This is a genomic window from Haemophilus sp. HMSC066D02 (assembly GCF_001810545.1).
Lineage (GTDB): Bacteria > Pseudomonadota > Gammaproteobacteria > Enterobacterales > Pasteurellaceae > Haemophilus_D.
The window spans coordinates 278,287-384,829 of the sequence record NZ_KV801804.1; the positions used below are offsets into that span (position 1 = coordinate 278,287).

97 protein-coding genes, 2 tRNA genes and 3 pseudogenes (1 of these 102 cut by a window edge) are annotated in these 106,543 nt (G+C 39.1%); 63 read left to right on the forward strand and 39 right to left on the reverse strand.

The annotated features are described in order from the left end of the window. The 11 genes and pseudogenes from HMPREF2750_RS10175 to yciH all read left to right on the forward strand — a co-directional run. Window positions 1-1,135, forward strand: a pseudogene (locus tag HMPREF2750_RS10175) (ABC transporter substrate-binding protein/permease); its annotated part reaches 377 nt to the left of the window's first position; the annotation flags it as partial. A 120-nt stretch (window positions 1,136-1,255) separates the two neighbouring features. Continuing rightward, window positions 1,256-1,999, forward strand: coding sequence for an amino acid ABC transporter ATP-binding protein (locus HMPREF2750_RS10180; protein ID WP_374110908.1), 744 nt, complete (start codon window positions 1,256-1,258; stop codon window positions 1,997-1,999). Window positions 2,000-2,009: 10 nt separating this feature from the next. Further along, window positions 2,010-2,528, forward strand: a complete 519-nt coding sequence (locus tag HMPREF2750_RS01630) for an L-2-amino-thiazoline-4-carboxylic acid hydrolase (RefSeq protein ID WP_070582321.1) — start codon at window positions 2,010-2,012, stop codon at window positions 2,526-2,528. Beyond that, window positions 2,518-3,747, forward strand: a complete 1,230-nt coding sequence (locus HMPREF2750_RS01635; protein ID WP_222563113.1) for a M20 family metallo-hydrolase — start codon at window positions 2,518-2,520, stop codon at window positions 3,745-3,747. The genes HMPREF2750_RS01630 and HMPREF2750_RS01635 overlap by 11 nt, the downstream gene beginning before the upstream one ends. A gap of 62 nt (window positions 3,748-3,809) precedes the next feature. After that, window positions 3,810-4,487: a (d)CMP kinase gene (cmk, locus tag HMPREF2750_RS01640; protein ID WP_070582323.1), complete on the forward strand. Its 678-nt coding sequence runs from the start codon at window positions 3,810-3,812 to the stop codon at window positions 4,485-4,487. 96 nt (window positions 4,488-4,583) lie between these two features. Beyond that, complete coding sequence (rpsA, locus tag HMPREF2750_RS01645) at window positions 4,584-6,233, forward strand: 30S ribosomal protein S1 (protein WP_070582324.1); 1,650 nt, start codon at window positions 4,584-4,586, stop codon at window positions 6,231-6,233. Between the two features lie 151 nt (window positions 6,234-6,384). Beyond that, entirely contained in the window at window positions 6,385-6,669 is a 285-nt protein-coding gene (locus HMPREF2750_RS01650; protein WP_005695916.1) for an integration host factor subunit beta, read from the forward strand. A gap of 92 nt (window positions 6,670-6,761) precedes the next feature. Further along, window positions 6,762-7,055, forward strand: coding sequence for a LapA family protein (locus HMPREF2750_RS01655; protein WP_049369025.1), 294 nt, complete (start codon window positions 6,762-6,764; stop codon window positions 7,053-7,055). Next, window positions 7,055-8,233, forward strand: a complete 1,179-nt coding sequence (lapB, locus tag HMPREF2750_RS01660) for a lipopolysaccharide assembly protein LapB (protein WP_070582325.1) — start codon at window positions 7,055-7,057, stop codon at window positions 8,231-8,233. Before HMPREF2750_RS01655 ends, lapB begins: the two co-directional genes overlap by 1 nt. A 21-nt stretch (window positions 8,234-8,254) precedes the next feature. Then, window positions 8,255-8,947, forward strand: a complete 693-nt coding sequence (gene pyrF, locus HMPREF2750_RS01665; protein ID WP_049365886.1) for an orotidine-5'-phosphate decarboxylase — start codon at window positions 8,255-8,257, stop codon at window positions 8,945-8,947. A 1-nt stretch (window position 8,948) separates the two neighbouring features. Beyond that, window positions 8,949-9,269: a stress response translation initiation inhibitor YciH gene (gene yciH / locus HMPREF2750_RS01670; RefSeq protein WP_070582326.1), complete on the forward strand. Its 321-nt coding sequence runs from the start codon at window positions 8,949-8,951 to the stop codon at window positions 9,267-9,269. Between the two features lie 47 nt (window positions 9,270-9,316). On the opposite strand, the gene HMPREF2750_RS01675 is transcribed toward yciH, so the two are convergent. Both HMPREF2750_RS01675 and ettA read right to left on the reverse strand, forming a co-directional pair. Then, window positions 9,317-9,673: a SirB2 family protein gene (locus tag HMPREF2750_RS01675; RefSeq protein WP_070582327.1), complete on the reverse strand. Its 357-nt coding sequence runs from the start codon at window positions 9,671-9,673 to the stop codon at window positions 9,317-9,319. 55 nt (window positions 9,674-9,728) lie between these two features. Beyond that, entirely contained in the window at window positions 9,729-11,399 is a 1,671-nt protein-coding gene (gene ettA / locus HMPREF2750_RS01680; RefSeq protein ID WP_070582328.1) for an energy-dependent translational throttle protein EttA, read from the reverse strand. A 348-nt stretch (window positions 11,400-11,747) separates the two neighbouring features. On the opposite strand from ettA, the gene zevA reads away from it, so the two are divergent. Both zevA and zevB read left to right on the forward strand, forming a co-directional pair. After that, window positions 11,748-12,380: a zinc transporter binding subunit ZevA gene (zevA, locus tag HMPREF2750_RS01685; protein ID WP_070582329.1), complete on the forward strand. Its 633-nt coding sequence runs from the start codon at window positions 11,748-11,750 to the stop codon at window positions 12,378-12,380. A 2-nt stretch (window positions 12,381-12,382) separates the two neighbouring features. Beyond that, entirely contained in the window at window positions 12,383-13,360 is a 978-nt protein-coding gene (gene zevB / locus HMPREF2750_RS01690; protein WP_070582330.1) for a zinc transporter permease subunit ZevB, read from the forward strand. A gap of 41 nt (window positions 13,361-13,401) precedes the next feature. Here zevB and HMPREF2750_RS01695 read toward each other — a convergent pair whose 3' ends face one another. The 7 genes from HMPREF2750_RS01695 to HMPREF2750_RS01725 all read right to left on the reverse strand — a co-directional run bounded on the left by HMPREF2750_RS01695 (window position 13,402) and on the right by HMPREF2750_RS01725 (window position 21,734). Then, on the reverse strand, window positions 13,402-14,064 hold the full coding sequence (locus HMPREF2750_RS01695) for an NAD(P)H-dependent oxidoreductase (protein ID WP_070582331.1): 663 nt from the start codon (window positions 14,062-14,064) through the stop codon (window positions 13,402-13,404). 48 nt (window positions 14,065-14,112) lie between these two features. Continuing rightward, entirely contained in the window at window positions 14,113-14,856 is a 744-nt protein-coding gene (locus HMPREF2750_RS01700) for a YdcF family protein (RefSeq protein ID WP_070582332.1), read from the reverse strand. Next, entirely contained in the window at window positions 14,856-15,812 is a 957-nt protein-coding gene (locus HMPREF2750_RS01705; protein ID WP_070582333.1) for a polysaccharide pyruvyl transferase family protein, read from the reverse strand. Before HMPREF2750_RS01705 ends, HMPREF2750_RS01700 begins: the two co-directional genes overlap by 1 nt. Further along, window positions 15,809-17,332, reverse strand: coding sequence for a lipopolysaccharide biosynthesis protein (locus HMPREF2750_RS01710; protein ID WP_070582334.1), 1,524 nt, complete (start codon window positions 17,330-17,332; stop codon window positions 15,809-15,811). Before HMPREF2750_RS01710 ends, HMPREF2750_RS01705 begins: the two co-directional genes overlap by 4 nt. Before the next feature lie 134 nt (window positions 17,333-17,466). Next, window positions 17,467-19,227, reverse strand: a complete 1,761-nt coding sequence (locus HMPREF2750_RS01715) for an ABC transporter ATP-binding protein/permease (RefSeq protein WP_070582335.1) — start codon at window positions 19,225-19,227, stop codon at window positions 17,467-17,469. Window positions 19,228-19,292: 65 nt separating this feature from the next. Next, the gene (locus HMPREF2750_RS01720) at window positions 19,293-21,476 is read right to left on the reverse strand and encodes a TonB-dependent siderophore receptor (RefSeq protein ID WP_070582336.1); all 2,184 of its coding nucleotides are present in this window, start codon (window positions 21,474-21,476) and stop codon (window positions 19,293-19,295) included. A gap of 181 nt (window positions 21,477-21,657) precedes the next feature. Beyond that, window positions 21,658-21,734, reverse strand: a tRNA-Val gene (locus HMPREF2750_RS01725). Window positions 21,735-21,960: 226 nt separating this feature from the next. Here HMPREF2750_RS01725 and pyk point away from each other — a divergent pair. The 4 genes from pyk to pgi all read left to right on the forward strand — a co-directional run bounded on the left by pyk (window position 21,961) and on the right by pgi (window position 27,764). Further along, window positions 21,961-23,397 carry a pyruvate kinase gene (pyk, locus tag HMPREF2750_RS01730; RefSeq protein WP_070582337.1) on the forward strand — a complete coding sequence of 479 codons (1,437 nt, stop codon included), beginning with the start codon at window positions 21,961-21,963 and terminating at the stop codon, window positions 23,395-23,397. Window positions 23,398-23,545: 148 nt separating this feature from the next. After that, window positions 23,546-24,952 (forward strand): replicative DNA helicase, encoded by a 1,407-nt coding sequence (locus HMPREF2750_RS01735; RefSeq protein ID WP_070582338.1) that lies wholly within the window; start codon window positions 23,546-23,548, stop codon window positions 24,950-24,952. 23 nt (window positions 24,953-24,975) lie between these two features. Continuing rightward, window positions 24,976-26,058: an alanine racemase gene (gene alr / locus HMPREF2750_RS01740; RefSeq protein WP_070582339.1), complete on the forward strand. Its 1,083-nt coding sequence runs from the start codon at window positions 24,976-24,978 to the stop codon at window positions 26,056-26,058. 56 nt (window positions 26,059-26,114) lie between these two features. Then, window positions 26,115-27,764, forward strand: a complete 1,650-nt coding sequence (pgi, locus tag HMPREF2750_RS01745; protein WP_070582340.1) for a glucose-6-phosphate isomerase — start codon at window positions 26,115-26,117, stop codon at window positions 27,762-27,764. Between the two features lie 53 nt (window positions 27,765-27,817). Here the strand turns inward: pgi and HMPREF2750_RS01750 are convergent, their stop codons facing one another. From HMPREF2750_RS01750 to HMPREF2750_RS01780, 7 genes are all read right to left on the reverse strand, one after another. Continuing rightward, entirely contained in the window at window positions 27,818-28,990 is a 1,173-nt protein-coding gene (locus HMPREF2750_RS01750) for an MFS transporter (RefSeq protein WP_070582341.1), read from the reverse strand. A gap of 69 nt (window positions 28,991-29,059) precedes the next feature. Continuing rightward, complete coding sequence (locus tag HMPREF2750_RS01755; RefSeq protein WP_070582342.1) at window positions 29,060-30,517, reverse strand: glycoside hydrolase family 32 protein; 1,458 nt, start codon at window positions 30,515-30,517, stop codon at window positions 29,060-29,062. Window positions 30,518-30,526: 9 nt separating this feature from the next. Beyond that, on the reverse strand, window positions 30,527-31,138 hold the full coding sequence (locus tag HMPREF2750_RS01760; RefSeq protein ID WP_070582343.1) for a glutathione S-transferase N-terminal domain-containing protein: 612 nt from the start codon (window positions 31,136-31,138) through the stop codon (window positions 30,527-30,529). Between the two features lie 58 nt (window positions 31,139-31,196). Further along, window positions 31,197-32,123, reverse strand: a complete 927-nt coding sequence (locus HMPREF2750_RS01765; RefSeq protein WP_005695948.1) for an aminoimidazole riboside kinase — start codon at window positions 32,121-32,123, stop codon at window positions 31,197-31,199. 75 nt (window positions 32,124-32,198) lie between these two features. Next, window positions 32,199-33,386 carry a tyrosine--tRNA ligase gene (gene tyrS, locus HMPREF2750_RS01770; RefSeq protein ID WP_070582344.1) on the reverse strand — a complete coding sequence of 396 codons (1,188 nt, stop codon included), beginning with the start codon at window positions 33,384-33,386 and terminating at the stop codon, window positions 32,199-32,201. Window positions 33,387-33,593: 207 nt separating this feature from the next. Next, the gene (gene sfsA / locus HMPREF2750_RS01775; protein WP_070582345.1) at window positions 33,594-34,310 is read right to left on the reverse strand and encodes a DNA/RNA nuclease SfsA; all 717 of its coding nucleotides are present in this window, start codon (window positions 34,308-34,310) and stop codon (window positions 33,594-33,596) included. Window positions 34,311-34,402: 92 nt separating this feature from the next. After that, complete coding sequence (locus HMPREF2750_RS01780) at window positions 34,403-35,149, reverse strand: SIMPL domain-containing protein (protein WP_070582346.1); 747 nt, start codon at window positions 35,147-35,149, stop codon at window positions 34,403-34,405. Window positions 35,150-35,391: 242 nt separating this feature from the next. On the opposite strand from HMPREF2750_RS01780, the gene HMPREF2750_RS01785 reads away from it, so the two are divergent. The 4 genes from HMPREF2750_RS01785 to odhB all read left to right on the forward strand — a co-directional run bounded on the left by HMPREF2750_RS01785 (window position 35,392) and on the right by odhB (window position 41,125). Next, complete coding sequence (locus HMPREF2750_RS01785) at window positions 35,392-36,054, forward strand: Bax inhibitor-1/YccA family membrane protein (protein WP_005695953.1); 663 nt, start codon at window positions 35,392-35,394, stop codon at window positions 36,052-36,054. A 124-nt stretch (window positions 36,055-36,178) separates the two neighbouring features. After that, window positions 36,179-36,883: a ComEA family DNA-binding protein gene (locus HMPREF2750_RS01790; protein ID WP_070582347.1), complete on the forward strand. Its 705-nt coding sequence runs from the start codon at window positions 36,179-36,181 to the stop codon at window positions 36,881-36,883. 150 nt (window positions 36,884-37,033) lie between these two features. Then, complete coding sequence (gene sucA, locus HMPREF2750_RS01795) at window positions 37,034-39,841, forward strand: 2-oxoglutarate dehydrogenase E1 component (RefSeq protein ID WP_070582348.1); 2,808 nt, start codon at window positions 37,034-37,036, stop codon at window positions 39,839-39,841. A 57-nt stretch (window positions 39,842-39,898) separates the two neighbouring features. Continuing rightward, window positions 39,899-41,125, forward strand: a complete 1,227-nt coding sequence (odhB, locus tag HMPREF2750_RS01800) for a 2-oxoglutarate dehydrogenase complex dihydrolipoyllysine-residue succinyltransferase (protein WP_070582349.1) — start codon at window positions 39,899-39,901, stop codon at window positions 41,123-41,125. 101 nt (window positions 41,126-41,226) lie between these two features. Here the strand turns inward: odhB and cytX are convergent, their stop codons facing one another. Next, a complete protein-coding gene (gene cytX, locus HMPREF2750_RS01805; RefSeq protein WP_070582350.1) occupies window positions 41,227-42,405 on the reverse strand; it encodes a putative hydroxymethylpyrimidine transporter CytX in 1,179 nt (392 codons plus the stop codon). A 144-nt stretch (window positions 42,406-42,549) separates the two neighbouring features. Here cytX and sucC point away from each other — a divergent pair, with 144 nt between their 5' ends. From sucC to cysB, 5 genes and pseudogenes are all read left to right on the forward strand, one after another. Beyond that, the gene (gene sucC, locus HMPREF2750_RS01810) at window positions 42,550-43,716 is read left to right on the forward strand and encodes an ADP-forming succinate--CoA ligase subunit beta (RefSeq protein WP_070582351.1); all 1,167 of its coding nucleotides are present in this window, start codon (window positions 42,550-42,552) and stop codon (window positions 43,714-43,716) included. Between the two features lie 2 nt (window positions 43,717-43,718). Beyond that, a complete protein-coding gene (gene sucD, locus HMPREF2750_RS01815) occupies window positions 43,719-44,588 on the forward strand; it encodes a succinate--CoA ligase subunit alpha (RefSeq protein WP_070582352.1) in 870 nt (289 codons plus the stop codon). Window positions 44,589-44,712: 124 nt separating this feature from the next. Further along, window positions 44,713-45,336 carry an L-threonylcarbamoyladenylate synthase gene (locus HMPREF2750_RS01820; protein ID WP_070582353.1) on the forward strand — a complete coding sequence of 208 codons (624 nt, stop codon included), beginning with the start codon at window positions 44,713-44,715 and terminating at the stop codon, window positions 45,334-45,336. 120 nt (window positions 45,337-45,456) lie between these two features. After that, window positions 45,457-46,386 (forward strand): annotated as a pseudogene (gene rluB, locus HMPREF2750_RS01825) (23S rRNA pseudouridine(2605) synthase RluB); the annotation flags it as partial. A gap of 12 nt (window positions 46,387-46,398) precedes the next feature. Next, window positions 46,399-47,370, forward strand: coding sequence for an HTH-type transcriptional regulator CysB (gene cysB, locus HMPREF2750_RS01830; RefSeq protein ID WP_049384265.1), 972 nt, complete (start codon window positions 46,399-46,401; stop codon window positions 47,368-47,370). 55 nt (window positions 47,371-47,425) lie between these two features. On the opposite strand, the gene HMPREF2750_RS01835 is transcribed toward cysB, so the two are convergent. Next, window positions 47,426-48,490, reverse strand: a complete 1,065-nt coding sequence (locus HMPREF2750_RS01835; protein ID WP_070582354.1) for an MFS transporter — start codon at window positions 48,488-48,490, stop codon at window positions 47,426-47,428. A gap of 97 nt (window positions 48,491-48,587) precedes the next feature. Next, window positions 48,588-49,532, reverse strand: coding sequence for a 50S ribosomal protein L3 N(5)-glutamine methyltransferase (gene prmB / locus HMPREF2750_RS01840; protein ID WP_070582355.1), 945 nt, complete (start codon window positions 49,530-49,532; stop codon window positions 48,588-48,590). A gap of 84 nt (window positions 49,533-49,616) precedes the next feature. On the opposite strand from prmB, the gene smrB reads away from it, so the two are divergent. Next, a complete protein-coding gene (smrB, locus tag HMPREF2750_RS01845; protein WP_065244786.1) occupies window positions 49,617-50,126 on the forward strand; it encodes an endonuclease SmrB in 510 nt (169 codons plus the stop codon). Between the two features lie 34 nt (window positions 50,127-50,160). Here the strand turns inward: smrB and argS are convergent, their stop codons facing one another. Further along, a complete protein-coding gene (argS, locus tag HMPREF2750_RS01850) occupies window positions 50,161-51,894 on the reverse strand; it encodes an arginine--tRNA ligase (protein WP_070582356.1) in 1,734 nt (577 codons plus the stop codon). 88 nt (window positions 51,895-51,982) lie between these two features. Between argS and HMPREF2750_RS01855 the strand changes: the two genes are divergently transcribed. From HMPREF2750_RS01855 to dapD, 4 genes are all read left to right on the forward strand, one after another. After that, window positions 51,983-52,552, forward strand: coding sequence for a VOC family protein (locus HMPREF2750_RS01855; RefSeq protein ID WP_070582357.1), 570 nt, complete (start codon window positions 51,983-51,985; stop codon window positions 52,550-52,552). Between the two features lie 4 nt (window positions 52,553-52,556). Further along, window positions 52,557-52,856, forward strand: coding sequence for a hypothetical protein (locus HMPREF2750_RS01860; RefSeq protein ID WP_049365853.1), 300 nt, complete (start codon window positions 52,557-52,559; stop codon window positions 52,854-52,856). A gap of 23 nt (window positions 52,857-52,879) precedes the next feature. Continuing rightward, entirely contained in the window at window positions 52,880-53,344 is a 465-nt protein-coding gene (locus HMPREF2750_RS01865; RefSeq protein ID WP_070582358.1) for an outer membrane lipoprotein, read from the forward strand. Between the two features lie 147 nt (window positions 53,345-53,491). Continuing rightward, a complete protein-coding gene (gene dapD / locus HMPREF2750_RS01870) occupies window positions 53,492-54,319 on the forward strand; it encodes a 2,3,4,5-tetrahydropyridine-2,6-dicarboxylate N-succinyltransferase (RefSeq protein WP_014065291.1) in 828 nt (275 codons plus the stop codon). Between the two features lie 71 nt (window positions 54,320-54,390). On the opposite strand, the gene tehB is transcribed toward dapD, so the two are convergent. Both tehB and metG read right to left on the reverse strand, forming a co-directional pair. Then, on the reverse strand, window positions 54,391-55,251 hold the full coding sequence (gene tehB / locus HMPREF2750_RS01875) for an SAM-dependent methyltransferase TehB (protein WP_070582359.1): 861 nt from the start codon (window positions 55,249-55,251) through the stop codon (window positions 54,391-54,393). A gap of 103 nt (window positions 55,252-55,354) precedes the next feature. After that, complete coding sequence (metG, locus tag HMPREF2750_RS01880) at window positions 55,355-57,403, reverse strand: methionine--tRNA ligase (RefSeq protein ID WP_070582360.1); 2,049 nt, start codon at window positions 57,401-57,403, stop codon at window positions 55,355-55,357. Between the two features lie 160 nt (window positions 57,404-57,563). On the opposite strand from metG, the gene apbC reads away from it, so the two are divergent. Continuing rightward, the gene (gene apbC, locus HMPREF2750_RS01885; RefSeq protein WP_070582361.1) at window positions 57,564-58,676 is read left to right on the forward strand and encodes an iron-sulfur cluster carrier protein ApbC; all 1,113 of its coding nucleotides are present in this window, start codon (window positions 57,564-57,566) and stop codon (window positions 58,674-58,676) included. A gap of 73 nt (window positions 58,677-58,749) precedes the next feature. Here the strand turns inward: apbC and HMPREF2750_RS01890 are convergent, their stop codons facing one another. The 4 genes from HMPREF2750_RS01890 to HMPREF2750_RS01905 form a co-directional block, all read right to left on the reverse strand. Beyond that, the gene (locus HMPREF2750_RS01890) at window positions 58,750-59,379 is read right to left on the reverse strand and encodes a histidine phosphatase family protein (RefSeq protein WP_070582362.1); all 630 of its coding nucleotides are present in this window, start codon (window positions 59,377-59,379) and stop codon (window positions 58,750-58,752) included. Window positions 59,380-59,432: 53 nt separating this feature from the next. After that, window positions 59,433-60,800, reverse strand: coding sequence for a toxin/drug exporter TdeA (gene tdeA, locus HMPREF2750_RS01895; RefSeq protein ID WP_070582363.1), 1,368 nt, complete (start codon window positions 60,798-60,800; stop codon window positions 59,433-59,435). A gap of 83 nt (window positions 60,801-60,883) precedes the next feature. Then, window positions 60,884-62,815, reverse strand: a complete 1,932-nt coding sequence (locus HMPREF2750_RS01900) for a MacB family efflux pump subunit (RefSeq protein ID WP_070582364.1) — start codon at window positions 62,813-62,815, stop codon at window positions 60,884-60,886. An 18-nt stretch (window positions 62,816-62,833) separates the two neighbouring features. After that, a complete protein-coding gene (locus HMPREF2750_RS01905) occupies window positions 62,834-64,015 on the reverse strand; it encodes an efflux RND transporter periplasmic adaptor subunit (RefSeq protein WP_070582365.1) in 1,182 nt (393 codons plus the stop codon). 224 nt (window positions 64,016-64,239) lie between these two features. Between HMPREF2750_RS01905 and glnS the strand changes: the two genes are divergently transcribed. The 14 genes from glnS to dapB all read left to right on the forward strand — a co-directional run bounded on the left by glnS (window position 64,240) and on the right by dapB (window position 80,615). Beyond that, window positions 64,240-65,913: a glutamine--tRNA ligase gene (gene glnS / locus HMPREF2750_RS01910; RefSeq protein WP_070582366.1), complete on the forward strand. Its 1,674-nt coding sequence runs from the start codon at window positions 64,240-64,242 to the stop codon at window positions 65,911-65,913. A gap of 66 nt (window positions 65,914-65,979) precedes the next feature. Beyond that, window positions 65,980-66,420: a YcgN family cysteine cluster protein gene (locus HMPREF2750_RS01915; RefSeq protein WP_070582367.1), complete on the forward strand. Its 441-nt coding sequence runs from the start codon at window positions 65,980-65,982 to the stop codon at window positions 66,418-66,420. Window positions 66,421-66,564: 144 nt separating this feature from the next. Next, on the forward strand, window positions 66,565-66,951 hold the full coding sequence (locus HMPREF2750_RS01920; protein WP_261660559.1) for a 4-alpha-glucanotransferase: 387 nt from the start codon (window positions 66,565-66,567) through the stop codon (window positions 66,949-66,951). A 34-nt stretch (window positions 66,952-66,985) separates the two neighbouring features. After that, window positions 66,986-69,175, forward strand: a complete 2,190-nt coding sequence (gene glgB / locus HMPREF2750_RS01925) for a 1,4-alpha-glucan branching protein GlgB (protein ID WP_070582369.1) — start codon at window positions 66,986-66,988, stop codon at window positions 69,173-69,175. Between the two features lie 17 nt (window positions 69,176-69,192). Continuing rightward, a complete protein-coding gene (glgX, locus tag HMPREF2750_RS01930; protein WP_070582370.1) occupies window positions 69,193-71,211 on the forward strand; it encodes a glycogen debranching protein GlgX in 2,019 nt (672 codons plus the stop codon). Next, complete coding sequence (gene glgC / locus HMPREF2750_RS01935) at window positions 71,201-72,499, forward strand: glucose-1-phosphate adenylyltransferase (RefSeq protein ID WP_005699011.1); 1,299 nt, start codon at window positions 71,201-71,203, stop codon at window positions 72,497-72,499. The genes glgX and glgC overlap by 11 nt, the downstream gene beginning before the upstream one ends. Before the next feature lie 90 nt (window positions 72,500-72,589). Beyond that, window positions 72,590-74,029, forward strand: a complete 1,440-nt coding sequence (glgA, locus tag HMPREF2750_RS01940; protein WP_070582371.1) for a glycogen synthase GlgA — start codon at window positions 72,590-72,592, stop codon at window positions 74,027-74,029. A gap of 115 nt (window positions 74,030-74,144) precedes the next feature. Continuing rightward, window positions 74,145-76,610 (forward strand): glycogen/starch/alpha-glucan phosphorylase, encoded by a 2,466-nt coding sequence (locus HMPREF2750_RS01945; protein WP_070582473.1) that lies wholly within the window; start codon window positions 74,145-74,147, stop codon window positions 76,608-76,610. A 105-nt stretch (window positions 76,611-76,715) separates the two neighbouring features. Then, window positions 76,716-77,189, forward strand: coding sequence for a 6,7-dimethyl-8-ribityllumazine synthase (gene ribE, locus HMPREF2750_RS01950; protein WP_005695997.1), 474 nt, complete (start codon window positions 76,716-76,718; stop codon window positions 77,187-77,189). Between the two features lie 5 nt (window positions 77,190-77,194). Then, the gene (nusB, locus tag HMPREF2750_RS01955) at window positions 77,195-77,632 is read left to right on the forward strand and encodes a transcription antitermination factor NusB (RefSeq protein ID WP_049364133.1); all 438 of its coding nucleotides are present in this window, start codon (window positions 77,195-77,197) and stop codon (window positions 77,630-77,632) included. Between the two features lie 58 nt (window positions 77,633-77,690). Continuing rightward, window positions 77,691-78,671 (forward strand): thiamine-phosphate kinase, encoded by a 981-nt coding sequence (thiL, locus tag HMPREF2750_RS01960; RefSeq protein ID WP_070582372.1) that lies wholly within the window; start codon window positions 77,691-77,693, stop codon window positions 78,669-78,671. Then, window positions 78,668-79,165 carry a phosphatidylglycerophosphatase A family protein gene (locus HMPREF2750_RS01965; protein ID WP_148129966.1) on the forward strand — a complete coding sequence of 166 codons (498 nt, stop codon included), beginning with the start codon at window positions 78,668-78,670 and terminating at the stop codon, window positions 79,163-79,165. Before thiL ends, HMPREF2750_RS01965 begins: the two co-directional genes overlap by 4 nt. After that, window positions 79,159-79,785, forward strand: a complete 627-nt coding sequence (locus HMPREF2750_RS01970; RefSeq protein ID WP_070582373.1) for a LysE family transporter — start codon at window positions 79,159-79,161, stop codon at window positions 79,783-79,785. The genes HMPREF2750_RS01965 and HMPREF2750_RS01970 overlap by 7 nt, the downstream gene beginning before the upstream one ends. A gap of 17 nt (window positions 79,786-79,802) precedes the next feature. Beyond that, window positions 79,803-80,615, forward strand: a complete 813-nt coding sequence (dapB, locus tag HMPREF2750_RS01975; RefSeq protein ID WP_070582374.1) for a 4-hydroxy-tetrahydrodipicolinate reductase — start codon at window positions 79,803-79,805, stop codon at window positions 80,613-80,615. A gap of 345 nt (window positions 80,616-80,960) precedes the next feature. Here the strand turns inward: dapB and yfaE are convergent, their stop codons facing one another. After that, window positions 80,961-81,209 carry a class I ribonucleotide reductase maintenance protein YfaE gene (gene yfaE / locus HMPREF2750_RS01985; protein WP_070582376.1) on the reverse strand — a complete coding sequence of 83 codons (249 nt, stop codon included), beginning with the start codon at window positions 81,207-81,209 and terminating at the stop codon, window positions 80,961-80,963. A gap of 106 nt (window positions 81,210-81,315) precedes the next feature. Here yfaE and HMPREF2750_RS01990 point away from each other — a divergent pair, with 106 nt between their 5' ends. The 4 genes from HMPREF2750_RS01990 (at window position 81,316) to qseC (ending at window position 84,604) form a co-directional block, all read left to right on the forward strand. Continuing rightward, entirely contained in the window at window positions 81,316-82,002 is a 687-nt protein-coding gene (locus HMPREF2750_RS01990) for a hypothetical protein (protein WP_049372567.1), read from the forward strand. A 145-nt stretch (window positions 82,003-82,147) separates the two neighbouring features. Beyond that, window positions 82,148-82,516, forward strand: coding sequence for a YgiW/YdeI family stress tolerance OB fold protein (locus HMPREF2750_RS01995; protein ID WP_049366987.1), 369 nt, complete (start codon window positions 82,148-82,150; stop codon window positions 82,514-82,516). Between the two features lie 74 nt (window positions 82,517-82,590). Then, window positions 82,591-83,259, forward strand: coding sequence for a response regulator (locus HMPREF2750_RS02000; protein WP_070582377.1), 669 nt, complete (start codon window positions 82,591-82,593; stop codon window positions 83,257-83,259). Then, a complete protein-coding gene (gene qseC / locus HMPREF2750_RS02005; RefSeq protein WP_070582378.1) occupies window positions 83,249-84,604 on the forward strand; it encodes a quorum sensing histidine kinase QseC in 1,356 nt (451 codons plus the stop codon). The genes HMPREF2750_RS02000 and qseC overlap by 11 nt, the downstream gene beginning before the upstream one ends. Window positions 84,605-84,631: 27 nt before the next feature. Here qseC and HMPREF2750_RS02010 read toward each other — a convergent pair whose 3' ends face one another. Beyond that, complete coding sequence (locus tag HMPREF2750_RS02010) at window positions 84,632-85,192, reverse strand: YceB family lipoprotein (RefSeq protein ID WP_070582379.1); 561 nt, start codon at window positions 85,190-85,192, stop codon at window positions 84,632-84,634. An 88-nt stretch (window positions 85,193-85,280) separates the two neighbouring features. Between HMPREF2750_RS02010 and HMPREF2750_RS02015 the strand changes: the two genes are divergently transcribed. The 9 genes from HMPREF2750_RS02015 to tyrA all read left to right on the forward strand — a co-directional run bounded on the left by HMPREF2750_RS02015 (window position 85,281) and on the right by tyrA (window position 93,506). Next, window positions 85,281-86,003: a BUD32 family EKC/KEOPS complex subunit gene (locus tag HMPREF2750_RS02015; RefSeq protein ID WP_070582380.1), complete on the forward strand. Its 723-nt coding sequence runs from the start codon at window positions 85,281-85,283 to the stop codon at window positions 86,001-86,003. Beyond that, a complete protein-coding gene (locus tag HMPREF2750_RS10120; protein ID WP_005696016.1) occupies window positions 86,000-86,128 on the forward strand; it encodes a hypothetical protein in 129 nt (42 codons plus the stop codon). Before HMPREF2750_RS02015 ends, HMPREF2750_RS10120 begins: the two co-directional genes overlap by 4 nt. Before the next feature lie 114 nt (window positions 86,129-86,242). Then, window positions 86,243-86,319: transfer RNA gene (locus HMPREF2750_RS02025), tRNA-Met, on the forward strand. A 129-nt stretch (window positions 86,320-86,448) separates the two neighbouring features. Further along, on the forward strand, window positions 86,449-86,904 hold the full coding sequence (rimP, locus tag HMPREF2750_RS02030; RefSeq protein ID WP_070582381.1) for a ribosome maturation factor RimP: 456 nt from the start codon (window positions 86,449-86,451) through the stop codon (window positions 86,902-86,904). Between the two features lie 15 nt (window positions 86,905-86,919). After that, on the forward strand, window positions 86,920-88,407 hold the full coding sequence (nusA, locus tag HMPREF2750_RS02035; RefSeq protein WP_070582382.1) for a transcription termination factor NusA: 1,488 nt from the start codon (window positions 86,920-86,922) through the stop codon (window positions 88,405-88,407). Window positions 88,408-88,418: 11 nt separating this feature from the next. Further along, complete coding sequence (gene infB / locus HMPREF2750_RS02040) at window positions 88,419-90,923, forward strand: translation initiation factor IF-2 (protein ID WP_070582383.1); 2,505 nt, start codon at window positions 88,419-88,421, stop codon at window positions 90,921-90,923. Between the two features lie 62 nt (window positions 90,924-90,985). Next, window positions 90,986-91,372: a 30S ribosome-binding factor RbfA gene (gene rbfA, locus HMPREF2750_RS02045; RefSeq protein WP_005696020.1), complete on the forward strand. Its 387-nt coding sequence runs from the start codon at window positions 90,986-90,988 to the stop codon at window positions 91,370-91,372. Continuing rightward, entirely contained in the window at window positions 91,372-92,295 is a 924-nt protein-coding gene (gene truB / locus HMPREF2750_RS02050; protein ID WP_070582384.1) for a tRNA pseudouridine(55) synthase TruB, read from the forward strand. The genes rbfA and truB overlap by 1 nt, the downstream gene beginning before the upstream one ends. Before the next feature lie 86 nt (window positions 92,296-92,381). Next, entirely contained in the window at window positions 92,382-93,506 is a 1,125-nt protein-coding gene (gene tyrA / locus HMPREF2750_RS02055) for a bifunctional chorismate mutase/prephenate dehydrogenase (RefSeq protein WP_070582385.1), read from the forward strand. A gap of 43 nt (window positions 93,507-93,549) precedes the next feature. On the opposite strand, the gene queF is transcribed toward tyrA, so the two are convergent. The 5 genes from queF to HMPREF2750_RS02080 are packed head-to-tail and all read right to left on the reverse strand — an operon-like array spanning window position 93,550 to window position 97,277. Next, window positions 93,550-94,389, reverse strand: coding sequence for an NADPH-dependent 7-cyano-7-deazaguanine reductase QueF (gene queF, locus HMPREF2750_RS02060; RefSeq protein ID WP_070582386.1), 840 nt, complete (start codon window positions 94,387-94,389; stop codon window positions 93,550-93,552). A gap of 24 nt (window positions 94,390-94,413) precedes the next feature. Beyond that, on the reverse strand, window positions 94,414-95,199 hold the full coding sequence (locus HMPREF2750_RS02065) for a Zn-ribbon-containing protein (RefSeq protein ID WP_070582387.1): 786 nt from the start codon (window positions 95,197-95,199) through the stop codon (window positions 94,414-94,416). A 2-nt stretch (window positions 95,200-95,201) separates the two neighbouring features. Beyond that, entirely contained in the window at window positions 95,202-95,576 is a 375-nt protein-coding gene (locus HMPREF2750_RS02070) for a SufE family protein (protein ID WP_070582388.1), read from the reverse strand. Beyond that, window positions 95,570-96,772, reverse strand: a complete 1,203-nt coding sequence (locus HMPREF2750_RS02075) for a cysteine desulfurase (protein ID WP_070582389.1) — start codon at window positions 96,770-96,772, stop codon at window positions 95,570-95,572. Before HMPREF2750_RS02075 ends, HMPREF2750_RS02070 begins: the two co-directional genes overlap by 7 nt. Next, window positions 96,762-97,277 (reverse strand): thermonuclease family protein, encoded by a 516-nt coding sequence (locus tag HMPREF2750_RS02080; protein ID WP_070582390.1) that lies wholly within the window; start codon window positions 97,275-97,277, stop codon window positions 96,762-96,764. Before HMPREF2750_RS02080 ends, HMPREF2750_RS02075 begins: the two co-directional genes overlap by 11 nt. 111 nt (window positions 97,278-97,388) lie before the next feature. On the opposite strand from HMPREF2750_RS02080, the pseudogene HMPREF2750_RS02085 reads away from it, so the two are divergent. The 4 genes and pseudogenes from HMPREF2750_RS02085 (at window position 97,389) to HMPREF2750_RS02100 (ending at window position 101,844) form a co-directional block, all read left to right on the forward strand. After that, window positions 97,389-97,804: pseudogene (locus tag HMPREF2750_RS02085) on the forward strand (CidA/LrgA family protein). Between the two features lie 6 nt (window positions 97,805-97,810). Then, window positions 97,811-98,506, forward strand: a complete 696-nt coding sequence (locus HMPREF2750_RS02090; protein WP_070582391.1) for a CidB/LrgB family autolysis modulator — start codon at window positions 97,811-97,813, stop codon at window positions 98,504-98,506. Next, a complete protein-coding gene (locus HMPREF2750_RS02095) occupies window positions 98,503-99,855 on the forward strand; it encodes an anti-phage deoxyguanosine triphosphatase (protein ID WP_070582392.1) in 1,353 nt (450 codons plus the stop codon). The genes HMPREF2750_RS02090 and HMPREF2750_RS02095 overlap by 4 nt, the downstream gene beginning before the upstream one ends. Before the next feature lie 45 nt (window positions 99,856-99,900). Then, complete coding sequence (locus HMPREF2750_RS02100; RefSeq protein ID WP_070582393.1) at window positions 99,901-101,844, forward strand: ABC transporter ATP-binding protein; 1,944 nt, start codon at window positions 99,901-99,903, stop codon at window positions 101,842-101,844. 44 nt (window positions 101,845-101,888) lie between these two features. On the opposite strand, the gene HMPREF2750_RS02105 is transcribed toward HMPREF2750_RS02100, so the two are convergent. From HMPREF2750_RS02105 to HMPREF2750_RS10020, 6 genes are all read right to left on the reverse strand, one after another. Then, complete coding sequence (locus tag HMPREF2750_RS02105; RefSeq protein ID WP_070582394.1) at window positions 101,889-103,259, reverse strand: sodium-dependent transporter; 1,371 nt, start codon at window positions 103,257-103,259, stop codon at window positions 101,889-101,891. A gap of 26 nt (window positions 103,260-103,285) precedes the next feature. Then, window positions 103,286-103,921 (reverse strand): endonuclease III, encoded by a 636-nt coding sequence (nth, locus tag HMPREF2750_RS02110; protein WP_005696036.1) that lies wholly within the window; start codon window positions 103,919-103,921, stop codon window positions 103,286-103,288. After that, a complete protein-coding gene (locus tag HMPREF2750_RS02115) occupies window positions 103,918-104,628 on the reverse strand; it encodes an electron transport complex subunit E (RefSeq protein WP_070582395.1) in 711 nt (236 codons plus the stop codon). Before HMPREF2750_RS02115 ends, nth begins: the two co-directional genes overlap by 4 nt. Window positions 104,629-104,638: 10 nt before the next feature. Next, window positions 104,639-105,265, reverse strand: coding sequence for an electron transport complex subunit RsxG (gene rsxG, locus HMPREF2750_RS02120; protein WP_049384776.1), 627 nt, complete (start codon window positions 105,263-105,265; stop codon window positions 104,639-104,641). After that, complete coding sequence (rsxD, locus tag HMPREF2750_RS02125) at window positions 105,265-106,347, reverse strand: electron transport complex subunit RsxD (RefSeq protein WP_070582396.1); 1,083 nt, start codon at window positions 106,345-106,347, stop codon at window positions 105,265-105,267. Before rsxD ends, rsxG begins: the two co-directional genes overlap by 1 nt. 14 nt (window positions 106,348-106,361) lie before the next feature. Then, on the reverse strand, window positions 106,362-106,543 hold a 182-nt coding region (locus HMPREF2750_RS10020; RefSeq protein ID WP_186821565.1), incomplete at its 5' end, for a hypothetical protein.

Here is a 106,543-nt window from a genome sequence, read left to right on the forward strand (position 1 = left end):
AAAATTAGAGGATCTTTGTGGTAAAAGCATTTCTTCAATGAAAGGTGCTGCTTGGATTCCAACGATGAATGAGGTTTCAGAAAAGTATTGTGCGCCTAAAAATCTAAAACCGCTTATTGTGAAAGAGTATCCGAGTGCGCCAGAGGCTGCTCAAGCACTTTTATCTGGTGGTGTTGATGTTCAGTATGAAGACGCAGCCGTTGCACAGATGGTGATTAATCAATTAGGTGATCGTTTAAAAATTACAAATAAAGAACAGTTATATCCGGTATTGATTGGACTTGCTTTTAATAAGAGTGACTTATCTGGTAAGGCAGTTATTGCACATGCGATAAAAGATACTTTAGCAGATGGTTCATATCAAAAATTACTAAAAAAATATAACCTTGAGTTTCCAAATGAAGCATTATTAAAACAAAATGGACTAGAAAACGCCTTAGATAATGCGATTTTAGCTAGTGAAAATGGAAATGATAAAACGATATCAAAAGGTTTTAATTGGTCATATTTAGCGAGTTTATTCGTAAATACTGATTTCTGGAAAGCTGTTTTAACCGTATTTGAGTTAAGTACATTAACTTGGATCTTTGCTGTTATTTGGGGATTTTTTCTTGCACTTGGAACTCAATCGAATAAAAAACTAGTTAGTAAATTTTCGAATACTTATATCTGGTTGTTTCGTAGTTTACCTTTATTAGTGTTATTAATTTTTATATATAATGTGCCTCAATTCTGGAGTGCTAGTTCTGTTTTATTATCGAACCCATTTATTGCAGGTTTAATTGCTATGGTGCTCAGTGAATCTGCTTATATAGCAGAAATTCATCGTGGAGCATTATCCTCTATACCTAAAGGTCAATATGAAGCCGGTAAAGTATTAGGAATTCGATTCTGGGGGCTTCAACGTTTAATTATTATTCCTCAAGCATTAAAAGTAGCCTTACCTCCACTGACCAACCAATATATTACAATTGTCAAATTAACCTCTCTTGTTTCGGTTATTTCTTTAACTGAGATTTTACTGGTAGGGCAACAGCTTTATACGCGTAATTTTTTAGTATTAGAAACTTTGCTCGCAGTTGCATTTTATTACATTGTTATCGTGAGTTTCCTGTCTTGGATACTAAAAAAAGTTGAAAGTAAATTAGATGTATCTTTAATAAAAAATGAAAATTATGCCGAGGTTGCTATCGATAAGTCAGCATTGTTACCTTATAGTATTTTGAAAACTGAACATACTAATAGCGATGAAGCATTGAGTGTGCATGGGGTAAAAAAATCCTTTAACGGCGTACAAGTTTTAAAAGGTATTGATCTTTCTTTAAAATGGGGAGAGGTTCTTTCTATTATTGGTTACTCAGGATCTGGTAAAACAACGTTAATTCGAAGTATTAATGGTTTAGAATCGTTAGATGAAGGAGGTATCAAATTAGAAGGTGAAGACTTTATTAATGGTAGCCATTTTGTTTCAAATTCGGTGGGTAAAATTGTGAATTTAGGAATGGTATTCCAAAATTATAATTTATTTCCGCATAAGACCGTATTAGAAAACCTTCTCCTTGCTCCTGAGTATCATAATAAGCCTAAAGATGAGACTAGATTATTGGCTTTAGCTATGCTTGATAAAGTGGGTATGTTGCAACATGCCAATAAATACCCACATCAATTATCGGGTGGTCAACAACAGCGAGTAGCTATTGCAAGAGCTTTAGTGATGAAACCTAAAATTATGCTGTTTGATGAGCCAACTTCGGCATTGGATCCTACACTAGTTGGAGAAGTATTACTTGTTATGGAAGAACTTGCAAAAGAAGGAATGACAATGATTATTGTGAGTCATGAGATGCAATTCGCAATGCGGGTATCAGATAAAATTGCGTTTATGGATTCTGGTGAAATTGCATTTTTACAAACTCCAAATGAGTTAAGAAATAATGATGATCCTCGAATTCGTCGATTTATTAATAATGAAATTTTACGTAACGATTTTGTAATTTAAAGGAGTGAAAATGAATAAAGATTTTCCTGAGTTTGTCGAGATTGGCATTTTACAGCAACGTAAAATTGAAGCCGAAATAATTAAACCTATTTACGAAATTATGAAACGTGAATTTGGTTTAGATAAAGCTAAATCTATCATAGAGGAAGCTGTAGCTAATGCTGCAATAGATGCAGGAAAGGAATATGCAAAACGAGAACTTAATGGTACAAGTGTAGAGAGTTTTGTGGCCTTACAATATTTATGGGAAAAGGATGATGCATTACGTATAGAGGTTATTAATAATGATCATTATAAATATGATTATAATGTACATCGTTGTCGTTATGCTGAAATGTACAAAGAAATGGGATTAGAAGAAATTGGTTTCCTACTTTCTTGTAACCGAGATAGCAAATTTATTGAGGGATATGCACCAAATGTGAGTTTAAGTCGACCTCATACAGTCATGAATGGTGATGGCTTTTGTGATTTTAGATATCGATTACAAGAAGAGTCAGCTAAAAATGAGGAACAGCATGAATGTTAATAATTCAAGATTACTTCATTTGTTAGATGTCTTTTCTCAATTTGGGAAAACCCCATTAAATGGTGTAACAAGACTTGCATTAAGTAATGAGGATAAACTTACAAGAGATTATTTGATTCAACTTTCTAAAGAAGCAGGCTTTTCGATAAAAATAGATGCAATTGGTAATATTTTTATTCGTCGTAGTGGAAAGGATAATCAGTTAGCTCCAATATTAATGGGTTCTCATGGTGATTCTCAACCATTAGGTGGTCGTTACGATGGTATTTATGGGGTGTTAGCTGGATTAGAAGTGTTATTGTCATTAAATGATCATAATATTGAAACAGAGAGGCCAATTGATCTTGTTATGTGGACAAATGAAGAAGGGGCTAGATTTTCTCCTGCTATGATGGGTGCTTCAGTTTTTATTGGTAATTTATCTCTTACAGCTGCATTATCTGAAAAAGATAAGGACGGTATTTCAGTCGAGGAAGCTTTAAATAATATTAACTATTTAGGCACAGACGATTTTTCATCATATCATCCTTATGCTGTATTAGAGCTTCATATCGAGCAAGGTCCTGTTTTAGAAAATAATCAGACTGAGATAGGTGTGGTAACTGGTGCATTAGGACAGAACTGGTATCAAATTACATTGACGGGATTATCTTCTCATGCTGGAACTACGCCAATGAATATGCGCCAAGATGCATCTGTAGGCATGGCCAATGCGATAGTCAAATTTAATAAATTAGGTTTGAGAGAGATGGCGAATCAGGGGCGTGTGACTGTTGGCCAGATTAAATTAACACCTAATTCGCCCAATGTAATTCCAGGTGAAGCTTATTTCACGCTAGAGGTTCGTCATCCTAATGAACAAAGTTTAATAAATATAGATAGGGAAATTTATCAGATTTTGAATGATATTGCTCGAGAAAATCATTTAGTGTTGGATATTAAGAAAGTTGTTTCTTTATCTCCAGTTAAATTTAATTCGGAGTTGATTAAAACGGTCCAAGAAAGTTGTGATTCATTAGGTTATTCTTGGGAGTATATTGTTTCTGGAGCTGGTCATGATGCTTGTCAATTAAATCATAAATTTCCAACATCAATGATATTTATTCCTTGTGTTAATGGATTAAGCCATAATGAGGCAGAAAATATTACTGATGATTGGTGTGAAAATGGGGCAAGAGTGCTACTTAATTCCACAGTGGCTCTCGCTAATAAAATTTAAAAAGCAATAATGAGGAGAATAAGGTAAAATTCTCCACATTATTATTTTTGCTGGAGATTTTTATGGGTATGATTATCACCGTTGATGGCCCAAGTGGGGCTGGAAAAGGAACGCTTTGCTATGCATTGGCAGAGAAGTTAGGTTTTACCTTATTAGATAGTGGTGCCATTTATCGCGTGACGGCATTAGCTGCGCTGAAACGTCATGCAGATTTAACCGATGAAGAAGGATTAGCGGAGTTAGCACGTCATTTAGATATTCAGTTCATTCCAAAGAATGGAGAAGTCAATGTGTTTCTTGGTGGGATGGATGTAAGCCATTTAATCCGTACGCAAGAAGTGGCGGAAGCAGCTTCAAAAGTCGCTGTTTTTCCTAAAGTGCGGTCAGCTTTACTGCAACTTCAGCAGGATTTTGGTAAAAATGATGGCCTGATTGCGGACGGGCGAGATATGGGAACGGTGGTTTTCCCAAATGCACAAGTTAAACTGTTTTTAGATGCAAGTGCGGAAGAACGTGCAAAAAGACGCTATAAACAGTTGCAAAATAAGGGAATTAATGGTAACTTTGCACAGATTTTAGCCGAGATACAAGAACGCGATTTTCGTGATAGAAATCGTGAGGTTGCGCCATTGAAACCGGCTGATGATGCTTTATTGTTAGATAGCACAACATTGAGTATTGATGAAGTCATTGCTCAAGCGTTAGCTTATATTCAAGAAAAAGCGTCAATTTCGATTTAACTGTTTATTCAAGGAAGAGTAGACATTTATCCTCAACCCCGCATTTTATGGATCTTAATGTGGATGTTATTAACTTAAATTAAGAAGATTATTTATATGTCAGAATCTTTTGCTCAACTCTTTGAAGAATCATTAAAAGGCCTTGAAACCCGTCAAGGTTCAATCGTTAGCGGTACTGTTGTTGCTATTCAAAAAGGCTTTGTACTTGTTGATGCAGGCTTAAAATCTGAATCTGCAATTCCTGTTGCTGAATTCCAAAACGCTCAAGGTGAACTTGAAGTTAAAGTTGGCGACACAGTAAACGTAGCTTTAGATGCAGTTGAAGATGGTTACGGCGAAACTAAACTTTCTCGTGAGAAAGCGGTTCGTCACGAATCTTGGATTGAATTAGAAAAAGCTTACGAAGAAAAAGCGACCGTTATCGGTTTAATCAACGGTAAAGTGAAAGGCGGTTTCACAGTTGAGTTAAACGGTGTTCGTGCATTCTTGCCAGGCTCATTAGTTGATACACGTCCTGCGCGTGAAGCTGATCACCTACTTGGTAAAGAATTAGAATTCAAAGTAATCAAATTAGATCAAAAACGTAACAACGTTGTTGTTTCTCGTCGTGCAGTGATCGAATCTGAAAACAGCCAAGAACGTGAACAAATCCTTGAGAACCTAGCTGAAGGTTCAGAAGTTAAAGGTATCGTTAAAAACTTAACTGACTACGGTGCATTCGTAGATTTAGGTGGCGTTGACGGTTTATTACACATCACTGATATGGCTTGGAAACGTGTTAAACACCCAAGCGAAATCGTGAATGTAGGCGACGAAGTAACTGTTAAAGTATTAAAATTTGACAAAGATCGTACTCGCGTATCTTTAGGATTAAAACAATTAGGTCAAGATCCTTGGGTTGCTATCGCTGAAAACCACCCAGTAAACAGCAAATTAACTGGTAAAGTAACTAACTTAACTGACTATGGTTGTTTCGTTGAAATCTTAGATGGCGTTGAAGGTTTAGTTCACGTTTCTGAAATGGATTGGACTAACAAAAACATCCACCCATCTAAAGTTGTAAGCTTAGGCGATACAGTTGAAGTGATGGTGTTAGAAGTTGATGAAGAACGTCGTCGTATTTCTTTAGGTTTAAAACAATGCAAACCTAACCCATGGACTCAATTCGCTGAAACTCACAACAAAGGCGACAAAGTTACTGGTAAAATCAAATCAATTACTGATTTCGGTATCTTCATTGGTCTTGAAGGTGGTATCGACGGTTTAGTTCACTTATCTGATATTTCTTGGAATGTTGCAGGTGAAGAAGCAGTTCGTAACTACAAAAAAGGTGATGAAGTTTCTGCAGTAGTATTAGCAGTAGATGCAGTGAAAGAACGTATTTCTTTAGGTATCAAACAACTTGAAGATGATCCATTCAACAACTTCGTAGCTATCAACAAAAAAGGTGCAGTAATCTCTGCAACTGTTGTTGAAGCTGACGCTAAAGGTGCTAAAGTTGAATTAGCAGGTGGCGTTGAAGGTTATATCCGTGCAGCAGACTTAACAAACGAAGTTGCAGCAGGTGATGTAGTTGAAGCGAAATACACTGGTGTTGATCGTAAAGCACGTATCGTTCACTTATCTGTAAAAGCGAAAGATCAAGCTGAAGAAGCAGCTGCAGTTGCAAACGCGAATAACAAACAAGAAGATGTTGCTATTCCAAACGCAATGGCTGAAGCTTTCAAAGCAGCTAAAGGTGAATAATTAATTCACATGAATAAGGCTGGGTCATGGACTCAGCCTTATTATTACCGGCTATAATTTACAAGGATTTAGCGGTAATTTATTATGAACTAATACATTACCCGTAAGTCTTAATAACAAGTTTAAGTATAAATTTAAAGGAGAGTTGACGATGACTAAATCTGAACTAATTGAAAATCTATCAACAAAGCACCCAACTTTATCCGCAAAAGAAGTAGAAGGTATTGTAAAGGATATTCTTGAACTTATTGCACAATCTTTAGAAGAAGGTAACCGTATTGAAGTTCGTGGTTTTGGTAGCTTCTCTTTACACCATCGTCAACCGCGAGTAGGCCGTAATCCTAAAACCGGTGATTCTGTAAAATTAGATGCTAAATCGGTACCGCACTTTAAAGCAGGTAAAGAATTAAAAGATCGCGTAAATGTTTTTGCTTAAACATTCAATCGATATCAATAAAACGACACTTAGGTGTCGTTTTTTATTACAAATTTTGGCATAATGAAACTATTCTTAACAAGGAGATTGTGATGATTAAATATATTCTCGGACTCATTATTGTGCTAGCTATCGTAATCGTTGCGGTAACTATAGGGGCGAATAATGATCAAGTAATCACCTTTAACTACATTGTTGCTGAAAGCCAATTCCAACTTTCAACGCTAGTCGCGATTTTATTTGGTTTTGGATTAATTTTAGGTTGGTTAATTACTGGATTCTTCTACTTAAAATTAAAATTCAAAAATATGTCGTTAGCGCGTCAAGTTAAACGTCAAACATTACAAATTAACGAATTAACGACTACTCGCGATAAGGCAGTATAATGCTTGAATTACTCTTTCTGCTTCTGCCAATAGCCGCCGCTTACGGTTGGTATATGGGGCATCGGAGTGCCAAGAAAGATCAGGAAGATATTAGTAATAAACTCTCCCGTGATTATGTCACGGGGGTCAATTTTTTGCTTTCCAATCAAACGGATAAAGCCGTTGATTTGTTTCTTGATATGTTGCAAAAACAAGAAACAGAAAATGAAATTGAAAGCAACTCACAATTTGAAGCTGAGTTAACGCTCGGTAATCTTTTCCGTTCTCGAGGCGAAGTGGATCGTGCTTTGCGGATCCATCAAGCACTCGATCGTAGTCCCAATTATTCTTTCGAACAAAAATTATTAGCTAAACAGCAACTTGCCAAAGATTTCATGACAGTCGGTTTTTATGACCGCGCTGAAGCCCTTTATATTATTATGGTAGATGAGCCAGAGTTTGCAGAAAATGCACTTCAACAGCTTTTGGTGATTTATCAAAAAACAAAAGAATGGAAAAAAGCCGTTAATATCGCAGAGAAGCTTGCCAAGATCTCACCCAAAGAAAATAATGTGGAATTAGCACAATGTTATTGTGAATATGCCTTAAGTGGTGAACTTGAAAGTGCGGTCGAAAAACGTAGTATTTTACAAAAAGCGCTGAATGTATCTCCAACCAGTGTGAGAGCATCAATGCTGCTTGCTGATTTAGAAATGGCCAATAAAAACTATCGACAAGCCATTCACTTTTTAGAGAATATTCTTGAGCAAAATCCAATTTATATTGGTGAAGTGTTGAAAACGCTCAAATATTGTTATGATGAATTAGGAGAGAGAGATAACTTTGAGTTATTTCTAATTCGAGCCAGTCAGCAGGTTAACAATACTAAAGTCGATTTAATGTTAGCAAGCGTGATTGAAGAGAAAGATGGCAAGAGTGCCGCACAATCAAAACTTTATCAGCAGTTAACAAAACATCCGAGTACATCTATTTTCCACCGTTTTATTCAATTCCAAATTGATGATGCAGAGGAAGGGCGAGGTAAAGAAAGCTTAATTTTGCTACATAAAATGGTCGGTGAGAGAATTAAGCAAAGCTTTGGTTATCGTTGCTCAAATTGCGGTTATCAAACCCATAAATTAATGTGGAATTGTCCTTCTTGCAAACAGTGGGAATCCATCAAACCAGAACATAATTAATTGACACAGAGAGGTAAAATTATGAATAGCAAAGTAATCGTTGCATTAGATTACGAAACAGAAGCACAAGCGCTATCCCTCGTGGATCAAATTGATCCAAGCTTATGCCGTTTAAAAGTGGGTAAAGAAATGTTTACCACACTGGGAACCAGTTTCGTTAAGCAATTACACGAGCGTCAATTTGATGTTTTCCTCGATCTTAAATTTCATGATATTCCGAATACTGTGGCAAGAGCAGTGCGTTCTGCGGCTGATTTAGGGGTATGGATGGTTGATGTCCATGCTAGCGGTGGTCTAAAAATGATGGAAGAGGCGAAGAAAATTCTCGAGCCTTATGGAAAAGACGCACCGTTATTAATTGCAGTAACCGTATTGACCAGTATGGAAGATTTGGATTTATTACAAATTGGTATTAATTCTTCACCACTTGAACATGTATTACGTCTTGCGCATTTAACCCAGCGAGCGGGATTAGATGGCGTCGTTTGTTCACCACAGGAAGTGGAGATCTTACGCAATACTTGTGGTCCTGATTTTAAATTAGTCACCCCAGGGATTCGTCCAATTGGTAGTGATTTTGGTGATCAGCGTCGTGTCATGACACCAGCTGCTGCTATTAGATCTGGTTCTGATTATTTAGTAATCGGTCGTCCAATTACGCAAGCTGAAAATCCAGCTGAAGTGCTTCGTTCAATTAATGCATCAATTGAGTAATATGACTGAGAGTACTTTAGTTTATTCTACCGAAGTTGGTCGAATTAAAGAGCAAAAGCAGCCGGTACAACGCCCTAAAGGTGATGGTGTGGTTCGCATCCAAAAACAAACCAGTGGTCGAAAAGGTGCGGGTGTTTCAGTGGTTACGGGACTAGATTTATCTGATGATGAATTGAAAAAGTTAGCGGCTGAACTTAAAAAACGTTGTGGTTGTGGTGGTTCGGTTAAAGACGGCAACATTGAGATTCAAGGTGAAAAACGCGATTTACTTAAACAACTTTTAGAACAAAAAGGGTTTAAAGTAAAATTAGCGGGTGGCTAAAATAAAACAAAAAATCCATCTTCAATTGAAGATGGATTTTTTCATAATTAGCCTTCCATAAAGTTTGGTTGGTAGGCAAAGAACATTGCACCTAAGAAACTTAACAAGGCAAATGCCAGAAATGCACTGTTTGGGTTGACCGCTTTACGACTAAAATATTTAGCCGAGAAGAAGATATAAAGCACAAGCATGATGATTTTAATGACCAACCAGCTTTGTAGCTGATAACCGACCAAGAAGAAAATCGTTAAGCCGCTTGCAATTAAAAGTGTATCAACTAAGTGTGGTAAAATTTTTAGCAGTTTAATCGCGCGCCAATTTTTCCCACTTAATTGCATTCCCCCACGGATAATTAATAATCCTAAACTTAAAAATGCACAAACAATGTGCAAATAAACTAACATAATCACTCCAGATGTAAAAGGAAAGTGCGGTCAAAAATAACCGCACTTCGAATTTTTATTTTGCAATACGTTTATATTTTATACGATGTGGTTGTGTTGCGGCTTCACCTAAGGTTTTCTTTTTCCACTCTTCGTAGTCTGAGAAGTTACCTTCGTAGAACGTCACTTTACCTTCATCACCGTAATCTAAAATATGAGTTGCAATACGGTCTAAGAACCAACGGTCATGGGAAATCACCATTGCACAACCTGGGAATTCTAAGATCGCATTTTCTAACGCACGTAAAGTTTCAACGTCTAAGTCATTGGTCGGTTCGTCCAATAACAGTACGTTACCACCACGTTGTAGAAGTTTAGCTAAGTGTAAACGACCACGTTCACCACCCGATAATTCGCCCACACGTTTCTGTTGATCTACGCCTTTGAAGTTGAAGCGTCCAACATACGCACGGCTTGGAATTTCAAAGTTACCAATAGTGAGAATATCTTGTCCATTAGACACTTCTTCCCATACAGTTTTCTTATCATCCATTGAGTCACGGAACTGATCGACAGAGGCAAGAACAACAGTTTCACCCATCGTAATTGAGCCGCTATCCGGTTGTTCTTGACCTGAAAGCATACGGAATAGGGTAGATTTACCCGCACCGTTCGCTCCGATAATACCCACGATAGCCCCTTTGGGAATGCTGAATGATAAATCGTCGATTAAAGTACGATCACCGTAGGATTTGGTGAGGTTTTGCACTTCGATCACTTTATCACCTAAACGTGGACCAGGTGGAATAAAGAGCTCATTGGTCTCATTACGTTTTTGGTATTCGCCAGAGTTCAATTCATCAAAGCGCGCCATACGTGCTTTGCTTTTCGCTTGACGGCCTTTCGGATTTTGACGAACCCATTCTAACTCTTTCGCAATCGATTTTTGACGTGCATTTTCAGTTGCTTGTTCTTGTTCTAAACGTTTCTCTTTTTGCTCTAACCAAGAAGAGTAGTTGCCTTCCCAAGGGATACCTTCACCACGGTCAAGCTCTAAGATCCAACCTGCTACATTATCTAAGAAGTAACGGTCGTGGGTAATCGCCACAACGGTACCTTCGTAGTCATGTAAGAAACGCTCTAACCATGCTACAGATTCAGCATCTAAGTGGTTGGTTGGTTCGTCTAATAAGAGCATGTCTGGTTTTTCGAGTAATAAGCGACAAAGTGCGACGCGACGACGTTCGCCCCCTGATAAATGCTCAATTTTTGCATCCCAATCTGGTAAACGTAATGCATCTGCTGCACGTTCTAATTGGTTATCTAAATTATGGCCATCGTGTGCTTGAATAATGGCTTCAAGGTTTGCTTGTTCTGCCGCTAATTTATCAAAATCCGCATCAGGATCTGCATAAAGTGCATAGACTTCATCTAAGCGAGTCAGTGCATTTTTCACTTCAGAAACGGCTTCTTCTACCGCTTCACGCACTGTTTGTTGCGGATCAAGTTTTGGTTCTTGTGGAAGATAACCAATTTTGATACCCGGTTGTGGACGAGCTTCACCTTCGAACTCTTTATCCACGCCCGCCATAATGCGTAAGAGGGTTGATTTACCCGCACCATTTAAGCCTAGAACCCCGATTTTTGCACCAGGGAAGAAGCTTAAAGAAATATCTTTCAAAATATGACGCTTTGGTGGCACCACTTTGCCGACATGGTGCATCGTATATACAAATTGCGTTGACATAATTTTCTCGATGTTATGAATAAAAGTGCGGTTATTTTACTTGATGTTTAGGGAATAAGCTATTTGAAAGGCAAAAAAAACCACCCATACAGGGTGGTAGGAAAGTAGTTTAGCTATATTTATGATTATTTTATTTAGGAACTTTATGAATATCAAGCAATCACTTGACGAAACAGATAGTACATAAATTTCAGTTATAAGGGAAATGCGAATGAATAATTTTTTGATAAAAATCAATAAAATCATAGGATTTTTTACTTTTAGACTGATTTTTATTCGATTTTGATTGGGAACTGCTTGTGATAAAATCTGTCTATTCAATCATTTAGCCACTCTTTTTTCTTATTTATGTTTAAAAAATTACCTCTTGGATTATTGCTAATTTCTCCTTTTTCAGCGCTAGCGCATCCCCACGCATTCATTGATATGCAAACGAAACCCTTAGTGAAAGATAATCAATTAATTGGTTTCTCAACGCAGTGGTTACTGGATGAAGCCAGTTCTTCAGCTGTCTTGTATGATGTGAAGCAGGCAAAAGGGGATAAGGCTGCCCAACAGAAATTAGTTGATGAAGTAATGGCAAACGTTGTGAATGAACATTACTTTAGTTATATTTTTGACAAAGAAAATCATAAAATTAAATACACAAAACACCCTGAAAATTACGGTATGCGTGTGAAAGGGAACGAGGTGGAATATTATTTTGATTTTCTTTTGGCACAGCCACAGGCCTTACAAAATAATGAATTTACGCTGATGACTTATGATCGCACTTATTATGTGGCTATGCGGTATGCAGAACCAGGCAAAAGAGCGGTTGATTTTTCATCACTTCCTGCAAATTGCAAAGGCGAGGTGCTGGAACCTAATGTCGATGAAAAAATTCAATCTTACGCATCATCATTGGATAAATCGCAAAAAAATGAAGATGATTCTCTTGGTGTATTGTTTGCGCAGAAAGTAAAAATTAAGTGTGAATAAAAATGAAGTTAAAACTAACCGCACTTTTTATTGGTTTATTAACGATTATCTTCGCATTATTACCTTGGCTGTTTGTGCAAGTTGCTGATTGGCAAAAAGCCTTTAATCAGTTGATTTCTGAAAATCTACACCAGATTCAAGCACATTCATCAACGGCAGGATTGTGGTTGATTTTTGCCGCCTTTTCTTATGGTGTATTACATGCATTAGGGCCTGGGCATGGCAAATTTATTATCGCTAGTTATCTTTCTACGCACGAAAGCCAACTTAAGACCAGCGTACGCTTAAGCTTGCTTTCCTCTCTCATGCAAGGTTTTGTCGCAGTTGCTGCAACCTCCATTGTGGTGGTGATACTTAATCTTTCCTCAAAATATTTTAAACTTAGTCAGTTATGGCTGGAACGTAGTGCTTTAATTTTATTAGTGCTGTTAGGGCTTTATTGGATCGCTCAAGGTCTGAAAGGCTTAAAGAAAAAGCAATCTTTTCGTATCACATCGATTCAATCATTACCAAAACAGATTGGAACAGCTTCGCCTTTTCGATATGGGCAAGGAAAAGTAAGCCAAACACAGTGTAGCTGTGGGCATCAACATCTACCGAATAATCAACAGCTTAAGCAATCAGGTGATTTAAAATCTCAGCTCTTAGTGATTTTGACTATTGGTATGCGACCGTGTAGTGGCGCTATTTTTGTGCTCTTTCTCGCTTATATGCTGGATCTTTATTGGTGGGGAATTGTAGCTACGTTTGCCATGTCTCTGGGCACAGGATTAATGCTTTCACTTTTTGCTGCGTTAGTGCGCTATGCGAGAAATGTCGCAACGCGATTAGGCCATTGGTACGGTTTAACTGGTTCTAATCAAAAAGGTGAGGCCATGATTAAATGCATTGCGGGCGCAATTATGATCTTTTTTGCACTAAGCTTGTTATATGGCTCGATGGGGGCTGTAACAGGTGGCGCCGCCTTGTTTGGTGGGTAAAGAAAAGGGCAGCGTTTGCTGCCCATTTATTTGAAAATAGATTATTCAACCCAAGTAACGATTTCTTCAATTGGTCTACGAGATTTTTTGGTAATGTCTCTCGCTCGATAACCAAATGTTGCTGCCACGGATACGCCCCATTCATTTGGATCAAAGAGGCCTTCAGCGGCTAAAGTTTCATTCATTTTATCGTAGTTAAAGCCTTCAATCGGGCAAGAATCAACACCGATAGCGGCGGCACCAGTTAGCATATTGGCTAATGCAATGTAGGTTTGTTTGCTTGTCCAGTCAAATAATGCACGCTCGCTTTCTGCGGTTTTCATTTCAACTTCTTGTAAGCCCTTATATTTTTCCAAGGCTTTTTCTAATTGCTCACCTTGTAAACCTCTACGCACCGCGACATCACGGAAGAAAGGTGTATCATATCGCGCATTTTTCTTCGCAAGAATAATCACTAAATGGCTACAATCATCTAATTGATATTGCATGCCCCAGCTAAAAGGTTTGAGTTTATCGCGTAATGCTTTATTTTGAATAACTAAGAACTTCCATGGCTCAGAGCCGACAGAGCTTGGTGATAAACGAGCAAATTCTAAAATTGCCGCGAAATCTTCTTGGCTAATTTTTTTATTCGGATCGTAATAACGCGTGGAACAGCGATTTTCGAATACCTGAAGCATTTGTTCGCGTGTAATTTGACTCATGTTTTCTTCCTCTTAACATTATCTAATTTGTGATCTTTTGACCGCACTTTAGCGCTCTTTCCAATATCCAATCCACTCTTTGAGTAATTGCATATTTTTCGTAATCGCGCCACCTTGTGGAATAAAATGCATCATATTGAGTCCATAACTGTCAGGCGTAATGCCTTCACCTACACTTGCAGGTAACACATCAAAACCTTGTTGTTGGAATAATAATTTTGCTCGTTGCATATGCCATTCATTGGTGACTAAAATAATTTTGTGAATACCTTCTTTTTCCAACATTTGTTTGGTGAAAAGTGCATTTTCTTTGGTAGTAAGTGCTTTAGGTTCAATCCATTTAGTTGGCACATTAAAGAAGTTTTGGAGTTCTTCCGCAGCGATTTTTGCTTCAATGGCGCCAGTTGGACTCGCTCCTGTAATTAATAGTGGCAAGTGCGTTTCTCTTTGCAAGAATGCGGCATAGCGTAAGCGTTCAAGCTGAATACCTGTTGAAGCTAATGGTGCATAAAGCTCTTTGCTATCACGTAAACCACCACCCAGTAAAACTATCGCTTGAGCTTGTTGATAATCTTGCAGTGTTAAATGATCTTCAGTAATGAGACTGTCTTTAAGTACTTGAGCAGTGTAAGGAATGCTTAAAAGATAGAGTAGAGAGAAACCAAGTGCGGTCGAAATTCGGCTTAATTTTTTGAAATTGAATTTAGCTAGAATAAGTGAAAGTCCCCATAAAATTAAAATATTAAATGGGGGAAGAATCATGGCTGTAATCAGTTTTTTCAATTCAAACATTATTTATCCAATTCAACAAAATCTAGTTCTTTGGTCCATAATTTGGCATAGCTACTATTTTTGCCATAAGAGTTATCGCAAACACGATTTGGAATTTCTAATAAGCAAGAGAAAATATGACCATGTAAGCGAGTTGTGGTGACTTTATCATTCGCTAAGAATACTTGTGCAACACGTTTTACAATGCGTTGAGTATAGGCATACCAAAACTGATGGCAGAGATCTTTTAGCCAACTTAAACCAAATTTATTGGCTATTTTACTCATTCGCCAGCTTACTGCTAAAACAACATCGTCTTCTGTTGAAAGAATATCTTCCCAGTCTTTTACATTGCTGTTAGCAGGCAGTTGAGCAAGGATATTTTTCTCGATATCACTCGCTTCAATATCTTTACGTAGGAAGTAAAGCTGCTCACCAGTTTTGCCTTGTTTCGTTTCCATGGTGCCATAAAGCTGATGCGCCATGTCCGGTGACAAATAAACATGATTTGAAAATTGTGCAAATAGATTCGCCGTTCTTTCGTCACGAGCCAATAGATGGCAATCACTGTGGCTACGGAAAAGTGCGGCTGATTTTTGCAGATTTTTTTCTTGTTTAAAATAAGCGGTTTGTGGAAGCACAATAATGCGATTATTCGGGAAATTCGTCACTATTTCTTCACGGATCTTTTGATGCTGCGGATAAAGATCACCAAAGTTGCCACCACCATGTAAAAGAATGGTAGTGTTCGGTGTAATTTTTGCTTTGACTTCTTTAAGATCTAAATCATATTCACAGCGTTTTAAGGTCACGTTAATGTGGTGATCTTTAAAAAATTGCTCGGTTCCGTGATAGATCAGCAAATCGCCCACGTTCAAATGAAGCGGGTAGTCAAAATAAAATACGTCGTTTTTATCTTTGATCAGTTCAACAATAGGATTCAGTTTATTTTTTAAATCAATAAGGAGTTGATTCATTTTTTTACTCTTTTCTTTAAATAGCTAAACAAGAAATTTTTTTCTGCTGTGTTTAATCCGAAGATTAAAATGACACAGATTAATACCATTTCTAAGATGATGGATTGTCCAATAAATTCCAATAAAGAATAGCTACGGGTAGTATCTGATATATAGATGATACCTAATAGCAGGCCAAACACCACGCCGACATTCAATAAATATGAGACAAATTCTTTTTGGTTAAATTTAATTTTTTTATTAATAAAATATAATCGATAGATTTGTGAGATGACCATCGTACTAAATTTACCCACAAAGGCAAATACTGGATTATAACCTAGTGTGAACAAATAATAAGCCAATGGTACCGTACAAAGATCAATTAATGCTACGATGATATTGTATTGTTTTACGGTGGATGTGCCAATGGCTAATGCACTCATCCAAAATGCGCCAGCCATTGCACTGATCAATAAGCAAGCAATAATGGCTTGTACAAGTTGTTCAGTATATTGCGGAAGATGATCGCCTAACCAAAATGTCAGTAAGGTATGGGTGAAATACAATACAGGCGCAGAGAGAATCGCCATTAAATAAAGTGAATATTTTGAAATCCCAAGAATTAATTGACGATTGCGATCATAATCTTTTGCTGCATAAGACTGAACTAACTGCGGATTAGCTGCCATTTGGAAATTATTCACAAAGCTGTAAACGGCACCTTCTACTTGTGTTGCAATCGCAACAGCGGCATTGACTGCCACACCAAAGAATAAGTTAGACACCATATTCAAGCCTTGTGTTGAACCCACATAAGCGACTTGCCCCATAAGCATCCAACCGGAAAAACTCACCATTTCTTTGGTTTTACTTAAATCTTTATATAAACGGAAACGTGCGGCTTCTTTGAAATAATATTTAGTGAATAACACATAAAGGGAGAGCACGATTAAGCTGACTGAAAGCAATAAGCAACCATAAGTAATCAACTTATCGTAATGTGTGATATGACTTAAGATAAAAACAGAGGTCAGTTTTAAGATGGTTTCCCCTAATCCCAACCACGCATAGAATCCCATTTTCTCGTGTGCAACAATCATGGCATTGAATGGCACTTTAATGATTTCAACAAGGGCAATAATTAATGCTAATTGGTAAACGATATTTGCCGCTTGCAAGCGTTCAGCGGGGATAACTAATTTGTGATTTAAAAACCATAAACCGACGGTTTCAGCTAACACGAATACGATAAAAATAATGAGTAGGTGATTTAAGATGCTAATATTAAAGACTTTATTGACACGCTGAATGTCATTTGAGGCTTTTTCTACGTTAATAAAACGCTGAGTGGTGGCGGTCATTGTGCCATTAAAAAAGGAAAATAAGACCACGACACCCATCACAATGTTGTAGATACCAAAATCTTCTACACCCAATACCTGTAATACCACACGAGAGATATACAGCATCGCTCCCATGTTGAAGAGCATGCGGATGTAAAGAAACAGTGTATTTTTAGCAATGGTTTTATTTGACATTGTGAAAATGGAATTAGAAAAATTGGGGGAATTATAGGGGGGATTGGGGTGTGTAGCAAGCATTGTGCTAGTTCTAAGCAATTGTACGGGCGTAGTAAAAAGAAAAGGCTAAATATAATTTAGCCTTTTGTTATTTAGACGATGCAGACTGCCAAATCCAATTGTTTGTTATGGAATTGATGTAATGTACCACGATGGCCGACACTTAGAATGATCATATTCGGTAAGCGCTCTTTAATTGTTTTATAAAGCAGATACTCTGTTGGCTCATCAAGTGCTGATGTGGTTTCATCTAAAAAGACCACTTCAGGTTTGGTCAGTAAAATACGAATAAATGCCACACGCTGTAATTCACCCGGTGACAAAATTGCTTGCCAATCGTTATCTATATCAAGACTATGAAGGTATTTATCCAAACAGCAATCCGCGAGTGTTTTTTCCAATTCAGGATGATAAGGATCAATATCAGGATAGCAAATTGCTTCACGTAATGTGCCTTGTGGCATATAAGGACGTTGCGGTAAGAATAAACTGGTCACACAAGGATGTTCCACCAGACCAACTGTCTCAAAAGGATAAATTCCGGCCATCGCTTTTAATAGCGATGTTTTCCCTGTGCCAGATGGACCTTGAATTAATAAAGCATCACCATTTTTTAGTTCAATATTTAAGTTATTAAGCAACAATCTGCCTTGCTCGTCTTTAATACCAAAGTTTGACAATGCAACACGGTTAGAACATTTCATGGGTTGATGAATTTCTAAATGATCTAATTCATCCAACTTAGTCATAAAACCATAAAGACGATTTAAGCGCGCTTGATAGAGCGTAAACTCTTCATAGAACAAACGGAAGAAGGAAAGTGCGGTCATTAATCGGTTAAATGCTTGCACAGTTTGGTGCATATCGCCCAGTTTGATTTGTCCAGTAAAAAAACGAGGGGCTTGAAGCATTAAAGGTAAGAGTTTCGCCACTCGTGTGACGCTTCCGTTAAAGCCGTCTAATCCCAACATTCTTAATACAATTGCCCAACGGTTATGAATAATTTCGGCAAATTTGTTTTTCAGTAAATGCTGTTCTTGCTGTTCACCTTGATAAAAGGCGATACTTTCCGCATTATCTCGCACTCGAATTAAAGAATAACGGTAGTCACCATTGAGTTTTTCTTTATTGAAGTTCAGCTTGATCAAAGGGTGACCAATCCATACAGACATTAACGTTGCGAGGATAATAAAGGCATAAATAAAGAAAACGACGCCTTTTTCGATATTCAAGCCAAAAAGACTTAATATTCCAGAAAGTGACCAAAGAATGATAGTGAATTCAATGGTAGTCAAAATAGAATTAATCATACCGCGTACAATTTTTACAGTACTACTGATAAATTCACGTGCATCTTGTTCAATACGTTGATCAATATTATCGGGCAGATCTTTTTCGTATTTGAGGCGATAGTATTTTTTATTTTCTAACCATCGTTTAACAAGGACTTTATTCAAGCTTTCCAACCAACGGATTTCAAATACTTGTTGCAAGAAATAATCGGCGATGGAGTGGATAACTTGTACCAATACTAAGAGGGCATTCAGTTTTGCAAAGAACCAAAACTTATCCGCATCTAATTCCTGCATTGAGCTATAAAGCCCGTTATAGAAAAAAGAGTTGAGTACGCTGAAACGCACTTCTAACAAAATCATGGTAAACAACACCAGTAGCATAACGATGATTTTGATGCCGTTACGGCGATTAATCGAAGGGGATGCAATATGCCAAAACTTCTGACCGAATGTGGTTTGCTTGAGTGCGAGTGTCGTCACGCTAAAGCACACAATCACCCAGAAAAGTGCGGTCAAAATCCAGCTTAAACTTGAGTTAAGTTCAGTTTGCCAATTCATTGATTATCCATAAAGTAAAAAACGAAAAAAGGGCGAAATGATTCGCCCTCGTATTGTGCGCTCAATTAAAACTCAACTTTCGTGTTGAAAATAAATTCACGTCCATAACCTAATGCAACAGGGATTAACGTATTTGTTGCGTTACCAGAGGTGGATGGATAGTAAGTTTTATCTGCTAAGTTTTTACCGTTAAGTTGGAAAGAGACTTTCTTGCCAGAGATTTTGGTATCGTAAGCAATAAAGGCATCATATACCACGGCATGAGGTAATTTGTATGCTTTTGTGTAATCACTGTTATAAGCATGCCAAGAACCTAAATAACGAGCACCACCACCAACACGGATGTTACCAAAATCAAATTCACCTACGTTATAAGCTAGGAATAGGGAAGCTTGATGTTTTGGTACACCAGAAAGTTGTTGATTTACCGCATCAGGATAGCGCTCATTTTCAAGTGATTTTACTTTGGTGTAGGTATAGTTAGCCGCTACGCTTAGACTATCCGTAATTTGACCATTAAGATCGAATTCCACACCACGAGAACGTTGTTTGCCGACGATATTTAATTGCGCATTTGAACCAGAACCAACAGCCTCAGCTACATTACGTTTGCTGATATTGAATAATGCAAGTGTTGCATTAAAGCCTGAGTTTTCGTATTTTGCACCAATCTCAAAAGATTTACCTTGTTCTGGTTTTAAATCTCCGCTAACAGGTGTTGCAACACTCATTTGTGGACGGAAAGACTCAGAGTAGTTCGCAAAGGTTGCAATATGTGGCGTAAATTTATATACGGCACCTAATTGATATAATAACTTACCATCGTGCTGATCGGTATTTCCGGTTTTTGTTAGATTTTGGCCTTTTTTACAGTTTGCCGCATTTAAGCAATGACGTCCTGCAAATTGATCAAAGTACTCATAACGTAAACCACCCGTCATGATAAAGTTATCTGTAAAGTAGGCGGTATCTTGAATATAAACACCAACAGTTTTGAGATAGTTATATTGATAGGCATTGCCGTTACCATTTTTATGTTCCGCAACAGGGCTGGTATAGTTTGGATTATCAATATTGATATCAGAATTCATGATGCCTTGGTTATAAATAGGACCAAGATCACGAATATTACGCATTGCATCAATACCGGCTACAAAGCGGTTAGCGATATCACCAATACCAAATTCACCAACGATATTTAATGTACCGCTATGAACGCGTTGATCCCCTTGTTGCTGTTCAATCGCACGGCGGGCTGTTCGTGTTTTAACGTTAACATTTGTAATACGAGCTTGATCGTAGAAATATTTGTAACGAGCATAGCTATAACCCGCATTTAATTTCCAACCATCACTTAATTTGTGTTCAATTTTAAAATCAATGTTATCGGTTTTTGCGGTTGTTTCATTATTTGGTTCATCTAAACGACGCGATACAGGAATATCCGGTAATGCATTAGTTGCCGTTAAAAGATTTGTACCACGATCAAATGGCTCAAGAATATCTTTGTGTTCATAAGAAAGAAGCACTTTAGTTTTATCATTTTCCCAAGAAAGAGATGGTGCGTAAGTCGTGTTTTTCACTTTGCCAAAATTACGCCAGTAGTCTTTTTCTTGTTTATCATAGATAAAGCGGTAAGCGAAACCATTTCCTAAACCGCCGGTGAAGTCCAATTGTGTTCCCCATAGGCTATGATTACCTAAGGTCCCACCAATGACATAACGAGGTGTTTGTTGTGGTTTTTTAGTAATGATATTGACCACGCCACCTGGATCTTGAATACCATAAAGCACAGATGCAGGCCCTTTTAAAACTTCAACGGTTTCAGTTGTCGCGCTAAAGTTTTTAGCTGGGCCAGCTTGTAAACCGTTACGCATAATCGAGTTGTCACGGTTTCCACCAAAACCACGTTTCTGAATAGAGTCAAACATACCACCTAATGTATTCGCTTGACTTACACCACTGACATTATAAAGCGCATCAATGAGTGATTCAGGTTTGCGATCTTCCAATAGTTTGGTTGAAAGAATATTTACTGTGTTTGGTGTGTCGAATACAGGCACTTCAGCTTTCGATACAACGGATGTCCCGGTTGTTTGATAACCATTTTGTTTAATCCCCGTATCTTGAACATTGATTTGCTCAAGCACTTCGGTGTTTGTATTTGCGGCTTGTTCAGTTTCTGCAAAAGTAGAAGCGGAGAAACTCGCCAAAAGTGCGGTTGAAATAAGGCTTAATTTAAATTTCATAATTGTTTTCCGATATATAACCCGATAGATAATAAAAGAGCCGCAAGTATAGCGAAAACGTTTACGTCAATCAATACAAATTATTTTCATTTGTATGTATGCTTTATTCAGAAAAAATTTATTCAAATTAAACAGGGGATGAAAAGAAAAATCCCAAGCTAAAAAGCTTGGGATTGTAATATGGTGCGACTAGCTGGACTCGAACCAGTGACCCCCACCATGTCAAGGTGGTGCTCTAACCAACTGAGCTATAGTCGCGTAAAAGATGTGGCAGATGATAAACAGTTTTAATGATGAAAACAAGGGGATTTGTTTTAAGTTAAATTTAGCTGCTAAAAAAATAACCAAAATTTGTTGCAAAAACTCTCAGTGCTTATTTTGATTTTGCAGTGGTTTAAGCGTATAATGCGCGACGGTTTTTATCTCGGATGAGCCGAAATTAAAAAAGCTTTTTTAAATTGTAACTATTTGTGGAGTTTAGATAATGTCTAGAAAATTAAGAAGAACGAAGATTGTATGTACAATGGGTCCAGCTACAGACCGCGATAACAATCTTGAAAAAATTATCGCAGCAGGCGCTAATGTTGTACGTATGAACTTTTCTCACGGTACACCAGATGATCATATTGAGCGTGCTGAGCGTGTTCGTTCGATCGCGAAAAAATTAGGTAAAACCGTGGCAATTTTAGGTGACTTACAAGGTCCTAAAATTCGTGTTTCTACTTTTAAAGACGGCAAAATTTTCTTAAATGTTGGTGATAAATTTATTCTTGATGCGGAATTACCAAAAGGTGAAGGTAATCAAGAAGCTGTTGGTTTAGACTATAAAACTCTTCCACAAGATGTTGTTCCTGGTGATATTCTTTTATTGGATGACGGCCGTGTTCAATTAAAAGTACTTTCTACAGAAGGTGCAAAAGTATTTACTGAAGTGACAGTTGGTGGTCCATTATCAAACAATAAAGGGATCAACAAATTAGGTGGTGGCTTATCTGCAGACGCATTAACTGAAAAAGATAAAGCAGATATTATCACTGCGGCACGTATCGGTGTGGATTTCTTAGCGGTATCTTTCCCACGTTCAAGTGCAGATTTAAACTATGCACGTGAGTTAGCAAAACAAGCTGGTTTAGAAGCGAAAATCGTTGCTAAAGTTGAACGTGCTGAAACCGTAGTTGATGAAGCAGCAATGGATGATATCATCCTAGCTTCTGATGTTATCATGGTTGCACGTGGTGACTTAGGTGTGGAAATCGGTGACCCAGAATTAGTTGGCGTACAGAAAAAATTAATTCGTCGTTCACGTCAATTAAACCGTGCAGTTATTACAGCAACTCAAATGATGGAGTCAATGATTAGCAACCCAATGCCAACTCGTGCAGAAGTAATGGACGTGGCAAATGCGGTATTAGATGGTACCGATGCGGTAATGCTTTCAGCGGAAACTGCAGCAGGTCAATATCCAGCTGAAACTGTAGCGACAATGGCACGCGTATGTTTAGGTGCAGAAAAAATGCCTAGCATAAATATTTCTCATCACCGTTTAGATCGTGAGTTCAGAGATATTGAAGAATCAGTAGCAATGTCTGCAATGTACGCCGCAAACCACTTAAGCGGTATCGCTGCAATCATTACATTAAGTCACTCTGGTCGTACACCATTATTAATGTCACGTATCAGCTCAGGTTTACCAATCTTTGCACTTTCTCGTGTTCAAGAAACATTAAATCGTTGTGCATTATATCGCGGCGTGACACCAGTTCATTTTGATGGTGAATCTCGTAGCTCTGCGGGTGCAAAAGCAGCGATTAACCTATTAAAAGAAAAAGGTTATTTAGTTTCTGGTGATGTTGTTTTATTAACACAAGGTGATGAGTCAGAAGGTACAACTAACGTTTGTCGTACTTTAACTGTTGAATAATCAACATTCATGAATAAAAAAGAGCGGTGGATTTTTCCACCGTTTTTTTATATCTAAAATATTGAAAATATTGACCGCACTTTTTTCTTAAAACCACCTCGTATTTGCGGTATCATAAGCACAGTTTTTAGTTTAAATTGAAATCCTTATGGCCTCACAAAGACAAATCCAATCTCCAGATCAGAAAACTGAACAAGTTAGCATCCCGCCTCATTCCACTGAAGCTGAACAAGCCGTACTTGGTGGCATTATGTTGAGTAATCAACATTGGGATGGTATTGCAGAAAGAGTGATCGCTGAGGATTTTTACACTTTTGCACATAAAGCTATCTTCCAAACTATGGAAGAATTAATGCGTAACCAAACGCCGATTGATTTAATCACCCTTGATCAAGCCCTTAAAGCCAAAGGTATCAGTGATTCCGTAGGAGGTTTTGCTTATCTCGCAGATCTTTCTAATAACACCCCAAATGCTATTAATATTTTGGCTTATGCCGAAATCGTACGTGAAAAAGCGATTTTGCGTGAGCTTATTGCAGTGGGGAATCGTATTGCAGAAAACAGTTATTCGCCTAAAGGCAAAGACATCAAAATGGTGTTGGATGAAGCTGAAAGGGAAGTTTTTGCGATCGCTGAAAAACGGAGTTCTTCAACAGAGGGCCCTCAAAACGTGCTCAGCGTGTTGGAAAGCACTATTGCTCGAATTGAAACCTTAGGTAAGCTTGAAAATCATAATGGTGTGACAGGGGTCACAACGGGCTTTGTTGAGTTAGATAAGAAAACAGCTGGTTTACAGCCTTCCGATCTCATCATTGTGGCAGCACGTCCTTCGATGGGTAAAACCACGTTTGCAATGAACCTTTGTGAAAATGCGGCCATGGCAAGTGATAAGCCTGTATTGGTATTCAGTTTAGAGATGCCTGCTGAGCAAATTATGATGCGTATGATTGCCTCTCTCGCTCGCGTGGACCAAACCAAAATTCGTACTGGCCAAAACTTGGAAGAAGCGGAATGGAGCAAAATTGCCAGCGTGTTTGGGATGTTTAAGCAAAAAAATAATCTTTATATCGATGATTCATCGGGTTTAACTCCAACAGAATTGCGTTCTCGCGCACGTCGTGTGTATCGTGAAAATGGTGGCTTGAGCATGATTATGGTGGATTACCTTCAGTTAATGCGCGCGCCCGCATTTTCAGATAACCGTACCTTAGAGATCGCCGAGATTTCTCGTTCTTTAAAAGCATTAGCGAAAGAATTAGAAGTCCCAGTCATTGCACTTTCCCAGCTTAACCGTACTTTGGAACAACGTGCAGATAAACGTCCGGTAAACTCAGACTTGCGTGAATCAGGCTCTATTGAGCAGGATGCTGACTTAATTATGTTTATTTATCGTGACGAAGTGTATAACGATAATTCTGAAGATAAAGGGGTTGCTGAAATTATTATTGGTAAACAACGTAACGGTCCGATTGGTCGTGTACGTTTAGCATTTAACGGTCAATTCTCACGCTTTGATAACCTTGCCGAACAGCGTGAATACAGAGATGATTATTAGGCAAGATAGAACGGATTAGAAAAATGAACGTAAAACCGGCAACAGCGAAAATCAGTTCGCTTGCCTTAAAACATAATTTACAAGTTATTAAAGAAAAAGCGCCACATAGCAAAATTATTGCTGTGGTAAAAGCAAACGCATATGGTCACGGTGTGGTATTTGTCTCATCTGCTTTAGAAAGCATGGTAGATTGCTTTGCCGTAGCACGTTTAGAAGAAGCGTTATCGTTACGCTCTAACGGTATTATTAAACCGATCTTATTGCTAGAAGGATTTTTTGATGAAAAAGATTTACCGATTATTGCGGTAAATAACATTGAAACCGTGGTTCATAACCGTGAACAGCTTGAAGCATTAAAACGAGCTGTGGTACCAAGTCCAATCAAAGTCTGGTTAAAAATTGATACCGGTATGCACCGTTTGGGTGTGTCGCTTGGTGAAGTGGATTATTTTTATCAAGAGCTGAAAAAACTTCCTCAAATTCAACCGCACTTAGGTTTTGTCAGCCATTTTAGCCGTGCTGATGAACTAGATTCTGATTATACTCAAGTTCAGCTTGATCGCTTCCTTCAAGCCACAAAAAATAAAGAGGGTGATCGAACTATCGCTGCATCCGGCGGGATTTTATTCTGGCCTGAAGCACATTTAGATTGTATTCGACCAGGGATTATTATGTACGGCATTTCACCAACGGATACTGTCGGCGCTGAATTTGGTTTAATCCCCGTGATGAACTTAACTTCTTCATTGCTTGCGGTGCGTGAACATAAAAAAGGTGAACCTGTTGGCTATGGTGGCATTTGGACCAGTCCGAAAGATACCAAAATTGGTGTTGTCGCTATTGGTTACGGTGATGGATATCCGCGTGATGTGCCAGAAGGTACGCCAGTTTATCTAAATGGTCGTATTGTTCCTATTGTTGGTCGTGTTTCAATGGATATGCTAACGGTAGATTTAGGTGCAGATAGCCAAGATAAAGTTGGTGATGAAGTGATTTTATGGGGTAAGGAATTACCAATTGAAACGGTAGCTAAATACAGTGGTATTTTAAGCTATGAATTGATTACAAAATTAACCCCGCGTGTTATAACAGAATATGTCGATTAATTGTTTTTGCAAGAAAGCAAAAATGTAAAGAATTCAATTTTTAAAAGGAAATATTCATGAAAAACATCAATCCAACCAATACACAAGCGTGGAAAGCGCTTGAAGCTCACCAATCTCAACTGGCTCATACCACGATTGCTGATTTGTTTAAGCAAGAAGAAAATCGTTTTAATGACTATTCTTTAACTTTTGAAAATCAAATCTTAGTAGATTTTTCAAAAAATAAAATTAATCAAGAAACCCTCAAATTACTTCGTCAATTAGCCAAAGAGTCTGCATTAGATGAAGCGATTAATGCCATATTTACAGGCGAAAAGATTAATCGTACAGAAAATCGTGCTGTATTACATACCGCACTTCGTAACCGTTCAAATACACCCGTGTATGTAGATGGCAAAGATGTGATGCCGGAAGTGAATGCAGTACTAGCGAAAATGAGCGCATTCTGCGATCGTGTGATTTCAGGTGAATGGAAAGGTTATACCGGAAAAGCGATTACTGATGTGGTGAATATTGGTATCGGTGGTTCAGACTTAGGCCCTTACATGGTGACTGAAGCGCTTCGTCCTTATAAAAATCACTTGAATATGCACTTCGTTTCAAACGTGGATGGAACACATATCGCTGAAACGTTGAAAAAAGTGAATCCTGAAACGACACTTTTCTTAGTGGCTTCTAAAACCTTCACCACCCAAGAAACTATGACCAATGCGAATTCTGCACGTGATTGGTTATTGGCGGCAGCGAAAGATAACAGTGCGGTGGCAAAACACTTTGCCGCACTTTCGACCAACGGTAAAGCGGTAGCGGAATTTGGTATTGATACCAATAATATGTTTGAGTTCTGGGATTGGGTTGGTGGCCGTTATTCTTTATGGTCTGCAATCGGTCTTTCTATCGCACTTTCAATCGGCTTTGATAATTTTGAAGCACTCTTAAGTGGTGCGCATGAAATGGATAAACATTTCCGTACCGCGCCATTAGAAAAAAATATCCCTGCAACATTAGCGTTAGTCGGTTTATGGAATACCAACTTCCTTGGTGCACAAACTGAAGCAATTTTACCTTATGACCAATATTTACACCGTTTTGCCGCTTATTTCCAACAAGGTAATATGGAGTCAAACGGTAAATATGTCGATCGTAATGGTAATGTTATCCGTGATTATCAAACAGGCCCAATTATTTGGGGCGAACCAGGTACAAACGGTCAACATGCGTTCTACCAATTGATTCACCAAGGTACGATGTTAATTCCTTGTGACTTTATCGCGCCGGCACAAAGCCATAATCCATTAGGTGATCACCACAGTAAATTGTTATCAAACTTCTTTGCGCAAACTGAAGCACTTGCTTTCGGTAAAACCAAAGAAGAAGTCGAAGCAGAGTTTGTGAAAGCCGGTAAATCGTTGGATGAGGTAAAAGACATTGTGCCATTTAAAGTCTTTACGGGTAACAAACCGACCAACTCTATTTTAGTGCAAAAAATTACACCATTTGTTCTTGGTGCATTAATTGTCATGTATGAACACAAAATTTTTACACAAGGTGTGATTTTTAATATCTTTAGTTTCGACCAATGGGGCGTGGAATTAGGTAAACAATTAGCGAACCGAATTCTTCCTGAATTGGCAGACAAAGAGAAAGTCTCAAGCCATGATAGCTCAACAAATGGATTGATTAACCAATTCAAAGCATGGCGCTAAGATAGTGTAAAGTAAAAGTGCGGTCAAAATTGACCGCACTTTTTTATTTCGCATTAAACAGATTTGACTTTCCACATACAGACTACGCTGATTAAAATTAATGCCACAGCGACATAAAAAACAGAGTTGTAATGCCAAATTTCCGCAATAATACCTGCAATCGGTCCACCAATAATCCAACTACTTTTTGCTGCATTACTGAATAGTGTGGTGGCCGTGCCCATTTTAGTCGGCATTAAATCTTGGAAATACACCATGCCAATGGTAGCGGTAATACCAATAAAAATCGCGTTAAGCATTTGTAATCCGATAAGCTGCCAAGTTTGCTCCGCGAATAATAAACTTGAATAGAAGGCGAGACCTGAAACTAAAGCAATCATCATTAAGCGTTTTTTACTGAAGTATTTGGTGAGATAACCCGCTAATATCATCACGGGGATTTCCAATCCCGCAGCCGTTCCCATTAATGTTCCTGCTAATTCTTTGCCTAAATGTAACTCATTAATCACAAATAATGGCATATTGATGAGATACATGCTGTTACAGGTCCAAAGCAATAGGTTAGCGATGAACAAGTAAATCACACTTTTTCTTGGTGGTGTATTGTCTAAAATCTCTTGATTTTTAACTGCACTTTGACGAGGAATTTTCGGCAATAATTTGCTGACGCCTGCACAAAGTAAAAAGGCAGAACCCGCCACCAAATACATATAATCAAAGCCCCAGTTTAGCGCAATGAAAAAGGAAAGTGGCGGCCCCACAATCCAGGCGAGAGAGATTTGAGTTCGCATAATTGTGGTGAACATCACCGCTTCACGATGGCTGCTTTCAGCATATTCTCTTGCTAAAGCAAAAGATTGCGGATTAGCGGATGAGCCTAATCCTAACAATGTTGTACCGATAATAATCAACACATAATAATTTCGGCTATAAGCAAAAATCAGGCATCCAAGCACAGCAATCAAACAGCAAACAATCATCACTTTGCGACGATCATCTTGCTTATCAGAATATTTCGCCAGAATTTGGCTCAAGATAATGCCAATAATGGCATTGACGGAATAGAACAAGCCCACAAAAAAAGGTGAAACTTGAATTTCTTGAGAGAGATACAAACTCAAAGTTGGCGTTTGAAACGCAGAAGCAATCCCCGTTAAAAAGGCAATCAATAGAAAATTGAACGCCACAAGATTAGATGGTGTTGCGTTTTGTTGTTGAACAAACATAGTCATTACTTAATAAGAGAACATGGTTGGAAATAAAAGTGCGGTTAATTTTAACCGCACTTGAGTTGATTATTTGTCATATTGAATTGCTGGTAAATAACCAATCATTAAATCCAATGGATGGCTACAGCTTATTGTATTTTCTCTGTTCTCAATGAAAAATCTTGATGTCATCGCTTTTTCACCCTGATTAAAGAAAATTTCAATAATTGAACGATCAAAGAAAATTTCGACAGTTTGCAGATTTTCAACTTCGCAGAAACGTTTGGTATCGAATTTTTCCATTAATTCGGTTTGTTCGCTTTGACTGCGATCTAAGCAAACCAAGCCATTTTCATAAGAAAGTCGTAATGATTGTCCTTTTTCATTTTGGAAGAAGGTTAAGTCAAAGGCTTGGTTATTTGCCTCAAATTTAATATACGCACAATCTAAATTAGCAATATCCGCTTTTTCATTGAGATGAAGCGAAGAAAGTGCGGTCAGATTTTCGTATATTTTATCAATCGGGCGTTGATAAATTTTCGAACCTTCTAAGCGCAATTCTCTTGGTAAGGTTAAAGCTGAGTGCCATTTAAATTTGTCTGTTGGATAAGTTAAATCTGGCAAACCAATCCAACCGAAAAGCACGGCATGAGTTTGGTTATCTAAGCCAGCAAATGTTTGTGGTGCGTAGAAATCAAAGCCCTGATCTAATTCGCTAATATATTCTGCTTCAAAGGTTAAATCTGTTAATTTGCCCACTGCATAAGTCGCATGATAATTATTTTGGAATTGATGCGCTTCCCGATCTTTACCTTGTGGCGACCAAATAAAGACATCTTTATCACCGAGCTTCAATAGGTCAGGGCATTCCCACATAAACACGTTTTTATTGTCAAATGCAGGTAAGGAAAGCTCACCTAATAAACGAGGCGTATCTTCAAGATTGTCCATTTCAAAAATAATGGCTGTTCCCGTGAGGTTTTCTCGCTGTGCGCCACAGATAAAACGGATTTTTCCGTCTTCAGTAAAATATGGTTTAGGATCGCGAACATGCTCTGTATAACCTTCTGGCACATTTTCAATTAACGGACGTTTGCTAAGCAATTTCCCATTAAGATCGAAAATCGCTAAATTTTGATAAGGCACGCGTTGATTATTACTTGGACGACGAGTATTGCCAGTGTAGAACATGGCCAATTTATCACCGACTTTTAAAGCACCACCCGAATAACAGCCGTGAGACTCAAAAAGCTCACAAGGAATCAGATCATCCGCTGATTGGTAATGTTGGAAGTCTTTCGTGATTAAATGCTTCCAATGTTTCATCCCGTGAATTGCATCGAATGGAAACCATTGATAGAACAGATGATATTTCTCTCCATCGAAGATCAAACCATTCGGATCATTCATCAAGCCAGTTGGTGGGGCAATATGAAAGTGCGGTCGGAAATCCTTGTCTTTTTGCACGGTTTCAGCAATTTCCGCAAGTTCGCCTTTTTCTGCGGCTAGAATACTTTTGTATTTGCCATTATTGAAAATAATCATAATTTAATCTTATTTTGGTAAGGTATTTTTTAAGCAATCATAGCGTTGATTCATTGCTTCAGCCCATGTTTTTAATGATTTGATGGTTGCATGTTGTGAAGCATGAGTCCAAGCATCGCGAAATAATAGAAAATCAATTGCACACACGGCATTCAATGTACCGATATTTAATTCTTCACCAAAACTATCAATGGCTTTTTTGAGTTCAATTAAGCTTCGCTCAGTGCGGTCAAAAATTTGCTGATGACGTTCAAGCCACCATTGCGCTTGTGGACGAAGGCATTTTTCAGGTGCTACGGATATTTCATTCTCTAAAATACCATCGGCTAAATAATGTAAACGGAGAATTTCCCAACGAGTCTCGCTGTTTCCATAAAGTGAAGGTTGCGTACCAATGTGATCGAGATATTCTGCAATGAGTGAACTGTTATAAAGCCATTCACCATTTTCCCGTTGTAATGCTGGTAAACGACCAAGAGGATTGTCTAAGTTATGTGGTGAGTTCTTATCTAAGCCACTGGTTGTGAGGAGTAATTCAACATGATCTTGTAATTGATGATATTGCACTACAGCACGGGCTTTTCTAGCATAAGGGCTAGAGTTGGAATACCAAAGTTTCATACATACTTCCTAAATTATTTTCATAAATAAAAGGTGCAGCTATTTGCACCTTTGCACGCTAATTCGCTAAAAATGCTGCTAATTGTGTTTGGTTTGGTAAGGCTGACATCGCCCCTTTTGCTGTCGTAGCAAGGGCACCACAAGCATTGGCTTGACGGATAATTTGCACAAGCACATCATTTTCTTTCCAGTTTGGATGCTGTGAAAGTCCAGCAAGCAGACCACCAACGAAGGCATCGCCAGCGCCCGTTGTATCAACAGGTTGTAAGGCTTTTCCAGAAATTACATCTTTCTTACCTTCTAAGTGATAGAGTGCACCATCTTTACCTAAAGTCACGATAATCAATTTTTCAGGATAAAGTGCGGTCACTTTTTCAAAGGCTTTTTCAAGGCTGTCAGTATTGGTTAAAAGTGTTAATTCTTCTTCGGAGAATTTTAATACGTCAGCTAATGCAACTGCTTCCATTACGACGGTTTTCATTTCTTCTAAGCTTGACCAAAGTGACTCACGTAGATTTGGATCGAAAGAGAAGAAACCGCCAGCGGCTTTAACACGACGAATGGCTTCGAAAGTCGCTTCGCGTGATGGATTATTGATCAGCGCGATAGAGCAGCAATGTAGCCATTCCCCTTGTTGGAAAGGCGGTAAATCGCTAGCTTGTAAAAACTGATCCGCACTTGGGTTTACCATAAAGGTAAAGCTACGTTCGCCATTATCTAAGCCGACGATAACTGTAGAGGTGCGATGTTGCGGATCTAAAATCATATGTTGTGTATTCACATTTTCCGCATTTAAGGTATCTTGCATAAATTGGCCAAGCGGATCATTACCTACACGACCAATAAAGGCACTCGGGCTGCCTAAACGTGCGACTCCAACTGCCACATTTGCAGGCGCACCACCGGCACAGCGTAAATAATGATTTTCACCGTCAGGAATAAGATCGACAACCGCATCACCGGTTACCCAGATTTTTTGGCTCATTTAATTTTCCTTCTATTGTGGATATGAGTTAAAAAATAACCGCACTTAAAAAGAGCGGTCATTTTCATAGGTGTTTTATGCGATGGTTACGCGTGCAAATTTACGCTTACCGACTTGGTAAACATTCGTGCCTTTTGGCGCGTTGGCTTTCATGTCTTCGACTTTTTCACCATTAATTTTCACACCACCTTGTTTCGCTGAGCGAATCGCTTCAGAAGTAGAAGGAACCAGTCCTGCTTCTTTTAATAAGGTTGCTAAACCAATTTCGCCTTCAAAGGTGAATTCAGGCATTTCATCCGGCATCGCACCTTTTTGGAAACGGTTAATAAATTCTTGTTCAGCCGCCTCTGCCGCTGCTTCATCATGGAAACGTGCAATGATTTCTTTGGCTAGTAAAATCTTCACATCACGTGGGTTTTTACCATTTGCTACTTCTGTTTTTAATTCAGCAATCTCAGTGAGTGGACGGAAAGAAAGTAAGTTGTACCAATCCCACATTAATTCATCCGAGATCGACATGATTTTACCGAACATATCGCTTGGTGCATCTGTTACGCCGATGTAGTTGCCTAATGATTTAGACATTTTCTTCTCACCGTCTAAACCAACCAGTAATGGAAGCGTAATCGCTACTTGTGGTTTCTGACCGGCTGATTTTTGTAATTCACGGCCAACAAGTAAGTTAAATTTTTGGTCTGTACCACCAAGCTCTACGTCTGCTTCTAAAGCGACGGAGTCATGGCCTTGTAATAAAGGATAAATAAATTCGTGAATTGCGATAGGTTGATTGTTACCAAAACGTTTTTTGAAGTCATCACGTTCTAGCATACGCGCCACGGTGTAGTTACTTGCTAAACGGATCATCCCTTCAGTACCCAATTTACCCAACCATTCAGAGTTGAATACGATTTTTGTTTTTTGAGGGTCTAGAATTTTGTAAATCTGTTCTTTATAGGTTTCCGCATTGCGAAGTACATCTTCACGGCTAAGCGGTGGTCGAGTGGTGTTTTTACCAGATGGGTCACCGACCATACCAGTGAAATCACCGATTAAGAAATAGACTTCGTGGCCTAATTGTTGGAATTGACGAAGTTTGTTTAATACCACGGTATGCCCTAAGTGAATATCTGGAGCAGTAGGGTCTGCACCAAGTTTAATTTTAAGTGGGCGATTTTCTTTTAGTTTTTCGATTAAATCTGCTTCAGAAAGAATCTCATCAGTACCGCGTTTTAGTTCTGCGAGAACGGTATTAATATCAGTCATTCTATTTCCTAATGTTATTTCAATATTAAAGGCTACATTATAGAGAATATGGCTGAAATGAAAAGATTGAGAGAAAAAAAAACGCCTATTTGTGGGGAAATAGGCGTGAAGTTGGAGTGATTATCTGTTTGTTTTTGGAATGGCTAGATGATAACTATTATCAAATAACTTGTCAATAACAAAATGCAAATAATTCTCAATTATTTTTTAATCGATGTAAGGTACACTTTCTGTAAGAGAAAGTTCGGTCGGAATTCCATCTGAGATTTCAAATTTTCCCGCATAAGCATAAGCTTCAACGCCCTGAGATTTGGCGTCTTTTAAAAGGCGATCATATTCAGGATCTACAAACTCAGCGATTTTAAAACGATCGAAGTCATCATGTAATCCGGCAAAGAGAACAACCGCTCGATATCCTTGTTTTTTCATGGCTAGAAGCTCACGAACATGTTTTTGTCCACGAGTAGTCACTGCATCGGGAAACATTCCTAATGTACCTTTTACGAAGGTGATTGATTTCACTTCAACATAACAATCTGGAAAGCCTTCACCTTTAAGTAAGAAGTCGATACGGCTATTTTCTTCACCATATTTCACTTCAGGATAAATTTCATCATACATAGAGAGTTCTTTGATTTGTTTATTTTGCAAGGCTTCAAAGACTAACTGGTTGGATCTGTGTGTGTTAATACAAACAAGTTGGCCATTTGCTAATTGCGTTAATTCCCAACTATGCGGATATTTGCGAGTTTGGCTATCAGAATGAGAGTACCAAACGGTATCACCTTTTTCACCACAACCAGTCATTGCACCTGTATTAGCACAATGAATCGTGATCACTTCACCGTTTGGTAATTCAATATCAGTCAAAAAACGCTTATAGCGACGAATTAATTTTGCGGATTGTAGGGTAGGGAGTTGCATAGTGTATTCCTTGTGAAAAGAAAGTGCGGTCGAATTTTATGACGAAATTGACCGCACTTTGTCTTTATGAATGTTTAGTAAATAGTAAATGATTATTCAATTGCATATTCAATGGTCACGACTAAGCGTGCTTTTTTCTCAATGGTGCTTGTGTCGTAGCTACCAGTGTAATCGCTAGAGTCATCTGCATCGGGGTTTGGCGCTTGAATGTAGAATGGCCCTTGTGAAGCAGATTTTAATACGCCAACTTTTACATTACTGGTTTTCGCAAACTCTTCAGCACGAACATGTGCATCTTGTGTTGCTTTTGAAATTAATTCACGCTTAATTTGTTCAAGATTTTCTAAGTAATAATTTGGATCACCAAAACTAATATCTTGGTTGTTGGCAACCAATTGGTGAATATTGGTGAGTGCTTTCTGTAACTTCGTCAATTCTTTAGTTGAAATTCGGATTGATCTTGATGCATCAAAGCCATTTTCTCTACTTTTGGTTTCACCTTTTTCATTTTCGTAATAGTCAGTATGAGTAGATACATCTAATTCGGTGATTTCTCGATTTTCATCAGCGAAACCTTGTGCTTTAAGGAAACGAACGGCTTCATTCAAGTTTTTCTGATTCGCTGCCATTGCATCATTATAAGTTGGCCCCCAACCGCTTACACGAATAACCCACGTACCTTGTGTTGAGGTGTAATGACTTTCTGCCAAGCCTTTAACTGAAATAGAGCCGGTCTGGCGTAAATTTTTAAATTGATTACCTAAGATAAATGCTGATGCCATCAATCCAACTGCGAGAATGATGCCAAAAATAGCGAGATAAGATTTTTTGCTGTTCATATAATGTCCATGATGTGGAGTAAATAGAATGCTCATTATAATGTAATTCAGCTTGTTGAGTAAGTTAATTTATTCACTATAACGCATATAAAAAATAACTTTAAAAGTTGACCGTACTTTTACCTTCCTAAATTTAAAAATTAAAACAAATTCTTGATTTACCATTGACTTTTTGACCTATAGCCCTTACTTTACGGATTAATGTTTCATCAACTTTATTCTTTATAAAATAAGGAGCTTTTATGCAATCTCGCATTGTTGTTAATTCACAGGAAGAATCACTACTTAGCACACATAAAGTGCTACGTAATACCTATTTCTTATTGGGATTAACGATGGCATTTTCGGCAGTTGTTGCTTATATTTCGATGAGCTTAAACTTGCCTTATCCAAATCTTATCGTGTTACTTGTAGGCTTTTACGGTTTACTTTTTGTGACCAACCGTTTGGCAAATAGTGCGTGGGGAATCTTAGCTGCATTCGCGTTCACAGGATTTATGGGTTATACCATTGGGCCAATTTTAAATATCTATGTGGCGAGAGGAATGGAAGATTTAATTATGCTTGCATTCGCAGGTACGGCAATCGTCTTCTTTGCTTGTTCAGCTTATGTGCTAACCACGAAGAAAGATATGTCTTTCCTTTCTACCGCAATTTTCTCATTATTTATCGTGTTATTGTTAGGGATTGTGGCGAGTTTCTTCTTCCAAATTCCAGCACTAGCGGTCGGGATCAGTGCATTGTTTGTGGTGTTCTCAACAATGACAATCCTTTATGAAACCAGCAATATTATTCACGGTGGCGAAACAAACTACATTCGTGCAACGGTGAGTATTTATGTGTCAATTTATAACTTATTCATTAGTTTATTAAGATTACTCTCTATCTTCTCAAGCGATGACTAGTCAGTATTAAATTTAAAGACGCTCCTTATTAGGGGCGTTTTTTGTTTTGAACTAATTTTCTGAAGAGAAGTCTTAGCATACAGGTTCGCTAGTTGAACCTATTGATAATAAAACAGGAGTTTTTATGAAATCTTTAAAATCACTTTTAACATTAACATCACTCGCATTAGCAGTATCAGGTTCTGCATTGGCAACGAATACTTCCGTATTGCCAACAAAAGAAGATGTTGTAACGAATTCAAAATCAATGGTTGAAAGCACAAAAGCTGATATGAAAAATGCTGCAAATGATAAGCTTAAATCAATGACAGATAGTGCAAGTTCAACAAAATCAACTGTATTAGATAAAGTAAAAGAGGCTAAAGAAAAAGCGACATCTGCAAAAGATGCAATGAAAGATAAAGTAACTTCAGCAAAAGACGCGGTAAAAGAGAAAGCATCAGCTTTAAAAGAAAAAGCGACTGAGAGTAATCAACCATCAATTAAAGATAAAGCTACTGAAAAATTAAATTCAGTCAAAGAGAGTGCAAAAGAGAAAGCGTCTGATGCAAAAACAAAAGTAGCAGATAAAGTAAAAGAAGTGAAAGAAAAAGCGGCATCTACAAAAGATGCAGCCAAAGAGAAAGTCGCTTCTTCTGCAAAAGTGAACGTTAATAAAGCGGATGCTGAAACCTTACAAAAACTTTCTGGTATCGGTGAGAAAAAAGCACAAGCGATCATTGATTACCGTAACAAAGTGGGCAAAATCAAAAACGCTGCCGAGCTTTCAAATATTGATGGTATCGGTGAAGCTACAATTGAAAAAATCACCCCATTCTTAAGTTTCTAAGAAAACTCAGATAAAACAGACCGCACTTTATGTGCGGTTTTTTTATTGAAGTAGATCACAAAATTGTAACAAAGTGTGGTTTGGAGGATTATTTCTTTTTGTATCCTATGTATAATGGGCGGACAACATCATGTAATACAAGGGGTAGATATGCAGCATTATAATGCCTTTGATGAATGGTTGGCTTCAACCGCTTTAGGTGGGGCGAATCAATCGTATATTGAAGAGTTATACGAAAGTTATTTAGAAGATCCATCGTCAGTCGATGAAAGTTGGCGAGCTACATTTGATGCATTGCCAAAAACAACTGCAACAGAGCAACCACATTCACCAGTCCGTGATTATTTCCGTCGTTTAGCAAGAGAAAATACAACAGAAGCCGTGACGGTTATCGATCCAGAAGCCAGCGCAAAATTAGTCAAAGTCCTTCAATTTATCAATGCTTATCGCTTCCGTGGTCATTTAGAAGCGAAACTAGACCCAATCAATTATTATCGTTGGAAAGTCTCCAGTGTACCTGAGTTGGATTACCGTTATCACGGTTTTAGCGAACAAGATCTCAATGAAACCTTCAATATTAATCACTACGTCTATCATCGCGATAACATCAAATTAGGTGATTTAGCTAAAATGCTGAAAGAGACCTATTGTGGTTCAATTGGTCTTGAGTTTATGCATGTTCAAGATATGGAGCAGAAAAGTTGGCTACAAAGCAAATTAGAAAGCCAATTAAATAAACCGCTCTTTACTAAAGAAGAAAAAATTAATTTATTAAGTGAATTGACCGCTGCTGATGGCTTAGAACGTTATCTTGGTGCGAAATTCCCAGGTGCTAAACGTTTCTCTTTAGAGGGAAGTGATGCCTTTATTCCATTGATGAAAGAAATTATTCGTCATGCGAGCAAACAAGGTGTACAAGATGTGATGTTTGGTATGGCACACCGTGGCCGTTTAAATATGTTAGTGAATGTGCTAGGTAAGAAACCTGAAGATCTTTTTGATGAGTTTGCGGGTAAGCATTCAGGCGAGCGTACAGGTGACGTGAAATACCACCAAGGTTTCTCTTCTGACTTTGCTGTTGGTGATCGTCGCGTGCATTTAACCCTTGCGTTTAACCCGTCGCACTTAGAAATTGTCAGCCCAGTAGTGATTGGTGCGGTACGTTCTCGTCAAACGAAAAAGAATGATACAGAACGTAATCAAGTATTAGCCGTTACTGTTCATGGGGATTCAGCGGTAGCGGGACAAGGTGTTGTACAAGAAACCTTGAATATGTCTAATGCACGTGGTTATACCGTTGGTGGCACAATCCGTATTGTGATCAATAACCAAATTGGTTTCACCACCTCTAACCCAAATGACACTCGTTCAACAGAATATTGTACTGATATCGCGAAAATGATTCAGGCGCCGATTATTCATGTGAATGGTGATGATCCTGAAGCGGTCGCGTTTGCCGCGAGAATGGCGGTGGAATATCGCAATTTATTCAAACGCGATATCTTCATTGATCTGATTTCTTATCGTCGTCATGGTCATAATGAGGCTGATGAACCATTAGCCACTCAACCAATGATGTATAGCATCATTAAAAAACATCCAACGCCACGTAAAGTCTATGCAGATCGTTTAATTGCTGAAGGGGTGATTACCGAAGAAGAAGCCATCGAGATGATGAATCTTTATCGTGATGCCTTAGATAACGGTGATCGCGTAGTGAAAGAATGGCGAGAAATGGATATCGCCCAAATGGACTGGTTGCAATATCTCAACTATGACTGGACATCCCCTTACGAAAGTAAATTTCCACAAGAACGTTTCCAAACTTTAGCGGAGCGTGTCAGTGAATATCCAGAAACCTTACGTGCACATCCTCGTGTCGAAAAAATCTATGCTGATCGCCGTGAAATGGCAAAAGGCGAGAAATTGTTCGATTGGGGTATGGCGGAAACTATGGCATACGCAACCTTATTAGATGAAGGTGCTAATGTTCGTTTATCGGGTGAAGATGCGGGACGTGGTACGTTCTTCCATCGTCATGCGGTTGTGCATAACCAAAATGATGGTACAGGTTATGTGCCATTAACACATTTACATGCCAACCAAGGTCGTTTTGAGGTGTGGGATTCTGTATTATCCGAAGAAGCCGTATTGGCTTTTGAATATGGTTATGCGACAACTGATCCAAAAACATTAACCATTTGGGAAGCGCAATTTGGTGACTTCGCAAACGGCGCACAAATCGTGATTGACCAATTTATTAGTTCTGGCGAACAAAAATGGGGCAGAATGTGTGGCTTGGTGATGTTATTACCACATGGTTATGAAGGCCAAGGTCCAGAGCACTCATCCGCTCGTTTAGAACGTTATTTACAACTTTGTGCAGAACAGAATATGCAAGTGTGTATCCCATCTACACCAGCACAGGTTTACCACATGTTACGTCGTCAATCGATCCGTAAAATGCGTCGTCCATTAATTGGTATTTCACCAAAATCTTTATTACGTCATCCACTTGCCGTGTCAAGTTTAGATGAATTAGTAAATGGCACATTCCAAACAGTCATTGGCGAAATTGATAACATCGATCCGAAACAAGTTAAACGCGTAGTCCTATGCTCTGGTAAAGTGTATTACGATCTCTTGGAACAACGTCGTGCGAATAACCAAACCGATGTGGCGATTATTCGTATTGAGCAGCTTTACCCATATCCACATGAAGATGTGAAGAAAGCATTAGAGCCTTATGTTCATGTGACGGATTATGTATGGTGTCAAGAAGAGCCATTAAACCAAGGCGCTTGGTATTGTAGTAAGCATAACTTTGACAGTTCGCTTCCAGAGCATGTGAAGTTAAAATATGCAGGTCGTCCTGCCTCTGCTTCACCCGCGGTAGGTTACATGTCTTTACACACCAAACAGCAAAAACAATTGGTAGAAGATGCGCTGACACTGTAAAAGTGCGGTCGAAATTTCAGTAATTTTTAAAGAAAGAATAATTTAAAGGAAAATAAAATGACAATCGAAATTCTTGTTCCAGATTTACCGGAATCCGTTGCGGATGCAACTGTTGCGACATGGCATAAAAAAGTTGGTGAAGCAGTAAAACGTGACGAAGTATTAGTAGAAATTGAAACAGATAAAGTGGTACTTGAAGTGCCGGCATTAAGCGATGGTGTGGTGGTTGAAATTCTTCAAGAAGAAGGTGCAACCGTAGTAAGTAAACAGCTTTTAGGCAAGCTTTCAACTCAACAAGCGGGCGATATTTCAACTGAAACAGTGAAAGACAATGAGCCAACTCCTGCGGATCGTCAAAGAGCAGCTATTGAAAATAGTCACAATAATTCAGCAGATCAAGGTCCAGCTATTCGTCGTTTATTAGCTGAACATGATTTAGATGCAGAGAAAATTCAAGGCTCTGGTGTGGGAGGCCGTATTACCCGTGAAGATATTGCTCGCGAAGTAGCAAAACGTGATGCTCAAAAAGCAAAACAAGATGTGGCAACAGAGCAGAATACCATTAGCACTGTGGCATATAGCTCTCGTTCAGAAAAACGCGTACCAATGACCCGTTTACGTAAACGTATTGCGGAACGTTTATTGGAAGCGAAAAATACCACCGCAATGCTCACTACATTCAATGAAGTGGATATGCAGCCGATTATGAAATTACGCAAAACATACGGCGAAAAATTTGAAAAACAACATGGTGTACGTTTAGGCTTTATGTCTTTCTACATTAAAGCTGTGGTTGAAGCGTTAAAACGTTATCCAGAAGTGAATGCCTCAATTGACGGTGATGACATTGTGTATCACAACTATTTTGATATTAGCATTGCCGTTTCAACGCCGCGTGGTTTGGTAACACCAGTATTACGCAATTGTGACAAACTCAGCATGGCAGATATTGAGAAACAAATTAAATTACTAGCAGAAAAAGGCCGTGATGGTAAATTAACCGTTGAAGATTTAACAGGCGGTAACTTCACTATTACTAATGGTGGCGTATTTGGTTCTTTAATGTCTACACCAATTATCAATCCACCGCAAAGTGCAATTTTAGGCATGCATGCCATCAAAGAGCGACCGGTTGCGGTAGATGGCCAAGTGGTGATTCGTCCGATGATGTATTTGGCATTATCTTATGACCACCGTTTAATTGATGGTCGTGAATCAGTCGGCTTTTTAGTGGCGATTAGAGACTTATTAGAAGATCCAACTCGTTTATTATTAGAAATTTAAGCACACAGGCTTTTCTCTTTTGAGGGGAAAAGCCTTTTTTACATTGATGTGAATAAAAGGGCGGGAACAATGCCCGCCTTTTTATAATTAAAATCCAACCTTTATTTAGCTATTTTACGTACTAAGATTGCTAAGATAAAGGTAATGATGATAACAGGGAAAGTCAGACCTAAATCGGTTTCCCAACCTTTTGCCATAAGGAAACGATAGAGTACGAAACCGACAAACCAAACGCCGAGTCCAACACTATCAACTGATTTTTTAACATCATGCTGTTTGAGCACAAAGAAATCAGCGATAAGTACAGCGATCATTGGCGCGAATACTGAACCAATAAAGAACAAGAAATGTTCGTATTCTGTCACTGGTAAGGTTGAGGCTAATATAATGCCCACAATCACGGTAAGTACGGAGATTGGCGTGACTTTTAATTGAGGGAAAATATTGTTTAAACTCATGCCGGTGGAATAGGCGGGAAGTGCAGTGTTAATCATGGTAGAGGCGATGACAATTAATACACCAATAACACTTACACCAGCAAGGGAAAGAATTTGGGAGATTTCAGATTTACCGGTCACTAATGCTGCACCTAAGCCGAGAGCATACATCCAACAGCTGGTCGCGGTATACGTTAGCGTTGAAAGTGCGGTCGTTTTAAATGGTGTTTCGCTGTTCTTCGTGTGGTCAGATACTACTGGTAACCAAGAAAGCGGCATGACGGCAGCAATTTCAACAGCTGTACCAAATTTGATATTTTGTGCCACGTCCATGGCAATGAATGGTTTATTCGCTACTTGAATACTAAGCCACAACATTAGTAAAAACATGGTGACAAGTGAAATGCTTTTGAAGATACCTAATCTAGTAAAGCCGAGTAGCAGCCAAAGTATGATAAGTATGCCTAAGCCAAGTGTAAGAAATGGGAAGAGTGAAGCATCGGGTGTTTGATTCAAGATAGAAATGACTTCAGCCCCCATATAAATCATGACAGCAGTCCATCCCATCAGTTGCATAGCATTGAGTAAAGAGAAAAGCGCAGAACCTTTTTCACCAAATGATATTTGTACCGTTTGCATGGCACTTTTTTGGGTTTTTGCACCGATGTAACCTGCACAGAAAAACATCGAACCACCAATAAAGTGTCCAACGACGATGGCAATTAAACCTTGTTGCCACCCTAGAGGAGCAAACCAAGTACCTGTGAGAATTTCTGCTATTGAAATAGCAGCAGTAAACCAAATGAGTGCAATAGCAAGATTGCTTGATTTTTTCGTTTGCATGTTGTTATCCTTAACATGAATTGTGGTTATTGTGTCCCAGTATATAACTCAATATAGAAAGGGCAAGCCAAGAATTTAAAATAAAACAAAGTGCGGTCAAATTTTTGTTTGTTTCGCTAAACAACATCAAAATAGGAAGGAAATATGAATTTACATGAGTACCAAGCTAAGCAGCTTTTTAAGGAATATGCTCTGCCTGTAAGTGAAGGTGTCGTGTGCCAAACGGCAGATGAAGCTGAAATGGCACTCTTTCAGCTGAATGGCGATGTTTGGATAGCGAAATGTCAAGTTCACGCAGGTGGACGCGGAAAAGCCGGTGGTGTGAAGCTCGTGCATAATGCAGAAGAAGCGCGTGCTTTTGCAGATAAATGGCTTGGCAAGCATTTAGTCACCTTCCAAACTGATAAAAAAGGCCAACCCGTTAATAGCATTTATATTGAAGAAACCTGCCAGATTGAGAAAGAACTTTACCTTGGTGCAGTGATTAATCGTGCTTCGCAGAAAGTGGTTTTTATGGCTTCTTCAGCAGGGGGGATGAGCATTGAGGATGTGGCAAGAGAAACGCCTGAATTAATTCATAAAGTGACAATTGATCCTCTCGTGGGTGGAATGCCATATCAAGGTCGTGAATTAGCCTTTAAGCTCGGTTTAAGTGGCGAACAAAATAAACAATTTGCCGAGATTTTTGTAAAACTCGCTCAGATTTTTATCGAAAAAGATTTTTCTTTAGTTGAAGTCAATCCGCTCGTAGTGACGAAAGAAGGTAATTTAGTCTGTGTGGATGCAAAAGTTGGGATTGATGATAACTCACTTTATCGACATCCTGATTTGTTAGCCTTACGCGATTTAAGTCAAAGTGATGCACGTGAAGCCGAAGCAGAAAAATATCAGCTTAACTATGTTGCTTTGGAAGGTGATATTGGCTGTATGGTTAATGGTGCCGGGCTTGCTATGGGGACCATGGATATCGTGAAATTATATGGTGGTAATCCTGCAAACTTCCTTGATGTTGGTGGCGGTGCGACGAAAGAGCGTGTGGCTGAGGCATTAAAGATTATTCTCACGGATAAAAATGTGAAATCTGTCTTAGTGAATATTTTCGGCGGAATTGTACGCTGTGATCTCATTGCTGAAGGTGTCGTAGCTGCGATTCAAGAAGTGGGGGTGAAAGTGCCTGTTGTGGTTCGATTAGAAGGAACCAATGCCCCACAAGGCAGAGCAATTTTAGCCGAAAGTGGTGTGAATTTAATTGCGGCACATAGTTTACAAGAGGCTGCACAAGCAGCAGTGAAAGCGGCAAAAGGAGAATAATCATGGCGATTTTAATTAATAAAGAAACAAAAGTAATTTGCCAAGGCTTCACCGGTGCGCAAGGGACATTTCACAGCGAACAGGCATTGGCTTATGGAACCAAGTTAGTGGGTGGCGTTTCACCGAATAAAGGCGGAACAACGCATTTAGGTTTGCCGGTATTTAATACAGTGCGTGAAGCAGTGCAAGCTACAGGGGCTACGGCAACCATGATTTATGTGCCCGCACCATTTTGCAAAGATGCTATTTTAGAAGCCATTGATGCAGGCATTCAATTGGTAGTTTGTATAACAGAAGGCATCCCAACATTGGATATGCTGTTGGTAAAACAAAAGTTAAATGAAACGGGTGTCGTTATGATCGGCCCGAATTGCCCAGGTGTGATTACACCGTATGAATGCAAGATTGGTATTATGCCGGGCAATATTCATAAAAAAGGCAGAGTAGGCATTGTTTCTCGTTCAGGTACATTGACTTATGAAGCGGTAAAACAGACAACAGATGAAGGTTTTGGTCAATCTACTTGTGTCGGGATCGGTGGCGATCCTATTCCAGGATCTAACTTCATTGATATTCTTAAACGATTCCAAGAAGATCCTGAAACTGAAGCTATCGTGATGATTGGTGAAATCGGTGGCTCTGCAGAAGAAGAGGCAGCAGCGTTTATTAAATCTCATGTGACAAAACCAGTGGTGGCTTATATCGCAGGTGTGACGGCACCAAAAGGCAAGCGCATGGGACACGCTGGAGCGATTATCAGCGGTGGAAAAGGGACGGCAGAAGATAAAATTGCAGCTCTTGAAGCAGCTGGCGTGAAAACGGTGAGAAGTCTTGCTGAAATCGGTTCAGCCCTCCGGGAATTGTTGAAATAAAAACTATAAAAAATAGACCGCACTTTGGATTCATTTTCAAAGTGCGGTCGTTTTTTATAACAAATTCTTATAACCTGCCTATAAATCGGTGTATAATCTCGTCAGTTTTTTTAAGGACAAAATTATGAGCCAATTTTTCTATATCCACCCTGAAAATCCGCAAGCGCGTTTGATTAATCAAGCGGTAGAAATTTTGCGTCAAGGTGGTGTCATTGTGTACCCGACAGATTCGGGCTATGCCTTAGGCTGTATGATAGGCGATAAACATGCGATGGATCGTATTGTTGCAATTCGTAAATTGCCAGAAGGGCATAATTTTACGTTGGTATGTAGCGATTTATCCGAGCTTTCAACCTATGCAACGGTCAGTAATGTGGCTTATCGCTTAATTAAAAACAATACACCGGGACGTTATACCTTTATTTTGACGGCAACGAAAGAGCTTCCTCGTCGATTAATGACGTCAAAACGCAAAACTATTGGTTTGCGTGTGCCGGATAACCAAATTGCTTTGGATTTATTGAACGCATTAGGTGAACCGATTCTATCTTGCTCACTGATGTTGCCTGATAATGAACATATGACTTATTCCGATCCAGAAGAGATTCGTGAATGTTTAGAACGTCAAGTGGATTTAATTATTCATGGTGGCTATTTAGGTCAAGAACCAACAACGGTGGTAGATTTAACGGAAGAATCGCCAGTCATTTTACGTGAAGGAAGTGGTAGTACTGCTCCTTTCATTTAACTTATTTTAGACGCTTGGGAAAGCGACAAAGGAAAACAGATGAAACCTATTCAAAAAACAGTCAGACAAGAACGTGAAAAACAAGCGGGAAAGCAACCGCACTTTGAGCGTAAAGATCGTAAAAGTGTGGTCAATTCTGACATCAAATCAATCCCTAAAGCTAAGGTAGCTAGACCATCTCGTCAATCTACTGTAGAAGGTGAAAAATTACAGAAAGTGCTTGCGCGAGCAGGACAAGGCTCTCGTCGTGAAATTGAAGCGATGATTGCTGAAAACCGTGTGAGTGTTGATGGCAAAATGGCGACTCTTGGTGATCGTATCGATGTACATTCTGGTGTAAAAGTGCGTATTGATGGTCGAATCATAAACCTTCAACAAGCACAAAAAGAAGTGTGTCGTGTGTTGATGTATTATAAACCTGAAGGCGAACTTTGTACCCGTAGCGATCCTGAAGGTCGTGCAACAGTATTTGATCGTTTACCACGCTTAAATGGTGCAAGATGGATTGCAGTCGGTCGTTTAGATATTAATACTTCGGGCTTATTACTTTTTACAACTGATGGTGAATTAGCTAATCGTTTAATGCACCCAAGCCGTGAAGTTGAACGTGAATATTCCGTGCGCGTATTTGGTCAAGTGGATGATGCCATGTTAGCGCGTTTGCGTAAAGGCGTGCAGTTAGAAGATGGGCCTGCTAATTTCAAAGAAATCAAATTTGCGGGTGGCGTTGGAATTAACCAATGGTACGATGTGACTTTAATGGAGGGTCGTAACCGTGAAGTACGCCGTCTGTGGGAATCACAAGGCATTCAAGTGAGCCGCTTGATTCGTATTCGTTACGGCAACATTAAGCTGATGAAAGGCTTACCGCGAGGTGGCTGGGAAGAAATGGATTTGGAAAACGTCAACTATTTACGTGAATTAGTAGGCTTACCGTCTGAAACCGAAACCAAATTAGACGTAACCAAACCTCGTCGTCGACCAAAATCAGGTCAAATTCGTAAAGCAGTAAAACGTTATACTGAGTTAAGTAAACGCTATAAAAAATAGGTGGTATTCGCGATGAAAATGCAGCAACTCCGCTACATTGTTGAGATTGTAAACCAAAATTTAAACGTGACAGAGGCGGCCAACGCGCTTTATACCTCTCAACCAGGTATCAGTAAACAAGTTCGTTTGTTAGAAGATGAATTGGGTTTAGAGATTTTTGAACGTAATGGTAAACACATTAAATCTATTACACCTGCGGGTAAAAAGATTGTAGCTATTGCCCGTGAGCTTTTGGTGAAAGCGCAAAGCATTAAATCGGTTGCCAATGAATATACTTGTCCGAATCATGGCGTGTTACGCATTGCGACAACCAATACACAAGCGCGTTATATGCTGCCAGCTGTGGTGGAACGTTTCTCTAAACAATATCCGGATGTGAGTTTACATATTCATCAAGGTTCACCGACGCAAATTCATGATGCATTGATTTCGGGCGAAGTCGATTTAGCGATTACGACAGAAGCACCATATCTTTTTGATGATTTGATTCAATTGCCTTGCTATTTGTGGAATCGTTCGGTGATTGTTAAACCCGATCATCCTTTAGCAAAAGTGAAAGAGCTTACCGTTGAAGAATTAGGTAAATATCCGTTAGTCACTTATACCTTCGGCTTTACTGGTGTATCTGATTTGGATTATGCATTTAACCGAGCCGGTATTTTGCCGAATATTGTGTTTACTGCAACGGATGCTGATGTGATTAAAACCTATGTGCGTTTAGGATTAGGCGTGGGCATTATGGCATCTATGGCGCATACGCCAGCCGATAAGGATTTAGTGGCGATTGATGCAGGGCATTTGTTCCGTGCGAGTATGACGCAAATTGCGTTTAAACACAGCACTTTCTTACGCAATTATATGTATGACTTTATCGAATTTTTCTCACCTCACTTAACGCGTCCAATGGTTGAAAAAGCCGAGAGGTTGCGTGATAACAATGCCGTGAAGAAATTGTTTGATAATGTCGAATTAGATGTGAAGTAAAATAGCAAAAATAAAAGGGCGGTCAGAATTTAATGTGAATTCTGACCGCTCTTTTTTACAATAAAAATAAATGAGGTACTAAGTTCATGACGATAACTGTTGCGACAGAAAGCAATAATCGTGATGAGCCAAAGATAAAGCCTCGGTTGGTCCCATTATCAAATTTTACTAATAAATTCGCCATTGCCGTTAAGGCATAGACTTCAATCACCGTGAAGATGACTAAGTAAATATAAGCAGAAACCACAGAAATATATTTCAACGTAATAAACCAAGGCAAGATAATGCCCACAGCCAGGATTGGGGCCACCCATAAGGTTTGTTTAATCGTTAAATTAATTTTTCGAGAAAAATAACTTTGTAATGAGACTGTCAGTAAACCATTCACAAAAAGTGCAATGGGGGAGTGTTCCGGCATCCCTAATTTGTTATCAAAAAGAAACGGGAAGATCACAAAGAATGATGTTGCAATGGAAAGAGGAATAAACAACATTAAATGCACAAATAAAAATTCTTTGGTGATGATTTCTTTTATTTGGGCAAAGCGAAATTTCACTAAGGTTTGCAAAGTTTGGATTTGATAAAACGGTTTTACCATTAAGGCAAAGAGAACCGCTTCCATGAGAAAGCAGACCCAAATCAACCATTCAATATGATTATATTTGATAAATGGAATCACCAACAAAGGCGCAAATATAGACGACATGGAGGTGACTTTTAAATATTTTCCCTGTAATCGAGTTTTCTCTTTGTATTCTTCACCCGCGAGCACCAATAGGCAGGCTTTTGCATTGGTACCAAACAAACAACTACCTAAGCCAAAACAGGTGGTGGCAATTAAAAGCAGAATGTAATTGTCTGCAGAGAGAAAGAAAATATAGGCGATCACATCTAAAAAGCATCCAAGTAACATCATTTTGGCCAGTCCAAAACGATCGCCCCAGATACCGGCTAAAATCGCTAATGCTTGGTTGCAGAAGAAAAGCAACGAGAGTGAAAAGGCTATTTCACTGTTACTTAAGCCTTTTCCTTGTAAATAGATGAAAAATACCGTTTGCATGGAAAAGAATGCAAGGGTAGAAAAGAAACGACGAGTCAGTAAAAGTTTTTGTAAATTCATTGTGTTATTAAAAAAAGAAAAGCACGCGTTAAGAACGCGCGCCAGTAATTTGTTAAGTACGGTCAAAATTCACGACGATTTTTAACCGCACTTGAGATTAAAAAGAATCGTGATGTTTCACTAAATCTTCGCGGCTAATGGCAAATACACCTAGACCGCCATTTTTTAGTTCAACCCATTCAAATGGCACATCTGGATATTGTTCAATGAGACTTACCATGCTGTTGCCCACTTCGCAAACGAGCATGCCATTTGGTGTTAAATAATCCGGCGCTTGTTTTAAAATTTGCTTTGTAATTTCTAAACCATCAACACCGGAACCTAAGGCTAATTTAGGCTCATAATGGAATTCTTCCGGCATATCTGCCAAATCTTCTTCATCCACATAAGGCGGATTGGTGACGATTAAATCATATTGTTGACCGAAGAGATTTTGGAATAAATCTGATTGAATCGGGAAAACACGGTGTTCTAATTGGTGGCGAGCAATATTGATCTCTGCCACATTTAACGCATCCACAGAAAGATCGACCGCATCCACTTCAGCCTCAGGAAAGGCTTCTGCCGTGGCAATCGCGATACAACCACTGCCAGTACAAAGATCTAAAATACGTTTTGGTTCAGATTTTAAAAGCGGAGCAAATTTATCTTGAATTAATGCACTGATTGGTGAGCGAGGAATAATAGTGCGTTCATCCACATAAAATTCTAATCCGCAGAACCACGCACTATTCGTTAAATAAGCAACAGGGACACGTTGCTCAATTCGGCTTAAGACTAACTGTACTAAGGTTTCTTTTTCTGAAGGAGTGAGTTTGCTGCTGAATAAATCTTGCGGTAAATCGAGCGGTAATTGAAGTCCCGCAAGGACTAATTGAAGGCTTTCATCCCACGCATTGTCATGGCCTTGTCCGTAATAAATATCAGAACGGTTAAATGTGCTGTATGTCCAGCGTAAAAAATCTTGAATGGTCGTTAATTCACTTGCCACATTATCTTCTAAAATTGTCGCAACAAGTTCTTGATTGTGTAAGGTTTCCATTTTGTGCCTCAATAAAAATTTTGGCTAGTTATACCATAGAATAGATGTGCTATCATTAAGCAAAATAACAAATTGAGAAAAATAATGACAGAACAAGATGATTTCGATCTTTTTCGGGCGGAAACAAAAGGAATCAAACCCATCAAGCAAGATACCTTTGTGGCACCTCGTCAAAAGAGCGGTCAAAAAAAATCTCATTTACGTGATATTCGAGAAAAAGAGGATACGCTTTTCTATTTTTCCGATGAATATGAACCTTTGCTAAATGAACATGATGGTGTTATCAAATATTTACGCGAAGGGGAAGATAGCCATTTATTGAAACAACTTCGTCGTGGCGATTTTTCACCCGAATTATTTTTGGATTTACATGGTTTAACCCGTGAACAAGCCAAAATGGAATTGGCAGCACTGTTGTTAGCTTGTGAAGATGAGCATGTTTATTGCGCGAGCATCATGACTGGCTATGGTACGTTCACGTTGAAAAAACAAATTCCACGCTGGTTAGTTCAGCATCCTAAGGTGCGAGCGTTACACCAAGCTCCTAAAGAATGGGGTGGAGAAGCGGCGATACTTATTTTAGTGGATGTATAAATGAGAAGTGCGGTCGAAATTGACCGCACTTTTTTTACATTTTTTCGATTGTCTTAATGCCTAATAACTCTAAACCTTGTTTTAAAGTTTTCTCTGTAAGAGAAGCAAGTTTTAAACGGCTTAATTTTACGTTTTCATCTTCTGCATTTAAGATTGGGCAGTGTTCATAGAATGAGGAGAACACACCTGCTAATTCATATAAATAAGCACAGAGGACATGCGGTGTGCCTTCTTTGCCTACAGTTTGAACGGCTTCTTCAAATTGAAGCAATTTGATCGCTAATGCACGTTCTTTTTCATCAGAAAGCTGAATCTTAGCTTCTGCAAGTGCGGTTGGATTCACATCTGCTTTATTGAAGATAGAACGAATACGCGTGTAAGCATATTGCATATAAGGCGCAGTATTACCTTCAAAGCTAAGCATATTGTCCCAATCGAATACATAGTCAGTCGTGCGGTTTTTAGAAAGATCCGCATATTTCACCGAGCCAACACCCACTGCTTCAATAACCGCAGTTTTTTCTTCATTAGATAAATTGGTATTTTTCTCGTTAATTAATACCGTTGCACGCTCAATCGCTTCATCTAATAAATCCGCTAATTTTACGGTACCGCCAGTACGAGTTTTGAATGGTTTACCATCTTTACCCAACATCATACCGAAGTTTTTATGTTCAAGTGAGAAGCTGTCCGGTACATAACCCGCTTTGCGCGTAATTAACCAAGCTTGTTGCATATGTTGGCTTTGACGAGTATCAGAGAATACTAATGCACGATCCGCTTTTAAGGTTTCATAACGATATTTCGCTGCAGCAATGTCAGTAGTAGTATAAAGGAAACCGCCATCTTTCTTCTGAACGATAACGCCCATCGGTTCGCCTTCTTTATTCTTGAATTCATCAAGATAAACGACTAACGCCCCTTCATCTTCAACGGCTAAACCTTGTTTTTTCAGATCTTCAACGATAGCAGGTAACATTGGGTTATAAAGGCTTTCACCCATCACATCTTTTTCGGTTAATGTAACATTTAAGCGATCATAGTTTCGTTGGTTTTGTTGCATAGTGATATCAACTAATTTTTTCCACATCGTGCGGCAATATTCATCCCCACCTTGCAATTTCACTACATAGTTACGCGCTTTTTCAGCGAAAGCTTCATCTTCATCATAATGTTTTTTCGCTTCGCGATAGAATGCTTCAAGATCTTGAAGTTCCATTTCGCTTGCGTGTTCATTTTCCATTTTTTCAAGATAAGCAATAAGCATACCGAATTGGGTACCCCAGTCACCCACGTGGTTCGCACGAATAACGTTGTGACCTAAAAATTCAAGGGTACGAACAACGGCATCACCGATAATGGTAGAACGTAAGTGACCTACGTGCATTTCTTTCGCAACGTTTGGTGAAGAATAATCAATCACGATAGTTTGTTTTTCATTTGCACTTACACCAAGGTTTTGATCTTTTAATGCAGCAGAAACATTATTCGTTAACCAAGTAGGATTTAAGAAAATATTAATAAAACCTGGACCAGCAATTTCAGTTTTTTCAGCAACATCAGAAAGATCAGCATTATCTAAAACTTTTTGTGCAAATTCACGTGGATTTAATCCTAGTTTTTTAGCAGCAGCCATGATACCGTTTGCTTGGTAGTCGCCAAATTGTGGTTTACTAGATTGACGAATAAGCGCATCACATTGTTCATCTGCACCAGCGGCAATCATCGCTTGTTTAATTTTATCGGATAAAATAGATTGAATATTCACGGTTTTTCCTAATCTTGAAATTGAATAATGAAAATAATCGGCTATGATACCGTTGTTTATAGATTTCTCAAAGTAAGAGCAGGAGAAAATGTCAAATTTAATGGAAAAATCGACCGCACTTTATCAAGAATTGCCTTTATTTCAGGAAAAAATTCAGCAATTAGCTGCCGTTATGAAAGTGAATTTGAATGATTTCCAAATTGATCATTTAGCTTTAAGAGCAAATAGTGAAGAAAAAGCAAAAAATTGGCTGACAGAGTTATTAAAGTGCGGTAGAATTTTAAGCGATAATATCGTCAATGGGCGTCCTATCTATTTGATTGAATTAGATGAGCCAGTTGATTTCATTGGTCAGCCTGTCGATGTTATTGAATTACCGTTTCCTAAAAATAAACAATATCCCCAAGAAACTTGGGAACATATTGAAATTGTAATGCCGTTTTTATCTCATGAATCTGTTGAGGATTGGGTTAATCGGATTTGCAACACATTTTTATGGAAGGAACTAACTCAATTAACCATGAAGGTGAGCGAACCTAAGGTGGAAGGGGAGCAATTGCCCAATCCATCAATTGCAGTGAGTTTTGTTGATAAAACAGAAAATCATGTTTGCATAAAGGTTCATCCTTATACAATAAAGAAAATACTCGAGGTTTAGTGTAATGAAAAAAATTACCTTAGCATTAACTGTCTTATTAAGTTTAGGTTTATCAGCTTGTTCATCTCAATCACAAAAAGATGAAAGCGCTTATAAAGGTCAAGTTATCTTCACCGAATTACAAGGTGATGATGTAAAATTAACCGTTCGTAAAAACGACTGCTCATACAAACAAGAAGGTGAAACCGAAGTTATCGTTCACAAATACGATTCAACTTTAGTAACTGGTGCTTGTGTGAAAGTATCTGACAACGGTCAAGGCGTGAAAAACGTTTCTACTTGGTCTCCAAGAAACCCAATCTAATTCATTTTTAGAAGGTTAGTTTTATGAAAAAAGTAACAGTAGCATTAGCACTTATGATGTCTGTTGGTTTAACGGGTTGTGCAAACACCGATGTTTTTAGTGGTGATGTATACTCTGCAGATCAAGCAAAAGAAGCGCGTTCAATTAGTTATGGTACAATCGTATCTGTTCGCCCTGTTAAAATCCAAGCTGATAACAATGGTGTAATTGGTTCAGTTGGTGGTGGTGCTTTAGGTGGTATCGCTGGTAGTGCAATAGGTGGCGGTACAGGACAAGCCATTGCAGGTGTTATTGGTGCAATTGGTGGTGCCATTGCAGGTAGCAAAATTGAAGAGAAAATGAGCCAAGTTAATGGTGCAGAGCTTGTTATCAGAAAAGATAATAGAGAAGAGATCGTTGTGGTTCAAAAAGCGGATCCTAGCTTCAAAGCAGGTCGCCGTGTGAGAATCGTTGGTGGTTCATCATTAAATGTTTCTGTTATCAACTAATTTAAACAAGAACTAGAAAAAAGCGAGCCATTGGGTTCGCTTTTTTTTATGCTTAAAATCAAAAGAAAGTGCGGTTGTTTTTTGCTTGAAAGTCAAAAATATGATAAAACTATCAACCGTTATTTCACACCGACAATAGGAAGCAATATGTCAAATTTACAACAAATTATTGAAGCTGCATTTGAAAAACGTGCGGAAATTACCCCTAAAACAGTTGATGCACAAACTCGTGCAGCAATCGAAGAAGTGATCGAAGGATTAGATAGCGGTAAATACCGTGTTGCAGAAAAAATTGATGGTGAATGGGTTACTCACCAATGGTTGAAAAAAGCAGTATTATTATCTTTCCGTATCAACGATAACCAAATCATTGATGGCGCAGAAACCAAATACTATGACAAAGTGGCATTGAAATTTGCTGACTATACGGAAGAGCGTTTTGCTCAAGAAGGTTTCCGTGTCGTACCTTCTGCAACGGTACGTAAAGGTGCATACATTTCTAAAAACTGTGTATTGATGCCATCTTATGTAAATATCGGTGCATATGTGGGTGAAGGTACTATGGTTGATACATGGGCAACGGTTGGTTCATGTGCGCAAATTGGTAAAAATGTACACTTATCTGGTGGTGTAGGTATCGGTGGTGTATTAGAGCCATTACAAGCAAACCCAACCATTATTGGTGATAACTGTTTTATCGGTGCACGTTCTGAAGTCGTTGAAGGCGTGATTGTTGAAGATGGTTGTGTGATCTCTATGGGCGTATTCATCGGTCAATCAACTAAAATCTATGATCGTGAAACAGGTGAAGTATTCTATGGCCGTGTACCAGCTGGCTCAGTAGTGGTTTCTGGTAGTCTTCCATCAAAATGTGGTAAATACAGCTTATACTGTGCAGTGATCGTGAAAAAAGTTGATGCAAAAACTTTAGGTAAAGTTGGTATCAACGAATTATTACGTTCTATTGAAGAGTAATTAAAATACCATAAAAAATGACCGCACTTTATATGACAAAGTGCGGTCATTTTCTTTTTTAAATTAGAGAATTATTTTTTTCTTGCTAGCATTGTCGCAAATTTTAATTTAATGCGATTGCCGTTTTCATCGGTTTTATGTAATTCGCCCATATTTTCGTTGTATTCTAAGAATTCCCAATCTTTGTAGTATTCTTTTAATTCACCTTCAGAGAACGTAAATGAGAACGCTAATGGACAAGGTACCTCAGGTGTAGACATCGCTGCTACAATTAAGTTGTAACCACCTGGGTTGGTGTGTTCTTGCATATTCTTAATAATGGCTGGAATTCGCTCACGATTTAAGAACATAAATACCACGGTTGATACAATAAAGTCGTAGTTTTCTTGAATATTGGCGGTATTAATATCATAAACTGCAGTCTTGATATTCAAGTTTTCTTTATCTTTAGTTTCGTTCAAGAAGGCAATGCTGTTTTCGTTATGATCCCAAGAGGTCACATCATAGCCTTTTAAACTTAAATAAAGGGAGTTACGACCTTGTCCACAGCCTAAATCTAACACTTTACAAGGTTTAATAATTTTAGCCGCATCAACTACATCACCATGCGTTGCAGTCATATTATATTTTTTGCTGAAGTAATCCTCTTTTTTGCAATAGAAGCCAAGCGTACATTCTAAGTCATCAGAAAGTGCTTCAACTCGATGCCAGGCTTGTGGCTCAACAAATGGAATATCACTTTCTGGCGTGAAAATATGTTCAGCAATGACATCGCCATTTTCAGTTAGCTCATAAAACTTAAGTTTACCTTTTAGCACTGTAAGTTTGCCCCAAGTTCCCACTTTAGTATTGTGTTTTTCTTGGAACATTTTAGGTAATTTATCTTTTGTCCAAACTGGCATTTGTTTATAGCAGATAAGTTCGTTTGTCATAATGAATTCCTTTTAATTTGTATGATAAATAGCTGATTGATATGGTAGGGTATTTGGTTCTGTTTGGCAATAAAAAGGCGACCGAAGTCGCCTAAATATTAAATTATTTTACTTGCATACCAGCAGCGACACCGCTATCAGCTGAAAGTAAGAATAAATCACTTCCGCCAGTACCAGCAGAAAGAATCATCCCTTCTGATACGCCGAATTTCATTTTACGTGGTGCAAGGTTTGCAACCACAATAACAAAACGACCTTCCAATTCTTCAGGTTTGTTGTAAGCCGCTTTAATGCCAGAGAACACTTGGCGAGTATGGTCACCTAAATCTAATTCAAAACGTAAGAGTTTATTAGATTCTGGTACCGCTTCGCATTTCAGTACTTTTGCTACACGCATATCAATTTTAGCAAAATCATCAATGGTAATGGTATCAGCAATAGGTTCGACATTTGAAAGTGCGGTCGGTTTTGCCGCTGTTTTTTCTGTTGTTTTGTTTGCTTCAGCGAAAAGAGCTTTAGTTTCTTCTATAACAGCATCAATTTGTTTTTTCTCTAAACGCGAGAAAAGCGCTTTAAATGGAGTAAGTTGATGACCTAATAGTGGCTGTGCAATATTATCCCATGTTAGTTCTGTTTGTAAGAACGCTTCTGCACGTTCAGCCAATTTTGGAAGAACCGGTTTTAAGTAAGACATTAATACACGGAAAAGCTCGATACCCATTGAGCAAACTGCTTGCAATTCAGCTTCTTTGCCTTCTTCTTTTGCAATCACCCAAGGTGCTTTTTCATCAATGTATTTATTCGCCTTATCGGTTAATGCCATGATTTCACGAATCGCCTTGTTGTATTCACGAGCTTCATAATAAGAAGCGATTTGTTCAGCTTGTGCAGTAAATTCAGCAAAAAGTGCTTCGTCTTCTAATTTATCTGCTAATCTGCCTTCAAAACGTTTAGCGATAAATCCAGCATTACGAGAAGCTAAATTGACTAATTTATTAACAATATCCGTATTGACACGTTGAACGAAATCTTCCAAGTTGAAATCAAGATCTTCGATGCGATCGTTTAATTTTGCCGCATAGTAATAACGCAAACATTCCGGATCAATGTGATTTAAATAGGTGCTGGCTTGGATAAATGTACCACGTGATTTTGACATTTTGGCGCCATCTACGGTGACATAACCGTGAGCAAACACATTGGTTGGTTTGCGATATTCGCTCCCTTCTAACATTGCTGGCCAGAATAGACTGTGGAAATATACGATATCTTTACCGATAAAGTGATAAAGTTCTGTATCGCTGTTTTCTCCCCAGAATTCATTAAAATCAATGCCTTCACGATCGCAGAGATTTTTGAAAGAAGCTATGTAGCCAATTGGCGCATCCAACCAAACATAGAAGAATTTATCTTTAGTTCCTGGGATTTCAAAACCAAAATAAGGTGCATCACGAGAGATATCCCATTGTTGTAAGCCACTTTCAAACCATTCTTGCATTTTGTTTGCAATTTCAGGTTGCAGTGAACCAGAGCGAGTCCATTCTTTTAACATACCTTCAAAAGCAGGTAAGTCAAAGAAGAAGTGTTCAGATTCTTTGATGATTGGTGTTGCACCCGACACAGCAGAACGTGGATTAATTAAATCCATTGGGCTATAAGTGGAAGCACAAACTTCACAGTTATCGCCGTATTGATCCTCTGCTTTACATTTTGGGCAAGTCCCTTTGACGAAACGATCGGGTAAGAACATATTCTTTTCAGGATCGAATAACTGAGAAATGACTTTCGTTTTAATGAAACCTTTGGCTTTTAATTTATTATAAATGTCAGCGGTGATTTGTTTATTTTCTTCACTGTGAGTAGAGTGATAGTTATCAAAACTGATATTAAAACCTGCAAAATCACGCACGTGATCAGCTTTTGCTTTTGCGATTAGTTCTTCTGGTGTAATACCTAATTTATCGGCATTAAGCATAATTGGTGTGCCGTGCGCATCATCAGCACAGACAAAATGAATTTTATTGCCACGCATACGCTGGAAACGCACCCAAATATCCGCTTGAATATGTTCTAACATATGGCCTAAATGAATGGCCCCATTTGCATAAGGTAATGCGCAAGTGACTAAAATTTTACGAGGTTGAGTTGTCATTATTTTTCTCTTATTCTTTTGTAAAAATTGCGAGTATGTTACCCGATTAGTGTGATTTTTTCTAGTTTAGTTATACTTTTAGCTTAACATTTGAGGTGTAAAAGGGGTAGAATATCCCTGACAAATTTACTCTACTACCTACTAATATTAAAGGAATATTATGGCAACTGCTTTTTCTGAAAATTTAACGGCAGAACAACAATCTCAAGTTCTGCAGCTTTTCCAACAATTTCAACACCCAACGTTACAAAAAGACTTAATCGAATTAAAGACTTTGAAGAAAGTTGAAAAAGGCGGTGACGTATTACGTATTGAATTACAATTGCCTTTTGCATGGAATACTGGCGTGGAGCAAGTGAAACAACAGCTTTCAGATGCATTATTAAAAGCAACCGATAGCAAAGAAATCAAATGGGTGGTGAATTATCAAATCGCAACCTTAAAACGTGCAAATAATCAACCTGCTGTAAAAGGCGTGAAAAACATTATTGCCGTCACTTCAGGCAAAGGTGGGGTAGGAAAATCGTCCGTTTCAGTAAACCTAGCACTTGCTTTACAAGCTCAAGGTGCTCGCGTGGGGATTTTAGATGCGGATATTTATGGTCCATCTGTTCCGCATATGTTAGGCGCCCCACATCAACGCCCAACTTCACCAGATAACCAACATATTACCCCGATTAAAGCACATGGTTTATCTGCAAACTCAATCGGTTTCTTAATGGATGAAGATAATGCGACCATTTGGCGTGGTCCAATGGCAAGTAGTGCATTAAGTCAGCTTTTAAATGAAACCTTATGGGATAGCTTAGATTACTTAGTGATCGATATGCCACCGGGTACGGGTGATATCCAATTAACGCTTTCACAACAAATTCCTGTAACTGGGGCAGTTGTGGTTACAACACCACAAGACATCGCGTTATTAGATGCGGTGAAAGGTGTATCGATGTTTGAACGTGTATCTGTGCCAGTATTAGGTATTGTGGAAAATATGTCTATGCATATTTGCAGCAATTGCGGCCATCACGAAGCGATTTTCGGCACGGGTGGTGCAGAAAAAATGGCACAAAAATACAATGTGAAAGTATTAGGCCAGTTACCGTTGAATATTCAAGTTCGTCAAGATTTGGATGCAGGTAAACCAACTGTGGTTGCTGCACCAGATAGTGAAATTGCGAAATCTTTCTTAGATTTAGCAGAGAAAGTGTCAACTGAGCTTTACTGGCAAGGTTCTGTGATTCCAAGCGAGATTTTATTCCGCGAAGTGAAATAATCACAAAAACATCATAAAAATTAACCGCACTTTAGGTCATCCAAAGTGCGGTTATTTTTTTGGCTAAATTGGCTTATTTTAAATGCTCCGCATCATTTATTTTCTCAACGCGAAAACCGTTCTCATCGTCATAATGTACAACACTAATTGATGTATTAATAAGCGATACTGATTTATCTTCATCACGGTGATTTTGCCAGGTTGCACCGTTTAATAAGGCAAGCAATAAACGCAAGGTATGGCCATGCGACACAATAAGAATATTACCATGATCGTGGATCTTAATAATATCGTGCAATGCTTTCATGGTACGTTCGCCCAATTGTTCAAACGTTTCTCCACCGTTTACTTGAGCTTTGTAATTGGCGGGATCTTTAATAAGTTGTTTAAATTCTGGGAGTTCTCTTAACGTATCGACAACTTTGCCTTCCCAAGAACCAAAATACTGTTCATTTAAACCTTGGTGATGGAAAAGGGGAATATCACGTTCACCAATAATATGAGAGGCAGTTGCGATAGTACGTTTTAATACGCTGGAATAAGCAGCAATGAAAGGAATATGATTAAGTGCCACACCTGTTTTTTTCGCACCATTAATGCCTTCTTCAGTCAAAGGGGAATCGCCATGACCTTGCATTAAACCTTCCGTATTCCAAACGGTTTTACCGTGGCGAATGAAATAAAAAGTCAGTTGTTTTTTCATTTTTCATGTCCATAAAAAAGATTAAGGAAGCCGAAACTTCCTTAATCATGATTTTAACGAGAGTAATAACCGGCCATTGAACTATATACGGCATTTTCTGCTTGAATGATGTTGTATTTCGCATTCAAGATAGAAAGTTGAGAGCTTTTCTCTGTGTTTGCCGCTGCAAGCCATTCACGTAATTCAGATACACCAGCATTGTAACGATCACGATAGTATTTGGTGATACGTTGGTTGTAGCTGTGTGTTTTTTGCAAGTTAGCAAAAGCACTTTGTGCTTGTGTATAGGCAAAGTAGTTGGTATCTACATCATTCAAGGCTTTAGTAATGCTTTGCTCATAGTTTAAACGTGCGGTTTCATAATCTGCTTCAGAGATTTTCACGTTCCATTTTACGGTATTCCAGTTGAGGAATGGTAGGCTAATTCCGATTAAACCTGTACCAACAGGATTGTGTAATGCGTTACCGACCTTAGTGCCACTTGATGTTAAGCTGCCACCTAAAGTCACTTCAGGGAACCAACCTTTTTCAGTTGCTTTTGCATTTTTGAATGCACTGCTTAAGCGATATTGATAGCCTTTTACATCAGGACGGTTTGCAATCACAGAAACAGGTACGTTTAAATTTACGCCCACATTTTTTACATTAAGAATGTGTGGGAAGTTGATATTTAATGCTTCTTCCGGTTTTAAGTTCAGTAAGTTACGTAAAGTTTGTTCTGCAGTTTTACGTTGTGTTTGATAGTTGATCAAGTTGTTACGTGCGTTCAATACCGCTTGTTGTGCTTGATCTACACTTGCGCTGTCCGCAACACCTTGTGATAAACGGCGTTGCATAATGCTGCTAATATCGTTGTAGTATTTAATGCTTTCTTGCGTGGTGCTGATCGCATCATTCAAGTAGGCAATTTGATAATAGGTTGTCACAACAGAGTTGATGAGTGAAAGTTTCGTTGCTTCTAAATCTTCAGCCGTTGCTTTGTGTGACCATTCTGCGGCATCTGCTGTATCCGCTAAACGTTGCCATAGATCTAACGTATAACTCACATTTAATGCACCTTGATGGCTTACTGCTGAGCTGCCACCTGTTTTTACATTTTTACTTGCAGAAGATTGGGTTGAACCACTAAATGCAGGAATTAAATTTGCACCTGCAAGGTTTGCATTATATAGAGCGCGGTTTACGGCGACAGACGCTTTGGCTAAATCTTTGTTATTAACTAATGCTTGTTCTACCACACGATTTAATTGTGAATCATTGTAAAGCGCCCACCAGTTTTCTTTTACATTAAATTGTTTGGTGATTTCCGCATAATTTTGGTAATCCTGCTGGCTCGCTTTATAAGAATCGCCGATGTTAGCACAACCTGCTAGAGCAGTTGCCATCGCGATTGCTAAGGTTAGTTTTTTCATTTTTAACATGGATTTTTCCTTTCTTTTTAATTAAAGTGCGGTCAAAAATTAGTAAGAATTTTAACCGCTCTTTTGTGTTTTACAAAATTTCTTTATTCTCTCGCAAGGGCTGTAATTGGATCTAATTGTGCCGCACGTTTTGCCGGCATATAACCGAAGATCACACCAATTAGGGTAGAGAAGACCACTGCGGCAACAATTGAGCCAGTTGAGAATGCCATCGTAAAGTCCGTCATAAATACGTTAAATAGCAGACCGATTAAGCCCGAAAGCAGAATGCCCGTCACGCCGCCAATTAAACAAATCAACACGGCTTCAATTAAAAATTGTTGCAGAATGTTAAATTGTCTCGCGCCAATAGCCATGCGCACACCAATCTCTTTAGTTCGCTCTGTCACAGAAACCAACATGATATTCATTACACCAATACCACCAACGATTAATGAAATAAAGGCGATAGAGGAAATGAGCAATTTCATCGTGCCGGTTGTGCTTTTAATGGTTTGTTTAATCGTATCGCTATTCATGATGAAGAAATCTTTTTTACCATGACGCATAGTGAGCAATTCAGTAATTCCTTTTTCAGCGACAGTCGTATTCACGGAATCATCTACTTTTACGGTAATCGAACCAATTTTTTTGCTGCCCGAAATACGATTCATCACGGTAGTGTAAGGGGCATAGAGATTAAGTGAACTGCTTGCTCCGCCCATTTGTTTATCAGATACCACGCCAATGATACGTAGTGGACGTTTATTAAACATCACGATTTTGCCGATAGGATTTTCATCAGGGAAAATCGACTTTTTCGCACTTTCATCGATTAAGGCTACTTGATTGTTATCAGCAACATCTTGAGCTGAAAATAAATTGCCTGATTTTAGTTTTAATCCATCTACATCAAAATATTGCTCGCCTACACCTTTTAAACTGGTTGAGGAGAAAGTCTGGTTACCATAAATTAATGTGCCACTTGATGAGCTATTCGGCGTGACACTTTGTACATAGCTTTGTTGATTTAGGGCAGTAGCATCATTAATCGTAAGATTTTGCATCTGTTCAGCACGACGATCACCAAAGCCTGTACCATTAAAAATCGTTATGGTGCTCGTCCCAATTCCTCGAATATTTTCTAAGATTTTTTGCTGTGAACCATTTCCCAATGCTACGACGGAAACCACGGAGGTAATCCCGATAATAATCCCGAGCATGGTTAAAAGAGAACGCATTTTGTGGGTAATAATGGCACTCACAGACATACGAAAAGCTTCGACAAATTGATCTTTGCTGAACCCAAAGTGCGGTTTAGATTTGGTTGGATTTTCGACCGCACTTTTTACCGCTTCTTTTTGCGTATCGCCAATGATTTCGCCATCTTTAATTTCAATCACGCGATTCGCACTGGCGGCAATTTCTCGGTCGTGGGTTACCATAATAATAGTGTGGCCTTCTGTGTGTAATTGACGCAGAATTTCCATCACATTTTGACCGCTTTGTGAATCCAATGCACCAGTGGGTTCATCGGCTAAAATAATTTCACCGCCGTTCATCAACGCACGGGCAATACTTACGCGTTGTTGCTGACCACCAGAAAGTTGGCTTGGTTTATTTTGCCATTTATCGCCTAAACCTAATTTTTCTAAAAGTTGTTTTGCTCGAGAAAGACGTTTTTCTTGCGACATTCCCGCATAAATTGCAGGTAAGGCGACGTTTTCTGCTGCGGTCAAGCTCGACAATAAGTTATAGCGTTGGAAAATAAAGCCGAATTTTTGGCTACGTAAATCTGACAGCTGATCTTTGCTTAATTCAATGGTTTCTTTGCCATTGATTTTGTAAGAGCCACTGGTTGCCGTATCCAAGCATCCGATGATATTCATCAAGGTCGATTTACCGGAACCCGATTGCCCAATAATCGCGACGAAATCGCCTTTTTCTATATTTAAAGAGACATTCTTTAAAATATGAACACGATTTTCGCCTTCACCGAAGTAACGGTTGAGATCCTTAATTTCAATAATATTCATTAATTTTCTACCGCACTTTTAGAACATTCTTGGACCACGAGGCATAGAGCCAACTTGTTCACCATTCGCAACTTGCGACACAATGACTTTTTCACCTTCGTTTAAACCCGATTTGATTTCAGTTTTGAAATCATTTTGAACACCGATTTCAACTTCACGCGGTTCAGGTTGATTTTTATCATTCAATACATTTACAAAGCTTTTGCCATCACGTTTTTGAATAGCCATATTGGAAACTAATAACACATCTTTCGCGTTGGCAATTTTGATATTGTTTTCTGTCGTCATCCCAATACGTAAAGTACGATCAGGGTTATCAATCAAAACATTGGCGTAATAGTAGATCGCGCTGGTTGTTGAGCTACTACTTGAAGTTGTCGAAGATGATGTTGAAGAACTATCACTAGTCGTGGTATTGGCTGGATCAACAGAATCAATGACGGAGTGATACACAGTTTGGCTATCCGATAAAATAGTAAAGCTCACTTCTTGACCTGCTTTAACTTTGGTAATGTCGCCTTCTGAAATTTCAGGTTTAATTTTCATTTTGCTTAAATCGGCAATGGTCACAATTGTTGGCGTCGTTTGGTTGGCATTAACAGTTTGACCTTCTGAAACAGGCACAGAAATAACGGTACCGTCCATTGGGGCGGTGATTTTGGTGTAGCCCACATTGGTTTCTGCGGTATTCACTTCAATTTCAGCTTGTTTGATATTGGCTTCAACTGCTTCCACTTCAGCTTTAGCATTATCAAGGGTGCTTTTTGCGGTATTCACACTATCCAAAGATGTCGCTTTTTGCGTATAAAGTTTTGATAAGCGGTTATAGCTTGAAAGGGCAACATCATAAGCGGTTTTCTTTGCTTTTAATTGTGCTTGATAGCTAACCAATGCCGCCTTTTTGGTATTTAAGGTATTAATTTGGGTTGTAGAATCAATATCTGCGATCATTTCGCCTTTCTTGATTTCTTGCCCTAACTTGACATAGAGTTTGGTTATTTTGCCCGAAGCTTGGGCGCCGACATCGACTTCATTCACGCTTTCAACTGAACCAGAAGCGACAACGGTTTTTTCCACATTGCCACGTGTAACCGATTCAGTCAGATAAGTCGTTTCTTGTTTGCTATTGCTAGAGAAAAAATAATAAGCTGCACCGGCAGCGACGAGTAATCCGAGTAAAATAAAAAAGCGTTTTTTCATAAAGACTTTATCATCCTAAATAAAAAAAATGAACGTTTGTTCAGTAGAAGTGTATTCTAAAGGTAAACTTTTCAGTTTGCACGAAAAATCTTCAAATTAGACCTGAAAATCCTAAAAAATTCAGTGTTAATTCGATGAAAGTGCGGTTAGTTTTGGGATCAAATTCACAACGCCTGACTTTTCGTATAGAATGAGGAAATTATTTTCAATTTATTGAGAAATTTATGAGCAATACAGAACACACTCTAGAAAATGCGGAAAATACCCGCACACACAATTTCATTACTCAAATTATTGATGAAGATTTAGCTTCGGGTAAACATAAAAGCGTTCATACCCGTTTCCCGCCTGAGCCGAACGGCTATTTACATATCGGTCATGCGAAATCGATTTGTTTAAACTTTGGCTTAGCAAAAGAATATCAAGGCTTATGTAACCTACGTTTTGATGATACTAACCCCGTAAAAGAAGACGTGGAATATGTAGATTCCATCAAAGCTGACGTGGAATGGTTAGGTTTCAAATGGGAAGGCGAACCGCGTTATGCATCTGATTACTTCGATGCGCTTTATGGCTATGCCATTGAGTTAATCGAAAAAGGTTTAGCGTATGTGGATGAACTTTCTCCAGATGAAATGCGTGAGTATCGTGGTACTTTAACCGAGCCGGGCAAAAACAGTCCATATCGTGATCGCAGCGTAGAAGAAAACTTAGCGTTATTCGAGAGAATGAAAAATGGCGAATTTGCTGAAGGTACATTAAGTCTTCGTGCAAAAATCGACATGGCTTCACCATTTATGGTCATGCGTGACCCTGTGCTTTATCGTATTAAATTTGCGAGCCATCACCAAACCGGTGACAAATGGTGCATTTACCCAATGTACGATTTTACTCACTGTATCTCTGATGCGATTGAGCGTATTACACACTCTTTATGTACATTAGAGTTCCAAGATAACCGTCGTTTATATGACTGGGTGTTGGAAAATATTAGTATTGAACGTCCATTACCGCATCAATACGAATTTTCACGTTTGAATTTAGAAGGCACGTTAACATCTAAACGTAAATTATTGAAATTAGTGAATGATGGTATTGTTGATGGGTGGAACGATCCACGTATGCCGACGATTTCTGGTTTACGTCGTCGTGGTTATACACCAGCTTCATTACGTGAATTCTGCCGTCGTATCGGTGTGACGAAACAAGATAACGTCGTAGAGTATTCTGCACTTGAAGCTTGCATTCGTGAAGATTTAAACGAAAACGCACCACGTGCAATGGCGGTGATTGATCCTGTTCGCGTAGTGATTGAAAACTTTGAAGGCGAAGAAACCTTAACTGCGCCAAATCACCCAAATCGTCCAGAATTAGGTGAGCGTCAATTACCGTTTACGAAAGAACTTTATATTGATCGCGCAGACTTCCGTGAAGAAGCAAACAAACAATATAAACGTCTAGTATTAGGTAAAGAAGTGCGTTTACGTAACGCTTACGTGATTAAAGCTGAACGTGTCGAAAAAGATACAAATGGTGAAATCACCACGATTTTCTGTACTTACGATCCTGAAACTTTAGGTAAAAATCCGGCTGATGGTCGTAAAGTGAAAGGGGTAATTCACTGGGTATCTGCAGAGCATAATCATCCAGCTGAGTTCCGTTTATATGAACGCCTCTTCACCGTACCAAACCCAGGTGCAGCAGAAGAGATCGAAAGCGTGTTAAATCCAACCTCTTTAGTGGTAAAACACGGTTTTGTAGAACAAAGCCTCGCAAATGCGGAACCAGAAAAAGGTTACCAATTTGAACGCGAAGGTTATTTCTGTGCGGATAACAAAGATAGCCGCCCAGAGCACTTAGTGTTTAACTTAACCGTAAGCTTAAAAGAAGGCTTCTAATTCTAAACAACAAAGTGCGGTCAAAAATCACGTAAATTTTGACCGCACTTTTTTATTGGTTTCACTATGCAATTTGAATCTTATTTTTGGCAAAAAAAATCGCTCCTTGAAATGACGGAACCCGAATGGGAAGCTTTATGTGATGGCTGCGGAAAATGCTGTTATCGAAAATACATTCAAGGGCGGGGCAAGCGTGAAAAACTCTACTATACGCGAATTGCTTGCAATCTCTTAGATGTGGAAACAGGGAAGTGTCGTAATTATCCTGAGCGTTTTAAAATCGAAAGTGATTGCACCAAATTAACCAAAAAGAATTTGCCTGATTTTGGATGGTTGCCGAATACCTGTGCTTATCGCTTATTGTATGAGGGGAAGCCTTTGCCTGAATGGCATCCCTTAATCAGTGGAGATCCTAATTCAGTGAAAAATGCAGGCATTTTAATTCAAGATGGCGTACATGAAGAAGATGTCATTGATTGGTTTGAATTTGTCATTGAAACTGAATAATTTAAATTTCGTTGTTTTTTTATTCTCTTTAAACTTTGTTTTTTGATTTAGGTCACAATTTGCAAGATTGGCAATTGTATTTCAATTGTGCTTACTTATAATACTTATTAAGTATTATATAGATGTATCATTCGTTGTATGCAAATGTCCTTATCACTTAAACAATCTGCTGAAAAACTTGGCATTTCGTTTTCCCATTATGATATTAATGGGCATTTGATTGATGCATCGCCAACCAGTATTGATTATTTTATTGAGCAGTTGCAATTTCCGCCTAATATTGGACAAAATCAGCCGTTCCAAGATGTAATATGTGCCTTTGAAAACGAACCCATTCATGATGATTTAATCGCGTTTTCTTCTCCTCCTGATGCTTCTTTGCGTTATCAATTGCTCGACGAGCAAAACCAAATTCAGTTTGAAAAAACAATTCCATATTCAACCGCACTTTTATTGCCTGCTTTGTCTTTTATCTATTATTGTTTAATGCTTTTTGTCGCTCAACAGACGAGAAAATACTATCGTTTGTAAATTAATTAAGCTTGAAAGCATAAAGGAGTATGTCATGACGAAATTAGTCGCCCAATCAGTAATTAATTCATTTTTTGATGGCAAACAGGCCGATCCTTTTGCAGTATTAGGCATGCATGAAACTCATAATGGTATTGAGATTCGTGCTTTATTACCGGATGCAGATAAAGTCGAAGTGATTGATAAAGAAAGTCAATCTATCGTTGTCGTACTGAAAAAAGTGGATGATCGCGGATTTTTTACTGCGATTGTGCCGGAGATTCGTCATTTCTTTGTCTACCAATTAAAAGTGTATTGGGGCGCAGAAGCCCAAATTATTGAAGATCCATACCACTTCCATCCAATGATTAATGACTTGGATCAATGGTTGTTAGCGGAAGGTTCGTTATTGCGCCCTTATGAAGTATTAGGTGCACATTTTACTGAATGTGACAGTGTACCAGGTGTAAATTTCCGTGTATGGGCGCCAAATGCTAAGCGCGTTTCGTTGGTCGGTGATTTTAACTATTGGGACGGTCGTCGTCATCCAATGCGTTTCCATCCGGCAAGTGGGGTATGGGAGTTATTCTTACCCAAAGCTAGTCTTGGTCAACGCTATAAATTTGAATTAATTGATTACAACGGCAACCTTCGTTTAAAAGCTGACCCTTATGCATTCAGATCGGAATTACGTCCAGATACTGCATCAGAAATCAGCATGTTGCCGGGTGTGGTCGAAATGACGGAGCAACGTCGTAAAGCGAACCAACGCAACCAACCCATTTCGATTTACGAAGTACATTTGGGATCATGGCGTCGTAATTTAGAGAATAATTTCTGGCTTGATTATGACCAAATTGCTGATGAGCTTATTCCTTATGTTAAACATATGGGCTTTACGCATATTGAGTTTTTGCCACTCTCCGAATTTCCATTCGATGGCTCTTGGGGGTATCAACCGATAGGGCTGTATTCACCAACTAGCCGTTTTGGTACACCAGAAGGCTTTAAACGTTTAGTCGAAAAAGCCCACAAAGCAGGCATTAATGTGATTTTAGACTGGGTACCGGGTCATTTCCCTAGTGATACACATGGCTTAGTCGCATTTGATGGTACAGCCTTATATGAACATGCTGACCCACGTGAAGGCTATCATCAAGACTGGAATACCTTAATTTATAACTATGGTCGTAATGAAGTGAGAAACTTCTTATCCAGTAATGCATTGTATTGGCTTGAACGATTTGGTGTAGATGGTATCCGTGTAGATGCGGTCGCATCAATGATTTACCGCGATTACAGCCGTGCTGAAGGCGAATGGATTCCGAATCAATATGGCGGTCGTGAAAACTTAGAAGCCATTGAATTCTTAAAACATACCAACTGGAAAATCCATTCTGAGGTGTCCGGTGCTATTTCGATTGCGGAAGAGTCCACTTCTTTTGGTGGCGTAACCCATCCAACAGAAAACGGTGGTCTTGGATTTAATTTTAAATGGAACATGGGCTGGATGAATGACACCCTAAGTTATATGAAACTCGATCCAGTTTATCGTCGTTATCATCACGACAAAATGACCTTCGGGATGATTTATCAATACAGCGAAAACTTTGTATTGCCACTTTCTCACGATGAAGTTGTACATGGCAAATGTTCGTTACTTGGCAAAATGCCGGGCGATGCATGGCAAAAATTCGCTAACTTGCGTGCTTACTACGGTTATATGTGGGGCTATCCAGGCAAGAAATTATTATTCATGGGCAATGAATTTGCTCAAGGTCGCGAATGGAATTATGAAGAAAGTTTGGATTGGTTCTTGCTTGACGAAAACCATGGTGGCCTATGGCATAAAGGTGTATTGCAATTAGTCAAAGATTTGAATGGAATTTATCAAAAAAATGCACCGCTCTTTGAGTTAGATGGTGAACCGGAAGGCTTTGATTGGTTAGTGGTAGATGATGCGGAGAATTCAGTCTTTGCTTTTGAACGTAAAAGCAGTGATGGTGAACGCATTATCGTGATCAGTAACTTCACTCCGGTGCCACGCGAAGGCTACCGTATCGGTGTAAATGTAGCGGGTGAATACGAAGAAATTTTGAATACTGACTCAATGTATTATCAAGGTTCAAACGTAGGTAATTTCGGCTTGGTAGAAAGCGAAGAAATTGCAAGTCACGGACGTGATAATTCGATTAGCGTGACCATTCCGCCACTCGCAACGATCTATTTAAAATATAAAGCATAACAATAGCGAAAAACACAATGTTTAGTATTTATAACAATGGCAAACCTTCCCCAATGGGATATTCACAAACGCTGGAAAACGGCCTGAAAATTTCGAATTTTGCGCTGTTTTCTAGTGCGGCGGATGCTGTTGAACTTTGTTTGTTCCGTGATGGCAAAGAAAGCCGTTTTGCCATGAGCAGAACCGATGATATTTGGTATGTGGCAATCGAGGGCGTCGAGCTGAATGATGAGTATGCGTTCAGAATCACTGGTAAAAATGACCGCACTTTAGCTAATCCGCAAAAGTTAATGCTTGATCCTTATGCGAAAGCAGTAAGCCATAAACCAGATTTAAGTTCATCAGAAGCCCGTTCCATTTTCTTGTTAAATGACGGACGGGATAATGCAGCGGTTGCACCTAAAGGTCGCATTGTGGATGAGAGTTTTGATTGGTCAGGGGATTGTAAGCCGTCTATCCCTTGGGCTCAAACCATTGTGTATGAACTGAATGTTAAAGGATTTAGCCAATTAAATTCCCGTATTCCAGAAAATATTCGGGGTACTTATGCGGCGTTAGCACATCCTGAAAATATTGCGTATTTTAAATCATTGGGTATTACCAGCCTTGAATTGCTTCCAGTGAATTTCTTCATTGATGAACCACATTTGCAAGAAAAAGGATTACGTAATTATTGGGGCTATAACCCATTAGCCATGTTTGCTTTAGAACCAAGTTATGCCGCTGATCAAAAACAGCCTTTAAATGAGTTTAAGAGCATGGTCAAAGCCTTGCATCAAGCAGGCATAGAAGTGATTTTGGATGTGGTGTTTAACCACACGGCTGAATCCGAAAAAACATTCCCAACATTTTGTCAGCGAGGTATTGATGATAAAACCTATTACTGGCAAAACGAGCATGGTGATTACCTCAACTGGACGGGGTGCGGCAATATGCTCAATCTTGCTAACGACGTCATTCGCAAATGGGTATTAGATTGTTTACGTTACTGGGTAACAGAATGTCATGTGGATGGTTTCCGTTTTGATTTGGCCACTGTGCTTGGTCGTGAAACACCTGATTTCAATCCGGATGCACAATTGTTTGCAGAAATGGAACAGGATAACGTTCTACAACAAATTAAATTAATCGCAGAGCCTTGGGATATAGGGCATTACGGTTACCAAGTTGGTTATTTCCCAGCCTATTTTTCTCAATGGAATGATCGTTTCCGCGATGATATGTGTCGTTTTTGGTTATGGCAAAGTGGTGAAGTGGGTGCTTTTGCAGAACGTTTTGCTGGCTCGAGCGATATTTTTAAACGAGAAGGACGATTACCACATGGTAGCTTGAATTTTATTACTGCCCATGATGGTTTTACATTACGAGATTTAGTGAGCTATAACCATAAACACAATGACGCTAACGGCGAAGAGAACCGTGACGGACGAAATGAAAATTATAGCTACAATCATGGTATAGAAGGTTCTCAACTCGATTTAACTGATGAATGGCAAAGTGCGGTCGAAAAACGCCGTGTTTTATCGGAAAAAGGTCTATTAGGCTCGCTATTATTATCAAATGGTGTGCCGATGCTACTTGCTGGAGATGAGTTTGGTAACAGCCAATATGGCAATAACAATGCCTATTGCCAAGATAACGAAATTACGTGGTTAAAGTGGAATGATTTTAACCAAACCTTATTTGACTTTACTAAGGAAACCATTGCATTACGAAAAAAAATTCAAAGTTTGCAACAGGAGGCTTGGTGGTCGGATGAAAATGTCGAGTGGTTGAATACTGGGGGAAACCCGATGACCCTAGACGATTGGCATAATCGGGAAAGCAAAGCCCTACAAGTTATGTTAGACGGCAAATATCTTTTCTTAATTAATGCAAAAACTGAACCGCAATCTTTTTATTTGCCAAAGGGTAAATGGAAAAAGATTGCCGAAACTGAAAATAGCGTGATTCAACAATGTGATGTGAGCGGTATAGCATTTGAAGTGTTGGAACATATGGATGATAAAAACGATGGAGTTTGTTATGAAAAGTGATCTTAATAAATATGAATTAGTTAAAGATACTTTAGTGCTTATTTTGGCTGGTGGTCGTGGTTCTCGCTTACATGAATTAACCGATAAACGTGCTAAACCTGCGTTATATTTTGGTGGTAATCGTCGCATTATTGATTTTGCGCTTTCCAACTGTATTAACTCAGGCCTGAATCGCATCGGTGTTGTAACCCAGTATGCCGCTCACTCTTTATTACGCCATTTACAAACAGGTTGGTCATTCTTACCGCAAGAGCGTGGTGAATTCGTTGATATGTTACCTGCCCGTCAACAAATTGATGATTCTACGTGGTACCGTGGTACAGCGGATGCGGTGTATCAAAATATGGCGATTATCCGTAATCACTATCGTCCAAAATACATTTTGATTCTTGCCGGCGACCATATTTATAAACAAGATTACAGTGTCATGTTGATGGATCACGTGAGAAGTGGAGCAAAATGTACAGTAGGCTGTATTGAGGTACCTCGTTCTGAAGCGAGTGAATTTGGTGTCATGGCGGTAAACGAAAATCTTAAAGTGAAAGCCTTCGTTGAGAAACCAAAAGATCCACCAGCCATGGTGGGTAAACCAGATACGTCGCTAGCCTCTATGGGGATCTACGTGTTTGATGCTGAGTATCTCTATAAAATGCTTGATAGAGAAGTGAATACCCCTTGCACATCTCATGACTTTGGTAAAGATGTTTTGCCAAAATGCTTGGAAGAAGGCGTGCTTTATGCGCATCCATTCAGCCGTTCTTGTATGGGCCGAAACACTGAAGGTGAAATTTACTGGCGTGATGTGGGTACACTCGATAGTTTCTGGCAAGCGAATATCGATTTAGTTTCAGAGCATCCACAATTAGATATTTATGATCAAAGCTGGCCAATTCGTGGTAATCCAGTGCAGGCTTATCCATCTAAATTCTTCTATAAAAAAGCGAATGTCAAACCGGTAGATAACTCGCTTATCGGTGGTGGCTGTGTGATTACAGATGCATCTATTAGTAATTCAGTGTTGTTTGATAGAGTCAAAATTGATGAAGATTCTTCTGTGGATCACTGTGTCGTGTTACCGCAAGTACAAATTGGTAAAAATTGTACATTAAAAGATTGTATTATTGATCGCCATTGTATTATTCCAGATGGTATGGAAATCGGTGTGGATAAAGCCCTTGACAGTAAACGCTTCCGTGTGAGTTCTACCGGTAAAGTCGTACTTGTAACCTCAACAATGTTGAAAAAATTGCAAGGTGAAGAAGTCACTAACGAAGAACATTTGGATTAAAGTGCGGTCAATTTTGACAGTATTTTAAGTGAAGTAAAAAGATTGTGCTGTTATCAATGACAGCACAATTTTAAGTATAAAAGGAAAATTATGAGAGTTTTACATGTTTGCTCGGAGCTGTATCCCTTACTCAAAACTGGCGGACTCGCTGATGTTTTAGGGGCATTACCTTTTGCACAAAAAGAAATTGGTATCGATACACGTATTTTATTGCCGGCTTATCCAAAAATTTCTGCAGGCATTGAGAATACGCATGTCGTCACAGAATTTGATAATTTTGCAGGTCATGTTGTATTGCGTTATGGCGAATACAATGGCGTGGGGATTTATCTGATTGATGCACCACATCTCTATTGGCGAGAAGGAAATCCTTATCATGATACCGATTACAACGATTATGCCGATAACTATAAGCGTTTTGCGTTATTAGGTTGGGTGGGGGCAGAGCTTGCGACAGGCTTAGATAGTTGGTGGCGAGCTGAAGTGGTTCATGCCCATGATTGGCATGCGGGCTTAGCCGCCGCTTATCTCTTCAATAAAGGTCGTCCTGCAAAATCAGTATTTACGATTCATAACCTGGCATATCAAGGACAATTTGCCCACCGTCATTTACATGAAATTGGATTGCCAGAAGGGATGTTCCATGTTGATGGTTTAGAGTTATTTGGCCAAATTTCATATTTGAAAGCAGGTCTCTATTATTCTGATATGGTGACAGCAGTGAGTCCAACTTATGCGAAAGAAATCACTACACCAGACTTTGCTTATGGCTTGCAAGGCTTATTAACAGGCCTACGTGAAGCAGGTAAGTTGGTGGGGATTTTAAATGGCGTGGATCAAGAAATTTGGCATCCAAGTTGTGATGCGTATATTCAGCATCATTACAAATTGAAATCCATCGCAGGCAAGAAGAAAAATAAAGCGGATTTACAAGCTTATTTCAATTTGCCACAACAACCTGATGCACTCTTATTTGTGATGGTGACTCGCTTAACCGAACAAAAAGGCGTAGATTTACTGATTGCCACAGCGGATGAAATTGTTAAACGAGGTGGCCAACTAACTATTCTCGGTTCTGGTGCAAAACATTTGGAAGAGGGGATTTGCCAATTAGCACAACGTTACCCAGAAAATATTGCAGTAAAAATTGGTTATGACGAAGCGCTCTCACATTTAATGGTTGCGGGTGGTGATGTAATTTTAGTACCAAGCCGTTTTGAACCTTGTGGATTAACTCAACTATATGGTTTGCAATATGGCACATTGCCACTTGTTCGTGCGACGGGAGGATTAGCGGATACCGTGACCAACAGTACAAGTGAAACCATTAAAGAGCGTACTGCAACGGGGTTTGTATTCCAAAAAGCCGAAGCAGATGATTTACGAAGTGCTATCCAGCATGCTTTTGTCTTGTGGCAAAAACAACGAGTTTGGGCGATGGTTCGTAATAATGCCATGGCTCAGGACTTTAGTTGGAAAAATGCCGCCGCTCAATATGAGCAGCTCTATTTAGGCATTTTGGACTCATAATTAAATGGATTGACTCCCTCTTCAAAATAATCGCCTTTGAAGGAGGAGTTTTTGTTGTTTTTTTCGTAAAAAAGCTTAAAATTTGCGCGATTTTTTTATTGAGGTTTTACTTTCTATGATCATGGACAATTTTGATTCGCCATTTCTCTACAATCGACCAAGTCTTGATGTTGAAGGCGTAAAAAAAGCAATTGTTTATAAATTAATTTTCTTAATTGGTCGTTCACCAAAAGAGGCGAGTCAACGCGATTGGCTAAATGCGACACTTCATGCAGTGCGTGATTTAGTGACTGAAGGCTGGATTACCACCGCTCGTCAATCTCGTGCAGAAGAAACTCGTCGTGTTTATTACCTTTCTATGGAATTCTTAATCGGCCGTACACTTTCTAATGCGATGATCGCAGAAGGTGTTTATGACGTGGCAGAAAAAGCCCTAGCTGAATTAAATGTTAATTTGGAAGAGATTATTGAAAAAGAAGTGGATCCAGGTTTAGGTAACGGGGGGTTAGGTCGCCTTGCTGCTTGCTTTATGGACTCACTGGCAACATTAGCCATTCCTGCGATGGGTTACGGTATTCGTTATGAATACGGTATGTTCTGTCAAAAAATTGAAAATGGTCAACAAGTTGAACGTCCGGATGATTGGTTGGAAAAAGGTGCGCCTTGGGAATTTATGCGTCCATCAAAACGTTTCAGTATTGATTTTGGTGGTCATATCTATTTTGAAGATAAAAAATGTATCTGGAATCCGGCTGAAAAAGTGACCGCACTTGCATACGATCAAATGATCCCTGGCTATAAAAATGATTCGGCATCGACTTTACGTTTATGGTCGGCGCATGGTGGAGAATTATTTGATTTAGAAGAATTTAACCGTGGTGATCATTTAGCGGCGGTGGCAACGCGTTCAGCTAACCAAAACCTTTCTCGTGTACTTTATCCAGATGATTCTACCTGGAATGGTCGTGAGTTACGTTTACGTCAAGAGTACTTCTTGGTATCTGCATCTTTGCAAGATATTCTCCGTCGCCATTTAAGAACCCATGGTACATTGGATAATCTTGCTGATAAAGTAGCGATTCACTTGAATGATACCCACCCGGCATTAGCCATTCCTGAGTTGATGCGTATTTTAATCGATTTACACGGTTACTCATGGCAAAACGCTTGGGATGTGACTCGTCGTATTTTCTCTTATACTTGCCATACTTTAATGTCAGAAGCATTAGAAACCTGGCCGGTAGAAATGATGGCGAAAATCTTACCTCGTCACTTACAAATGATTTTTGAAATCAATGATCATTTCCTTGAATATGTGAAAACTTATGTCACCACCGATATGGACTTTATCCGTCGCGTTTCACTTATCGAAGAAGGATATCAACGTAAAGTGCGTATGGGGTGGTTGTCCGTTGTTGGTTCTCATAAAGTGAACGGTGTTGCGGCAATTCACTCAGATCTTATGGTGACATCAACCTTTGCTGATTTTGCTCGTATCTATCCAGAACGTTTCACCAATGTAACAAACGGTGTGACACCACGTCGTTGGCTTGCCGTAGCGAACCCGAAATTAGCGGCTTTATTTGATCAATATATTGGTTCTGAATGGCGTTGCGATTTAAGCCAAATTGAAAAACTTAAAGCCTTTGCAGATAAAGGTGAATTTAAGCGTGCTGTTGCGGATATTAAATACGATAACAAAGTGAAATTAGCGCAATATGTGAAGAAAACACTTGATATCGATTTAGATCCACATGCTTTATTTGACGTACAAGTAAAACGTATTCACGAATACAAACGTCAAATGCTTAATGTGTTACACATTATTGCACGTTATAACGAAATGCTTGCTCATCCAGAAAAAGATTGGCAGCCACGTGTGTTCATTCTAGCGGGTAAAGCAGCTTCAGCTTACTATGCAGCAAAACAAACCATTCGTTTGATTAACGATGTCGCGAATGTCATCAATAATGATGAACGCTTAAAAGGTCGTTTAAAAGTTGTCTTTATTCCGAACTACAGCGTAAGTCTTGCACAATTAATCATTCCAGCGGCAGATATTTCTGAGCAAATCTCTCTTGCAGGAACAGAAGCATCAGGTACCAGTAACATGAAGTTTGCCTTAAATGGTGCGTTAACATTGGGTACGCTTGATGGTGCGAACGTTGAGATTTTAGATAATGTTGGTGAAGACCACATCTTTATCTTTGGTAATACGGTTGAACAAGTGGAAGCATTACGTCGCGAAGGTTATCGTCCGTTTGATTATTATCAAAATGACGAGCAATTACGTGAAGTTATTGACCAAATTATCCGTGGTGATTTCTCGCCGGAAGAACCGAACCGTTATCACTCTCTAATTCAAGGTTTACAATACCACGATTACTATCAATCCTTTGCTGATTTCCGCAGTTATGTGGAAGCGCAAAAAGCGGTAGATAAAAAATATCAAGATCGTGATGCATGGATAGCAAGTACCATTCAAAATATGGTGAACATGGGCTTCTTCTCATCAGACCGTACGATTCTTGAATATGCGAAAAATATCTGGAAAATTGAACCGTTAAAACTCGAGAAGTAAGTTCTTGTCCACTCATAGAAAACCCTGTCGGATTATTTCCACAGGGTTTCTTTTTATGCTAAAATCCACCGTCAAATTTATTGTTCATTCAGATTAGGAAAAAGTATGAAAGTTTTAGAAGGTGCGGTAGCTGCGCCAAATGCTAAAATCGCAGTGGTGATTGCTCGTTTTAACAGTTTTATTAATGAAAGTTTATTAGAAGGTGCGGTAGATGCATTAAAACGTATCGGCCAAGTGAAAGATGAGAATATTACAATCGTTCGAGCACCAGGTGCGTATGAACTTCCATTAGTAGCACGTCGTTTAGCTGAAAGCAAAAAATTTGATGCAATCGTGGCATTGGGTACGGTAATCCGTGGTGGTACAGCTCACTTTGAATATGTAGCGGGTGAAGCAAGCAGCGGTTTAGGTCAAGTAGCAATGCAAGCTGAAATCCCAGTGGCATTTGGTGTTTTAACGACTGAAAACATTGAACAAGCTATCGAGCGTGCAGGGACAAAAGCAGGCAATAAAGGTGCAGAAGCAGCATTAACTGCACTTGAAATGGTGAACCTTTTACAACAAATTGATGCGGCATAATTCCAATGACAGAGAAAAAAGAACCTGTAAAAAAAGTATCGCCACGTCGTAGAGCGAGAGAATGTGCGGTTCAAGCATTATATTCTTGGGCACTCTCTGGTAATGCACCAGAACAAGTGGAACTCACTTTCGTTGTGGATCAAGATTTAAAAGGTGTGGATAAACCTTATTTTAGCCGCCTTTTCCGTCAAACCGTTGCGAATGTAGAAGCCGTTGATTTTTCAATGAGTCATTATTTAGATCGCACGTTGGATGAATTAGATCCGATTGAAAAAGCGATTTTACGTTTAGCGGTTTATGAGCTTCAATTTGAGCCAGATGTACCGTATAAAGTGGCGATTAATGAGGCAATTGAAGTGGCGAAAGTGTTTGGTGCAGATGAAAGCCATAAATACATTAACGGTGTATTGGATAAAGTCGCTCCTGCATTAGGTCGCAAATAATTATTGAAATGTAGGGTAGACAAATGTCTGCCCTTTTTTTTTTGGGTGCGCAGATAAAATGAGTCCGGGTGAATTTGATCTTATAGGGCGATATTTCTCAATACAAAAAGGCAATCAACACTTTGTTGATTTCAGTATTGGGGATGATTGTGCGATCACTCATATCCCTGAAGACTATCAGCTAGCGATTACCACCGATACAATGGTCGAGGGAACGCATTTTTTATCTTCTATTTCTCCCCAAGATTTAGCCTATAAAGCTATCGCGACAAATCTAAGTGATTTAGCTGCTATGGGCGCGAAACCTGCTTGGATTTCTCTTGCACTGACATTACCTGAAGTTGATGAAAACTGGTTGAGCCAATTTAGCCAAAGTCTGTTTGATACATTAAATCAATATGATGTAACATTAATTGGTGGTGATACAACAAAAGGCCCACTTTCTGTAACCATTACGGCACAAGGTTTTGTACCAAAAGGAAAGGCTTTATTCCGACATAACGCAAAGGTTGGAGATTTAATTTATGTATCGGGCTCGTTAGGTGATAGCGCGGCGGGTTTAAATTTGATCTTACAAGGTAAAAGTGCGGTCGATTTTGATACTGAATTTTTAGTAAAACGCCATTTTCAACCAACGCCACGGGTTGAATTAGGTCAAGCCTTAGTGGATGTCGCGCATTCATGCATTGATATTTCAGATGGTCTTGTTGCTGATTTAGGACATATTTTAACGAGAAGCCAATGTTCAGCAGAGATTGAATTATCTACCTTGCCTTTATCCACACCACTCAAAAAAACATATCGCTTAGAAAAGGCAGAAGCGTTTGCATTAAGTGGCGGGGAAGATTATGAGCTTTGCTTTACGGTTCCTGCAAATAAAAAGGCCGAAATTGAAAAGTTGTCTCAATTATTAAATGTACCTTGTACTTGTATCGGGAAAATCGTTCCGCAAAATAACAATCCGATTACTTTTTTTAAAGATGGACGTATTATCAATTATCAAGCGCCCTCTGGTTTCGATCATTTTAAGGATAAATAATGAATAGTTCACCTCTTGATAGAGTTAGCTTAAAAAAACCAGTTCATTTACTTGCATTAGGTTTCGGTTCAGGACTCATTCGTCCCGCACCTGGTACATGGGGAAGTTTAGCCGGAACGGTTTTAGGTTCGGCATTATTAGCTTGTCTTGGACTAAAAATCTTCTTAATTTTGACCGCACTTTGCTTTGCACTTGGCTGTTATTTATGTCAAAAAACGGCTGATGATATGGGCGTTCATGATCATGGCTCCATTGTTTGGGATGAATTTGTTGGGGTATTTATCGTGTTAGCCGCGATTCCAACTTTATCCTTGCCTTGGATTGTCGTTGCCTTTGTATTGTTTCGTTTCTTCGATATTTTAAAACCTTATCCCATCCGTTATTTTGACCAAAAACTGGAAAGCGGTTTTGGGATTATGGTGGATGATGTTTTAGCCGCAGTCTATGCTGTTATCGTGATTGCGATATTACGTATCGTAGGCTTGCCATGCTAAATTTGATGATTATTCATCTTGTTGGTTTACTTTCGCCTGGCCCTGATTTTTTCTATGTTAGCCGAATTTCTGCCATGAGCTCTCGTCGAGAAGCTATTGGTGGCGTAATTGGGATTACCATTGGTGTATTAATGTGGGCTACGGCTGCCGTTTTAGGACTTGCCATTATTTTTTCCACTATGCCAATTATTCAAGGCATTGTGATGATACTTGGTGGTTCGTATTTAGTTTATCTCGGCATTAAAATGGCAAAAGTGAAAACTAATGCGGTTTTTGATGAAAAGCAGAATGCAAATGTGCCAAATCAATCAACCTTAACGAGCATTATGAAAGGCTTATTAGTCAATTTGTCTAATGCTAAAGTTGTGATTTATTTCAGCAGTGTGATGTCATTGGTTTTAGTGAATATTACCGAAACATTACAAATTTTGACCGCACTTGCCGTGATTACCGTAGAAACCTTTTTATATTTCTACATCATTTCGGTGCTTTTCTCTCGTTCTGTTGCAAAACAGTTTTATAGCCAATATAGTCGCTATATTGATAATGCAGCAGGGCTGATTTTTATTTTCTTCGGAATTTATTTAATTTATAGTGGCGTTCAACACGCTTTAATTTGATTAAAAAAGGACAAAACATGACATTAAAAATTGCGATCGCCGGTGCAGGCGGAAGAATGGGGCGTCAATTAATTCAAGCTGTGCATAATGCAGAAGGGGCAGAGTTAGGTGCCGCTTTTGAACGTAAAGGTTCCTCTTTAGTCGGTGCAGATGCAGGCGAGCTTGCGGGTATTGGTGCATTAGGTGTCAAAGTATCAGATGATTTAAATGCAGAAAAAGATAACTTTGATTTGCTGATTGATTTCACGCGTCCGGAAGGCACGCTTGAGCATATTGCATTTTGTGTCGCTAATAATAAAAAGATGGTAATTGGTACCACAGGTTTTGATGATGCAGGCAAAGCCGCGATTCAAGCTGCATCGGAAAAAATTGCTATTGTATTTGCATCCAACTTCAGTGTGGGTGTGAATTTGGTGTTTAAACTATTAGAAAAAGCTGCCAAAGTGATGGGCGATTATTGCGATATCGAAATCATTGAAGCACACCACCGCCACAAAGTGGATGCACCATCTGGTACCGCACTTTCTATGGGCGAACACATTGCGAAAATTCTTGGTCGTGATTTGAAAACGCATGGTGTATTTTGTCGTGAAGGCATTACAGGTGAACGCAAACGTGATGAAATTGGTTTTTCTACCATTCGTGCCTCAGATGTAGTGGGTGAGCATAGTGTATGGTTTGCGGATATTGGTGAGCGCGTTGAAATTGCTCACAAAGCATCAAGCCGTATGACATTTGCTAATGGCGCAGTGCGTGCAGGTAAATGGTTGGAAAAACAATCTCATGGATTGTTTGATATGACCGATGTGTTGGATTTGAATAATTTATAGAGAGTAGATAGGATTTTTTAATCCACTTATTAAATAACGATCCGTACATGTTATGTGTGGATCGTTATGTTTTTGCATGATGAATCTTTGATTTAGACAGGAAAAAGATGAAGAGTATTTTCTCCTTACTTATTGCTTTTTTAGCTATTTATTTGGGTTTATCTATAGCGATTATAGTTGGTGGAATTGTTTTAGAGGCACCCAATATAAACTACAGGTTTATCTTCGAAGACACTTTTAAACCTTCAGTATTTATATTTTTTGTAATTATATTTTTTAGTTATTTAATAGCACCTAAAAAATAGTAAAATTGCATATGGGCAGAGTTCGTTAAGTCTTAATGAATTACAGTTCCAATTCAATATCACTTTCCACCCGACAACAACACAGTAGAATCTCATCGGGTTGAATAAAGGCAAGGGGCGTCTCGACGTAAGATACCTTGCCTTTTTTGATCTTCACGCGACAAGAACCACAATAGCCCGAACGACATTGATATTCATGGTGAATTTGATGTTGTTCTAAAAAATTAAGCAGGGAAGTTTGGTTATCGAAATCTAAGGTGATTTGGCGCTGAATAAGATGGATTTTCATGAAACAAAATAAAACAAAATTTTGCTCATTATAGAAGAAAGAGAAGTAAAACTCACGGCTCTTTTGTTGTAATATAGCGAGCTAATATTCATCATAAGGGAAGAACATGCAAACCTTTCTAAAATTAACGTTAATTTCAACCGAACTTTTATTAACGGCTTGTAGCACCATTTCAAAAGAGCCGGTTAAGCATATTGATATGTATGTAAAGCCTTATTACGATGCCAGAGATGGTCGACTCGAACAGATTAATGTGAACAAAGATATTGATGCGTTATTACTGAAAAATACACAAAAAGATTTTGAAAGTGCGGTCAATATTATTGAGAAAAAAGTGGATTTTGTTTCTCCGATGACAATGTTTGCACTTTCTGCTCGTGCTTATGATTTTGGCCTGCGAGATGAAGCAGTAAAATGGTTTTATCGTGGACAAAACCGTTTAATCACCGCGTTATATGTGTTGGATTTAGATAAATTGACGGTATCGAATAACACGGCATTTGGGCAATTAGTGGGACAGCATGTTAATCCATATGCGTTCTGTGATTTGAACAAGCAACACAAAGCGGCGCAAGATGCGATTGACTGGGCGAAAAATCACCCATATCAGACTGTATTTTTACCTCAATTACCAAGCAAACATCCAGATAGAAAACAGGCATTAAAAGAAGCAGAGGCAAAACTTGATGCGCGCCTAGTTGAGCAAGACCGCTATTTTGCTAATCCTGAAAATAAAGCGAAATGGGAAAAAGAACGCCAAGATAACTTGGTAAATGAGCGATTTTGTTGGTGATTTTAAAAAAATTTAAAAATCTTAAGGTTGCTTAAGATTTCATTAAGATTTGTTGTGTTTAATAAGCATCAACAAGGCAGCAATGAGGATAATCCTTCGCTTTGAAACATGACTATTTATGCTTAATTTTATTTAGGAGAACATGATGAAAAAATTAGCTTTAGCAACCCTTTTAGCTTTATCTACTTCAGCAGCATTTGCTGGTTTTAATGGTAACACTGCACAAGGTGGCTTCCAAGGTAGTAACCAAGGTCAACAACTGACTGTTAAACAAGCATTATCTGCGAAAGATAATTCTATGATTACCTTAGTCGGTAACATCACTCAACAAATTGATGGTGATGAATATATTTTTACCGATGGTACAGACCAAATCAAATTGGAAATTAAAAACCGCGTTTGGAATGGCTTAAATGTGGGACCTCAGGATAAAATCCGCGTTTACGGTAAACTAGACAATGAAATGTTTGAAAAACCAGAGCTTGAAGTCATTAGCGTTGAAAAAGCGCAATAATTCATATAATTTGAAGTGGTGGGCAAAAGCCCGCCATTTTTTGTTTTGAGAAAGGTAAAAGTGCGGTCAATATTATGCGAGTTTTATTAGTAGAAGACGATCCTCTCATCGGCAATGGTCTGCAAATTGGTTTAACGAAATCAGGTTTTATTGTAGATTGGTTTACTGATGGGCAAAGTGGATTAAATGCCTTAATTGGTGCACCTTATGATGCGGTGGTATTGGATTTAACCCTGCCTAAACTGGATGGTTTGGATGTATTAAAACAATGGCGCTCAAATAATCAAGATGTGCCTGTATTGATCTTAACTGCACGTGATACATTGGATGAACGGATTAAAGGCATTCAACAAGGTGCCGATGATTATCTTTGCAAACCTTTTGCTTTGGCTGAAGTGGTGGTGAGATTACAAGCATTAATTCGTCGTCGTTATGGGCAAGTCAAACCACAAATTGAGCATGGCAATGTCAAACTCGATCCTGCACAGCGTAAGGCTTGGTTGAATGAGGATGAAATTACATTAACCGGACGTGAATATAAATTACTCGAGCTTTTTATGCTGAATAAAGAACGAGTGCTTTCACGTGCGACCATTGAAGAAAAACTGTCAAATTGGGATGAAGAATTAAGTAGCAGTGCATTGGATGTACACATTTATAATTTACGTCAAAAATTAGGTAAGCAATTTATTCGTACGGTACATGGCGTAGGCTATGCTTTAGGACAAGTTAATGAAAAATAAACGACTGAGTTTTCGTCTCTTAATCGGTTTGAGTGTGACCGCACTTTGCGTGTGGTGTATTGCTACGGCTGTTGCCTGGACGGTCGTCAAAAAAGAAGTAAAAGATGTGTTTAATGCTCAGCAGGTGCTTTTTGCCGAGCGTTTGGCAACCTCTGATTTGAAAAATGTCTTATTGGATAAAAATGCTAACTTTCCGCGTGGTGGATTTAAACCACAGAAACGTCATTATGATAATGATGCATTGGCCTTTGCCATATTTTCTAACAAAGGTGAAAGATTATTAACCGATGGTGATAATGGCGACAAATTTATTTTCCAAAATAAAACCGGATTTAGTAAAGCGCATATTTTAGATGATGACGATGAATGGCTGATTTATTGGCAACCTGTTGGCAATGGTGAATTGGTGATCGCCGTAGGTCAAGAGTTAGAATATCGTGAAGAGTTAGTCAATAAAATGGTTTTCAGCCAAATAGGAATTTGGTTTGCCGGATTACCAGTACTCTTATTGGTCGCGTTTATTGTAATTTATCGTGCATTAAAACCAATTAATCGATTGAGTCGAAACGTACAAGCTCGCCGACCAGGTGATGTATCGTTATTAGAAACTGATGATGTGCCAACAGAGATTCTACCGTTAGTCCAAAACTTAAATCAATTTTTCACACGTACTAGTGAGCAGTTGGAACGGGAGCGCCGCTTTGTTTCTGATGCAGCACATGAATTACGTAGTCCATTAGCGGCATTACGTATTCAAACAGAAGTCGCACAGTTAGCTGGCGATGATGCACAAACGCGTGAAATGGCCTTAGCGCATTTAACCCAAGGTATCGATCGGGCAACTCAATTAATAGAACAGCTTCTTACGCTTTCCCGCTTAGAGAATCTCAAAGAATTAGATAACCTTGCTGATATTCATTGGTCGGAAATTATCACTTCGCTTATTGGTGATTTATATTTTAGTGCACAACAACGCCAAATCGAATTACAGTTTGAGCATCAGGGAGATCCTGCCGTTAAGCAAGGGCAGCCATTATTACTTACACAAATGCTACGAAACTTATTGGATAATGCCATTAAATACTGTTCTCAAGGCACTCAGGTGCGTGTAATTTTACAGCCTCGTAAAATTCTTATTGAAGATAATGGCGGTGGTGTTGACCCAGAAGAATTAGCGAAATTAGGGCAGCGTTTTTATCGTCCTGCAGGGCAAAATGAAAAGGGAAGTGGACTTGGATTGTCTATTGTGGCAAGAATCGCAGAATTACATCATTACCGCTTTCGCTTAGAAAACATTGAAGCTAACGGACAAATTCAAGGTTTGCGAGCTATTATTGAGTTATAAAAAAGGGCGTTTAATACGCCCTTTTTGTTAAAACATTCCACCAATTAATTCTAATCGACCTTTCTCAACTTTAATTTCCTTGGCAAATTTCTTAATCAGCATTTGTTTCATATCACTTTCATCCAAGGTATAAACTGGCATCCGACTTAATAAGGCTGCCACACCATCACTTAATAGCGGCATAACATCTTGGAGTTGATCCATCACACTATTAGGTTCACCAGACCAGCGTAAAATCCGTAGATTTTTTAAATAGAGCGCACCTTCCTGTGCGTTATATTCTGGAACAGCATCAAAGGTTAAATGCAATTTAGCTGGGTAGGTTTTACCAGATAAACGAATAAGCGTATCAACCAAACCACTCATTTCAACACGATTACTTTCAGTTTGCCCGATTTGAGTCACCAAATCTTTCAGTGCGTAATCCACAGAAAATAATCCTGGAATACCGAGTTTGTCATTAATTGTGCCTTTTTCACTTAAATACTGGTTAATTTGTTGCTCGCTGATGCTAAAAGGGGAAGCTTGTACAGATAGCGTAAAGAAACCTAATGTCAGTACGGTAAGCACTTTTTTGAAAAAATGCATATTTTTCTCCTTGATTGAAAAAGAATAAAAATTTTGTAGAATGTATCGCTTATCTTTTCAATACACAATAAAAATTTAAGTAGAGATTATGACTTTGTCACTTAAAGACCATGTGCAAAAGCTTCTTGAAGAACATCGTGGAGAACGCGTTTTCCGCTTTGAATATTTAGGAAAACATTATTGGTTAAAACAGCCTGAGCAATTAAAAGGGATATGGTTATTATTAAAACCACATCCAAAACAACATTTTAAAGAAGAGTGTGAAATACTACAGCATTTAAATAATATTGGTGCACCAGTACCTAAATTATGCGGTTTCGGTGATGATTATTTAGTATTGGAAGATGCAGGGCCAACATTAAACATCTGGCTGAATGATGAAACATTGTCTTGGGCAGAAAAATCACATATTTTGCATTCAGCGATAGAAATATTGATTAATCTTCATCAACAAGGCATTATTCACGGTCGTCCAGCTATACGAGATATCGCATGGAAAGATGGTAAAATTAGTTTTATGGACTTTGAATCTCATTCAAAAAGCCATAATGAACATTGGTTGATTACACGTGATATGCTAGCATTTTTAGACAGTTTATGTCGTGTGAAAGGCTTAGATGATGAAAAGCTTAATGAATTATTTGATTATTATAAATCTCACTGCCCGACAACTTATTGGGTTGATATGTTGTCATATGTGAGAAGATTTCGTTGGCTTTATTATCTTTTACTTCCGTTCAAACCGATTGCACGAACGGACTTATTGGCCGTTTATCGGTTATTTGAACATTTAACAAAGGAAAATCTATGAAAAAATTATTTTTAGTGGCTGTATTAAGTGCTTTAGTGAGTGCTTGTTCTGTTGGTGTTGGCGCCGGTGGCGGCAGTAATGGTGTTGGCGTTGGTGTAGGTCTAGGCACTGGCTTTGGATTCTAACTATCACTTTAGATAAAGCAAAGTGCAGTTAAAAAATCTTAGGTTTTCAAGAAAATTAGTAGAAATCGCTTGATCTTTTGATTTAGATCACTATAATACACCCCATATTTCGGACGCGGGGTGGAGCAGCTTGGTAGCTCGTCGGGCTCATAACCCGAAGGCCGTCGGTTCAAATCCGGCCCCCGCAACCAATAACAAGTTCAGTAAAAAGAACCCCAAATTTGGGGTTTTTTTGTACGAGAAATTTAGAAACTGGGCTTAGGTTCATTGACGAACCTAACCCTTTTTTTATGTCTGAATTTTAAGATTAGGAGCAAAAATTGGCAACATTAGAACAAAAATTGCAAGAGATGCTTCAAGGTGCAGTAGAAGACTTAGGCTGCGAACTTTGGGGGATTGAATGCCAACGTGCAGGTCGTTTTATGACCGTGCGTTTATTCATTGATAAAGACGGTGGCGTAGGCGTTGATGATTGTGCTGATGTAAGTCGTCAAGTGAGCGCGATTTTAGATGTGGAAGATCCAATTGCGGATAAATATAACCTAGAAGTATCATCACCAGGTCTCGATCGTCCATTATTTACGCTTGAACAATTCCAACGTTATGTAGGCGAGGATATCGCCGTACATTTACGTATTCCCGTTTTAGATCATCGTAAATGGCAAGGTAAATTGGAAAAAATTGAAAATGACATGTTGACACTTATTGTTGATGGTCAGGAACAAGTTCTTATTTTTGGCAACATTCAAAAAGCCAATGTAATCGCAAAATTTTAAAGGAGAAAAAGGAAAATGAGTAAAGAAATTTTGTTAGCTGCTGAAGCAGTATCTAACGAGAAGTTATTACCACGTGAAAAGATTTTTGAAGCGTTAGAGAGTGCAATTGCGCTTTCAACGAAGAAAAAATATGACTATGAAACCGATATTCGTGTGTCTATCAACACCAAAACAGGGGAGTTTGATACATTCCGTCGCTGGTTGGTTGTGGATGAAGTTAAAGTGCCAACAAAAGAAATGACATTAGAAGCGGCACAATTTGAAGATCCTAATATTCAACTTGGTGATTATGTTGAAGACCAAATTGAGTCTATCGCATTTGACCGCATTGCAATGCAAACCGCTCGCCAAGTAATCAGCACTAAAATCCGTGAAGCAGAGCGTGCAAAAGTGGTTGAGCAATTCCGTTCTGAAGAAGGTAAGATTGTTACTGGTACAGTGAAAAAAGTAAATCGTGAAAGCATTATTTTAGATTTAGGCAATAAAGCTGAAGCCGTGATTATGCGTGAAGATATGCTTCCACGTGAAAATTTCCGTCCAGGCGATCGTGTACGTGGTGTGCTTTATAAAGTGAATCCAGAAAGCAAAACCGCACAATTATTTGTGACTCGTGCAAAACCTGAAATGTTAATCGAGTTATTCCGTATTGAAGTACCAGAAATCGGCGAAGAAATGCTTGAAATCCGTGGTGCAGCTCGTGATCCTGGTTCTCGCGCGAAAATTGCGGTGAAATCTAACGATAAACGTATTGACCCAGTTGGTGCATGTGTGGGTATGCGTGGTGCACGCGTTCAAGCGATTACCAATGAATTAGGTGGGGAACGTGTGGATATCGTACTTTGGGATGATAATCCAGCACAGTATGTAATCAATGCGATGGCGCCAGCTGATGTGACATCAATCATTGTGGATGAAGATAACCACTCAATGGATATCGCAGTTAATGCTGATAACCTAGCACAAGCAATTGGTCGTAACGGTCAAAATGTACGTTTAGCGACACAATTAACCGGTTGGACATTAAACGTAATGACCACTGAACAATTAAATGAAAAACATCAAGCGGAAGATATTAAGGTATTGAATTTATTTATGGATAAATTAGGTCTTGATGAAGAGTTTGCTCAAATCTTAGTGGATGAAGGTTTTACTTCATTAGAAGAAGTGGCTTATGTTCCTGTGAGTGAACTGACTGCAATTGATGGTTTAGAAGATGAAGATCTTATCGAAGAGTTACAAGGTCGTGCAAAAGATGCGATTACTGCAACCGCTGCAGCAGAAGAAGAAGCCTTGAAAAAAGCGAATATCGAAGATCGTTTATTAAATCTTGAAGGCATGAACCGTCATATTGCTTTTAAATTAGCTGAAAAACAAATTACTACACTTGAAGAACTTGCAGAGCAAGGTGTAGATGATTTAGCTGATATTGAAGAATTAACCGCAGAGCAGGCCGCTGATTTCATTATGGCTGCTCGTAATATTTGCTGGTTTAGCGAAGAGTAAGGAGTTTAATAATGACTGAAGATGTAAAAAATGCGGATGCGAATGCACCGAAAAAACTAAGTATTCAACGCAGAACAAAAACAACCGTAAGCAGCACAACTGCTGGCGGCAAAGCAAAAGCGGTACAAGTTGAAGTTCGTAAAAAACGCACAGTGCCAACAGATGCTGCTAAAAAAGCGGAAGAAGCAGCAAAATTAAAAGCACAGCAAGAAGCAGAGAAGAAAGCAGCAGAAGAAAAAGCACGTTTAGCTGCTGAGAAAGCGAAAGCCGAAAAAGCTAAGCTTGAAGCAGAAAAGGCAGCGAAACCAGCACAAAGTGCGGTTGAAAATAAACCTAAATCTATTGATCCAGAAAAAGAAAAACGTAAAGCAGAAGAAGCAGAACTTCGTCGTAAAGCGGAAGAACTTGCTCGCCAAAAAGCAGAAGAGCAAGCGCGTAAAGCAGCTGAAGAAGCTAAACGTTATGCTGAGTCTGACTCTTCAAGTAATGATAGTTCATCAGAAGATTACACGGATTATAATTTAAGCTCTCGTTATGCTTTAGAAGCAGAAGACGAAGAAGAACGTCGTAACGAAAATCGTGGTCGTGGCAAAAATAAAGTCGCTAAAGCGAAAAAAGAACGGGATGACGTGAAGAGCGGCAATAAAAATGAGCGCGAATCGAATCGTAAAAATCAAAAAGATGGTAAATTCGGTAAAGGTAAAAATGGTAAAAAAGGTGCCGCATTACAACAAGCCTTCACAAAACCTGTTCAAGTTGTAAAACAAGATGTTGTTATTGGCGAAACCATTACTGTTGCAGAATTAGCAAATAAAATGGCAACCAAAGCGACTGAAATCATCAAAGCAATGATGAAAATGGGCGAAATGGTAACCATTAACCAAGTACTTGACCAAGAGACGGCACAATTAGTGGCTGAAGAATTAGGTCACAAAGTGATTCTTCGCAATGAAAATGAACTCGAAGAAGAAGTATTAGGCGATCGTGATGTTAATGCAGAAAAAGTGACTCGTGCACCGGTTGTAACGATTATGGGTCACGTTGACCATGGTAAAACCTCATTACTTGACTACATTCGTAAAGCGAAAGTCGCAGCAGGTGAGGCGGGTGGTATTACTCAGCACATCGGTGCGTACCATGTAGAAATGGATGACGGCAAAATGATCACCTTCTTAGATACGCCGGGACACGCCGCATTTACCTCAATGCGTGCACGTGGTGCGAAAGCAACGGATATCGTCGTTCTTGTTGTTGCAGCAGATGATGGTGTGATGCCTCAAACCATTGAAGCGATTCAACACGCAAAAGCAGCAGGTGCGCCTTTAGTGGTTGCGGTGAACAAAATTGATAAACCAGAAGCCAACCCAGATCGCGTAGAACAAGAATTACTTCAACACGAAGTGATCTCTGAGAAATTCGGTGGCGATGTACAATTCGTGCCAGTTTCTGCGAAGAAAGGTACCGGTGTTGATGACTTATTAGATGCCATCTTACTTCAATCAGAAGTACTTGAATTAACCGCAGTGAAAGATGGTATGGCAAGTGGTGTGGTGATTGAGTCTTACCTTGATAAAGGTCGTGGTCCAGTTGCGACTATTCTTGTTCAATCTGGTACTTTACGTAAAGGTGATATCGTACTTTGCGGTTTTGAATACGGTCGAGTTCGTGCAATGCGCGATGAAAACGGTAAAGAAATCGATGAAGCAGGCCCATCAATCCCGGTTGAGGTGTTAGGTCTTTCTGGTGTACCAGCAGCAGGTGATGAAGCAACAGTAGTGCGTGATGAGAAAAAAGCACGTGAAGTCGCATTACACCGTCAAGGTAAGTTCCGTGAAGTGAAACTTGCTCGTCAGCAAAAAGCGAAACTTGAAAATATGTTTAGTAATATGGCTGAAGGTGATGTTGCTGAACTGAATATCATTGTGAAAGCAGACGTACAGGGTTCTGTGGAAGCGATTATTCAATCGTTACAAGATCTTTCTACTGATGAAGTGAAAGTGAAAGTTGTTGGTTCTGGTGTAGGTGGTATTTCTGAAACTGATGCAACCCTAGCGGCAGCCTCTAATGCGATTATTGTTGGCTTTAACGTACGTGCGGACGCTTCTGCTCGCCGTATTATCGAAGCAGAAAATATTGACCTTCGTTATTACTCTATCATTTATGAACTATTAAATGATGTGAAAGCAGCGATGAGTGGTATGTTACAACCTGAATTCAAACAAGAAATCATCGGCTTGGCTGAAGTGCGTGATGTATTTAAACATCCGAAATTTGGCGCAATCGCAGGTTGTATGGTAACTGAAGGTGTAGTAAAACGTAACAACCCAATCCGCGTATTACGTGATAACGTGGTAATCTTTGAAGGTGAATTGGAATCTCTCCGTCGCTTTAAAGATGACGTATCGGAAGTCCGTAATGGTATGGAATGTGGTATCGGCGTTAAAAACTACAATGATGTGAAAGTCGGCGACCAAATCGAGGTGTTTGAAGTCGTTGAAATTAAACGTTCAATCTAATCGATAAAAAGAGCGGTCAAAATTTAACGTATTTTTGACCGCTTTTTAATAAGAGAAATATTATGGCAAGAGAATTTAAACGCAGCGATCGCGTTGCACAAGAATTACAAAAAGAAATCGCCATCATTTTGCAACGTGAAGTGAAAGATCCCCGTATTGGCATGGTAACCGTGTCAGATGTGGAAGTATCAAGCGATTTAGCTTATGCAAAAGTGTTTGTCACATTTTTGTTTGATCATGATGAAGTGGCGATTGCACAAGGCATGAAAGGGTTAGAAAAAGCAGCACCTTATATCCGTTCATTAGTGGGTAAAGCGATGCGCTTACGCATTGTGCCGGAAATTCGTTTCTTCTACGATCAATCCTTAGTTGAAGGGATGCGTATGTCTAATTTAGTGACAAACGTGGTACGTGAAGACGAGAAAAAACACGTTGAGGAAAATGACTAATGTCGAGACCTCGTAAGCGTGGACGTGATATTGATGGCGTATTTTTATTAGATAAGCCACAAGGCATGTCATCTAATGATATTATGCAAAAGGTGAAACGCTTATTCCAAGCGAATAAAGCTGGACATACCGGTGCGCTCGATCCATTAGCAACCGGTATGTTACCTATTTGCTTAGGCGAAGCGACAAAGTTTTCCCAGTTTTTATTAGATGCAGATAAACGCTATGTGGTTACAGCAAAATTAGGTGAACGTACGGATACCTCAGATGCTGAAGGACAAGTGGTCGAAACGCGCCCTGTCAATGTGGAAACATCACAAATTTTGACCGCACTTGAACAATTCCGTGGTGATATTTTGCAAGTGCCAACCATGTTTTCTGCGTTAAAACACAATGGGAAACCGTTGTATGAGTACGCTCGCGCAGGCATTACCGTAGAACGTGAAGCACGTCCTATCACGATTTTTGAGCTAAACTTTATCGAGTATCAAGCACCTTTTCTAACCTTAGAAGTGCATTGTTCGAAAGGAGCCTATATTCGTACATTAGTAGATGATTTAGGTGAGGTGTTAGGTTGTGGTGCTCATGTGACCGTGTTACGTCGAACTGCGGTTGCGGATTATCCAACAGAAAAGATGATGACATGGGATGCGTTGCAGACACTTGCAGAGCAAGGTGATCTTGCTCAACTTGATCAACATCTTTTACCGACAGATACAGCGGTCAGTAAATTACCCGCATTACAGCTAAATGCCGAACAGAGTAAAAGTATTGGCTTTGGACAACGAGTCAAATTTGCTAATGAAGCAAAATTACATGGTCAAGTGCGGTTATTTTCTGACGAGAATATCTTTTTAGGCGTAGCACTTGTAGATGATAACAATGTGATTCGTCCACAACGGTTGATTACGCAATCTCTCTAACTATTTGCCTTTCTTTTTTGATTCCAGTAATCTCACCTGTAACCTTTTAATTGCAATCTATGTAAATAAGATATTACAGGTGAATTATGGATGTCCTTAACCATTTACGTCAGGAAATTGATGCGCTCGATCGTGAACTAATTCAACTTTTTGCTAAACGCCTTGAACTGGTAAGCCAGGTAGGAGAAGTTAAGCACGAAAAAGGTTTGCCGATTTATGCGCCAGAGCGTGAATTAGCGATGTTACAAGCTCGCCGAGAAGAAGCGGCTAAAGCGGGGATTTCTCCAGAGCTTATTGAAGATGTGCTGCGTCGTTTCATGCGTGAATCGTATTCCAATGAAAATCAATTTGGTTTTAAAACCCTGAATCCAGCCATTAACAAAATTGTTATTGTCGGCGGTTACGGAAAAATGGGGCAGTTATTTGCCCGTTATTTGCGTGCTTCTGGTTATCCTATTTCTATTTTAGACCGAGATGATTGGGATGTGGCAGAACGCATTTTAACGAATGCGGATGTTGTTATTGTCTCAGTACCGATTGATCACACGTTAGAAACAATAGAACGTTTAAAACCCTATTTAACGGAAAATATGCTGCTGGCGGATCTCACCTCCGTGAAACGTGCACCCTTGGCTAAAATGTTAGACGTGCATAAAGGGGCAGTGGTTGGGCTGCATCCAATGTTTGGTCCCGATATTGCGAGTATGGCAAAACAAGTGGTTGTGCGTTGTGATGGGCGCTTTAGTGAGCGTTATGAATGGTTGTTAGAGCAAATTCAAATCTGGGGTGCAAAAATTTATCAAATTGATGCTGCAGAGCATGATCACAATATGACGTACATTCAAGCATTACGTCACTTTTCTACTTTTGCGAATGGTCTGCATCTTTCTAAACAGCCTGTCAATTTAAGCAATTTATTGGCATTATCTTCCCCGATTTACCGTTTGGAATTAGCCATGATTGGTCGTCTATTTGCCCAAGATGCGACACTTTATGCCGATATTATTATGGATAAGCCAGAAAATTTAGACGTGATTGAAAGCTTGAAACAAACGTATGAAGAAGCGTTACAATTTTTTGAAAAAGGCGATCGACAAGGGTTTATTGATGCTTTCCATCAGGTGAGAGAATGGTTTGGGGAATATTCCGATCAATTTTTACAAGAAAGTCGCCAGTTATTGCAACAAGCTCATGATTTACGTCACGTATAAAGCAAAAGTGCGGTTGATTTTCACCGCACTTTTATTTTGTGGTTTATTGTCTTGCCAAACGTAAATTTTGTGGAATGTCCTCGAAGTTAGAACGGAATGGATTAATATCCAATCCACCACGGCGCGTATAACGCGCATAGACGGTGAGTTTTTCTGGTTTGGCGTAATGCATCAAATCACAGAAAATACGCTCAACACACTGCTCGTGAAACTCATTATGTTGACGGAAAGAAACGATATAACGGAGAAGTTTTTCGCGATCGATTTGTTTGCCCACATAATGAATTTGCACGGTTCCCCAATCCGGCTGACTGGTGATAAGACAGTTAGATTTCAATAAATGGCTGACTAAGTTTTCTTCCACCACGTTATCGGACGTGCAATTTTGCAAAATGTCTGCATCAAATTCGTAGCTGTGGATTTCAATATCCTGTTCGTCAACGCAATCACCCGTTAACGTATCAATACGTTGTCCTTGATAGTGGGATAATGGATGTAAACGTACTTTGACCTCGCCTTGAGCACAAGCACTTAGATCTTCTCGCATAGTGCGTTCTACGCTAGCAAAATCAGCAAATTTACTTTGGTTAAAACTGTTTAAATAGAGTTTAAAGCTTTTTGATTCAATTAAATTTTCACTGCAATAATCAATTTCCACATCGGCAATAGCCACTTGTGGCAAACCTTTTGGATTTAACCAAGAAATTTCATAGGCCGTCCAAATATCAGCGCCTTGGGTAAAAGGCTGTTGTTCGGTAATGCCTAAGCCATCACGATTGAGTTTACGAGGCACGGGTTGTAACAAAGTGCGGTCATAATTTGCCGCATATTCTGTTGCTTGACCGAGTTTTAAAGATTGAAGGCTTTTATCTTGATAGTTCATTTGTTTTCCTAAATGACGAAAGCGTTATAAAAAATTCCACGACACATTCGAGACTAATCGACATTGGTCGCATTTAAAGTAAATTACATCAAATAGTGGTGCGTCTAATGCCCAATCGCTACCACATTGCGGGCAACTGCGTTGTTGTTCCGATTCTAAAGAATGGCCACCGACACGGTATAAATAATAATAGGTCGGTATGCCGTTTTCTTTTTCGATTTCAGCAGCAAGGTAGCGTCCATGTTTGCTGAGCGTGCTATTAACCTCGGAGATTTCATTTAATGCTTCTTTTTCTAAAGCCGAACCATTCATTTGCAACTGATCGCAGGCCTGCCAATTTTCCTGCCATTTAATCAAATCTTGGCTTAAGTGCGGTTGATTTTTTAGCTGTTTATAGAGCGGAATTGGGGAGAAATCATCTCCGCTATGTAATGGCGAGCAAGATTGCAAATGTGTGGTATAAAGTATCTGCCATGCTGGATGGCTGCATTCTGCAGTGCTGTCTGCATTTAAATCATCGGCAATAATTTGAAAACCTTGAAAATTTAGACCGCTCTTTTCAGCATTTTCCATCGCCAGATTTACAGTTTGGTTATTGTTCTCGGGCAAAAGGCTATCTTGCTCAGGGCAAATAACGCGCATTGCAAAACCTTGTTGCTCGTCTTCTTCCGTCAAATAAAGCGGGATTTCACGGCCGATAATTTGCCCGTTATAACGCCATTGGTCGATGACTGCATTAAGCAAACGGCTTTGTTGGCCAATATCATTTTCTAAGGCGATCAATTTAAAAAAAGGTTCGATCAGATACATAATTACAGATTGTGTAAGATTTCTTCGATTTGTTTTAAACCGTTTAAGCGGGTTTCACTTAAGCGAGAGGCAATACCAAGCTCATCAAAAAATTGACGAATATTAAATTGTTGTAATTGGTTTCGCGTTTGGCCGTTGATGTTCTGTAACAACAACCATAACAGACCATTCATAATGCGTGCCTCGCTGTAAGCTTGAAATTGAAACGTATCATCATTTTGTGGAATAGCCTTAAACCAAAGTCCCGCTTCACAGCCTTGAATTGATTGCATTTGAGCCAAATCATCTGGAGAAGGTTGAGAAAGATGTTTACCGGCTTGAATAATGAAACGGAAACGATCTTCCCAATTTTTTGCCTGTTTAATGTTTTCTAGCATGCTAATAACTCTAAGGATTTATCTAATGCCGCAAAAAAAGCGTCCACATTTTGTGGGCTGTTATAAGGCGCAAAAGAAAGTCGTAATGTGGTACGCTCGCCAAGACGGGCTAAGTAAGGTTGTGCACAATGTTCACCAACACGCAACGCAATTTTTTGTTCACTTAATAGAGTAGCAAGATCCGAAGCCGCAATCCCATCAAAAACAAAACATACTACTGAACTCGGTTGCGGTGAATTGAATAAACGACAATTCGGATAGTTTTTTAACCGCGCTTTACTTTGTTCAGCAAGCTCAACGGCATGCGCTTCGGCTGCCTGAAAATCCCATTTTTTGAGCCAATCTAGCACCGCACCAAAGCCAATCACACCAGCAATATTCGGTGTGCCGGCCTCTAATCGATAAGGCAAATCAGCAAAGGTAATACATTCATGGGAGACGCGCTCAATCATTTTCCCGCCGTAAAAAAGTGGTTGTAGCAGGGAAAGTGAGCTTAATTTTCCGCTTAATACACCAATCCCGTTGGGGCCATAAATTTTGTGCGCAGAAAAAGCAATAAAATCCGCATCTAATGCCTGTAAATCAATCTGTATATGACTAATAGCCTGAGCCGCATCGACTAAAACAAGCGCATTGCTATGTTGACGAATTAGGCGAATTAAATGCTGGATATGTTGTTCCGTTCCCGTTACGTTGGAAACAAAATTGAGTGCCACTAATTTGGTTTTCTCATTCAATGCTGCAATTAAAGCATTTTCATCAATTAGCCAATTATCCAAAATAGGCAGAACTTGAATTTTTGCCCCACATTTTTTCGCTGTCTCATGCCACGTAACAAAATTAGCATGATGGTCTGCTTGGCTAATTAGAATCTCGTCATTTGCATGCAAAGAGGGGAGTAAACCGTTGGCAACCAAATTAATGCCATGCGTTGTTCCGGAAGTCCAAATTACGGCTTTTTCATCTTCTGCATTAATTAAGGTTTTGACTAAGTGACGGGCATTTTCATATTGTGCTGTTTGTGCGGCTTCATACTGACTACGATGTACGGAGCCAGCTGATTGATAAAAAGTACTTGTTGCATCAATTAATGCTTGAGGTTTTAGTGCTGTTGCCGCATTATCCAGATAGGCCACAGCATTTGGCGATTTAAAATAAGGAAATTCATTTTTAAATGATTGATAATCAAAAGCCATGTTGACCTCCATGTTTACCTGCTTTGTTCTGTTTGCGCCATTCATAAGGGGCGGTAGGGTTAGGATCACGCCATAAGCCAATTTTTTGTTGTTGGGCAAAATCTTGAGCTTGAAAGTAGAGTGGATTTTTAGCATATTGCGGATAAACCCACGCCATACCGTTTTTTACCATTTCTAAGTTGATGTTTTGTTCTTGCAGGTAAACTGTTGCCAAAATACGCTGGTAGCGATCGTAACCAGAAACCGACAACGTCACATTTTGTTTGAAAACCAGCTGGGAAAGATATTGTTTAGCTTTCTTTCCAAACGGTTGACCTTTTTCCGGAGCATCAATTTCTTGTAATCGCACTTTTAATTGTTTTTTAGTGGGTAAGAGGCAAGTTAAGGTATCGCCATCACTTACCCCAACAACCCAGCACGCCATTTGGCGTTCAGCCGATATTGAAAATGGCGTCCAAAGTGCGGTTAAAATTAGGGTTAAAAATAAGAAGAATTTTCTAATCATTTGGAATTTCTTTGATCTGCATCGCAAAATTTCGCTAAAATGGATGGGTAATTTTAACAAAAAAGCGTAAAATAATTTTTAATTATTATTAAAAAAGTTGATAGAGGAAATATGTTACTCCAAAAAGGCGTTCAACTCGCTCGTTCGCTCATCATTTTATACATTATGTTACTACTCGGCAATTTGATTTCTCACTACATTCCAGTGGGGATTCCAGGCAGTATTTGGGGGTTATTGTTACTTTTTTTAGGTTTAACAACCCATGTGATTCATCTGGAATGGATTTATTTCGGTTCTAGCTTACTGATTCGCTACATGGCGGTGCTTTTGTACCGGTGAGCGTGGGCATTATCAAATATTATGATTTACTCGTGGCTCAGTGGAAAGTTTTACTTATTCCCAATATTCTCAGTACTATTCTGACACTTTTTGTGATTGCATTTATAGGAAACTATTTATTTTACAAACAATCTTTTAGCCATAAACGTAAAAAAGTATTGGAAAAACGTAATCTTCAAGCAGACTAAGGTTTTATTATGCAGTATGCAATTTATCTTTATACCATTTTAACGATTTTCGGATTTTGGCTCGCACTACAAATTAGTAAACGTTGGAAATCGATGATTTTCAATACTTTTGTGCTAACGGTATCCATTCTTGTACTGATTTTAGTGGTTAGCGGTATTCCTTATGATGATTATATGGCAGGCAATGCGCCGATTAATAATTTATTAGGATTGAGTATTGTTGCTCTGGCATTACCGTTGTATGAACAAATTCGTCAAATTGCGAAACAATGGAAAATTATCCTTTCAGTAGTCGCATTGGCCTCAATATTCTCAATGTTTACCGGGGCTATTTTTGCCATTATTTTAGGTGCAAGTCCTGAAATGGTCGCAACGGTATTACCAAAATCAATTACTACGCCAATTGCAATGGAAGTGGCTTCACATTTAGGCGGCATTCCTGCCGTGACGGCGGTAGGTGTGGTTGTCGCCGGTTTACAAGGGTCGGTTTTTGGTTATCTCATCTTGAAAAAAGTTGGGATTAAACAACAAGAAGCGGTCGGTTTATCTGTTGGAGCGGTTTCTCACGCACTGGGCACCGTAAGCTGTATGGAAGCTGATCCGAAAGCGGGGAGTTATAGTTCGATTTCTTTGGTTCTTTGCGGTATTATGAGTTCCATTTTAGCGCCCTTAGTATTCCATGTTATCCGTCTATTTTTATGAGAACCCAATTAGCTGATTTTTGGACTGAACGTTTCCTCCCTGATCCGCCTCGCGAAAAAGATCATCGACCGCCATTTCGTCGTGATCGCGGGCGGATTTTACATTCTGCCGCTTTCCGTTGTTTGCAAGCCAAAACACAGATTCATGCGGTGGGCGAAAATGATTTTTATCGTACGCGTCTAACTCATTCCCTTGAAGTAGCACAAATCGGTAGCAGCCTTGTTTCCCAATTAAAATTTGCGGAAAGTTATATTGCTATTTCAGACCAGCTTCATATTGAAAAAAGTGAATTACAGAAACAACTCAAACCTTTATTACCAAGCAATGATTTAATTGAAAGCTTGTGCTTTGCGCATGATATTGGTCATTCACCGTTTGGCCATGGTGGGGAAGTGGCGCTCAATTATATGATGCGTAACCATGGTGGTTTTGAAGGTAATGCGCAGACATTTCGTATTATTACTAAACTTGAGCCTTATACCGAAACAGCAGGGATGAATTTAACCCGTCGTGCTATTTTAGGCGTGGTGAAATATCCGAATATTTTAGACTTATCTTCCCCACAATATGCCCAGTTGCCGCATGCTGAAAACGCTGATCCGCGTTATGTGAAAATTAGCGATTGGAAACCTGGAAAAGGTTTATTCCGTGATGACGTCACAATGTTTAATTGGTTATTGCAAAACCTTTCTGAAAATGACCGCACTTTGTTTGGCTCATTTCAAAAAGTGCGGTCAAATCCTGCCGAGTTTTTAAAAACACAATTTAAATCTTTAGATTGCAGTATTATGGAGTTGGCGGACGATATTGCGTATGGCGTGCATGATTTAGAAGATGCGATTGTGACCGGCGTAGTAAATCAACATCAATGGCAAGAAGCCTTAGATGAACTTAAAACGATTCCTTCAGATTGGTTGGCAAAAAATATAGAACAAGTCAGCCAACGATTATTCTCTAACCATCATTTCGAGCGTAAAAACGCCATTGGTGCATTAGTGAATTTCTTTATCACCCATGTTCGCTGGAAAGTCACCGGCAATTTTGATGAGCCTTTGTTACGTTATAATGCGGAATTACCACAAGATGTGATTGCGGCATTAAATGTATTCAAAAAATTTGTATGGAAGTACGTGATTCGCCATGTTGAAACGCAACGTATTGAATATAAAGGCCAACGTATTCTCACGGAAATGTTCCAGATTTTTGAGTCTGACCCAGAACGTTTATTGCCAACGAATACGGCTAATCGTTGGAGAAATGCACCGGAGCAGGGCAAAAAACGTATTATTTGTGATTATATCGCGGGCATGTCAGATGCCTATGCCTTAAAGGTTTATCATCAGCTCTAAAATGCGGTTATTTTTATTGATATTTTGAATTTATAGGACAATTTTGTGGCATTAATTAGTTTAACTAACGCTTATCTTTCTTTTAGTGATCATCCCTTACTTGATCACGCTGAACTGCATATTGAACCGAATGAGCGAGTGTGTTTGGTAGGGCGTAACGGTGCAGGTAAATCGACTTTATTAAAAATTATTGCACAGCAAGTCACCATGGATGACGGCAAAGTGCAGTATGAAAAAGATTTAGTGGTTTCACGTTTAGAGCAAGATCCGCCTCGCCATGCTGAAGGGAATGTATTTGATTATGTGGCAGAAGGCATTGAGCATTTAGCGGATTTGTTAAAGGAATATCACCATATTTCACAAGAGTTGACACAAAATTATAGTGAACAAACTCTTAACCAGCTAGCACAAGTGCAAGCCAAATTAGAGCATGCCAACGGCTGGCAATTTGAAAATAAAATTAATGAAGTATTGCAAAAGCTCGAGTTAAACCCCGATACTAAATTAGCCGATTTATCGGGTGGTTGGTTGCGTAAAGCCGCTCTTGCTCGTGCGTTGGTGTGTAATCCTGATGTCTTGTTATTAGATGAACCGACCAACCACTTAGACGTAGATGCAATCGAATGGTTAGAAAACTTCTTATTAGAATTTACCGGAAGTATTGTGTTTATTTCCCACGACCGTTCTTTTATCCGCAAAATGGCGACCCGTATTGTCGATTTAGATCGCGGGAAATTAGTGTCTTATCCAGGTAACTATGATTTATACCTCACCGCTAAAGAGGAAAGCTTACGTGTCGAAGCATTGCAAAATGACCTTTTTGATAAGCGTTTAGCGCAAGAAGAAGTTTGGATTCGTCAAGGGATTAAAGCGCGCCGTACGCGTAATGAAGGGCGCGTGCGCGCTTTAAAAGCCATGCGTGAAGAACGTCGCCAACGTCGTGAAGTGATGGGCACCGCCAAGTTACAATTAGATAACTCAAGTCGTTCTGGCAAAATCGTATTTGAAATAGAAAATGTGAGCTATGAGATTGAAGGCAAACAGCTGCTCAAAGATTTCAGCACGACTATTTTACGTGGCGATAAAATTGCTTTAGTGGGACCAAATGGTTGTGGAAAAACCACCTTTATTAAACTTTTATTAGGTGAAATCAAGCCAACGAGTGGTCGTATTCATTGCGGTACAAAATTAGATATCGCTTATTTTGACCAATATCGTGCTGATCTTGATCCGGAAAAAACGGTGATGGATAACGTTGCCGATGGTAAGCAGGATATTGAAGTCAATGGTGTAAAACGTCATGTATTAGGCTATTTGCAGGATTTCTTATTTCCACCGAAACGCGCCATGACACCAGTCAAAGCTCTTTCAGGTGGTGAACGTAATCGTTTGTTATTGGCTAAATTATTACTGAAACCGAATAATCTACTGATTCTCGATGAACCAACCAATGACTTGGATGTAGAAACCTTAGAATTACTGGAAGAAATCCTCACCGATTATCAAGGCACTTTGTTGATTGTCAGCCATGATCGTCAGTTTATTGATAATGTCGCGACTGAGTGTTATTTCTTTGAAGGCGACGGCGTATTAAATAAATACGTGGGCGGTTTCTTTGATGCGAAAGGACAACAAGCCAATTACTTTGCAATGAAAGCAGAGCAAGAGGCTCAAAAAGTCAAAAAAGATGCACCAAAAGTACAGGAAAGTGCGGTTAAAAATGACGTTGTTTCTCAAAAGCCGAAATCCGTGAAACTTTCTTATAAAGAACAACGTGAGTTAGAACAGCTACCACAATTATTGGAAGAATTGGAAGAGAAAATTACTGCACTTCAAGCTGAAATTGGTGACCCTCACTTTTTCCAACAAGCCCATGATGTAACGGATGCAAAGCTAAAAGAATTAGCGGATACGGAAGCAGAGCTTGAAACTGCATTTATGCGATGGGAAGAACTTGAAGAGAAAAAGACTCAAGCAGAAGCAAAATAGGGTATAGGTAAAAAGAAACCGAGCTAAATAGCTCGGTTCTTTTATTACATATTACTAATAAAAATCACCAAAATAATCACTGGAACTACAAATTTCACATAGTTAAACCAAATTGTGGTGAAAAGTGAATTTGGCGTTGGTGATAGCTCTTTTTTTGCATCGTCTTTTAACACAAAACCAACGAAAATAGCACAACCAAGTGCGGTCAACATAAAGAGAATATTGCCGCTGACGAAATCGAAGGCATCGAAAATGCTTTTACCGAAGATAGTGAAATCTTTCCAAAGGTTGTCACCTAAAATAGATGGCACATTACCCAATAAGAAAATCCCCATCAAGGTAACAAAAATCGCTTTACCACGGCGCATTCTGAGTTTTTCTTGTAATGCGGTGATGATGACTTCATAAATGGTAATTGATGTGGTTAATGCCGCAATAAGCAATAAGCCGAAGAATACGATAGCAAAGAATTTACCCGCCCATAAATGTGAGAATACAATTGGTAAACTTTGGAAAACCAAGGTTGGGCCAGCGTTAGGTTCAATGCCGAATGTGAATAATGATGGGAAGATCATAAAACCACATAACACAGCGATAATAGTATTGGTGAAACCTGTAATAACTGCTGTATGAATAAGGTTTTCTTCTTTGTTTAAATAGCTGGAGAGGGTAATTAATACACCGAAACCCAGGCTTAATGCGAAGAACACTTGACCTAATACGAAAATGAATAATTTAGGTGTGATTTTGCTGAAATCAGGTTTTAAGTAGAAAGTCACACCTTCCATTGCACCCGGTAAGGTAAGATTACGAATTACCATGCCGATGAGGAAAATGAAGAGTAATGGCATTAAGTATTTTACAGAACGTTCAATCCCGCCAATAATACCTTTCGCCAAAATAATGTAATTTACTGCCACGAACAGGAAGGTGTAAAGCATGATTTCCCATGGGCTGTTGCTGATGTGTAAATCGTAGAAATCTTTGGCCACTTCTTTTGTAATTGGGGCGTTAATATCAAGGGTGTTATTCATCAGACTGATGATATAAGACATCACCCAACCACCTAATACCATGTAATAAGCCATGATACCAAATGCGCCAAGAAGCCCCATGTAACCAAGAATCTTCCAATATTTGGAAATGTTTTTACCTTTATCTTGGATTTTGTCGCCAAAGGCATCAATGGAATTCACACGCAAACGGCGACCAATAACGTTTTCCACTAAAATCATTGGGATACCAATGACAATCATCGCGATACAAAAAAGGAGTACGTAGGCACCACCGCCATTTTCACCCACTAAATAAGGGAAGCGCCACGTTGCCCCAAAGCCAACTGTCGCACCCGCAACGGTGAGCACATAAGTTAGTCGGCTAGACCACGTTTGGCGAGATTGATTGTTTGTTGTCATAATCTATTCCGTTTGATTTTATTCGTTTAATATTCTGTTTTTTCTTTGTATTCGCAGAGATCTTCAATGATGCAAGCACCGCAGCGAGGTTTGCGCGCGGTACAAGTATAGCGCCCGTGCAAAATAAGCCAGTGATGTACATCTACTTTAAATTCTTTTGGCACAACTTTGAGCAGTTTTTCTTCCACTTTTACCACATCTTTGCCAGGGGCAAAATTCGTGCGGTTGCATACGCGAAAAATATGCGTATCTACTGCAATAGTCGGGTGACCGAAAGCGGTATTTAACACGACATTCGCGGTTTTTCTGCCGACACCCGCAAGGGCTTCTAAGGCTTCACGGCTTTCAGGTACTTCGCCGTTGTGTTTCTCAACTAAATCACGGCAGGTTTTAATGATATTTTCCGCTTTGCTGTTATAAAGCCCGATGGTTTTAATGTATTCTTTTAGCCCCTCTAAGCCGAGATCTAAAATAGCTTGTGGGGTATTTGCCACAGGGAATAATTTTGCTGTCGCTTTATTCACGCCTTTATCGGTCGCTTGAGCCGATAAGATCACCGCGATGAGTAGTTCAAAAGGCGAATTATACTCTAATTCCGTAGTGGGATGCGGGTTTTGCTCCCGAAGTCGAGTGAGGATTTCAATTCGTTTAGCTTGGTTCATTTTTTCATATCAATTCGGTTTTTAATCGCCAGTAGGATGCCTAATCCAATAAACGCACCTGGCGGAAGAATAAAGAGTAAAAAGCTGCTGTCAGCGTGATAAATATGCAATGTCAGGAATTTGGCGCCTTGACCAAATAGATTTTCAATCCCTTCAAAAAGGGTACCTTGGCCTAAGATTTCACGTAACGCACCTAATACGGTGATACTTAATGCCATACCTAATCCCATCGAAAAACCATCCCAGGCAGCATGTGCTACGCTATTTTTAGAGGCAAAGGCTTCTGCACGACCGATGACGATACAGTTAGTCACGATTAAAGGAATAAAAATCCCTAGCGCTTGATAAAGTGTATAGGTATAAGCATTCATCAATAATTGCACCACGGTTACGGTGGTGGCAATAATCATCACATAAATCGGGATACGGATTTCATGAGGGATTTGCTTACGAAAGAGCGAAACAACGGTGTTTGTACAGGTTAAAACCAACATAGTCGCCAAACCTAAACCTAATGCATTTGTTGCAGTACTTGAAACAGCCAACAGCGGACAAAGCCCCAATAATTGCACGAGGGTAGAGTTGTTTTTCCATACGCCTTGAATAAAGATTTCTTTCCAAACAGAAGGCGTTTGCATTATTTCTTCTGAATTTTCAACCGCACTTTGCTCATCAAGTGCGGTCGTTTTTTCGGTTAAATCTGTCATAATAAATATCCTATTGCGCGTATTTTTTTGCCATCTCGTTGAGTAATGCCTCATTTTCAAGCATCACGAGAGCAGAGCGTTTTACTTGATTCACAATCGCGCGTGGCGTAATCGTTGCGCCAGAAAATTGGTCGAATTTACCGCCATCTTTTTTGACCGCCCAATCTTTTAGGCTTTCCGGTACAATAACTTGGTTTGTAAAACTTAAAATCCAGTCAGAAATGCGAAGTTCGATTTTATCGCCTAACCCAGGGGTTTCATGGTGTTCGATGACACGCACACCTAAAACTTCACCTTTTGGTGTAATACCCACCAATAAACGGATATTTCCTGAATAACCATCTGGTGCCGTTGTTTCATAAGCATAGGCAGTTGGTACATGATCTTTAATAGCAAAATAGAGTTTTTGAATGCCTTTGAGTTTATCTTGCTCAGGCGTTTCTACGCTTTCAAGCAAGTTATTATTAAAATAATCTTGAGGGATGACTTGGAGCAATAATGCTTTTTGTTGTTCAGCCATGGCTTCATCAATTTTATCTTTTGTCAGCATATAAATGCCTGCAGAAACAGCGGTACATACAAGCGCAATAAAACCTAATAACAAACCAAAACGGGAGGTGACTTTAAAAATACCCATTATTTTCTCCCTTTTGCAAAGTGTCCCGCTACGCGAGGACGGGTGTAGTAGTCGATAAGTGGCACACAAATATTACTTAACAAAATCGCAAATGCCACGCCGTCAGGGTAGTTTCCAAAGTAACGAATGAGGTAAACCAATAATCCGACCAAGGAACCAAATACAAGCTTGCCGCGAGGTGTAATAGATGCTGTGACAGGGTCAGTGGCAATAAAGAACGCGCCAAACATCATGGCACCGCTAAAGAGTTGGCTAATCATACTTAAATGATGATGGCCTGACATCGCAGTGATAGTCGCTAAGGTCACAAAGGTCACGAGCATTGAAACGGGAATTTGCCAGTGAATTTTTTTCTTTAAAATTAATATAATTCCACCAAGCATGAATGCCAGATTGACTTGCCACCAACCTTCAGCAAAGTCAGTCCCGTTTTGTAATAAAATCGGTAATTTTACAAAATCATGGAATACGCTTTCATCGCCTTGATGCAAGTTATAGAAGATTTTGGCACTGTCTAATGGCGTAGCTTGCGTAATTCCATCAATGGAATGAACAAGTTGACTCAAACTAAATCCATCAGTGGTTAAGCCTGTGAAAACTAAAGAAATGGAGTCTGCAAATGTTGGAGGTTCATTTAATAATGAAATCGGTGGCATCCAACTTGTCATTTGCAGTGGGAAAGAAATCAATAGCACCACATAACCCACCATAGCCGGATTAAACGGGTTTTGCCCCAATCCACCATAAACATGTTTACCTAGAATAACTGCGGAAAGCGTACCGATTAAAATCACCCAATAAGGTGCATAAGGCGGAATTGCCATCGCTAAAATTAAGGCAGTAAGTACCACACTAAAATCTGAAATGTAGACTAGGTTTGGCTTATTGCGCAATTTGGTCACAATAAACTCAAGCAATAATGCGAAAGAAATAGCCAAAGCGGACTGCACCAAAACACCCATTCCAAAATAATAAATCTGTGTGATCAGGGCAGGCAGCATGGCTGCAATCACCCATAACATAATACGGGCGGTTAATTTGCCTGAATGGGTATGAGGCGAACTCACCATTTTCTTAAACATAATCTTTTCCTGCGTTATTCTGTTTCTTTGGCTGCTTCAGCGGCCGCTTTTTTTGCTTTAGCTCTTGCTATGGCTGCTGCGATAGCGGCTTTTTTTGGATCAAGTGAGGTTGGATTTTCATCTGTTTTTTCGACCGCGCTTTCAGTTTCATTTATCGCAACAGTTTCACCTTGAGCAGCAGCTTTCTTGGCTTTGG

Excerpts from the sequence above, each read along its gene's own strand:
- HMPREF2750_RS01630 (WP_070582321.1), top strand. The coding sequence starts at position 2,010 with ATGAATAAAGATTTTCCTGAGTTTGTCGAGATTGGCATTTTACAGCAA.
- HMPREF2750_RS01635 (WP_222563113.1), top strand. The coding sequence starts at position 2,518 with ATGAATGTTAATAATTCAAGATTACTTCATTTGTTAGATGTCTTTTCT.
- cmk (WP_070582323.1), top strand. The coding sequence starts at position 3,810 with ATGGGTATGATTATCACCGTTGATGGCCCAAGTGGGGCTGGAAAAGGA.
- rpsA (WP_070582324.1), top strand. The coding sequence starts at position 4,584 with ATGTCAGAATCTTTTGCTCAACTCTTTGAAGAATCATTAAAAGGCCTT.
- HMPREF2750_RS01650 (WP_005695916.1), top strand. The coding sequence starts at position 6,385 with ATGACTAAATCTGAACTAATTGAAAATCTATCAACAAAGCACCCAACT.
- HMPREF2750_RS01655 (WP_049369025.1), top strand. The coding sequence starts at position 6,762 with ATGATTAAATATATTCTCGGACTCATTATTGTGCTAGCTATCGTAATC.
- lapB (WP_070582325.1), top strand. The coding sequence starts at position 7,055 with ATGCTTGAATTACTCTTTCTGCTTCTGCCAATAGCCGCCGCTTACGGT.
- pyrF (WP_049365886.1), top strand. The coding sequence starts at position 8,255 with ATGAATAGCAAAGTAATCGTTGCATTAGATTACGAAACAGAAGCACAA.
- yciH (WP_070582326.1), top strand. The coding sequence starts at position 8,949 with ATGACTGAGAGTACTTTAGTTTATTCTACCGAAGTTGGTCGAATTAAA.
- HMPREF2750_RS01675 (WP_070582327.1), bottom strand. The coding sequence starts at position 9,673 with ATGTTAGTTTATTTGCACATTGTTTGTGCATTTTTAAGTTTAGGATTA.
- ettA (WP_070582328.1), bottom strand. The coding sequence starts at position 11,399 with ATGTCAACGCAATTTGTATATACGATGCACCATGTCGGCAAAGTGGTG.
- zevA (WP_070582329.1), top strand. The coding sequence starts at position 11,748 with ATGTTTAAAAAATTACCTCTTGGATTATTGCTAATTTCTCCTTTTTCA.
- zevB (WP_070582330.1), top strand. The coding sequence starts at position 12,383 with ATGAAGTTAAAACTAACCGCACTTTTTATTGGTTTATTAACGATTATC.
- HMPREF2750_RS01695 (WP_070582331.1), bottom strand. The coding sequence starts at position 14,064 with ATGAGTCAAATTACACGCGAACAAATGCTTCAGGTATTCGAAAATCGC.
- HMPREF2750_RS01700 (WP_070582332.1), bottom strand. The coding sequence starts at position 14,856 with ATGTTTGAATTGAAAAAACTGATTACAGCCATGATTCTTCCCCCATTT.
- HMPREF2750_RS01705 (WP_070582333.1), bottom strand. The coding sequence starts at position 15,812 with ATGAATCAACTCCTTATTGATTTAAAAAATAAACTGAATCCTATTGTT.
- HMPREF2750_RS01710 (WP_070582334.1), bottom strand. The coding sequence starts at position 17,332 with ATGTCAAATAAAACCATTGCTAAAAATACACTGTTTCTTTACATCCGC.
- HMPREF2750_RS01715 (WP_070582335.1), bottom strand. The coding sequence starts at position 19,227 with ATGAATTGGCAAACTGAACTTAACTCAAGTTTAAGCTGGATTTTGACC.
- HMPREF2750_RS01720 (WP_070582336.1), bottom strand. The coding sequence starts at position 21,476 with ATGAAATTTAAATTAAGCCTTATTTCAACCGCACTTTTGGCGAGTTTC.
- pyk (WP_070582337.1), top strand. The coding sequence starts at position 21,961 with ATGTCTAGAAAATTAAGAAGAACGAAGATTGTATGTACAATGGGTCCA.
- HMPREF2750_RS01735 (WP_070582338.1), top strand. The coding sequence starts at position 23,546 with ATGGCCTCACAAAGACAAATCCAATCTCCAGATCAGAAAACTGAACAA.
- alr (WP_070582339.1), top strand. The coding sequence starts at position 24,976 with ATGAACGTAAAACCGGCAACAGCGAAAATCAGTTCGCTTGCCTTAAAA.
- pgi (WP_070582340.1), top strand. The coding sequence starts at position 26,115 with ATGAAAAACATCAATCCAACCAATACACAAGCGTGGAAAGCGCTTGAA.
- HMPREF2750_RS01750 (WP_070582341.1), bottom strand. The coding sequence starts at position 28,990 with ATGTTTGTTCAACAACAAAACGCAACACCATCTAATCTTGTGGCGTTC.
- HMPREF2750_RS01755 (WP_070582342.1), bottom strand. The coding sequence starts at position 30,517 with ATGATTATTTTCAATAATGGCAAATACAAAAGTATTCTAGCCGCAGAA.
- HMPREF2750_RS01760 (WP_070582343.1), bottom strand. The coding sequence starts at position 31,138 with ATGAAACTTTGGTATTCCAACTCTAGCCCTTATGCTAGAAAAGCCCGT.
- HMPREF2750_RS01765 (WP_005695948.1), bottom strand. The coding sequence starts at position 32,123 with ATGAGCCAAAAAATCTGGGTAACCGGTGATGCGGTTGTCGATCTTATT.
- tyrS (WP_070582344.1), bottom strand. The coding sequence starts at position 33,386 with ATGACTGATATTAATACCGTTCTCGCAGAACTAAAACGCGGTACTGAT.
- sfsA (WP_070582345.1), bottom strand. The coding sequence starts at position 34,310 with ATGCAACTCCCTACCCTACAATCCGCAAAATTAATTCGTCGCTATAAG.
- HMPREF2750_RS01780 (WP_070582346.1), bottom strand. The coding sequence starts at position 35,149 with ATGAACAGCAAAAAATCTTATCTCGCTATTTTTGGCATCATTCTCGCA.
- HMPREF2750_RS01785 (WP_005695953.1), top strand. The coding sequence starts at position 35,392 with ATGCAATCTCGCATTGTTGTTAATTCACAGGAAGAATCACTACTTAGC.
- HMPREF2750_RS01790 (WP_070582347.1), top strand. The coding sequence starts at position 36,179 with ATGAAATCTTTAAAATCACTTTTAACATTAACATCACTCGCATTAGCA.
- sucA (WP_070582348.1), top strand. The coding sequence starts at position 37,034 with ATGCAGCATTATAATGCCTTTGATGAATGGTTGGCTTCAACCGCTTTA.
- odhB (WP_070582349.1), top strand. The coding sequence starts at position 39,899 with ATGACAATCGAAATTCTTGTTCCAGATTTACCGGAATCCGTTGCGGAT.
- cytX (WP_070582350.1), bottom strand. The coding sequence starts at position 42,405 with ATGCAAACGAAAAAATCAAGCAATCTTGCTATTGCACTCATTTGGTTT.
- sucC (WP_070582351.1), top strand. The coding sequence starts at position 42,550 with ATGAATTTACATGAGTACCAAGCTAAGCAGCTTTTTAAGGAATATGCT.
- sucD (WP_070582352.1), top strand. The coding sequence starts at position 43,719 with ATGGCGATTTTAATTAATAAAGAAACAAAAGTAATTTGCCAAGGCTTC.
- HMPREF2750_RS01820 (WP_070582353.1), top strand. The coding sequence starts at position 44,713 with ATGAGCCAATTTTTCTATATCCACCCTGAAAATCCGCAAGCGCGTTTG.
- cysB (WP_049384265.1), top strand. The coding sequence starts at position 46,399 with ATGAAAATGCAGCAACTCCGCTACATTGTTGAGATTGTAAACCAAAAT.
- HMPREF2750_RS01835 (WP_070582354.1), bottom strand. The coding sequence starts at position 48,490 with ATGAATTTACAAAAACTTTTACTGACTCGTCGTTTCTTTTCTACCCTT.
- prmB (WP_070582355.1), bottom strand. The coding sequence starts at position 49,532 with ATGGAAACCTTACACAATCAAGAACTTGTTGCGACAATTTTAGAAGAT.
- smrB (WP_065244786.1), top strand. The coding sequence starts at position 49,617 with ATGACAGAACAAGATGATTTCGATCTTTTTCGGGCGGAAACAAAAGGA.
- HMPREF2750_RS01855 (WP_070582357.1), top strand. The coding sequence starts at position 51,983 with ATGTCAAATTTAATGGAAAAATCGACCGCACTTTATCAAGAATTGCCT.
- HMPREF2750_RS01860 (WP_049365853.1), top strand. The coding sequence starts at position 52,557 with ATGAAAAAAATTACCTTAGCATTAACTGTCTTATTAAGTTTAGGTTTA.
- HMPREF2750_RS01865 (WP_070582358.1), top strand. The coding sequence starts at position 52,880 with ATGAAAAAAGTAACAGTAGCATTAGCACTTATGATGTCTGTTGGTTTA.
- dapD (WP_014065291.1), top strand. The coding sequence starts at position 53,492 with ATGTCAAATTTACAACAAATTATTGAAGCTGCATTTGAAAAACGTGCG.
- tehB (WP_070582359.1), bottom strand. The coding sequence starts at position 55,251 with ATGACAAACGAACTTATCTGCTATAAACAAATGCCAGTTTGGACAAAA.
- metG (WP_070582360.1), bottom strand. The coding sequence starts at position 57,403 with ATGACAACTCAACCTCGTAAAATTTTAGTCACTTGCGCATTACCTTAT.
- apbC (WP_070582361.1), top strand. The coding sequence starts at position 57,564 with ATGGCAACTGCTTTTTCTGAAAATTTAACGGCAGAACAACAATCTCAA.
- HMPREF2750_RS01890 (WP_070582362.1), bottom strand. The coding sequence starts at position 59,379 with ATGAAAAAACAACTGACTTTTTATTTCATTCGCCACGGTAAAACCGTT.
- tdeA (WP_070582363.1), bottom strand. The coding sequence starts at position 60,800 with ATGTTAAAAATGAAAAAACTAACCTTAGCAATCGCGATGGCAACTGCT.
- HMPREF2750_RS01900 (WP_070582364.1), bottom strand. The coding sequence starts at position 62,815 with ATGAATATTATTGAAATTAAGGATCTCAACCGTTACTTCGGTGAAGGC.
- HMPREF2750_RS01905 (WP_070582365.1), bottom strand. The coding sequence starts at position 64,015 with ATGAAAAAACGCTTTTTTATTTTACTCGGATTACTCGTCGCTGCCGGT.
- glnS (WP_070582366.1), top strand. The coding sequence starts at position 64,240 with ATGAGCAATACAGAACACACTCTAGAAAATGCGGAAAATACCCGCACA.
- HMPREF2750_RS01915 (WP_070582367.1), top strand. The coding sequence starts at position 65,980 with ATGCAATTTGAATCTTATTTTTGGCAAAAAAAATCGCTCCTTGAAATG.
- HMPREF2750_RS01920 (WP_261660559.1), top strand. The coding sequence starts at position 66,565 with ATGTCCTTATCACTTAAACAATCTGCTGAAAAACTTGGCATTTCGTTT.
- glgB (WP_070582369.1), top strand. The coding sequence starts at position 66,986 with ATGACGAAATTAGTCGCCCAATCAGTAATTAATTCATTTTTTGATGGC.
- glgX (WP_070582370.1), top strand. The coding sequence starts at position 69,193 with ATGTTTAGTATTTATAACAATGGCAAACCTTCCCCAATGGGATATTCA.
- glgC (WP_005699011.1), top strand. The coding sequence starts at position 71,201 with ATGAAAAGTGATCTTAATAAATATGAATTAGTTAAAGATACTTTAGTG.
- glgA (WP_070582371.1), top strand. The coding sequence starts at position 72,590 with ATGAGAGTTTTACATGTTTGCTCGGAGCTGTATCCCTTACTCAAAACT.
- HMPREF2750_RS01945 (WP_070582473.1), top strand. The coding sequence starts at position 74,145 with ATGATCATGGACAATTTTGATTCGCCATTTCTCTACAATCGACCAAGT.
- ribE (WP_005695997.1), top strand. The coding sequence starts at position 76,716 with ATGAAAGTTTTAGAAGGTGCGGTAGCTGCGCCAAATGCTAAAATCGCA.
- nusB (WP_049364133.1), top strand. The coding sequence starts at position 77,195 with ATGACAGAGAAAAAAGAACCTGTAAAAAAAGTATCGCCACGTCGTAGA.
- thiL (WP_070582372.1), top strand. The coding sequence starts at position 77,691 with ATGAGTCCGGGTGAATTTGATCTTATAGGGCGATATTTCTCAATACAA.
- HMPREF2750_RS01970 (WP_070582373.1), top strand. The coding sequence starts at position 79,159 with ATGCTAAATTTGATGATTATTCATCTTGTTGGTTTACTTTCGCCTGGC.
- dapB (WP_070582374.1), top strand. The coding sequence starts at position 79,803 with ATGACATTAAAAATTGCGATCGCCGGTGCAGGCGGAAGAATGGGGCGT.
- yfaE (WP_070582376.1), bottom strand. The coding sequence starts at position 81,209 with ATGAAAATCCATCTTATTCAGCGCCAAATCACCTTAGATTTCGATAAC.
- HMPREF2750_RS01990 (WP_049372567.1), top strand. The coding sequence starts at position 81,316 with ATGCAAACCTTTCTAAAATTAACGTTAATTTCAACCGAACTTTTATTA.
- HMPREF2750_RS01995 (WP_049366987.1), top strand. The coding sequence starts at position 82,148 with ATGAAAAAATTAGCTTTAGCAACCCTTTTAGCTTTATCTACTTCAGCA.
- HMPREF2750_RS02000 (WP_070582377.1), top strand. The coding sequence starts at position 82,591 with ATGCGAGTTTTATTAGTAGAAGACGATCCTCTCATCGGCAATGGTCTG.
- qseC (WP_070582378.1), top strand. The coding sequence starts at position 83,249 with ATGAAAAATAAACGACTGAGTTTTCGTCTCTTAATCGGTTTGAGTGTG.
- HMPREF2750_RS02010 (WP_070582379.1), bottom strand. The coding sequence starts at position 85,192 with ATGCATTTTTTCAAAAAAGTGCTTACCGTACTGACATTAGGTTTCTTT.
- HMPREF2750_RS02015 (WP_070582380.1), top strand. The coding sequence starts at position 85,281 with ATGACTTTGTCACTTAAAGACCATGTGCAAAAGCTTCTTGAAGAACAT.
- HMPREF2750_RS10120 (WP_005696016.1), top strand. The coding sequence starts at position 86,000 with ATGAAAAAATTATTTTTAGTGGCTGTATTAAGTGCTTTAGTGAGTGCT.
- nusA (WP_070582382.1), top strand. The coding sequence starts at position 86,920 with ATGAGTAAAGAAATTTTGTTAGCTGCTGAAGCAGTATCTAACGAGAAG.
- infB (WP_070582383.1), top strand. The coding sequence starts at position 88,419 with ATGACTGAAGATGTAAAAAATGCGGATGCGAATGCACCGAAAAAACTA.
- rbfA (WP_005696020.1), top strand. The coding sequence starts at position 90,986 with ATGGCAAGAGAATTTAAACGCAGCGATCGCGTTGCACAAGAATTACAA.
- truB (WP_070582384.1), top strand. The coding sequence starts at position 91,372 with ATGTCGAGACCTCGTAAGCGTGGACGTGATATTGATGGCGTATTTTTA.
- tyrA (WP_070582385.1), top strand. The coding sequence starts at position 92,382 with ATGGATGTCCTTAACCATTTACGTCAGGAAATTGATGCGCTCGATCGT.
- queF (WP_070582386.1), bottom strand. The coding sequence starts at position 94,389 with ATGAACTATCAAGATAAAAGCCTTCAATCTTTAAAACTCGGTCAAGCA.
- HMPREF2750_RS02065 (WP_070582387.1), bottom strand. The coding sequence starts at position 95,199 with ATGTATCTGATCGAACCTTTTTTTAAATTGATCGCCTTAGAAAATGAT.
- HMPREF2750_RS02070 (WP_070582388.1), bottom strand. The coding sequence starts at position 95,576 with ATGCTAGAAAACATTAAACAGGCAAAAAATTGGGAAGATCGTTTCCGT.
- HMPREF2750_RS02075 (WP_070582389.1), bottom strand. The coding sequence starts at position 96,772 with ATGGCTTTTGATTATCAATCATTTAAAAATGAATTTCCTTATTTTAAA.
- HMPREF2750_RS02080 (WP_070582390.1), bottom strand. The coding sequence starts at position 97,277 with ATGATTAGAAAATTCTTCTTATTTTTAACCCTAATTTTAACCGCACTT.
- HMPREF2750_RS02095 (WP_070582392.1), top strand. The coding sequence starts at position 98,503 with ATGAGAACCCAATTAGCTGATTTTTGGACTGAACGTTTCCTCCCTGAT.
- HMPREF2750_RS02105 (WP_070582394.1), bottom strand. The coding sequence starts at position 103,259 with ATGACAACAAACAATCAATCTCGCCAAACGTGGTCTAGCCGACTAACT.
- nth (WP_005696036.1), bottom strand. The coding sequence starts at position 103,921 with ATGAACCAAGCTAAACGAATTGAAATCCTCACTCGACTTCGGGAGCAA.
- HMPREF2750_RS02115 (WP_070582395.1), bottom strand. The coding sequence starts at position 104,628 with ATGACAGATTTAACCGAAAAAACGACCGCACTTGATGAGCAAAGTGCG.
- rsxG (WP_049384776.1), bottom strand. The coding sequence starts at position 105,265 with ATGGGTATTTTTAAAGTCACCTCCCGTTTTGGTTTGTTATTAGGTTTT.
- rsxD (WP_070582396.1), bottom strand. The coding sequence starts at position 106,347 with ATGTTTAAGAAAATGGTGAGTTCGCCTCATACCCATTCAGGCAAATTA.